Here is a 110489-nt window from a genome sequence, read left to right as displayed (position 1 = left end):
CCAGAAGTCCTCGAGGGTCAGGGGGTGGATGAGGAAGGCGCAGACCACCTGCCGCTCGGAGGGAAGGGGCAAGGGGCTTCCCAGCCTGGGCTCGGTGCCCTCCAGGATGCGCCCCAGGTTCTCCTTGTAACGCCAGAGGGCGAGGAGGAAAAGGAGGCCGGAAAGGAGCCTCTCGGGAAGACCGAACCCGCCCCAAAGGGCCACCCCCAAAAGGCCCAGGGGAAGCCCCAAAGCCCCCAAGGAGGCGTAGCCCGTGAGGGCGTAGAGGGCCAGGGCGAGGGCCACGGGCACCATCCCCAAGGCGGGGGGCAGGGGAAGCCCCGCCAAGACCCCCAGGAGCACCCCCGCCCCTTTGGCCCGGAGGGGCCAGGGGTTGCGGAGGAAGAGGGGGTAGAGGTGGCCCAGGTAGACCGCCACCCCCAGGGCCAAGAGCTCGGGGAGGCCTAGCCCCAAGGCCCGGCCCAGGAGGAGGGGGAGATAACCCTTAAGGAAGTCTAGGAGGAAGGCGAGGAGGGTAAGGCCAAGGCCCAGCCGCTTCAGGGCGCTCTCCAGGCCCAGGGTGTAGGGGCTTGCCGTGCGCAGGTCCACCCCCCGCCGCCGGGCCAGCCAATACCCCCCGGGCAAGGCTCCCACCGCGTAGGCTAAGGGCAACAACCAGAGCATCATCGCAGGTAGTTTAGCCCGGCCACCGCCCCCCCCGTGAGGAGGAAGACGATGAGGCCCGCCGCCAGCACCCCCAAGGAGATGGCAAGGAGGGCGTAGCGCCGCCTAAGCCCCAGCACCACGGCGAGGACCGCCCCGCTCCAGGCCCCGGTGCCGGGAAGGGGCACGGCCACGAAGAGGAAAAGGCCAAGGGCGCCGAGCCGTTGCACCTGCTCTTCCCCTTTGAGCCGCACCCGGGCCTCGAGGGCCTGCCAAAGCCGAGCAAAGAAGGGGTAGCGGGTGAAGAGGCCCACCGCCCAGGGCAAGAAGGCCAGGGCCAAGGGGGCCACCAAGAGGTTGCCGAAAAGGCTCAAGAAGAAGGCCTCCCAGGGGGAGAGGCCCAAGGCCACCCCCAGGGGGATGGCCCCCCTTAGCTCCGCCACGGGCAAGGCGGCCACCAGGACCACGTAAAGCTCAGGCGGCATGGTCAATAAAAGCGCCCCGCCAGGAAACCTCCCGCAGGGCGCCAAGGAACACGCCTTAGGCCGAAGCCCGGGCGGCCTTGGCCTTTTCCACCAGCTCGGCGAAGGCCTGGGGCTCCCGCACCGCCAGGTCGGCCAGGACCTTGCGGTCCAGCTCCACCCCCGCCTTCTTCAGGCCGTGGATAAAGGAGGAGTAGTTGAGCCCGTGCTGGCGGCAGGCGGCGTTGATCCGCACAATCCAAAGCTTGCGGAAATCCCGCTTCTTGCGCTTGCGGTGGGCGTAGGCGTAGTTCCCGGCGGCGAAGAGGGTTTCCCGGGCCTTACGCACGCTCTTGGAGCGGAGGCCCCAGTAGCCCTTGGCCAGCTTCAGGATCTTCTTGTGCTTCCTGCGACGGACAACACCGGTTTTGGCGCGCGGCATCCCCTACCCCCCTCACTCGTAAGGCAGAAGGAGCTTGATCCGCTCCGCCTCGGGCTTGGCCAGGGTGAACTTCCGCCCCTTTTGCCGGATGGTCTTCCCCGACTTGTGCCAGTTGAGGTGCCGCTTGCCGGTCCTCATGGCCACCACCTTGCCCGAAACGGTCACCTTCACCCGCTTCTTGGCGCCCTTATGGGTCTTCATCTTCGGCATGTTCTTCCTCCCGCCCTTGGGAAGCGCCCCTGGATGGGGTCTTGGGAGCTCCCCAAAAGCCATCCCACTATACCAGAGGGAGGGGCTTCGGTCTAGGCGGACACCTTGGCGGGCGCCAGGAGCATGTTCATATCCCGGCCCAGAAGCTCGGGCTTCATCTCCACCACGGCGAGGCCCTTCAGGTCCTCGGCCACGCGGTTCAAAAGCCTTTCCCCGAGCTCTGGGTAGCTCATCTCCCGCCCCCGGAACATGATGGTGACCTTGACCTTGTGCCCCTCCTCCAGGAAGCGCTTGATATGGTTGAGCTTGGTCTGATAGTCGTGGTCGTCAATCTTGACGCGGAACTTGATGGACTTGACCTCGGTGCGCTTGGCCTTTTTGCGGGCCTCTTTCTCCGCCACCTGCTGCTCGTAGCGCCACTTGGAATAGTCCATGATGCGGGCCACGGGGGGTCGGCGGTGGGGCCCACCAGAACCAGGTCCAGGTCCTGCTCCTGGGCCAGGCGCAAGGCCTCCCGGGTGTCCATGATGCCGAGCTGCTGCCCATCGGGTCCGATGACCCTCACCTGTTTGGCGCGGATGCGTTCGTTTACCAGGTACTCCTTTATCTACACCACCTCCTAGCCCGCAGGGCCTTGGCCTCTTCCTGTGCGGGCTAAGGGCAGTCTAGCAGGAAGCCTTCCCCACTACAATGGGGGCATGGTCCTGCTGGAGCGCGGGCGGGTCTACCGCCTGTACCTAAATGACCCCGAGCGGCGAAACCCCCTCTCCCCCGCCATGGTGGAAGGCCTCCTAGGGGCCTTGGACGAGGCGGAGGAAGACCCAGAGGCCAAGGCGGTGGTCCTCACGGGAAAGGGCAAGGCCTTTAGCGCCGGAGCGGACCTGGCCTTTTTGGAAAGGGTCACGGAGATGGGGGCGGAGGAAAACTACCGCCACTCCCTTTCCCTCATGCGCCTTTTCCACCGCCTTTACACCTTCCCCAAACCCACGGTGGCGGCGGTGAACGGCCCGGCGGTGGCGGGGGGGCGGGGCTCGCCACCGCCTGCGACCTGGTGGTCATGGAAGAGGGGGCCACGCTGGGCTACACCGAGGTCAAAATCGGCTTCGTGGCCGCCCTGGTCTCCGTGATCCTGGTGCGGGCCGTGGGGGAAAAGGTGGCCAAGGACCTCCTCCTCACGGGCCGACTCCTGGGGGCGGAGGAGGCCAAGGCCCTGGGGCTCGTGAACCGCATAAGCCCCCCCGGCAAGGCCCTGGAGGAGGCGGTGGCCCTGGCCGAGGAGGTGGCCCAAAACGCTCCCACTTCCTTGCGGCTCACCAAGGAGCTCCTCTTGGCCCTGCCGGGGATGGGCCTCGAGGACGGCTTCCGCCTCGCCGCCTTGGCCAACGCCTGGGTGCGGGAAACCGGGGACCTCAAGAAGGGCATCCGCGCCTTCTTTGAAAAGCGGAAGCCCCGTTTCTGACATAGACTGTGGGCTATGGGCCTTGTCCCCGAGTGCTTCATCACCGAGATCGTGGAGCGGGACCTTAAGGAGGGAAAGTACCCCAGGCTCCTCACCCGCTTTCCTCCCGAGCCCAACGGCTACCTGCACATCGGCCACGCCCGGAGCATCGTCCTAAACTTCGGCCTGGCCCTGGACTACGGCGGGGAGTGCAACCTCCGCTACGACGACACCAACCCGGAGACGGAAAAGGAGGAGTACGCCCGGGCCATTGAGGAGGACGTGCGCTGGCTCGGCTTCACCCCAAGTCGGGTCCTCTACGCCTCGGACTACTTTGAAAAGATGTACGAGTGCGCCCTCGTGCTCATCCAGGAGGGGAAGGCCTACGTGGACGACCTCCCCGAGGAGGAGATGAGCGCCCTCCGGGCCCAGGGCAAGCCTAGCCCCTACCGGGAGCGGAGCGTGGAGGAAAATCTGGACCTATTTGAAAGGATGCGCCGGGGGGAGTTCCCCACGGGAAGCCGGGTCCTAAGGGCCAAGATTGACCCCGCCCACCCCAACTTCAAGCTGCGGGACCCGGTGCTCTACCGCATCGTCCACGCTCCCCACTACCACGCCGGGGACCGGTGGGTCATCTACCCCATGTACGATTACGCCCACCCCTTGGAGGACTTCATTGAAGGGGTAAGCCACTCCCTTTGCACCCTGGAGTTTGAGAACAACCGGGCCATCTACGACTGGGTCATTGAAAACCTCAAGGGGAAGTGCGGCCTGCCCCTCGCCCCCAGGCCGCACCAGTACGAGTTCGCCCGGCTGGACCTGAGCCACACCGTGCTCTCCAAGCGCAAGCTCATCCGGCTGGTGGAGGGGGGGTACGTTTGGGGCTGGGACGACCCCAGGCTGCCCACCCTGAGGGCCTTGAGGCGGCGGGGGGTGCGGCCCGAGGCCATCCTCGAGTTCGTGCGGCGCACGGGGATTTCCCGCCACGAGGCCCTCATTGAGATGGAGCTCTTTGAGGAGGTGGTGCGGGACGACCTGAACCCCATCGCCCCCAGGGTCCTCGGGGTGCTGGAGCCCCTCAAGGTGGTCTTCACCAACTACGAGGGGGAGGAGTGGCTCCTCGCCCCCTATTGGCCCCGGGACATCGCCAAGGAGGGAACCCGCCCCCTGCCCTTCTCCCGGGAGATCTACATTGAGCGCACGGACTTCAGCCTAAACCCCCCTAAGGGCTGGAAGCGCTTCGCCCCGGGGCAGCGGGTGCGCCTCCGCCACGCCTACGTGATGGAGCTGGAGGACGTGGTGGAGGAGGGGGGCGAGGTGAAGCTCCTGAAGGCCCGCATCGTCCCCGGGACCTTGGGGGCGAACCCCGAGGAAGGCCCGAAGCCCAAGGGGGTGATCCACTGGGTCTCCGCCCGCCACGCCCTGCCCGTGGAGTTTCGGCTTTACAACCGCCTCTTCCTCACCAAGGACCCGGAGGAAGGGGGGGACTTCCTAAAGAACCTGAACCCCGAGGCCCTGGTGGTGAAGCGGGGTTTCCTTGAGCCCAGCGTGGCCCAAGACCCCAAGGACACCCGCTACCAACTGGAGCGCCTGGGCTACTTCTGGCAGGACCCCGTGGACTCGAGGCCCGGCGCCTTGGTGATGAACCGCATCGTCCCCCTCAAGGAGGGGTACAAGGCCTAAAGCCCCACGCTCAGGCCCACCGCCGCCCCCACCCCGAAGCCCTGGGTGGGGGCGAGGTAGTAGGTGGGGTGGATTTCCAGGTAAGCCCCGAGGAGGGGAAGGGGCAGGTTGAGCCAGGTGCCGAGGACCGCCCTGAGCCCCCCTTGGCCCCGCCCGTCCGGAGGGTAGCTCAGGGCGGGGCCCGTGCCGTAGAAGGCCCCGAGGCCCAGGTAGAGGTCCGTGAGGGGAAGCTTCAGGAGGAGGTCCGCCCCTCCCCCCAAGGCCTCGAGGCCCACCCCCCCATAAACCCGCCCCTCCGCCAAGAAGGGCACCAAAGCGAAGCGCACGCCCCCCTGCACCCCGAAGGGGCTACCCAGGCTCACCTCCGCCCGCTGCCCTAGCCCAAAGGCCAGAAGAACCCCCAATAGCGCCAACACCCTAACCACGCCGCACCTCCTCTAGTAGCTCCGCCACCTTCGCCACCTGCGCCCGGTGCACCCCGGGCCGGTAGTCCACCATCACCGCTTCCACCTGGAGCATCCCCAGGGCCCGGAGGAAGGCCTCCTTGAGCGCCCGGCTCTCCAAGGCGCTCACCCGCATGCCCAGCTGGGGGTGGTGGGCCAAGAAGGCCTCCGCCAGTTCCCGGCGCGTCCAGATGCCGGAAAGCCTCTGGCCCAAGGCCTCCACCACCAGGTGCTCCCCCGGCTCCCCTTCCAACACGTACCAGACCCCGGAAAGCTCCGGCTCCACGGGTAGATAATACCCCTGTGCGCCTGGACCGCTACCTGGTGGAAAGGGGCCTTGCGGAAAGCCGGGAAAAGGCCAAGGCCCTCATCGCCGAAGGAAAGGTGCGGGTGGAGGGCAAGGTGGTGCAAAGGCCCGCCTACCCCGTGCCGGAAGGGGCCCAGGTGGAGGTTCTGGAGGAGGCCCGCTACGTGAGCCGGGGCGCCTACAAGCTCCTGGGGGCCCTCGAGGCCTTCCCCCTGAACGTGGCGGGGAAGGTGGCGGCGGACCTGGGGGCGAGCACGGGGGGGTTCACCCAGGTGCTCCTGGAGCGGGGGGCGAAGCGGGTCTACGCCGTGGACGTGGGCAAGGGGCAACTCCACCCCACCCTGCGTCAGGACCCCCGGGTGGTGAGCCTGGAGGAGCAAGACGCCCGCACCCTCCACCTCCCCGAAGCCGTGGACCTCGTGGTCATGGACGTGTCCTTCATCTCCTCCACCCTTCTCCTGCCCAAGGTCTGGGATTTCCTCCGGCCCGGCGGGGAGGCCTTGGTCCTGGTGAAGCCCCAGTTTGAGCTCTGGCCCGGGGCCCACAAGGGGGTGGTGCGAAACCCCGCCCTAAGGCAAAGGGCCCTTTCGCGGGTGCGGCAAAGGGCGGCGGAACTGGGCTTCCAGGTGCTGGGAGAAAGGGAAAGCCCCCTCCCGGGCAAGGAGGGGAACCGGGAGGTGTGGCTTTGGCTCAGGCGCCCTTAAGCCACTCCTCGGCGATCTGCACGGCGTTAAGGGCCGCGCCCTTCAGGAGCTGGTCCCCCACCACGAAGAAGTCCAGGCCGTTCTCAAAGGCGAGGCTTTTCCGGATGCGCCCCACCTCCACGTCCCACTTGTGGCTGGCGGTGAGGGGCATGGGGTAGCGCTTGGCCGAGGGCTCGTCCACCACCTCCACCCCGGGGGCCTGCCGCAACACTTCCCGCGCCGCCTCGGGGCTTATGGGCTCGGCGAACTCCACGCTCACCGCCTCGGCGTGGGCCCTCAAGGTGGGCACCCGCACCGCGGTGGCGCTGATCTTGAGGGTGTCGTCCCCGAAGATTTTGTGGGTCTCCCACACCACCTTCATCTCCTCCCGGGTGTAGCCATTTTCCTGGAAGGCGTCAATGTGAGGGACCACGTTAAAGGGAAGGGGGTGGGCGAAGACCTCCGCCTGAGGCGCCTCCCCGTGGAGGAAGCGGTGGGTTTCCCTGAGGAGCTCCTCCATGCCCTTGGCCCCCGCCCCCGAGGCCGCCTGGTAGGTGGCCACGATGACCCGCTTGGCCCGGAAGGCCCGGTGCAGGGGCCAAAGGGCCATGGCCAGGATGGCGGTGGTGCAGTTGGGGTTAGCGATAATGCCCCGGTGGCGGAAGATGGCCTCCCGGTTCACCTCGGGCACCACCAGGGGCACCCAGGGCTCGTAGCGGAAGGCGCTGGAGTTGTCCACCACCAAGGCGCCCCCCTCCGCCCATAGGGGGGCCAGGGCCTTGGAAAGCGCCCCCCCGGCGCTGGCCAGGACCAGGTCCACGGGTAAGGGCCCCTCGGGCAGGGGCTCCACCAAGACCTCCTCCCCCCGGAAGGCCAGGCGCTTCCCGGCGGAGCGGGGGGAGGCGTAGAGCCTTAGCTCGCTTAGGGGAAAGTCGCGGGCCTCGAGGACCTTCAGGATCTCCTGCCCCACGGCCCCCGTGGCCCCCACCACCGCTACCCTCATCCTTCCTCCTCCAACTCCAACTCGTCCCACATCACCTTGGCATGGCCCCAGAGGTGGGCGAGACTCCGAAGCGCCTCCTCTTCTAAGGCCACCCTTTCCTCCCGAGGAGCCTCCTTCAGGCGGAGATACAAGGCCTTTAGGCGCTCCACCTCCTCAAAAAGCTCCTGCCAAAGGGGCTCGGGAAGCCCTAGGACCTTCTCAACCTCCGCATAAGCCGCCTTTGCTCGCCTTCCCATGCTCGGATCTCCTTCTCCCACTTCCCGATGAGACCCCAATCGGGGCTTGGTTTACCCAACTCTTCCTGGATCTTGCGCCGGTGCCTCAGGATCTGATACTCCAAGCCCGCCAAGCGTTTACGAAGCTGCTTGTTCTCTCCCACAAGGCGAGATGGCCTCAAGGCCCATCCTACCACCTAAGCTTCTCCCGCAAAAACCCCTCCAGCTCGTCCACGTGGAGCCGGATCTGCTCCATGGTGTCCCGGTCCCGCACCGTCACCGTGTCCTTGAGCTTGGTGGTGCCGTCCTTGCTCTGGCCGATGGTGTCGTAGTCCACGGTGATGGCGAAGGGGGTGCCCACCTCGTCGTGGCGGCGGTAGGCCTTGCCGATGTTGCCCGTGTCCTCGTAGAGGATGCGCCCAAGGCCCAGGGCCTGGAGCCTGCCCTTCAAGCGCTTGGCGTACTCGGTGATCTCGGGGCGGTTTTTCGCCAAGGGGATCACCGCCGCCTTGATGGGGGCGAGCTGGGGCTTGAGCCTGAGAACGATGCGCTCCTCCCCGCTCGGAAGCTCCTCCCGGGTGAAGGCCTCGGAAAGGAGGGCCAAGACCCCCCGGTCCACCCCAGCGGAGGGCTCTATCACGTAGGGGACGAACCACTTCCCCGTGTCGGGGTCGCGGTAGGCCAGGCGCTGGGTGGAGTGCTCGTTCCTGAGGACCTTGGCGCTGACGCCGAGCTCGTCTTGGTCCTTGGTGTGGCTGCCCAGGTCAAAGTCCGTGCGGTTGGCGATGCCCTCCAGTTCCTCGAGGCCGTGGGGGAAGCGGTAGAGGAGGTCCACGGTGGCCTTGGCGTAGTGGGCGAGTTCCTCCGGGGGTTGCTGGTACGGCACCAGGTTCTCCCGGCTCAGGCCCATCTCCTGCCACCACTTAAGCCGCTCCTCCACCCAGTAGCGGTGCCAGTACTCGTCCTCCCCCGGGCGCACGAAGTACTCAATCTCCATCTGCTCAAACTCCCGCACCCGGAAGATGAAGTTCCGGGGGGTGATCTCGTTGCGGAAGGCCTTGCCGATCTGGGCGATGCCGAAGGGGAGCTTGCGGCTGGTGGCGTCCAGGACGTTTTTGAAGTTGATGAAGATGCCCTGGGCCGTCTCCGGACGCAGGTAGGCGAGGGCCGCCTCCTCCTCCACCGGGCCCACGTAGGTCTTGAACATCATGTTGAAGTAGCGGGGCGGGGTCCAGTCCCCGGGCTCCCCCGTGGCCGGGTCCAGCACCCCGGCGGCGGTCATGGCCCCCCCGGCCCGCTCGGGGCTTTGCATCATGGCCTGGACCAGGGCGTGCAGGTTCCCCTCCTCCACCTCCATGGCCCGGAAAAGCCGCCCCAAAACCTCCTCCGGCTGGTCCTTGAGGAGGTGGTCCAGGCGGTAGCGCTTCTTGCTCAGGCGGTTGTCCACCATGGGGTCAGCGAAGGTGGCCTCGTGGCCCGAGTAGTGGAGGACCAGGCGGTGGGTGAGGATGCTGGCATCCAGCCCCTCCATGTCATCCCGCTCGTAAACGTTCCTCCGCCACCAGGCCTGCTTCAGGTTGTTCTTGAGCTCCACCCCCAAAGGACCGTAGTCGTAGGTCCCCTGGAGGCCCCCGTAGATCTCGGAGCCCTGAAAGATAAACCCCCTGCGTTTGCAAAGCGCCACCAGTTCGTCAAGGGTGCTTGCCGGCATCGTTCCTCCCCAAGGGGGCCAAAGCCCCCGGTTAAAGGGCATATTACAGGACAGGGGAAGCGCCACGCCCAAAGCCCTTTAAGGTGAGCGGGGGCGCAAACCCCCAAAGGGGCGGGGCTTAGGCTAGAATACGGGTAGAGGGGAGCATGAACAGGTACGACGATCGCGCCAGGCTGGTCTTTCACTACGCAAGGGAGGAGGGGAGCCGCTTAGGCCACTCCATGATCGGCCCAGAGCACCTCCTCCTGGGCCTGATGCGCGAGGGGGGTACGGCGGCCCGCATCCTCCAGGAGTACGGGGCGAGCCTCGAGGCCATGCGCCGCATGGTGGAGGAGCTGGTGGGCCGGGGTGAGGGGAGCCGCACCGGGGAGCCCCCCGCCATCACCCCCAGGGCGAGGCGGGTCATGGAGCTGGCCAGCGCCGAGGCCCGCAACATGGGCGCCTCCGTCATCGGCACGGAGCACATCCTCCTGGGCATCATCCGCGAGGGGGACGGGATCGCCTACCGCATCCTCTCCCACTTCGCCAAGGACGTGGATGCCATCCGCTGGCGGGTCCTTTCCATGGCCGAGGGCCGGGAGCGGGAGAAACCCGTGAACACCCCCTTCCTGGACGAGTACGGCCGCGACCTCACCAAGGAGGCCCGGGAGGGGAAGCTGGACCCCGTCATCGGCCGGCAGGAGGAGATCAATCGGGTCATCCAGATCCTGGCCCGGCGCACCAAGAACAACCCCGTCCTCATCGGCGACCCGGGGGTGGGCAAGACCGCCATCGTGGAGGGCCTGGCCCAGGCCATCGTGGAAGGCCGGGTCCCCCCCATCCTGCGGGGGGCGCGGGTGGTGGCCATTGACCTCGCCGGGGTGGTGGCGGGCACCAAGTACCGGGGCGAGTTTGAGGAACGCCTGCGCCAGATCATTGAGGAGCTCAAAAACGCCAAGGTCATCGCCTTCATTGACGAGCTCCACACCCTCATCGGGGCCGGGGGGGCCGAGGGGACGTTGGACGCCGCCAACATCCTGAAGCCCGCCTTGGCCCGGGGCGAAATCCAGGTGATCGGGGCCACCACCACCGGGGAGTACCACCGCTACATTGAGAAGGACGCCGCCTTAGAGAGGCGCTTCCAGCCCGTGATCGTCCTGGAGCCCTCCCCGGAGGAAACCCTGGAGATCTTGAAGGGCCTCCGGCCCCGCTACGAGGCCCACCACGGGGTCATCATCCCCGACGAAATCCTGGAGCTTTCGGTCAAAATCGGCATCCGCTCGCTTCCCGGGCGCAACTTCCCCGACAAGGCCATAGACCTCATTGACGAGGCGGCAAGTCGGGTGCGCCTCAACGCCTCCTTGGGCCTCCCCGTGGCCGAGGAGGAAGACGGCACCCCCGTGGTCACCCGGGAGGACATCGAGGCGGTGGTGGACTCCTGGGGCGGGGTTTACGTGGACGACAAGGACGACGAAAAACTCATGCGCCTGGAGGAGGAACTCAGGAAGCGGGTGGTGGGCCAGGAGGAGGCCATCCGCGCCCTGGCAAGCGCCCTGCGCCGGGCCCGGGTGGGCCTGGGGGGCCGGACCCGGGTGGCGGCGAGCTTCCTCTTCGTGGGGCAAAGCGGCGTGGGTAAGACGCAGCTGGCCAAGGCGTTGGCGGAGGTGCTCTTCGGCTCGGAGCGGGCCCTCATCCGCTTTGACATGTCCGAGTTCCAGGAGCCCCACTCCATCTCCAAGCTCATCGGGGCCCCGCCCGGCTACGTGGGCTACGAGCAAGGGGGCCGCCTCACGGAGGCGGTGCGCCGTCAACCCTTTAGCGTGGTCCTCCTGGACGAGATAGAAAAGGCCCACCCCGACATCTACAACACCTTCCTCCAGGTTCTGGACGAGGGCCGCCTCACGGACGGCATGGGGCGCACCGTGGACTTCCGGCGGGTGATCCTCATCATGACCTCCAACACCGGCTACAACGTGGGCCCGGCCATCGGCTTCACCGGCAAGGAGGTGGACACCGAGTCCCCCTTGAAGGCCCTCTTCACCCCCGAGTTCCTGGACCGCCTAGACGAGGTGATCCGCTTCCGCCCCCTCACGGAGGAGGAGCTGGTCCAGGTCGCCCGGATGATGCTGGAGGACATCCAGAAGGAGCTGAAGGGCCGCGACATAGAGGTGGCCTTCGCCCCGGAAGTGGCCCGCTTCGTGGTGGAGCAGGCCCCCAAGACGGGAAGCGCCCGGGCCATCCGCGGGGTGATCCGGGAGCGCATAGAAGACCCCCTCTCCCTGGCCCTCCTCAAGAAGCCCACGGGAAGGCTGTACGTGAGCGTGGAGGAGGGACGGCTGGCCTTCCACGAGGTGGAGGGCGAGGAGCTTTTGGTCTAGATGGCGAGCGCCGGGGGGGAAGGGGTTTAAAGGCCCTTCCCCCTCCTTTTGACCATGGCCAAGACCGCATACGTCTGCGTGGAGTGCGGCTACCGCACCCCCAAGCCCCTGGGGCGGTGCCCGGGGTGCGGGGCCTGGGAAAGCTTCCGGGAGGTGGCCCCCACCCCCCCAAGGCGGGAGGCGCCCAAGGAGGCCTCCCTCCTCCCCCTTTCCCGCGTGGAGGAAGGGGAGGAAGGGCGCTTCTCCTCGGGGCTTGCGGAGGTGGACCGGGTGTTGGGCGGGGGGTTTGTCCCCGGGGAGGTGGTCTTGCTGGGGGGGGAGCCCGGGGTGGGCAAGAGCACCCTCCTCCTGGAGATGGCCAAGCGCATGGGGCGGGAGGTGTACTACGTGGCGGGGGAAGAGTCGCCGGGCCAGATCAAGCTCCGGGCCCGGCGGCTTGGCCTAGGGGAGCTTCTCCTCCTCCGGGAAACGCGCTTGGAGCCCCTTTTGGCCCTCTTGGAACGCCAGCCCCCCGAGGCGCTTTTCGTGGATTCGGTTCAGACCATTGAGGCGGGGGGAAGCCCGGGGAGCCTGGTGGCGGTGCGGGAGGCCACGGGGGCCTTCGTGCGCTTCGCCAAGGCCACGGGCACGGCGGTGGTCTTGGTGGGGCACGTGACCAAGGAGGGGGTGGTGGCGGGGCCCAAGAGCGTGGAGCACGCGGTGGACGCCACGCTTTACCTGGAAACCGCCGGGGTCTACCGGGTCCTGAGGAGCGCCAAGAACCGCTTCGGTCCCGTGGGGGAGCTCGGGGTTTTCCGCATGGAGGAAACGGGGCTTTTGCAGGTGAAAAACCCCTCCGAGGCCTTCCTCCTGGAAAGGCCCCTGGGGGTGCCGGGGAGCGCCATCGCCCTCGCCTTGGCCGGGGAGCGGGCCTTGGCCCTCGAGGTCCAGGCCCTGGCGGCCAAAACCCCCTTCCCCGCCCCCCGCCGGGTAGTGCAGGGCCTGGAGGGCAGGCGGGTGGACATGGTCCTGGCGGTGCTGGAAAGGCGGCTTGGGCTACCTTTAGGCAACCTGGACGTCTACGTGAACCTGGCGGGGGGGCTTCGGGTGCAGGACCCGGGGCTGGACTTGGCCGTGGCCCTGGCGGTGTATTCTGCGGTGGTGGGCAAGCCCCTTCCCCCGGACCTGGCGGTGGTGGGGGAAGTGGGGCTGTTGGGCGAGGTGCGGAGCGTCATGGGCCTGGAACGGCGGCTTAGGGAAGGGGAGCGGGCGGGGTTTTCCCGCTTCCTCCACCCCGGGAACACCCGTGGCCTGAAGGAGGCGGTGGAGAGGTACCTGGAATGAGCGGCCGGGTCCTTTTGTACTTCCTTTTCGCCTTCTTGGGGTACCAGCTGGCGGTGGGGTTGGAGGGCTTAGGCCTTCTTCCCCGCTCCGCCGGCCTCATATCCCTAAACCGGCTCTATCTGGTCTTGGTAGGCTTCCTTTCGGGCGTCCTCCTCGCCCCCAGATTGGAAGCATGGTGGGAAAGGCGCTTTCAGCACCTAAAACGCCTTCCCCCTGAGGTGCCCGTGGCCCTCACCTTGGGGGCCACCTTAGGCCTCCTCCTCACCGTGCTCCTCACCACCCTCCTTTCCCAGGTGCCGGGCTTTTCCCCTTACCATAGCCTCCTCCTCGCCCTCTTTTTGGTGGGGCTTTTTTCCTATTTGGCCCTGGGCTACCGGGACTACCTGCGCCTGCCCCGGCCGGAACGGGCCAAAGGGGGCAAGGTCTTGGACACCAGCGTCCTGGTGGACGGCCGCATCGCCGAGGTGGCGGCCACGGGGTTTTTGGAAGGGCCCCTCTACGTGCCCCACTTCGTGCTCAAAGAGCTCCAGCACTTCGCCGACAGCCAAGACCCCCTCAAGCGGGCCAAGGGCAGGCGGGGCCTCGAGGCCCTGGAAAGGCTCAAGGAACACGTTGCCCTCGAGGTCCTGGAGGACACCCCCAAAGGGGAAAGCGTGGACGAGAAGCTCCTCTTCCTGGCCCGGGACCTGGGGGCCGCCTTGGTGAGCAACGACCTCGCCCTCCTCCAGATGGCCCGCATCTACGGGGTGAAGGCCCTTTCCGTGCAGGCCCTGGCCCAGGCCCTGAGGCCCCAGCTCCAGGTGGGGGACACCCTTAAGCTCCTCATCCTCAAGGAGGGGAAGGAGCCCCACCAGGGGGTGGGCTACCTAGAGGACGGGTCCATGGTGGTGGTGGATGGGGGGATCCGCTACCGGGGGCAGGAGATTGAGGTGGTGGTGACCCAGGCCATCCAGACCCAGGTGGGGCGCCTCTTCTTCGCCCGCCCCGCCGAGGGCTAGGGGTATAATGCCCCTCGGCCTTGGCCGGCCGAGGAGGTGGAGCTTGAACCTGCACGAGTATCAAGCCAAGGAGATCCTGGCCCGCTTTGGGGTGCCGGTGCCCCCCGGCAAGGTGGCCTACACCCCGGACGAGGCGAAGCGCATCGCCGAGGAGTTCGGCAAGCGGGTGGTCATCAAGGCCCAGGTCCACGTGGGCGGGAGAGGGAAGGCGGGTGGGGTGAAGCTCGCCGACACCCCCCAGGAGGCCTACGAGAAGGCCCAGGCCATCCTGGGCATGAACATTAAGGGCCTCACGGTGAAAAAGGTCCTGGTGGCCGAGGCGGTGGACATCGCCAAGGAGTACTACGCGGGCCTCATCCTGGACCGGGCCAAGAAGCGGGTGGTCCTCATGCTCTCCAAGGAGGGGGGCGTGGACATTGAGGAGGTGGCCGCGGAGCGCCCCGAGGCCATCCACAAGTTCTGGATTGACCCCCACAAGGGGTTCCGCCCCTTTGAGGCCCGGGAGATGGTGAAGCGGGCGGGGCTGGAGGGCAACCTCAACAAGCTCGCCCAGGTCCTGGTGGCCCTCTACCGGGCCTACGAGGGGGTGGACGCCTCCATCGCCGAGATCAACCCCCTGGTGGTGACCACGGACGGCGGGATCGTCGCCGCCGACGCCAAGATCGTCCTGGACGACAACGCCCTCTTCCGCCACCCCGACCTGGCCGAGCTCAGGGAGGTGGAGGCCGAACACCCCTTGGAGGTGGAGGCCAGCAACTACGGCTTCGCCTACGTGAAGCTTGATGGCAACATCGGCATCATCGGCAACGGGGCGGGCCTCGTGATGTACACCCTGGATCTGGTGAACCGGGTAGGGGGCAAGCCCGCCAACTTCCTGGACATCGGCGGCGGGGCCAAGGCGGACGTGGTCTACAACGCCCTCAAGGTGGTCCTCAAGGACCCCGACGTCAAGGGGGTCTTCATCAACATCTTCGGCGGCATCACCCGGGCGGACGAGGTGGCCAAGGGGGTGATCCGCGCCCTGGAGGAGGGCCTCCTCACCAAGCCCGTGGTGATGCGGGTGGCGGGCACCGCCGAGGAGGAGGCCAAGAAGCTTTTGGAGGGGAAGCCCATCTACATGTACCCCACGTCCATTGAGGCGGCCAAGGCCATCGTGGCCATGGTGGGAGGTGCGGCGTGATCCTGGTGAACCGCGAAACCCGGGTCCTGGTCCAGGGGATCACCGGCCGGGAGGGGCAGTTCCACACCAAGCAGATGTTGGACTACGGCACCAAGATCGTGGCCGGGGTCACCCCAGGCAAGGGAGGCACGGAGGTCTTCGGCCTACCCGTCTACGACACGGTGAAGGAGGCGGTGGCGAACCACCCCATTGACGCCTCCATCATCTTCGTGCCCGCCCCCATGGCGGCGGACGCCGCCTTGGAAGCGGCCCACGCCGGCATCCCCCTCATCGTCCTCATCACCGAGGGCATCCCCACCCTGGACATGGTGAAGGCAGTGGCGGAGATAAAGGCCCTGGGCAGCCGCCTCATCGGGGGGAACTGCCCCGGGATCATCAGCGCCGAGGAGACCAAGATCGGCATCATGCCGGGCCCACGTGTTCAAGCGGGGCAAGGTGGGGCTCATCAGCCGCTCCGGCACCCTCACCTACGAGGCGGCGGCCGCCTTGTCCCAGGCGGGGATCGGCACCACCACCACCGTGGGCATCGGCGGCGACCCCGTCATCGGCACCACCTTTAAGGACCTCCTCCCCCTCTTCAACGAGGACCCCGAGACCGAGGCCGTGGTCCTCATCGGGGAGATCGGGGGCTCGGACGAGGAAGAGGCGGCGGCCTGGGTGAAGGAGAACATGAAAAAGCCCGTGGTGGGCTTCATCGGCGGCCGCTCCGCCCCCAAGGGCAAGCGCATGGGCCACGCCGGGGCCATCATCATGGGCAACGTGGGCACCCCGGAGTCCAAGCTCAAGGCCTTCGCCGAGGCGGGCATCCCCGTGGCGGACACCATTGACGAGATCGTGGACCTGGTGAAACAGGCCCTGGGCTAAAGGCCAAAAGGCCCTGGGGCCCCCATCTGGGGGCCCCTTTTCACACCCGTCCCGTGGCCTCCGCCAGGGCCAAAAGCCTCTTTGCGTGCGCCTCCTCAAGCTCCCCAAGCCGGAGCCGCCAGGCCCAGTTTCCCTGGGGCCTTCCCGGGTAGTTCATCCGCGCCTCGGACCCCAAGGCCAAAACGTCCTGCACCGGGTAAATGGCAAGCCTGGCCACCGACTCCATCCCCAGGCGCATGAGGGCCCAGGGCACCTCGGTTTCCTCGCCAAAGGCAATCCCCCACTCCGTCAGGTAGCGGGCCAAAAAGTCCCGCTCGTGGGGCGTGGCGGTGCGGTACCAGCCCAAGGTGGTGTCGTTGTCGTGGGTGCCGGTGTAGACCACCACCCGCCCGTGCTCGGGGTAGTTGTGGGGGAGGAAGGGGTTTTCCATCCCGTCGTCAAAGGCGAACTGCAAGACCTTCATCCCGGGAAGCCCAAACCGGTCCCTCAAGGCCTCCACCTCGGGGGTGATCACCCCCAGGTCCTCCGCCAAGATGGGCACCCGGCCGAAGACCTCCTGGATGCGGGCGAAGAGCCTTTCCCCCGGGGCCTTGACCCAGCGCCCCTCCACCGCCGTGGGGCAGGAGGCGGGGATCTCCCAGTAGGCCTCAAAGCCCCGGAAGTGGTCAATCCGCACCAAGTGGAATAGCTCCAAGGCCTTCCGCAGGCGGGCGATCCAGAAGGAAAAGCCTTCCCTTTCCAAGACGTCCCAGCGGTAAAGGGGGTTACCCCAGCGCTGCCCCGTTTCCGAGAAGTAATCCGGGGGCACCCCGGCCACCACGGTGGGCCTCCCTTCCTCGTCCAGGTGGAACCACTCGGGGTGGGCCCAGACCTCGGCGGAGTCCTCGGCCACGAAGATGGGCATGTCCCCAATGAAGGAGATGCCCATGGCCTCGGCCTCCGCCTTCAGGGCGTGCCACTGGCGGAAGAAGAGCCACTGGGTAAAGGCGTGGAACGCCACCTCCCCCGCCAAGGCCCCCTCCGCCTCCCTCAGGGCCTTTGCCTCCCGCTTCCGCAGGGGAAGGGGCCAGGCGTTCCAGGGAAGCCCGCCGTGGTGGGCCTTGAGGGCCATGAAGAGGGCGTAGTCCCGAAGCCACCAGGCCTCCTCCTCTTGGAAGCGGGCGAAGGCCTCCCGCTCCTCAGAAGTAGCCTTCTCCTTGAACCCCTGAAAGGCGGCCCTGAGGGCGGGCCACTTCCAGGCGTAAAGGAGGCCGTAGTCCACCCGCCCCTCGGGGAAGCCGGGGTCCTCGAGGCGCAGGTAGCCCCGCTCCGCGAGGGGCCTCAGGTCTATGAGGTAGGGGTTTCCGGCGAAGGCGCTGAAGGACTGGTACGGGGAGTCCCCGTAGCCCGTGGGGCCTAAGGGCAAGACCTGCCAGTACCGTCCCCCCGCCTCCCGCAGGAAATGGAGGAAGTCCCGGGCCTCCTGGCCCAGGACGCCGACGCCGTAGGGGCCGGGGAGGCTCGTGGGGTGAAGCAGGAGGCCGTATGCGCGAGGAAGCTCCATGACCCCAGTATACCCTCCGGGGTGGAAGGGCTTCCAGGGAGAAACGCCCCCAGCCCCTGGCCAGGCCCGCAGAGCGGGGTCTTTTCAGCCCACCTTGTTCCCCTTCTCGTCGTAGGTGTAGAACCCCCGCCCCGTCTTGCGGCCCAGAAGCCCGGCCTGCACCATGCGCCTTAGGAGCGGAGAGGGGCGGTACTTGTCGTCCCCAAACCCCCGGTGGAGGACCTCCATGATGGCCAAGCAGGTGTCTAGGCCGATGAAGTCCGCTAGCTCCAGAGGCCCCATGGGGTGGTTCATCCCCAGGCGCATGATGCCGTCAATGGCCTCCTTGGTGGCCACACCCTCCCGCAGGGCCTCAATGGCCTCGTTAATCATGGGCATGAGGAGCCGGTTGGAAACGAAGCCGGGATAGTCCTGGACCTCGAGGGGGGTCTTCCCCATCCGCTTGGCCACCGCCACCACCACCTCCCGGGTGGTCTCCAGGGTGAGCTCACCCCGGATCACCTCCACCAGCTGCATGAGGGGCACGGGGTTGAAGAAGTGCATGCCGATGAAGCGCTCGGGCCGCCCGGAGTAGCGGGCCAAGGCGGTGATGGGGATGGAGCTGGTGTTGCTGGCCAGGATGGCCTCGGGCTTGGCCAAGGTGGAGAGCCGCTCAAAGAGCCGCCGCTTCTCCCCTTCGTCCTCCACGATGGCCTCCACGATGAGGTCAGCGTCCTTCAGCGCTTCCAGGGAGAGGCTGGTGCGGATGCGCCTTAAGGCCTCGTCGTGGGCCTCCTGACTGAGCCGCCCCCTTTCCAAAAACTTCCCCAAGGAGCGGCGGATGGCGGCGAGGCCCCGCTCCAAAAAGCTTTCCGCCACGTCCACTAGCACCACCTCGTACCCCGCCTGGGCCGCCACCTGGGCGATGCCGCTTCCCATCTGGCCCGCCCCCACCACGCCGATGGTCTTCACTTCCATAGCTCACCTCGGGGGCTATTTTACGTTCACCAGGAGAACCCCCGCCAAGGCGAGCCCCCCGCCCAGGATGGAGAGGGGGGAAGGCACCTCCCCAAGCCAGAGGTAGGCGATGAGGAGGGCGAGCAGGGGGGAGAGGTAGAGGAAGGAGGAGAGCCTCGAGGCCGGGGTTCGGGAAAGGGCGTAGGTCCAGGTGAGGTAGGCCAAGGCCCCGGGGAACACCCCCAGGTACAAGGCGGCCCAAAGGGCGGGCCGAGGAGCCTCCCGCAGGGCCTCGCCCAGCCCGGGGAGGAAGACCAAAAGGGGAAGCGTACCCAAAACCAAGGTGTAGACCGTCATCTCCTCGCTCCGGTAGCGGGCGAACAGGGGCTTTTGCAAGACGAAGTAAACGGAGGTGGAAAGGGCCGCCAAGAGGATCAGGAAGGCTCCCGGGCTCAAGGCCACGCCCCCACCCTCCCCCCAGGCGATGAGGGCGGAGCCCAAAAGGGCGAGGCCGAAGCCCACGACCCCCCTCGGCCTAAGCCGCTCCCCCAGGAGGAGGTGGGAAAGCAGGGCGGTGAAGACCGGCCCGGTGGCGATGAGGAGGCTCGCCGCCCCGGCGCTAACCGTGAGTTCCCCGTGGACCAAGGCGGTGTGGTACACGGTGATGCCCAAAAGGCCCAAAACAAAAAGGCGGGGTAAGTCCTCCCGCCGGGGCGGGCGGAGGCCAAGGAGGCGGGCGTAAAGGAGAAGAAGGGTCCCCGCCACCAAAAAGCGCAGGAGGACCAAATGCCCTGGGGACAAGCCCTTTAGCCCGGCCCGGATGCCGGCGAAGGCGCTCGCCCAAAAGAGGATGGTGATGAGGGCCGCCCCTAAGGCTTTAGGCTCCATGGGGCACGACCAGGTAGTAGAACCCTTCGTCCAAAAGCCCCCGCTCCAAAAGGGCGTTCACCTCCCGAGCGGAAACCCGGCCGATCCGGTCCTTGAGCTCCGCCAAGGAGAGGTAGCGGCCCGTGTAGAGGTACTCCATCCCCAGGTGGAAAAGCCGGCCCATGGGGGTCTCCCCGGCGAAGACCAAGGCGGTGGCCAAGGGGGTCTTGGTCCTCTCCACCTCCTCCGCCCGCACCCCCTCCCGCCGCAGCCGGGCAAGCTCCTCCTGGAGGACGGAAAGCACCGCCTCCTTGTTCCCGGGGTCCGCCTGCACGTAGGCGTGGAAGAAGCCCGCCCGGTCCACCTCCTCGTGGCCGAAGGAGGCCACCTCCGCCAGACCCCGGTCCACCAGGGCGAAGTGGAGCCTTCCCGAGCCCTCCTCCCCCAGGAGGTGGGCCAGGACCTGGGCGGCGAAGCGCGCTTCCTCCTGGTAGGCCACCCCGGGGAAGAGCCCCACCAGGTAAAGGGCCCGAGCCTTCCCGTAGGGCTTTTCCTCTAGGCCCACGGCCGGGGAAAGGGGGGGATAGCGCCGCCCCGCTTCCCCTTCCCGCCAGGAGGCGGTGAGGGCCTCCGCCTCGGCAAGGAGCCGCGCAAAGTCCACCCGGCCCGTGGCGGCCAGGACCATGTTCTTGGGCAGGTAGCGCCGGGTGTGGTAGGCCGCCATCTGCTCCCGGGTGAGGGCGGTGATGCTCTCCTTGGTGCCCAACACGCTATTCCCCAAGGGGTGGTCCCGGAAGAAGCGGGCCCGGGCCCAGTCGTAGGCCATGAACCCAGGGCGGTCCTCGTAGCGGGCGATCTCCTCCAGGATGACCTTTTTCTCCGTGTCAAAGTCCTCTTGGCGCAAGGCGGGACGCAGGAGCTTGGTGAAAAGGGCCAGAAGGTCAAAGGCGAACTCCGGCAACACCGCCCCGTAGTAGACCGTGGCCTCCTCGGAGGTGAAGGCGTTGTACTGCGCCCCCATCCGGTCAAAGGCCAGGTTTACGGAAAGGGCGTCCATCCCCTCGGGCCCCTTGAAGACCATGTGCTCCAGGAAGTGGCTTACCCCGCTTTCCTCCTTGGCCTCGTCCCGGGCCCCTGTCTTCACGAAGTAGCCCAGGGCCACGCTCCTGGCCTCGGGCAAGACCTCGGCGATGACCTTAAGGCCGTTTTTTAGCTCTGCCTCACGAAACATGGCTTACCTCTCCCAAAAGCCCGACCCAGGGGTTCCGGTAGGGGTGCTCCCGCAGGAAGCGGTTCACCGCCTCGAGGCCCGTCCCCTCAATGGCCCCTTCTATCTCCGCCAAGGAGCGGACCCGTGCCAGGTAGAAGAGGTCCCGGGCCATGGAAGCGGCCCGGCTCCTTATGGACTCGTCCGCCATCACCAGGGCAGTCTTCAAACCCACCTTGGCCCGGGCGAGCTCCTCCTCCGCCACCCCTTCCTGCAGGCGTTCCATCTCCCGTAGCATCACCGCCAAGGTCTCCCCCGCCCTTTCCTTGGTGGTGCCGGCGTAGGCCATGAGGAGGCCCTGGCCCTTGACCCCGGCGGGGAAGGCGGAAACGGCGTATACCAGGCCCCGCTTCTCCCGCACCTCGGTGAAGAGGCGGCTCGCCATGCCCCCGGAGAGGACCTCCAGAGCGAGCCGGGCGGCGTAAAACCTGGGGTCTTCCGGCCCCACGTCGGGGTAGGCCAGGCCGATCTGCACCTGGGCCGTGGGCCTTTCCAGGGTAAAGCGGTGGGGTTTGGAAAGCGTTGGCGCCGGGTAAGAGGCCTCCTCTCCCTCCCAGGCCAAAAGGGGCTCGAGGGCCCCAAGGAGGCGCTCCCAGGAAACCCCCCCCGCCACCGCCAGGATGGCCCCCTTGGGGGTGTAGCGCCTCCTGAAGTCTTTCCGCACCGCCTTCGGGCTTGCCCGCTTCAAGCTTTCCTCTTCCCCCAAGGGGTCGCGCCCGTGGGGGGAGAGGAAGACGCGGCGGCGAAGCTCGGAAAAAAGCTTCCGAGCCGGCTGGTCCTCTTGGGAAAGAAGGGCCTGAAGCGCCACGCTCCGCACCGCCTCAAACCCCTCCTCGGGCAAGCGGGGCCGGGTGAGGAGGAGGGCGTAAAGGCGGAAGACCTCCTCCAGCACCTCGGGCAAAAAGGCGGCGGAAAAGGCGGTGTACTCCAACCCCGCCCCGCTACTCCGCCGCACCCCCAAAGCGTCCAAGGCCTCGGCCAAGGCCCGGGCGTCCAGCTCCCCCGCCCCCTTCCAAAGCCAGCCCTCCAGGAGGGTGCTGGCCCCCAAAAGCCCCTCGGGTTCGTTCACCGCCCCGGCGGGGACCAAAAGTTGGAAGGCCACCCCCGGGTAATCCCGTTCCTCCAGGGCCAGGAGGAGGCCATTCGGTAGTCGCTCCACGCGGCTCACAGGCCTAAGGGTATCATGGGGAGCGTGAGGGAAGGGGAGCTTCGGGAGAGGCTTCTAAGGCCCCTTCTGCGGGAGCTCAAAGACGGGGCGTTGGACCGGGTGGTGGTGGGGGGTCTGGAAGGCCTGGTGCAAAACCTGGCCCGGCCCTTCCCCGAGGTCCAGCGGCTCTTCCAGGGCTACGGGGCCAAAACCCCGAAGGAGCGGAAAGAGGTCCTGGAGGCCGCCATCCGCCTCCTCCAAAGTGGCCTTCCCCAGGCAAAACCCCAAACCCCTCCCCCTTCCCGCCTGGGCCTCGAGGACCCCGCCCACCGCCTCGCTCCCCCGCAAAGCCGCAAGAAGCTCTCCGAGCTCGGCCTCCACACGGTGCGGGACGTGCTCCAGTACTACCCCCGCCGCTACGAGGACCGGCGCGCCCTGCCCGGGGTGCGCTTCCTGGAGGACGGGAAGAAGGCCACCTTGCAGGTCAAGGTCCTCAGCAAGGAACTCATCAAAACCCCCAAGAAGGGCATGCAGGTGGTGCAGGTGAAGGCCCAGGACGCCTGGGGCTTTCGGCTCACCCTGGTCTGGTTCAACCAGCCTTGGGTCCTTTCCCAGGTGGAGGAGGGCGCCACCCTCATCGTCACCGGCCGGGTGCAGCGGCGGGGGGGCGTGCAGCTTTTCGTGGAGCACTTTGAGGACGAGGGCACGGAGTCCCTTTCCACCGGGCGCATCGTCCCCATCTACCCCGCCAAGGAAGGGATAAGCCAGGCCTTCCTCCGGCGCACGGCGCAGCGGGCCCTGGAACTGGCCCTGCCCCTGCCCGACCCCTTGGGCCCCTACCGGGAGGCGGAGGGGCTAGAGGACTACAACAGGGCCCTCAAGAACATCCACTTCCCCGAGGACGAGGAGGCGCTCAAGCGAGCCCTTTTGCGGCTCAAGTTTGACGAGTACCTCCTCCTGGAGCTCAAGGCCCTCCTGGACGCCGGGGGGATGGTGCTGGGCCGGAGCTTCCGGGTGGAGGCGGCCTGGGTGGAAACCTTCAAAAAGGCCCTTCCCTTCCCCCTCACCCGGGCCCAGGAAAGGGTCATGGGGGAGATCGCAAAGGACATGCAAAGCCCGAGGCAGATGGCCCGCCTCCTCCAGGGCGACGTGGGCTCGGGGAAGACGGTGGTGGCGGCCTTCGCCCTCTACCTGGCGGCGCAAAACGGGGCGCAGGGGGCCCTCATGGCCCCCACGGAGATCCTGGCGCGGCAGCACTTCCAAAACCTCACCCGTTACCTCTTCCCCCTGGGGGTGCGGGTGGAGCTCCTCCTGGGCTCCATGACCCAGAAGGAGAAGGAGGCGGCAATCGGGCGCCTAAGCCGAGGGGAGGCCCAGGTGGCGGTGGGCACCCACGCCCTCATCCAAGAGGGGGTGGCCTTTAGGGACCTGGGCCTCGCCGTGGTGGACGAGGAGCACCGCTTCGGGGTGCTTCAGCGGCGGGCCCTCCTGAAGATGGCCCAGCACCCCCCCGACGTCCTGGTGATGTCCGCCACCCCCATCCCCCGCTCCTTGGCCCTCACCCTCTACGGGGACCTGGAGGTGAGCCTCCTGGACGAGATGCCCCCCGGGCGCACGCCCGTGAAGACCAAGGTCCTGCCCCACCGCCTGCGCCTCCAGGCCTACGCCTTCGCCCGGGAGGAGGTGAAGAAGGGCCACCAGGTCTTCGTGGTGGCGCCGGCCATTGAGGAGAACGAGGAACTGGACCTTAAGGCGGCGAAAAGCCTGTACGAAGAGCTCAAGGCCCTCCTCCCCGAGGTGCGCATGGCCCTCCTCCACGGCAAGATGCCCGCCCGGGAAAAGGAGGAGGTCATGGAAGCTTTCCGCCAAGGGGCCTTTGACCTCCTGGTGTCCACCACGGTGATAGAGGTGGGGGTGGACATCCCCAAGGCCACCCTCATCATCGTGGAAAACGCCGAGCGCTTCGGCCTCGCCCAGCTCCACCAACTCCGGGGCCGGGTGGGGCGGGGGGGCCTCGAGGGCTACGCCATCTTCCTGGCGGGGGAGGCGAGCCAGAGGACCCTCAAGCGCCTCAAGGTCCTGGAGGAGTCCACGGACGGCTTTTACATCGCCGAGGTGGACCTGAAGCTAAGGGGGCCCGGGGAGCTTAGGGGCACGCGGCAGTCCGGCTACCCCGAGCTCAAGCTTGGCGACCTGGCGGAGGACACAGCGATCATTGAGCGGGCCCGGGCCTTGGCCAAGCGGATCCTCGAGGCCGACCCCGACCTCTCCCGCCCCGAGCACCAGGCCCTAAAGGCGGAACTCAAGGCCCAAGCGGAGCGCATCGGCTTTAGGGAAGTGATCTGATGCGGGCCCTCCCCCACCCCCACCTCCCCGCCTTCTTCTCGGAAGGAGGAGCCTTGCGGGCCCGGGCCCTGCAGGAATACCTCCTGGCCCTTCGGGAGGTCTACGCCCGCTACGCCCCCCTCCCCCCCGTGGCCCTTTACGTCCTCTCGGAAAAGGAGTGGCGGGCTTCGCTTCCCTACCCCTACGGCCTTCCCTTCCAGCACGCCGGGCTCGAGGGCCTGGCCCTTTACGCCCCCCTCACCTATCCGGAAAGGCTCGTGCACCGCCTGCGGGAGGCCCTTCTGCCCCTGGGCCCCCCTCCCGGGGAGATCCCCGCCTTCCTGGACCTCAACCTGGGGCACGAGTACGCCCACGCCGTCCAGGTGGCCTGGCGGCTCCGCACCGGGGCCAGGTGGCTGGACGAGTTCTTCGCCAACTACCTCTTCCTGCTGGCCCTCAAGGAGGCGAGGCCCCACCTGGCGGACCTCCTCCTCGCCTGGAGCCGCCACCTGGCCCGCCTCACACCCCCAAGGAAAAGCCTTTCCGCCTACGAAAGGCGGCGAGGAGGGCTGGAGGGGGCGCTTTGGTTCCAGGCCCAGTTCACCCTGAAGGCGGAAGGGCTCCTCCGGGAGAACGGCGACCGCCTCTTAAGGGCCTTTTTGGCGGAGGCCCCCCTGGACCGCAGGAAGGGCCACCGCCTGCTTTTGGCGCTATATCCCGGGCTAAAGGACTGGTTCGCCGGCTTTGGCCTTAAGGGCGCACCCGAGGGGGCACCTTCCCCTCCGCCAGGCCCCTGAGCCAGTCCAAGAAGCTCACCTCCCCCACCTTCGCCGTGTAGAGCTCGGGGCGGGGCAGGATGCAGTGCTGGCCCCCTAGGGCCAGGTAGAAGGTGTAGTTTTCCGCCTGGGCGGGGCGGAGCACCGCCTCCAAAGCTTTTTGCGCCCATTCCCGTGCGGTGGCCTCGGAAGGGGTGGCCTCCCCCTTCATGAGGCCGTAGAAGAAGATCTGGGTGCCGTCCAGGACCGTGGTGTACTGGGCCAAGACCGCCTTGGGGTAGGCTTTGGCCAAGGCCAGGTAGATCTGCCACACCTCGGGGTTCGCGGAGAGGCCGGGCAGGTCGGGCAGGCGCGGGTTCCAGCGGGCGAAGCCGGGGAAGCCCTCCGTGCGCACCCCCACCCCGGCGTCCCCGCAGACGGCCACCTGGGCGTTCTTGTAGGTGGAAAACACCTTGTCCGCCCAGAAGACCGCCCCGTAAGCCCCGGCGCTACATCCGGTGACGAAGACCCGCTCCGGGTTGGTGTGGTTCTTGAAGACGTACTCCAGCACCGCCTGGACGTTCCGCGCCCCCTGGTGGTGGACCCTAAAGCCCCCGTAGTCCACCGTGGCCCGGCCCACGTGGAGGTCCCCGGTGCAGTAGGGGATGAAGACGTGGGTCCAGCCGTAGAAGGGGTTGGCCACGCTGATGCGGTTGTAGATGCCTTGGGCGAGGGCGAGCTCCTGCGTGTCCACCCGCTTGCGGTAGGTGCGGCTTTCCGGGCCACAGGTGGCGGCGTCCCAGCAGGCCCCACCCCCCTGGAAGTCCAGGACCACCTTCCTGGGGTCCCCTGGGCTCACGTAAAAGCGGTAGGGAGACCCGTCGGCGCAAACCCCACCCGGCACCTCCACCGCCTGCCAAAGGGCAAGCCCCTGGGCCAAGGCCAAACCCAAAAGCCAAAGGAGGGCGATAAGCCGCTTCATTTTCACCTCCACCCCCAGTCTAAAAGAGGGCTTAGACCGGGTCAAGAAAAGGTGGCCCGAGGACCACCCCTAGGAGAACCTTGTCCTTACGCTCCCGGTTATCCGGAGCATTTTTGTTAGCCCCCTGACCGGAAGGCACAGCGCCCCCCTCGAGGCCCTGCGCCGGCATTCACCCCAGGGCCAGCCCGGAACTCTCCTCCCTAGGCCCACTCCACCCGGCTCCCGGAAGGGTGCTTGCGCACCCGAAGCCTGGCGGGAAGACGCTCCGCCAGGGCCTCCACGTGGGTCACGATGCCCACGAGCCTCCCCCGGGTGGGGAGGCTTTCCAGGACGGCCGCCACCCCCTCGAGGGCCTCCGGGTCCAGGGTGCCGAACCCCTCGTCCAAAAAGAGGGCCCCCAGGCGGCCCCGGGAGAGCTCCTCGGAAAGGGCCAGGGCCAAGGAGAGGCTCGCCAGGAAGCTCTCCCCCCCGGAAAGGGTCTTCACCGGGCGGCGGGCTTCGGTCCAGAGGTCATAGACCTCGTACTCGTCCCCCTTGCCCAAGAGGCGGTACCGCCCCCCGGAGAGGGTGGCAAGAAGGGCATCCGCCCGCTCCACCAGGCTCCTTTGCCTTAGGCCCAGGAGGTAGGCGGGGAAGTTGTTTTCCTGAAGGTCGCGGGCCAGCTTGTCCCATAGGTCCACCTCCCGCACCACCTCCGCCAGGCAACCCTCCAACTCCCGGCGGCGCTCAAGCCTTTCCCGCCGGGCCTTCACCCGGTCCCGCAGGACGGCCACCTCCCCCTGGAGCTCCCCAAGCCGCCCCCGCGCCTGGTCCAAGGCTTCCTTTGCCGCCTCGAGGCGGGTGCGGGCCTCCTCCAAGGGAATGTCGGGCAAGGGAGGCAAGGCCTTCAGAAGGGCCTCCACCTCAGCGAACTCCTCCTCGTGGGCCTTGAGGCGGTTCCGCAGGGCCTCCGCCTCCTGGGGAGGGAGGTAGAGGGTTCTCGCCTCCTCCTCGGGCATGAGGCCTTGGACCAGGGCTTCCGCCTCGGCCAGGGCCTTTGCCTGCTCCTCCCTTTTGGCTCGCAGGGCGGCGAGGTCCCGGCGCAACCCCTCCTCGGCCTCGGCGAGAACCCTATCCTGGGCCTCCCTTTCCTCCAGGTCCCGCACCGCCTGGCCGAGGGCCTCCAGGTAACCCCCCACCCCCTTGCCCCCGGTAACCTCCAGAAGGTACCGGTAGAGCCCAGCCCCTAGGGCGGCCTTCTCCTCCCTCAAGGCCGCCAAGGCGGCCCGGGCCTCGGCGAGGAGGACCTCCGGCTCCCCCTCCCGGTGCGGGCGGAGGCGGGCCTCCTCCGCCCGAAGCCCCTCCACCTCCTTCTCTTTGGCCTTCACCTCACCCCTCAGCTCCTGGTAGCGGTCCCGGAGGGCCTCCAAGGCCCTCTGTGCCTCGGCGTGGGCCTTCTTTAGGGCCTCGAGGTCCCCGGGCCTGGGCCCCACCCCGAGCCCCTCCAGGGCCTCCTCCTTGGCCGAGACCGCCTGACGGAGGCGCCCAAGCTCCGCCAGAACCTCCCTTAGCGCCCTTTCCAGGACCCGCCGCCGCGGGACCAGGTCCACCCCCTCCGGCCTTGGGGGCAGGGTGTGGACGAGCCCCCCGCAAAGGGGGCAGGGCTTGCCGGGCTCCAGGAGGTCGTGGTAGGCCAATAGCCCCTGCCGCCTCTCCTCCAGCTCCAAAGCGGCGAGCTCCCCCTCCAGCCGCGCCTTTTCCCCCTGCAAGCGGTCCAAGGCCTCCTTTAGGGAGGAAAGCTCCTCCTTTAGCGCGTGGGCCTCCGCCCCCTTCAGGGCCTCGGCCAGGGCCTCCACCTCCTCCCGCTTCGCCTTGCCCTCCGCCTCCACCTCCTTTAGCGCTTCCCTAAGCTGGGCCAAGGCCGCCTCCCCCGCTAAGCGCCGCTTCCTGGCCTCGGCCCAAGCCTCCAGGGCCCGCACCTCCCCTTCCAGACGGGGTTCCTCGTCCAGAAGGGCCTCCAGGGCCTCGGGGTCCAGACGGGGGCTTGGGTGCTCCTTCACCCCCACCCGGCGCCAGAGGACCTCCAAGCGCTCTAGCTTCCGGGCCTCCCAGAGGGCCTTCCTCGCCTCCCGCAGGGCCTCGGGATGGAAGGCCAACGCCTTCCGCTTCCCTTCCAGCTCCGAAAGCCTCCCCTCAAGCTCCCCAAGCCCCGCCTCCGTGGCCCGCAGGGCGGCCTCCTTCTCCCGGTAGGCCTCCCAAAGGCGCAGGGCCCGAGCGGCCTCCTCCGCCCGGACCAGGCGCTTCCGCAGATCCTCCATGGCGGAGGCCTCTCCCAAAAGGCGCTCCCTCCTCGTCTCCAAGTGGTGGCGCCTTTCCAGGTGTTGGAAGAGGGTCTCCGCCTCCTTGGCCTCCCTTTCCAGGCGCTCCACCGCCTCCCCAAGCCTTTCCGCCTCCGCCTCCCTATGGGCAAGCGTCCCCTCCAAGGCCTCCAGCGCCTCGAGGGTGGCGTCCTCGAGGGTCTTTAGCTCCCCCTCCAGCCGCCCCTTCTCCTCCAGCAGGGAGGCCCGCCTGGAAGCCGCCTTCTCCCGGGCCTTCTCCAGCCTCGCAAGCTCAAATAGGTCCAGGAGGATGCGCCTTCGCTCCTTGGCCTCCCCCTTCAGGAAGCGGTCAAACTCCCCTTGGGGCAGGAGGAGGGCCCGGGTGAAGGCCTCGTAGGAGAGGCCCAATAGCCCTTCCACCCTCCGGTTCACCTCCTCCAGGCCCTCCAAGGGGACGAGGCGCTCCCCGCCCCCATCCAGGGCAAAGAGGCGGGCCTCGCTCCGCCTGCCCCGCACCCGCTCCACCCGGTAGACCCGCTCCCCCACCTGGAAGGTGAGGCGCACCCGGGCCTCCCCCAAGGCGGGGTGGACCAGGTCCGCCACGTTGCGGCCCACCCGGGGCACGCGGCCGTAAAGGGCGAAGGCCATGGCGTCTAAAAGGGTGCTCTTGCCGCTCCCCGTGGGCCCGGTGATGGCGAAGAGCTCCACATCGGAAAAGTCCACCTCCTGCCGCTCCCGGTAGGGGCCAAACCCCTCAAGTTCCAAGCGCAAGGGCCTCAAGCTCCACCTCCGTGAGCACCTGCTTTAGACCTTGCAGAAGCCCTTCCTCCTTGCGCCCCTTTTCCTCCAGGTAGCGGGCGTAGGCCTCGAGGAGGCCAAGCTCCGCCCCCCCTTCCCCCTGGATCTCCTCGGGCGAGACCCCCGCCCCCTCCACGGCGAGGAGGTTGGGCAGGGCCTGGAAGAGCCTCTCCCGCACCACAGCGGAAAGCCTCCCCTCCACCACGAGCCTCAGGTAGCCGGGAAAGCCCCTTAGCTCCTCCAGCCTCCCATCCAGGTCCTTCGGGGAAAGGCGGTAAGTCCTTAGGGGCTTGCCCCAACGCTCCCGGATGGGGTGGACCTTGGGAGGCCCCGAGGGGGGAAGCTCCACCAAAAGCGCCCCCCGCTCCGCCTCCTCCCCCTCGCCGAAGTCCAACTGGATTAGGCTTCCCGAGTACCAGGCCAAAGGGGCCTCGGAAACCGCCTGTTGGCGGTGGATGTGGCCCAAGGCCACGTACCGGGCGGAAAGGGGCAAAAAGGCCGTGGGCACGGCGTAGGCCTCGGAAAGGTGGAAGGCGAACTCCCCTCCCCCAGGCCGCGCCCCCACCACGGCGAAGTGGCCCAGCATCAGGGGGCTCGCCAGGTTGTCCAGGATGCGCCGCATGCTTTCGGCGTAGGTCTGGTGGCGCCCCTCCGCCTCCTGCCAGAGCTTTTTCATGAGCACCCTCTCGGACACGAAGGGCAGGAGGGCCGCCCCGACCCCCAGGACCTGCACCACCCCCCCTTCCTCGCGGAAAAGGGGCCGGCCCCGCACCGTGGCCCCGGCCAGGGCGAGGAGGGGGGAAAGGGCCTCGAGGCGCTCCTTGGGGTCGTGGTTGCCGGCGATCACCAGGGCGGGGACCCCAAGCTCCCTCAGCCTCAGGAAAAACTCCACCGCCAAGGCCTCCGCCTCCGCGGAAACCTGGGGCCGGTCAAAGAGGTCCCCCGCCACCAGGACGAGGTCCACCCGGTCCTTCCTGACGATTTCCAAAAGGTCCTTCAGGGCCTGTGCGATCTCCGGGGTGCGGTCCACGCCTCTTAATACCTTTCCCAAGTGCCAGTCCGCCGTGTGAAGAAGGCGCACGGCACCCATTATGCCTTAGTGGGCGTGGCCGTGGTCGGGAGGCCTACCCCGCCCGCCCCGAAAGGCCAAGGCCGCCACCAAGGTGGTGAGGGGAACCGCCAGGAGAAGCCCCAAGGAGCCGAGCACCATGCTGGCGATCTCCGCCGCGAAGGGCTCGGTGTTTAGGAGAAAGCGCAAGGGGGTGGGGTCCCTGGTGAGGAGGAGGAAAAGGGGCAAGGACCCGGCGGCATAGGCCAGGACCAGGGTGTTCACCAGGCTCCCAATGTGGTCGTAACCCACCTCCATCCCCCGGCGGTAAAGCTCCCCCACGCCCCAGCGGGGGTTGGCGTGGCTCAGGGCCTGGACCACCGCCGCCTGGGTCACGGTGACGTCGTTCAGGGCCCCCAAGGCCCCCACCACCACCCCCGCCAGGTAGAGGGAAACCAGGTCCACCCCGCCCCACTGCCGGAGGAGAAGGGCCTCCTCCGAGGCCAGGCCGGTGAAGCCCATGGCCCGGGTGAAGAGGAGGGCGAGCCCCAGGACGAAGGCCACGGAAAGGAGCGTGCCCAAAAGGGCGGCGGTGGTCTTGCGGTTCACCCCGTGCACCAGGTACAGGGTGAGGAAGAGGACGCCCACGCTCCCCGTAAAGGCGTAAAGGAGGGGATTTCCCCCCGCGGCCACCCGCGGCACCACGAAGTAGACCACCACCAGGAGGCTCAAGAAGGTGCCCAAAAGCCCCCTAACCCCCTTCCCCCGCCCGAGGAGAAGGGCAAAGAGGGCGAAAAGGCCAAGGAGAAAGGCGAGGTGGGGAAGCCTGTCGGGCTCCGTGACGTAAAGCCGCTCCCCTTCCCGGTAGAGGACCACCCGCTCCCCCTCCCGGAAACCCCCCCCGTCCGCGGGCAGGAGGGCTTCCACCCGCTTCCCCTCCACCAGGACCTCCGCCACGCCCCTTCCCGGGTCCAGGGCCAGGATGCGCCCCAGGAGATACCCTCCTTCCGCCCAAGCGGGGAGGAGCAAAAGCACGAGCATAGGCCAAACCCGCATGCCCCCACTTTAGCCCCCGAAGATGAAAGGCGGTTTTCACCTGGGGTATCCTGGGGGCATGGAGCGGGCCACCAAGCAAAGGCGGGCCATCCGGGAGGCGTTTCTGGAGGCCAAACGGCCCCTTTCCCCCCAAGAAGTCTTGGCCCTGGCCCGGAGGAAGGTGCCCTCCTTGGGCCTCGCCACCGTCTACCGCAACCTGAAGGCCTTGGTGGAGGAGGGCTTCCTCACCCCCGTGGCCTTGCCCGGGGAGCCCCCCCGGTACGAGCCCGCGGGCCTGGAGCACCACCACCACTTTTTCTGCCGTCGCTGCGGCCGGGTTTTTGAGCTTTTGGGGTGCGAGCTCGCCCTTACCCACCTACCGCCGGGCTTCCAGGCCGAGGGCCACGAGGTCACGGTCTATGGCCGTTGCCCGGAGTGCGCCATATAATCGTTGCGATGGCCAAGCGGAAGCCCGCGAAGCCCGCCCAAGGTCCCGAGCGCGAGGGCCAGGCCGCCCTCTTGGGAGGGCTGGCTTTTTTCCTGCTTTCCCCCTTCTTCCCCTGGAACACAGGGGCGGTGGGGGAAACCTTGAGCGCCTTCTACCGGGCGGCAGGCTTGCCGGGTTATTTGCTTCCCCCAAGCCTCGCCCTGGTGGCCCTGGCCCTTTACCGGCAAAAGCCCCTAAAGCCCCTCCTCCGCCACCTCTTCTTCCTCTACCTCCTCGCCTTTAGCCTCCTCCCCCTGGCGGGGCCCTTGGCGGGGGACGTGGGCCAAGGGGTTCGGGGTTTCCTCGAGGCCCGGGCGGGGGCCTTGGGCCTAATCCTTTCCCCCCTCCTGGCCAGCGCCGTCTTGGACCTTTGGCTTGGGCAAAGGCCTTTTTCCCTCCTCCTAAGGGGGCTCCGCATGGGGGTGGAAGGGGTGCGGCGGGCCCGCCACGCCCTAAAGGCCCTCCTCTTGCGGCAACGGATCCGGGCCCTAGCCCGGCTTTACCCGGAGCACACCGCCCTCCACACCCTGGGCAAAACCCTCACCCCCGAGGAGCTCCCCGGGGTGGAGGGAGCGCTCCGGGCCTTCTTGGAGGAGCGGGTGGCGGAGCTAAGGCGCCAACTGGAGGCGGACCAAAGGCCCCTGGAGCCCAACCTCCTCGCCCTGGAAAACGCCCTCAAAACCCCCCTCCCGGGGGAGGGCCCCTTGCGGGAGGCCCTGGAGGAACGGCGCGCCGCCTTGCACCTCGAGGCCCAGGCCCTTAGGGCGAGGCTCCAGGCCCTAAAGGCCATCCCCCAGCTCCGCCCTTCCCTAAAGGGGCTCCTCCTTGGGCAAAGGCTGCGGGAGGCGCGGCGGGCCCGGTTCGCAGAGCTCGCCGGCTTGGTGGAGGACCTGGAAAGGCGCCAGGAGGAGCTCGCCCGCTTCTTCCCCTTCCTCACCGCTCCCAAGGAGCTCCAGGCGGAGGCCCTCAAGGCCCTCCTCACGGGCAACCCCCCGCCCAGGCCCTCCCAGGCGCAAACCAAGCCCGAGCCGGCCCCCGACCCCGAGCCCTTTGACCTGGACCTGGTCTTCCCCGAGCCCGCCCCACCCCCCAAGGAGCCGCCTAAGCCCCAAGGGGAGGCCCGGGTGGCGGTGGCGCCCAGCACCGCCCTCACCCTGCCCACCCCCGGGCTTTTGGACCCCCCGGAGCCCAAGGGAAGCGTCCGCGCCCTGGAGGAGGAGGCGGAAAGGCTCAAGCGGGCCATCGCCGAAACCCTCAAGCAGTTCGGCGTGCAGGCGGAGGTGGTGGGCCATGCCCGGGGGCCAAGCGTCACCCGCTACGAGCTCCTCCCCGCCCCCGGGGAGAAGATCAGCCGCATCCAAAGCCTGCAGAACGACCTGGCCCGGGCCCTGGCGGTGGGGGCGGTGCGGATTGAGGCCCCCATCCCCGGGAAGAACACCGTGGGGCTAGAGGTGCCCAACCCCAAGCGGGAGCTGGTGCGCTTCTCCGAGGCGGTTCTTTCCCCAAGCTTCCAACACGCCAAGGCCCTCCTGCCCCTGGTCCTGGGCAAGAGCATCGAGGGGGAGATCTGGGTGCGGGACCTGGCCAAGATGCCCCACCTCCTCATCGCCGGCTCCACGGGAAGCGGCAAGAGCGTGGCCATCAATGTCCTCATCGCAAGCCTCCTCTTCAAGCACCTCCCCACCACCTTGCGCCTCCTCCTCATTGACCCCAAGATGGTGGAGCTCACCCCCTACGAGGGCATCCCCCACCTGGTGCGTCCCGTGGTGACGAGCCCCGAGGAGGCCGCCGGGGTCTTGCAGGGGGCGGTGGCCCACATGGAGAGGCGCTACCGCCTCATGAGCCAGGTGGGGGCCAGGAACCTGGAGCAGTACAACGCCAAGATGGAAAAGGAGGGCGGGGAAACCCTGCCCTATCTGGTCATCGTGGTGGACGAGCTCGCCGACCTCATGATGACCGCCCCCAAGGAGGTGGAGGCGGCCATCCTGCGCCTGGCCCAAATGAGCCGGGCCACGGGGATGCACCTCGTCCTCGCCACCCAGCGCCCCAGCGTGGACATCCTCACCTCCCTCATCAAGGTGAACATCCCCGCCCGCCTGGCCTTCGCCGTGGCCAGCGGCTTTGACTCCCGCACCATCCTGGACACGCAAGGGGCGGAGAAGCTCATCGGCCAAGGGGACGCCCTCTTCCACCAGCCCGGCCTCACCAAGCCCGTGCGCCTCCAGGTGCCCTACCTCTCCGAGGAGGAGGTGGCCCGCCTCGCCGGCTTCCTCCGGGGGCAAAGCTTTGAGGACCGCTTCGCCGAGGCCTACGGGGCCGACTTTGAGCCCCCCAAGGCCCCGGAGGGCACCGGGCCGGGAGAGGTGGACTTCTCCGACCCCCTTCTGAGGAAGGCGGCGGAGATCGTGGTGGAGGAGGGCTACGGCTCGGTGAGCCGCCTGCAACGCCGGCTTTCCATCGGCCACGCCCGCGCCGGGAAGCTCATGGACGCCCTCGAGGCCATGGGCATCGTGGGCCCCCCCAAGGGCTCCAAACCCCGGGAGGTCCTGATCACCAAGGAGCAACTCAAGGACTTCTTCGGCTAGGGGTGTGCTATCATGGCCCCTTGTGGAAGCGGTGCCGGGCGGGCGCTGGGTAGCGGAGATTTACGGCTGCGATCTGGACGTGCTGGAAAACCCCAAGATGGTGGAGGCGGCCCTCTTGGACGCGGTGATGCGCTTGGGGGCCCCTAAGGACTCGGTCCAGTCCGTGGTCTACAAGTTCCACCCCCAGGGGCTTTCCGCCGCGGTGGTGAGCCCGGTGGCGGCGGTGATGATCCACACCTGGCCCGAGGACAACGCCTCCGCCACCTTGGACCTCTACTTCTACCGCGACGGTGTGGACCCGGAAGAGGTGCTCAAAGGGCTCTCCCGGGCCTTCGGGGCCAAGAAGGAGTCGGCCTTCCGCTACTGGCGGGGCACGGAGCACGCCATCCGGCGCCGGACCCTCGGCGCTACAGGAGGTTAGCCATGGATTACGGCATGTACTTCTTTGAGCACATCACCCCCTACGAGACCATGGTGCGGCGTATGGAGCGGGTGATCGCCTCGGGCCGCACCCGCTACCAGGACTACTTCCTCTTTGAGAGCAAGGGCTTCGGCAAGGTGCTGGTCCTGGACAAGGACGTGCAGAGCACGGAAAAGGACGAGTACATCTACCACGAAACCCTGGTCCACCCCGCCATGCTCTCCCACCCCGAGCCCAAGAGCGTGCTCATCGTGGGGGGCGGGGAAGGGGCCACCCTGCGGGAGGTGCTCAAGCACCCCACGGTGGAAAAGGCGGTGATGGTGGACATTGACGGGGAGCTGGTGGAGCTGGCCAAGGCCCACATGCCCGAGTGGCACCAAGGGGCCTTTGACGACCCCCGCGCGGTCCTCATCATTGACGACGCCCGAGCCTACCTGGAAAAGACCCGGGACACTTACGACGTGGTGATCATTGACCTCACCGACCCCGTGGGGGAGGACAACCCGGCCCGCCTCCTCTACACCGTGGAGTTTTACCGCCTGGTGAAGGCCCACCTGAACCCGGGGGGGGTGATGGGGATGCAGGCGGGGATGATCATGCTCACCCACCACCGGGTCCACCCCGTGGTCCACCGCACGGTGCGGGAGGCTTTCCGCTACGTGCGGAGCTACAAGAATCACATCCCGGGCTTCTTCCTCAACTTCGGCTTCCTCCTGGCCTCGGACGCCTTTGACCCCGCCGCCTTCTCGGAGGGGGTCATGGAGGCCCGCATCCGGGAACGCCGCCTGGCCCTGCGCCACCTGAACGCCCACTACCTCGAGGCCCTGTTCGTCCTGCCCAAGGACCTCCAAGAGGCTTTGGACCAGGAGGAGATGGTCTCCACCGACGCCAACCCCTTCTACGTCACCCCCGAGGGGGACGCCCGCCAGGCCCCCTACCTGGGCTAAGCCTTCTCAGGGAAAAACGGGGTAGAGTGAGTTCATGCCGCGCGCCATCGTTCTCGTGGTGGTGGTCCTGGCCCTTGTGGGCCTGGGCTGGATCCTGTGGGGGCCCAAGGGCAAGGCGGGTCTGGACCCCGCCCAAGGGGCCCGCTTCGCCTTGGGGTCTCTGAACGCCCCCGTGGTGGTGGTGGACTTCTCCAACTACCTCTGCCCCCACTGCCAAAACCACGCCCTAAACGTCCTTCCCCGGCTCAGGGCGGAATACATAGACACCGGCAAGGTGCGCTACCTCTTCCGCGACTTCCCCTTCCCCGGGCAAGAAAACGTCATCCGGGCGAGTGAGGCCGCCGCCTGCGCCCATGAGCAGGGGCGCTACTACGAGTACCACGAGGTCCTCTTCCGCTCTGCGAGCGCCTGGGGCAACCTCGCGGGCGGGGTCCTGGACCGCTACCTGGTGGACCTGGCGGGGCAGATGGGCCTGGACACCCAAGCCTTCCAAGCCTGCCTGACCTCCGGGCGGCACCGGGACGGCGTCTTGGCTGACCAGAAGCTGGCCAACGACCTCGGCCTCACCGGGACCCCCACCTTCTTCATCGCCGGGGAGAAGCGCACGGGCTTCCTCCCCTACGAGGAGTGGAAGGCCCTCTTGGACAAGGCCCTTTCCCAAAAATAGACCAAGCGGTGTAGGTGCGGGGGAAGCACACCCCCGCCCCTTCCCTCCGCCTTTGCTACCCTTGGGGCATGGAGGCCCTCTGGGTAGCCACCGCCTTCGCCCTGGGCCTTTTCGCCACCCGGCTAGGCCTCCCCCCCTTGGTGGGCTATCTTGGGGCGGGGTTTGGCCTCCACGCCCTGGGCCTGCGGGAAACGGACTTCCTGCACCACGCGGCGGAGATCGGCGTTCTGCTCCTCCTCTTTAGCCTGGGGCTTAAGCTCCGGCCCAAGGACCTCCTGGACCCCAGGGTCCTGGGGGTGGGGGGGCTTCACCTTCTCCTCTTCGCCCTTCTGGCCCTGTCCTTCGCCGGGCCCTTTCCCCTTGCCCTGGCCCTGGGCTTGTCCAGCACGGTGCTGGTGGCCAAGCTCCTGGAGGACAAGCGGGAGCTCACCACCTACCACGGCCGCCTGGCCATCGGCATCCTGGTGCTGCAGGACCTGGTGGCGGTGAGCCTCCTGACCCTGGTGGGCGGCGGCAGCGTGAGCCCTTGGGCGCTTCTCCTCTTCCTTTTCCCCCTCCTCCGCCTCGGAGTGGCCTGGCTTTTGGAAAGGAGCGGGCACGAGGAGCTTTTGGTCCTCTATGGCCTGGGGCTTGCCCTTTTGGGAGGGGAAACCTTCCGCCAGGTGGGCTTGTCCCCGGAGCTCGGGGCGCTTCTCACCGGCACCCTCCTTTCCGGCCACGCCAAGGGCACGGAGATGGCCAAGGCCCTCTGGGGCCTAAAGGAAGCCTTTTTGGTGGCCTTCTTTCTGAACATCGGCCTGCGGGAAGGGCTACAGGGGGTGGAGGCGGGCCTGGTCTTGGGCCTCCTTCTCCTTTCCCTCCTTAAAGCCCCCCTTTTCTTCCTCCTCTTCCTTCTTTTCGGCCTCCGAGCCCGCACCGCCTTCGTGGCGGGGACCTACCTCGGCAACTACTCGGAGTTCGCCCTCATCGTGGGGGTGGCCCTGGAGCGGGTGGGACTCCTCCCCATGGGGCTTGGAAGCCTCGCCCTCCTGGTGGCCCTTTCCATGGCCCTCTCCGCCCCCTTGGGCCGCTACAGCCACACCCTGTACAGGCGCCTGGAGCCCTGGCTCCTCCGGCTGGAGCGGAAGGGCCGCCACCCCGACGAGGAGCCCGAGCGCCTGGACGGGGCCACGGCCCTCATCGTGGGCATGGGGCGCACCGGGGGAGCCGTCTACCGGGTCTTGGAGGCGGGGGGGGAGCGGCCCTTCGGCCTGGACGCCGACCCGGAGAAGGTGGAGCGGCACCGGGCCAAGGGCAGGCGGGTCCTCTACGGGGACACGGAGGACCCCGAGCTTTGGGAAAGGCTGGACCTCTCGGGGGTTAAGGCGGTGGTCCTGGCCTTGCCGGACCTCGAGGCCAAACTCCTCGCCGCCCGCTGGCTAAAGGAGCGGGGCTTCAGGGGCGTGGTGGCCGCCACCAGCTTCCACCTGGAGGAGGACCCGGCCTTAGAGGCCGCCGGGGTGAGCCTCCTCTTCCACCCCTTCCGCGAGGCGGGCGAACGCCTGGCAGAGCGGGTGCTAGAGCGCCTGACTATAATGGGGGAGGTGAGCCATGGCCGGTCATAGCAAGTGGGCGCAGATCAAACGCAAGAAGGCCGCCAACGACCTGAAGCGCGGCAAGATCATCTCCAAACACCTTCGGGCCATCCAGGCGGCGGCCCGGGCCGGGGGAAGCCCCTACCCGGAGGCCAACGTCCAGCTCCGGAACGCCATTGAGGCCGCCCGGGCGGACGACGTGCCCATGGAGAACATTGAGCGCCTCCTGCAGAAGCTCCAAGGAGGCGGGGAAGGGGCCGAGCAGTACGAAGAGATCGTCTACGAGGGCTACGCCCCGGGGGGGGTGGCCCTCCTGGTCTACGCCCTCACCGACAACCGCAACCGCACCGCCGGCGAGGTGCGCCACGTCTTCTCCAAGTACGGGGGTTCCTTGGGCACCACGGGGAGCGTGGCCTGGCAGTTTGAGCGCAAGGGCATCATCGTCTGCCAAAACTCGGAGGCCGCCCAGGAAGCGGCCATAGAGCTTGGCGCCTTGGACCTGGAAGAAGAAGGGGAAAGCCTCACCCTCTACACCGACCCCACCGAGGCCTACCGCATCGCCGAGGAGCTCAAGAAGCGGGGCATCCCCGTGGAGGCGGTGGAGGTGGTGCAACACCCCCAGAACACCGTAAGCCTACCTCCCGAGGACGCCGCCAAGGTCATGCGCCTGGTGGAGGCCCTGGAGGACCTGGACGACGTGCAACACGTCTACACCAACCTAGACCCCGCAAGCCTCCAGGTGGAGGCGTAAACGGCCGCCCGGGGCAACCCCCGGGCGGCGGCTTACTCCTTCTTGCGCTTTTTCTCCTCCCGCATGAGCCGCCGGCGCTCCGCCCGGGAAAGGCCCGGCTGGGGCGGGGGGGTGGCGGGCCGCTTCCTCTCCACCCCAAAGGCCTCAGGCGCCTTGGGCGCCTCGGGCACGGGGACGTAGGGGGCCTCCCGCACCGGGCGCACCGGTTCGGCCTCCACCCTGAGCCGGAAGAGGAACTTGGCCACCTCCCCCTTGATGAAGGCCACCATATCGTTGAAGAGGCGGGTGGCCTCAATCTTGTACTCCTGGAAGGGGTCTTTCTGCCCGTAACCCCGGAGGAAGATGCCCTGGCGCAGGACGTCCAGGTTGTGGAGGTGCTCCTTCCAGGCGGAGTCCACCACGTTGAGGATCACGAAGCGCTCCACCGCCCGCATGAGGGGCGGGGAAAGCTCCGCCTCCCGGGCCTCGTAAGCCCTTAGGGCCGCCTCCACCAGGCGCTCCACCCCCTCCTCGGGCTTGAGGCTCCGGAGCTCTTCAAAGGGGAAGTCCTGCAGCTGGGGCGCGGTGTCCAGGAGGGCGGCCTTGAGGCCCTCCAGGTCCCAGTCCTCAGGGTGGACCTGGGGATTTAGGAAGTTTTCCGCTAAGGCGGCCACCGTCTCCTCCACCATGCCCATGGCGGCCTCCCGCACCGCCTCGTCCTCGCCCAGAAGGATGAGGCGGCGCTGGGCGTAAATCACCTCCCGCTGGCGGCTTAGCACGTCGTCAAACTGCAAAAGCTGCTTGCGGATGGCGAAGTTGCGGTCCTCCACCCGCTTTTGCGCCCGCTCAATGGATCGGGTGACCATGGGATGCTCAATGGGCTCGGAGTCGTCAAAGCCCATGCGGTCCAGCATGGCGATGACCCGGTCAGAGGCGAAGAGGCGCATGAGGTCATCGTCAAAGCTCACGTAAAAGCGGCTCCCCCCAGGGTCCCCCTGGCGGCCGGCGCGGCCCCGGAGCTGGTTGTCTATCCGCCGGGACTCGTGCCGCTCCGTGCCCAGGATGAAAAGCCCCCCCAAGGCCCGCACCCGCTCCTCGTCCTGTTTGCACTCCTCCCGGATCTGGCGGATCCTCTCCAAAAGCTCGTCCTTCACCCCAAGCTCCGCCGCCAGGACCTTCGCTTCCTCCTCCTGGCCCGCCACCATCTTCTTGATGAAGAGCTCCACCTTCCACTCGTAGCGGTCAAAGCCCTCCTTCTCCAAAAGGGCGGCGGCCAGGTACTCGGGGTTCCCCCCCAGCTTGATGTCCGTGCCCCGGCCCGCCATGTTGGTGGCGATGGTGACGGTCTTGCTCCGGCCCGCCTGGGCCACGATCTCCGCCTCCTTGGCGTGGTGCTTGGCGTTTAGCACCTGGTGGGGGATGCCCCGGCGAAGGACGTTTAAGGTGTGCACCGCCCGCTTCAGGCCCTCCCAGGCGGCGCGCAGGTTGCCCTTTTGCGGGATGAGCTCCTCAAAGGAGGCCAGGTCCTCGTCTTTGAGCTGGCCGGGCTTTTCCAGAAGCTTCCTCAGGCGGTCCCAGGCCTCCCCCTGCTGCTTGGCGCTGGCCTTTTTGAAGAGTTCCAGGCGCATCTCCAGGCGGGGCAGGTAGAGCCTGGGCTCCTTGAGCATCTGGGAAAGCCTTTCGGACTTCTCAATGCTGATGGTGCCCACCAAGACGGGCTGGCCCCGCTCGTACTTCTCGGCAATCTCCTCCACCACGGCGTAGAACTTCCCCTTTTCCGTGCGGTAGACCACGTCGGGGTAGTCCTTGCGGATCATGGGGCGGTTGGTGGGCACCACCACCACGTCCATGCCGTAGATCTCCTGGAACTCCTTCTCCTCCGTCTTGGCGGTGCCCGTCATGCCGGCGCGCTTCTCGTAGAGGCGGAAGAAGTTCTGGTAGGTGATGGTGGCCAGGGTCTGGTTCTCCCGCTCAATCCTGACCCCCTCCTTGGCCTCTATGGCCTGGTGGAGGCCCTCGCCGTAGCGGCGCCCCGGCATGAGGCGGCCCGTGAACTCGTCCACGATGATGACCTGGCCATCCTGGACGATGTAGTCCCGGTCCCGGTGGTAGAGCTCCTTGGCCCGGATGGCCTGGATGAGCATGTGGGCGAGCTCCATGTTCTCGGGGCTGAAAAGCCCCTCCACCCCCAGGAGCTTTTCCGCCTTGGCGATGCCCTGGAGGGTGAGGTGGACGGACCGGTTCTTCTCCTCAATGGTGTAGTCCCCCGTGGGCTCCTTGCGCACCCCAGGCTCCGCGGGCAGGCCCCTTTCCAGCTTCTTGGCGATCTCCGCCATCTTGTAGTAGAGGTCGGTGGCCTTCTCCGCCGGGCCGCTGATGATGAGGGGGGTGCGGGCCTCGTCAATGAGGATGGAGTCCACCTCGTCAATGATGGCGTAGTGGAGGGGGGTGTCGTGGCGCAGGACCAGCTGGTCCGGGCTGATGGCCATGTTGTCTCGGAGGTAGTCAAAGCCGAGCTCGGCGTTGGTCACGTAGGTGACGTCCGCCAGGTAGGCCTTGCGCCGTTCCTCCGGGGTGGAGGCGTGCTGGATCACCCCCACGCTCAGGCCCAAGCCCCGGTAAACGGGCCCCATCCACTCCGCGTCCCGCTTGGCCAGGTAGTCGTTCACCGTGACCACGTGGACGCCCTTGCCCGTGAGGGCGTTCAGGGCCACGGCCAAGGTGGCCACCAGGGTCTTCCCCTCCCCGGTCTTCATCTCGGCGATCTTGCCCTCGTGGAGCACCGCCCCCCCGATGAGCTGCACGTCAAAGTGCCGCATGCCGAGATACCGCTTGGCGGACTCCCGGGTGAGGGCGAAGGCCATGGGGAGGAGCTCGTCCAGGGAAGCCCCCTTCTGGTGCTTCTCCTTCAGTTCCCGGTAGGCGGCGGCCAGGTCCTGAATCTTCTCCACCTCCGGCTCCAGCCGGTTGGTGGGCTCCACCACTTGCTTGTAGTAGCGGGCGATCTCCCGCTCGTTGTTGTCAAAAAGCTTCCGTAAGAGGCCCAGCATCCTAGGGCCGATTGTACTCCTTGGGGATGAGAAACCCCTTTAGGCTTCCTCCAAGGGCCAGTAGGCGGTGGCCCCCAAGGAAAGGGAGCTTGGGGGAAAGCCTTGCCTAAAGCGGCGGTAGGCGGCGAGGGCGATCATGGCTCCGTTGTCCTGGGAAAGCCCCTTGGGGGGGAAGTAGACCTGAAGCCCCGCCTCCCGGAAGCGGGCCTGCAGGGCCTGGTTCGCCGCCACCCCCCCGCCACCAGGAGGACCTTGTGCCCCGTGTCCCGAGCCGCCCGCAGGACCACCTCCGCCAGATGCAGGATGGCCGCCTCCTGGAAGCCCTTGGCCAAGGCCGGCTTGGGAAGGCCCTTTTCCACGAGCTGGAGCGCCTTGGTCTTGAGGCCGGAGAAGCTAAAGTCATACCCCTCCTGCTCCCGAAGGGGCACGGGGAAGGGCACCGCCTCCTCCGCCTCCTGGGCCAGGCGCTCTATCTCCGGCCCCCCGGGGAAGCCGAGGCCCAAAAGCCGGGCCACCTTGTCAAAGGCCTCCCCGGCGGCGTCGTCCCGGGTGGCCCCCAGGAGCCGGTAGCGGCCAAGCCCCAAGACCTCGTAGAGGTGGGTGTGGCCCCCCGAGGCCACCAAGGCCAGGAAGGGAGGGGAAAGCCCCTCGGGCCAAGCGGCGGCGATGTGGCCCTCGAGGTGGTGAATGGCGTAGAAAGGCCGTCCCAAGGCCCACGCCAAGCCCTTGGCGAAGGTGTAGCCCACCAGGAGGGCCCCGATGAGCCCGGGGCCCCGGGTGGCCGCCACCAGGTCTAGATCCTTAGCGGTAATCCCCGCCTCGGCCAAGGCCCTTTCCGTGAGGGGGCGGATGGCCTTGAGGTGCTCGCGGCTCGCCAGCTCCGGCACCACCCCGCCGTAGGCCTCGTGGAGGCGCACCTGGCTCGCCACCAGGTTCACCACCACCTGACCGTCCCGCACCAAGCCCACCCCGGTGTCGTCGCAGGAGGTGTCAATCCCCAAAACCCACACCCCTTCACCCTACCAAGGCTAGGCTGGGGAAGAAGGTGCTCTGGCTTTTCCCCATCCTCCTCCTTGTCTACCTCCTCTACCGGGCCAGGGGGCAAAGGCCCCGGCCCTGGGCGGGGGTGTGGCTTTGGCGGAGGGGGAAAAGGCGCCGCTTCCGGCCCCGGTTGGACCTTCGGCTCCTCCTCCTCCTCCTCGCCGCAGCCCTTTTGGTCCTGGCCCTGGACGACCCCCCCTTAGGCCCCACCCCCCTGGTCCTCGTGGTGGACGCCTCCGCCAGCATGAGCGCCAGGGAAGGGGCCAAGACCCGGCTGGACCTCGCCAAGGAAAGGCTTCTTCCCCTTCTGGAAAGGGCGCCCCAGGCGGTGGTGGTGCGGGCGGGGGAAACGCCCAAAGCCTTCGGCCCCGCCCCGGGGGTGGCCCTGCGGGACGCCCTCTTGGCCCTGGAGGCGGAGGACCGCCGGGCGGACCTGGAGGGGGCCATGGCCCTGGGGAGGAGGCTCCTTAAGGCGCCCGTGGTGGTGGCCACGGACGGCCCCCCACCCCCGGGGGCGGAGGGGTACCTGGGGGTGGGAAGCCCCCAGGAAAACCTGGGCCTGGTGGCGGTGGACCGGGGGTTTTTGGCCCTGGGAAATAGCGCCCAAAGGCCCCTTACCGCCGAGGTGGAGCTTGGGGGAGAGCGCCTTCGGGCGGAGGTCCCCGCCCGGGGGTACGCCCGCCTCCAGGACCTCCCCCCCACCTTCGCCGCCCGGCTTGTGGGGGAAGACGCCCTGGCCTTGGACGACGGGGCGGCCTTTGGCCTGAGGCGGCCCGGGGTGGACTACCCTACGCTTCCCGCCCTGGCACGGCTTTTCGCCCTCATCGGGGTAAGCCCGGGGAGGGAGGTCCTGGTGCGGATTGGGGTACCCGAGGGTGCCCCCGAAACCCCCACCCTTTTCCTGGCCCCAAGGGGCGGCGCCCCCATTCCCGTCCTCCTCACCACCCCCCATCCCCTTTTGGAGGGGGTGGCTCTCCTGGGGGAGGCCCTGCCCCCGCCCCCAAGGCCCCAAGGCCCCTGGCGGGCCCTGGCGGAGGGGGAGGGCGGCGTGGGCCTCCTCTACGTCGCCGAGGGGGGGCTTTACCTCCCGCCCCTCGAGGCCCTTCAGGACAAGCCCTTCTTCCCCCTCTTGGTCCACAACTTCCTCAAGCCCTACCGGGAGGTGCGCACCGGCCTCCTCGCCCCTGAGGAGACCCTTCTTCCCACCCCGGAGGCGAGCTTCCTTCCCAAAACCTCGGGGGGCGGGGGAAGGTTTTTCGCCCTCCTCGCCGCCCTTGTCCTCCTCCTGGAGGCCCTCCTCTTCCGAAGGCGATAATGAGACCATGCGCTTTCGCCCCTTCAGCGAGCAGGACCTCGAGGCCCTAAACCAGGTGGCGGGGAACCGCCCCCTAAGCCTGGGCGCCGTGCGCCACTTCGCCCGCACGGGCCACTCCTTCCTGGCCGAGGAAGGGGAAACGCCCTTGGGCTTCGCCCTGGCCCAGGCGGTGTGGCAAGGGGAAAGGGCCACCGTCCTCATCACCCGCATAGAAGGGCAGAGCCAAGAGGCCCTGGAAGGCCTCCTCGCCGCCATCGTGAAAAGCGCCTACGACGCCGGGGTCTACGAGGTGGCCCTTCACCTGGACCCCGGGAGGAAGGACCTGGAGGAGGCCCTGAAGGCCCAGGGCTTCGCCATCGGCCCCTTGGTCCTGGCGGTGCGGGTCCTGGGAAGCCGGGGGGCCAGGGGCGAAACCCGGGGCGTCTTAGAATGAAGGGCATGAACCGCGTCCTCATCGGCATCCGGGGGGAACCCACCCCCGAGGGGATGGAAAGGATCCTCACGGCGCTCAAGGCCCTGGAAGGGGTGGCCCAGGCCCAGGCCACGGGCCCCGCCCAGGTCCTGGTGGAGTACGACCCCCAGTCCCTCACGGTCATGGACCTGATCCGCACCATCCGGGAAGAGGGGTTCCTGGCGGGTATGCTCTAAACGAGGTGCCCCATGCTGGACTTCTACGCCTTGGAAGACCTCCTCACCCCCGAGGAGAAGGAGGTGCAAAAAGCCGCCCGCCGCTTCCTGGAAAAGGAAGCCCTGCCCCACATCCGCCACTGGTGGGAAGAGGGGGTCTTCCCCACCCACCTCATCCCCCGCTTCGCCGAGCTGGGCTTCCTAGGCCCCACCCTGCCCCCGGAGTACGGGGGGCGGGGGTTTCCAGCGCCGCCTACGGCCTCATCGCCTACGAGCTGGAGCGGGTGGACTCGGGGCTGAGGAGCTTCGTGAGCGTGCAGAGCTCCTTGGTCATGTACCCCATCTACGCCTTCGGGAGCGAGGCGCAAAAGCGGGAGTTCCTGCCCAAGCTCGCCCGGGGGGAGCTGGTGGGGTGCTTCGGCCTCACCGAGCCCGACGGGGGCTCGGACCCCTACGGCAACATGAAGACCAAGGCCCGCCGGGATGGGGACACCTGGGTCCTCACCGGCACCAAGATGTGGATCACCAACGGCAACCTGGCCCACATCGCCGTGATCTGGGCCAAGGACGAGGAGGGGCGGGTTTTGGGCTTCCTCGTCCCCACGGACACCCCCGGGTTCCAGGCCCGGGAGGTGAAGCACAAGATGAGCCTAAGGGCCTCGGTGACCAGCGAGCTCATCCTGGACGGGGTGCGGGTGCCCGAGTCCCTGCGCCTGCCCAAGGCGGAAGGGCTCAAAGCCCCCCTTTCCTGCCTCACCCAAGCCCGCTTCGGCATCGCCTGGGGGGTCCTGGGGGCCTTGGAGATGGTCTACCAGGAGGCGGTGGCCTTCGCCCAAAGCCGCAGCACCTTCGGCGCCCCCATCGCCCAGAAGCAGCTGGTGCAGGCCAAGCTGGCGGACATGCTCTCCTGGCACACGGAGGGGCTCCTCTTGGCCTGGCGGCTCGCCCGGCTTAAGGACGAAGGAAAGCTCACCCCGGCCCAGGTCTCCCTGGCCAAGCGGCAGAACGTCAAGAAAGCGCTAGAGGCCGCGCGGCTCGCCCGGGACATCCTGGGAGGAAGCGGCATCACCCTGGAGTACCACGCCATCCGCCACATGCTGAACCTGGAGACCGTCTACACCTACGAGGGCACCCACGACGTCCACACCCTGGTCCTGGGCCGGGAGGCCACGGGGCTGAGCGCCTTCTAGATGGTCATCGCCTTCACCGGGGACCCCTTTTTGGCCAAGGAGGCCCTCCTGGAGGAGGCCCGGGTCTGGGGGCTTGCCCGCTTCACCGACCCCACCCCGGAGGCCCTGGCGGAGGCCCTTTCCCCCGGGCTTTTCAGCGGGGCGGGGGCCCTTTTGGACCTGCGGGAGGTGGGCGAAGGGGAGTGGAAGGCCCTAAAGCCCCTCCTGGAGCGGACCCCGGAAAACGTCCCCGTCCTCCTCCTGGACCCCAAACCCACCCCCGCCCGGGCCGCCTTTTACCGCGCCCGGGAGCGGCGGGACTTCCCCACCCCCAAGGGCAAGGACCTCCTGCGCCACTTGGAAAACCGGGCGAAGCGGCTTGGGTTCAGGCTTCCCGCTGGGGTGGCCCAGTACCTGGCGGGCCTCGAGGCCGACCTGGAAGCCCTGGAGCGGGAGCTGGAGAAGCTTGCCCTCCTCACCCCGCCCCTCACCCTGGAAAAGGTGGAGCGGGTGGTGGCCCTGAAGCCCCCCGTCACCGGGTTTGACCTGGTGCGGGCGGTGCTGGAGGGGAACGCAAAGGAGGCCTTCCGCCGCCTCAAGGCCCTAAGGGAAGAAGGGGAAGAGCCCCTCAAGGTCCTGGGGGCCTTGTCCTGGCAGTTCGCCCTCCTGGCCCGGGCCCACCTCCTCCTCCGGGAAAACCCAAGGCCCAAGGAGGAGGACCTCCCCCGCCTCGAGGCCCACCCCTACGCCGCCCGGCGCGCCCTGGAGCTCGCCCGTTCCCTGGAGGAGGCCGCCCTCCGGGAGGCCCTTGACATCCTCATCGCCGCCGAGCGCCGGGCCAAGGAGGGTAAGGACCCCTGGCTCGCCCTGGAGGGGGCGGTCTTCGCCCTCCTCCCCTTGACCGGCCGGTCAGCCACACGGTAGAGTCTTGCCATGCTCCCAACCGAAGCGGTGGAGGCGGTGCTCCGGCGGGCCCTTCAGGCTGGGGCGGACTTCGCCGAGGTCTACGCCGAACGCTCCTTAAAGCGGCGCATGCGGGTGCGCTCCGCAAGGCTGGAAGAGGCCATCTCCGGCCTGGACTACGGGGCGGGCATCCGGCTTTTCTTCGGCCCCCAGGTGGTCTACGTCTACACCAACCACCTCACCCGCGAAGGCCTCCTGGAGGCCCTGGAAACCCTCCTCCGGGCCCGGGGCGCCTTGGGGCGGGTGGACGAGCGGGGCCAAGGTGGTCTGGACTTCCGCAAGCGCACTCCCCAGGGCCTACATGCCGGGGCCAACCCCATCACCCTGGACTTCTCCCTCCAGGCCCTGGGGCTTTGGGTGGAGGAGGGCAAGGCCCAGTACCCCCTGGAGAACTTCGCCGTGAGCGGAAACCTCCTGGAACTCTTGCAAGGGGTGGAGGGCCTGGGAGCGGAGCTGGGGTGGCACCCCATGGGCCCAAGCGCCCTCGGCAGCCCCCTGGTGGCGGTGGCCGAGCTCTCCTTCGCCGGGGCATGAGGGTCTACGTCACCCGCACCCTGCCGGGGCAGGCCCTGGAGCGCCTAAAGGCGAAGGGCCTGGAGGTGGAGGTCCACGAGGGGCTTTTCCTCCCCCGGGAGGAGCTCTTGAGGAAGGTGGAGGGCGTCCACGGCCTCATCCCCATCGTGGAGGACCGCATAGACGCCGAGGTCATGGACCGGGCGGGGAAAAACCTCAAGGTGATCGCCTGCTACAGCGTGGGGGTGGACCACGTGGACCTGGAGGCGGCCCAGCTTAGGGGCATCCGCGTCACCCACACGCCCGACGTCCTCACCGAGGCCACCGCCGACCTCACCCTGGCCCTCCTCCTCGCCGTGGCCCGGCGCGTGGTGGAGGGGGTGGACCCACGCCCGAGGCGGGCACTGGCGGGCCTGGCACCCCGAGCTCCTCTTGGGCCCGGACCTCCAGGGCCTCACCCTGGGCCTCGTGGGCATGGGCCCGCATCGCCCAGGCGGTGGGCCAAGAGGGCCTTGGCCTTCGGGATGCGGGTGGTCTACACGAGCCGTACCCCCAAGCCCCTCCCCTACCCCTTCCTTCCCCTTGAAGACCTCCTCGCCACCGCAGACATCGTCTCCCTCCACGCCCCCCTCACCCCGGAGACCCACCGCCTCCTGAACCGGGAAAGGCTTTTCGCCATGAAGCCTGGGGCCATCCTCGTCAACACCGCCCGGGGCGCCCTGGTGGACACCGAGGCCCTGGTGGAGGCCCTAAAGGGCCACCTCCTCGGGGCGGGCCTGGACGTCACCGACCCCGAGCCCCTGCCTCCGGGCCACCCCCTCTACGCCCTGCCCAACGCCGTCATCACCCCCCACATCGGCTCGGCGGGCAGGCGCACCCGGGAACGCATGGCCGAGGTGGCGGTGGAAAACCTGCTCGCCGTCCTGGAGGGGCGCGAGCCCCCAAACCCGGTAGTATGAGCCCCATGAGCCTCCTCATCGGTTTTCTGGGCGGGGCGTTTGGGGGCTTGGTGGGCCTTGGGGGAGGAACCGTGATGATTCCCCTCATGGTGGGCGTCCTCGGGCTTTCCCAGCACAGGGCCCACGGCACGAGCCTGGTGGCCGTCTTCTTCACCGGCTTGGTGGGCGCCCTCACCTACGGCCTCCAAGGCTCCTTGGACCCCAAGGCGGCCTTCTTCCTGGCCCTCACCGCCATCCTCACCGCCCGCTTGGGCGCCCGCTACGCCCACGGCCTCCCCGAAAGGGAGCTCAAGCGGGCCTTCGGCTGGTTCCTCATGGCCGTAAGCCTCCTTCTTCTCCTGAGGCCCCACCTGGCCCCCATGGGCCTGGTGCGGGGCGAGCTCTTGGAGGACCTAACCCTCCTCCTGGCGGGGGCCTTCACCGGCTTCCTTTCCGGGATGATGGGGGTGGGCGGGGGGACCATCATGGTCCCCGCCATGGTCCTCCTCCTGGGCATGCCCCAGCACACCGCCCAGGGGACGAGCCTCCTCGCCATGGTGCCCGCGAGCCTGGTGGGCGCCTACACCCACCTGCGCCTGGGCAACGTGGACAGGGCCCTCGCCTTGGGCTTGGTGCCCGGGGTGCTGGCGGGCACCTTCTTCGGGGGGGAGCTCGCCCACTTCCTGCCCGAAGGGGCCTTACGGCTGGTCTTCGCCGCCGTCCTCCTCTGGACGGGGTGGCGGTACGTCCGTCCCTCCGGGGGAAAAAGGTGACTTTTGGCACTATTCCTCGCGCTCAAACCCTTTCACAATAAAGGGTGAAAGGAGGTGGGCAACCATGACGCGCTGGCAGGACTGGGCCAATCTCGTCCTGGGCGTATGGCTCATCCTCTCCCCGTGGCTACTCGGCTTTAGCGGCACCCCCGCGGCCATGTGGAACGCCCTGGTCGTGGGGGTGGTGGTGGGGCTGATGGCCCTCTTGCACCTTCGGGGTGGCCCCCTGTGGGAGGAGTGGCTGAACGTCCTTTTGGGCGTTTGGCTCATCCTCTCCCCCTGGATCCTGGGGTTTAGCGGGGTGGCGAACGCCCTGTGGAACGCCGTCATCGTGGGCCTTTTGGTGGGCGCCTTGGCCCTGAGCGTCACCCGGGAAAAGCCCAAGGCGGCTTAAGGCCCACCCAAAGCCCCCGCCCAGGGCTTCCTGGGCGGGTTTCGCTTGCGCCAAAGGGCCCCGAGGTGTAAGGTGGGGGTGGCCTTTAAACCGGTCCCGCGAGGCCGGAAAGGGGGAAAATGTGAACGGACAAACGAGGACACGGCCAACAGGAGGGAGCGCGGGGGGTTTTGCCCCCGCTTTTTTTGTGGGGGTGGGCCGTGCGCTTTAAGGCGGAGCTGATGAACGCCGAGGAGATGCGCCGGGCCCTCCACCGCATCGCCCACGAAATCGTGGAGGCCAATAAGGGGGTGGAGGGCCTGGCCCTCATCGGCATCCACACCCGGGGCATCCCCTTGGCCGAGCGCATCGCCCGGTACCTCAGGGAGTTTGAGGGGAAGGAGGTGCCCGTGGGCACCCTGGACATCACCCTCTACCGGGACGACCTCACGGAAATCGGGGTGCGGCCCAAGGTGCGGGAAACCCGCATTCCCTTTGACCTCACGGGCAAGGCGGTGGTCCTGGTGGACGACGTCCTCTACACCGGCCGCACCGCCCGCGCCGCCCTGGACGCCCTCATGGACCTGGGCCGCCCCAAGCGGATCTACCTGGCCGTTCTGGTGGACCGGGGCCACCGGGAGCTTCCCATCCGGGCGGATTTCGTGGGCAAAAACGTCCCCACCGCCAAAAGCGAGGTGGTGAAGGTGAAGGTCCTCGAGGTGGACGGGGAGGACCGGGTGGAGCTATGGGAAAAGGAGGAGGCATGAAGCACCTCCTGGACTTCCAAGGCTGGAGCCGGGCCCAGGTGGAAAGCCTTCTGGACACCGCCCGGGTGATGCGGGAGGTGTTGGAGCGCCCCGTGAAGAAGGTGCCCGCCCTCCAGGGCTTCACCGTGGCCACGGTCTTCTTTGAGCCCTCCACCCGCACCCGCACCTCCTTTGAGCTTGCGGCCCGGCGGATGTCGGCCGATGTGGTTTCCTTCACCGCCGCCACCTCTAGCCTGCAGAAGGGGGAAAGCTACAAGGACACCCTCCTCACCCTCGAGGCCATGGGCATTGATGCCTACGTGATCCGCGCCGACGCCGCCGGGGTGCCCCACCAGGCCACCCGTTGGGTGAAAGGCGCCATCATCAACGGCGGGGACGGGCGCCGGGCCCACCCCACCCAGGCCCTTTTGGACGCCTACACCCTCCTGGAGGCCTTGGGGAGCCTGGAGGGGAAGAAGATCGCCATCGTGGGGGACATCCTTCACTCCCGGGTGGCCCGCTCCAACGCCGAGCTCCTTTCCCTCCTAGGGGCGGAGGTGTGGTGCGCCGGGCCCCCAAGCCTCCTGCCCCAGGCCCTGCCCGGGGCGCGGCTCACCCCAAGCCTCGAGGAAGCCCTGGGGGAGGCGGACGCCGTGATGGTGCTTCGGTTACAGAAAGAGCGCATGGAAACGGGCCTCGTTTACCTAGAGGAGTACATCGCCCGCTACCAGGTGACGGAAAGGAGGCTCGGCCTGGCGAAGCCCCAAGCCCCCCTCCTCCACCCGGGCCCCATGAACCGGGACGTGGAGCTGGAGGGCACCTTGGCGGATTCAGAGAGGAGCCTGGTGAACCGGCAGGTGCAAAACGGCGTGGCCGTGCGCATGGCGGTGCTCTACCACCTCCTGGTGGGAAGGGAGGAAGCGTGATCCTCATCAAGAACGTGCGCCTGGTGGACGCCCTCGGAGAGCGGGGCCCCACGGACGTCCTCCTCGGGGAAGGCCGGATCCTCTCCCTGGAAGGGGGAGATGCCCACAAGGTGGTGGACGGGACGGGGTGCTTCCTCGCCCCCGGCTTCCTGGACCTCCACGCCCACCTTCGGGAGCCCGGGGAGGAGGTGAAGGAGGACCTGGCCTCGGGACTCTTGGCGGCGGTGAGGGGTGGGTACACGGACGTGGTGAGCATGCCCAACACCAAGCCCCCCGTGGACACCCCCGAGGCGGTGCGGGCCCTTCGGGGAAAGGCCATAGCCCTGGGCCTCGCCCGGCTCCACCCCGCCGCCGCCCTCACCCTGGGGCAAGAGGGGAAGCACCCGGCCCCGGCGGGGCTTCTTCGGGAGGCGGGGGCTGCCCTCCTCACGGACGACGGCCGCACCAACGAGGACGCAGGCGTCCTGGCCCTAGGGCTCCTGCAGGCCGCCCCCCTAGGCCTTCCCGTGGCGGTGCACGCGGAGGACGCCTCCTTGCGCCGGGGCGGGGTGATGAACGACGGGATGCTGGCCGACCGCCTGGGCCTTCCCGGAAACCCCCCCGAGGCGGAGGCGGCCCGGATCGCCCGGGACCTGGAGGTCCTCCGCTACGCCCTCAGGCGGGGCCAGGCCAAGCCCCACCTCCACGTGCAACACCTTTCCACCAAGCGGGGGCTGGAGCTCATCCGGGAGGCCAAGCGGCAGGGCCTCCCCGTGACGGCGGAGGCCACCCCCCACCACCTCACCCTCACCGAGGAAGCGCTAAGGGACTTTGACCCCCTCTTCAAGGTGGCCCCGCCCCTCCGGACAAAAGAGGACCAGGAGGCCCTCCTGGAAGGGCTTTTGGACGGCACCCTGGACGCCATCGCCACGGACCACGCCCCCCACACCCAGGCGGAGAAGGAGATGGACCTCCTCCGGGCTCCCTTCGGCATCCCCAGCCTCGAGGTGGCCTTCCCCCTCCTCTACACCGAGCTCCACCTCAAGCGGGGCTTCCCCCTCCCCCGGCTGGTGGCGCTCTTCACCGATGGCCCGAGGCGGGTCCTGGGCCTAAAGCCCCTCCGCCTGGAGGTGGGGGCGGAGGCGAGCCTGGTCCTCCTTTCCCCCAAGGAAAGGCCCGTGGACCCCAGGGCCTTCGCCTCCAAGGCCCGCTTCTCCCCCTGGGCGGGGTGGGTCCTCGGGGGGTGGCCCGTCCTCACCCTGGTGGAAGGCCGGGTGGTCCACGAGGCGCTAGAATAGGGGTGTGCTGAAGAAGCTCCTGGAAGCGGACGAGATCGGCCTCCGGCTGGAATGGGTGGGTGGGCTTCCCCTTTGGGAAGCCCACCCCACCTACCGCCACCAAAAGGCCGTGGACCGCATCCGCCAAAGCATTCGCCCCACGGAAGGCTCCTCTTGTCCCTGCATCCACGTGGCCGATGTGTACGTGCGCTTCCCCGATGGCTCCTACAAAAGGCCCGACATCGCCCTCTTCTGCCGCGAACCCGAGGAGCTGGACGAGGCCATCACCCTCCTCCCCGAAGCGGTGGTGGAGGTGGTGAGCCGGGGCTACGAGGCCAAGGACCTGGAGATCGCCCCGCGCTTCTACCTCTCCCAAGGGGTCAAGGACGTGGTGGTCTTTGACCCCTCCACCCTCCTCGTGCTCCACCTGCGCCAAGATGGGGCCTTCCGCTACGTTTCCCCGGTGGAGCTGGAACTGCGCTGCGGCTGCCGCCTCACCGTCTGAGGTCCCGCAAGAGAGCCACCCCCTCCGCCGCCATGAGGGCGAGGAGGCCCTTCAGAAGCCGCCTTGGGAAAAGGGGACCCCCGTAGACGAAGCCGGTGTAGACCTGGACCAGGCTCGCCCCCGCCTTGAGCCGCTCCCAGAGGTCCTCTGGGGTCTCCACCCCGCCCACGCTCACCAGGGTGAGGCCCGGCACCTGGGCCAGGTGCCGCAGGACCTCGAGGGCCCTCCGCTTCAAGGGCCTGCCCGAAAGCCCCCCCGCCTCGCGGGCCAAGGGGCTCTTTAGCCCCTCGCGGCTTAGGGTGGTGTTCACCGCCACCAGGCCCTCGAGGCGGTGCTTCAGGGCCAAGGCCGCCACCTGGTCCAAGGCTTCCAAGGGGAGGTCCGGGGCCACCTTGAGGAGAAGCGGCTTTCCCGTGGCAGGCCGCAGGCGAAAGAGGAGCTCGTCCAGAAAAGGACCTTCCTGCAGGGTGCGCAGGCCCGGGGTGTTGGGGGAGCTCACATTGAGGACGAAGTAGTCGCCGTGGGGCTCCAGGAGGCGAAGCGCCTCCAGGTAGTCCTCCGCCGCCTTTTCCAAGGGGGTTTCCCGGTTCTTCCCCAGGTTCACCCCCACGGGGAGGGGAAGCCCCCGGGCCCGGAAGGCGGCGAGGCGTTGGGCCGCCTCGAGGGCCCCCCGGTTGTTGAACCCCATGCGGTTGATGAGGGCGCCGTCCTCGGGCAGGCGGAAGAGCCTCGGCCTGGGGTTTCCCTCCTGGGGCCTTGGCGTGAGGGTCCCCACCTCGGCGAAGCCAAAGCCCAAGGCCCACCAAGCCCCCAGGGCCCGGGCGTCCTTGTCCATGCCCGCCGCCAGGCCCAAGGGGTTCGGGAAGGTGAGGCCCAAAGCTTCCACCCTAAGCCTAGGGTCCTCCACCCTAAGGAGCCTTCCCGGCACCTCCAAAAGGGGCCCCCTTCCCGACCATAAGGCGAGGGCCTTCAGGGCGAGCTCGTGGGCGGCTTCCGGATCCAGGGCGAAGAGGAGGCGGTGCATCCTTTCCATTTTCCGGTAGAATGGCCCCGTGCGGAAGATGCGCCTTTCCTTCCTCATCCTGGCTACCCTCCTCGCCGCCTGCAGCTACACCTTCACCGTGGACCTGGGCTCCACGAGCCTCAACCTAGACGGCCTCCCTCCCACAAGCCCCTTCGGGGAGCCCTACGTGGTCTACCCCAAAACCCCCATCACCCTAAACCCGCCTCCCTTGGACGTGGTGCGGGCCCTATGGGTACAGGGAGTGGCTAGGGCCAACCTGCCCCTAAACGCCCGGGTTCTCGTCTACGCCCGCGCCCAAGAACCCGGAAGCGAATGCTACGCCACAAACCAGTTTGTTCTTTGCCCCGCCAGCAAGGCCGGGGAAAGAGTGGGAACCCTGGACTTCGGAGGCCAGTCGGAAATTCCCTTCACCCTCACGGGGGATACCCTACTCCAGGGCCTCCGCCAAGGGCGGCTTTGGTTGGGCGTGGCCTTGGAAGGAAGCGTGCCGCCCGGCCTAGGTGAAATCCGTCTAGAGGAAATGAAGGCCCACGTCACCGTGGGGCTCTAAGCCCTCTTTGTGCCCTCGGGCGCTAAAGCGCCCGCCTCCTCCCTTATCATGGAAGGCAGATGAAGGACGTCTTGCGCCTGGAACTTCCCGTTCTCCCCTTGCGGAACACCGTGATCCTCCCCCACACCACCACCGGGGTGGACGTGGGCCGACCCAAGAGCAAAAAGGCGGTGGAGGAGGCCCTGGCCGCCGACCGCCTCATCTTCCTGGTGGCCCAGAAGGACCCGGAGGTGGACGACCCCACCCCCGAGGACCTCTACGGGGTGGGCACCTTGGCGGTGGTCAAGCAGGCCATGCGCCTCCCCGACGGCACCCTGCAGGTGATGGTGGAGGCCAGGAACCGGGTGCGCCTCCAGGGCTTCGTGGCCGCGCCCTACCTGCGGGCCTTGGGCGAGGTGCTCCCCGAACCCCCCTTGGCGGACGCCGGCCTGGCCCGGGTCCTGGTGAGCGAGGTGCAGGAGGCCTTTGAGCGCTACCTGCAAAACCACAAGACCCTGCGCCTGGACCGCTACCAGCAAGAGGCCATCAAGAGCACCCTGGACCCCGCCATCCTGGCGGACCTGGTGGCCCACCACGCCACCTGGGCCCTGCAGGAAAAGCAGGACCTCCTGGAAACCCCGGAGGTGGAGGAGCGCTTGAAGAAGGTCCTGGCCCTCCTCCTCCGCGACCTGGAGCGCTTTGAGCTGGACAAGAAGATCGCCGCCCGGGTCAAGGAGCAGATGGACCAGAACCAGCGGGAGTACTACCTCCGGGAGCAGATGAAGGCCATCCAGAAGGAGCTCGGGGGCGGGGAGGACTTCCTCACGGAGATTGAGGAACTCAGGGAGCGCATTGAGCAAAAGGGCATGCCCGAGCCCGTCAAGGAGAAGGCCCTAAAGGAGCTCAAGCGCCTGGAGAGGATGCAACCCGGCTCCCCCGAAGCCACGGTGAGCCGCACCTACCTGGACTGGCTCCTGGACGTCCCCTGGACCGAAGCGGACCCCGAGGTCCTGGACATCTCCGTGACCAAGCGTGTCCTGGACGAGGACCACTACGGCCTGAAGGACGTCAAAGAACGCATCCTGGAGTACCTGGCGGTGCGCCAACTCACCCAGGGCCAGGAGGTGCGGGGCCACGCCCCCATCCTCTGCTTCGTGGGGCCGCCCGGGGTGGGCAAGACCTCCTTGGGCAAGAGCATCGCCCGGAGCATGAACCGCAAGTTCCACCGCATCTCCTTGGGCGGGGTGCGGGACGAGGCGGAGATCCGGGGCCACCGCCGCACCTACATCGGGGCGCTCCCCGGCAAGATCATCCAGGGGATGAAGCAGGTGGGGGTGGTGAACCCCGTCTTCCTCCTGGACGAGATTGACAAGCTCTCCTCCGACTGGCGGGGGGACCCGGCCTCGGCCCTTCTGGAGGTCTTGGACCCGGAGCAGAACCACACCTTCACCGACCACTACCTGGACGTGCCCTACGACCTCTCCAAGGTCTTCTTCATCACCACCGCCAACACCCTCGCCACCATCCCCAGGCCCCTCTTGGACCGGATGGAGGTCATAGAGATCCCTGGGTACACCCTGCCGGAAAAGCGGGCCATCGCCCGGCATTTCCGCTGGCCCTTCCAGGTGAAGGAGGCGGGGCTTGAAGGGAAGCTGGAGATCACCGACGCCGCCATTGACCGCATCGTGCAGGAGTACACCCGGGAGGCGGGGGTGCGCAACCTGGACCGGGAGCTTTCCAAGGTGGCCCGCAAGGCGGCCAAGGACTACCTGGAGGCCCCCTGGGAAGGGGTGCGGGTGGTGGAGGCGAAGGACCTCGAGGCCTACCTGGGCGTGCCCAAGTACCGCCCCGACCGGGCGGAAAAGGCCCCCCAGGTGGGGGCGGCCCAGGGCCTGGCCTGGACCCCTTATGGGGGCGCCCTCCTCACCATGAGGCGGTGGCGGTGCCGGGCACGGGGAAGGTGAACCTCACGGGGAACCTGGGCGAGGTGATGAAGGAGTCGGCCCACGCCGCCCTCACCTACCTCCGGGCCCACCGGGAGGAGTGGGGGCTCCCCGAGGGCTTCCACAAGGACTTTGACCTGCACGTCCACGTGCCCGAGGGGGCCACGCCCAAGGACGGCCCCTCCGCCGGCATCACCATGGCCACCGCCTTGGCCAGCGCCCTCACCGGCCGCCCCGTGCGCATGGACATCGCCATGACCGGGGAGATCACCCTAAGGGGCAAGGTCCTCCCCATCGGCGGGGTGAAGGAAAAACTCCTCGCCGCCCACCAGGCGGGGATCCACAAGGTGATCCTCCCCAAGGAGAACGAAGCGGAGCTCAAGGAGGTGCCGGAGGAGGTCCTCAAGGACCTGGAGATCACCTTCGTGGAGGAGGTGGGGGAGGTCCTGCGCCTCCTCCTCCTGCCCCCTCCGCCCCCGCCCGTGGCCGCCGGGGAGCGGCCCCAGCCCGGGGCGGGGGCCTAGGGTAACTCCTCCTTGCGGTTGGCGTTGAGGAACACCCTGGGGCCAAACCGCTCCACCACCTCCCCCGCCGCCACCCGGGTAGCCCCCAAAACCTCCATCACCCGGCGCAGGAGGAAATCCCCCTCCCGGATCTGCCGCTCCACCTGAGGCAGGCAGTCCTTGTGGTAAAAGGCCATGAGGGGTTCCAGATGGCCCTCCGGGTTCACCGCCACCACCACGGGGTGGGGGGAGGCTTGGGTCTTCTCAAACAGGAAGTCCCAATAGGCCCGGGAGAGAAAGGGCAGGTCGCAGGCGGCCACCGCCACCCATGGGTGTTGGGCGCGCGCCAAGGCGGTGTGTAGGCCGGAGAGGCTATCCGCCCCCGGAAGGAGGTCGGGGTAAACAGGCACCCCGAAGCCCTCGTAGGGGCGGCCCGCCACGATGAAGCGCTCCGCCGCCCCCTCGAGGCTCTCCAAAACCCAGGCCAAAAGGGGCTTACCCCGGTAAGGGTACAGCGCCTTATCCTCCCCGAAGCGCCGAGACCTTCCCCCCGCCAGGACCGCGCCGCTATACACCATCCCAGTCTAGAGCTTTTCCGCTAGCCGCGCCGCCAAAAGGGGGGCGTACAGGAATCCGGTGGAGCCCAGGCCCGTGAGGGCGTACCCCCCCTCCACGGAAAAGAGGTAGGGGAAGCCCCCCAGGCGGAAGCGCACCCCCCGCCAGGCGGAGGCCACCTGGGGCCGGTAGCCCACCAAAGCCTCCGCCCCCGAAAGAAGCCACTCCACCTCCCCTTCCGTGGGGGGCGGAGGGTCAGGGCCTTCCCCTTGGGGCAGGTAGCTCCCCCCGAGGGCGCTTCCCGCCAGGTACACCCGGTAACTCAAGGCCCGGGGGAAGTAGTCCAAGAGGGTAAGGACAAGTCCGGGGATGTGCCGACCCAAGAGGCCCAAAAGGTGCGCCCCCCGCCCGCCCCCGGCGTAGACCAAAACCTCCCCCCGCACCCGCTCGCCTCCTTCCAGCCAGAGGTAGGGGGGTTCCCAGGCCACCACCCTGCGGCGCAGGAGGGGAAGCCCTTCCGCAAGCCGCGCCAAGAGGGGCCTCGGCTCCAGCCAAAAGGCCTCCTCCAGGACCACGCCCCCTCCCTCCCAGCGGTGCCTTAGCCCCCCAAGCCGCTTCGCCACCTTATCCCGCTCCCCCTCGGGCACGGGGCGGTAGACGCCAAGGTGCAAGGGGGCGTGGCGGCCATAGAAGGCGAGGGCGGCCTCCAACGCCTTTTCTCCCTCCTCGGCCAGGGTGAAGCGCCGCCCCCTTAAGGGGTTCACCAGGGCCACGGGCGGGCGGCTCGCCTCCCCCAGGCCTTCCGCCACCACCAAAACGGACCGCCCCCGCTCCCAAAGCAGGCGGGCCAGGGTGAGCCCCGCCACCCCGGCCCCCAGGACCACCACCCCGGCTTCCCGCATCAGAAGCGGTAGCCTTCCCCCTCCTTGCGGCAAAGCCCCCGGGCGGCCAGGCCCTCCAAAAGCGCCCTCGCCTTTCCCTCCTCCATGTAGGCCAAGAGGTCTTGGGGGCGCAAAAATCCCCCCCGTCGCCAGGCCTCCTTCATGGCAAGCCGCTCCCAGGCCGCTCGGGAAGGCCCTTGGCGAAGCATCAGGCCTTGCCAGCGGGCCACCCCCAGGTAGGCCAAAACCCCGAGGCCCAAGGCCAGGAGAAGGCCCCAGGCGGCAAAGCGCAAACCCGCCCAAAGGAGGAGGAAAAGGGCGATGGCGGCGCTTAGGGGCAGGACCGGGGCCACGCCGCCTCCTTAGGCCACGGGCAGGGGGATGGGCGCGGGCTCCCGGGCCCCCACCACCTCGCCGAAGAGGAGGTGGGGCGTGGCCTGCTTGATCTCCACTTGGTACAGCCCGGGGGTGGGGGCCTGGGCCGCAGGGATCAGGACCGGGTGGTTCCCCCGGTCGTGCCCTTGGACGAAGCCCTCCTCCTTGGCCTCGCCCCGCACCAGGACCTCCACGGTCTTCCCCACCCATTCCAGGTTACGGCGGTAGCTCCACTCCTTTTGCTTTTCAATGAGCCGCTGTAGCCTTTCCACCTTCACCTCCCGGGGCAGGTCCTGGAAGTGCTTGTAGGCGGGGGTGCCGGGGCGGGGGGAGTAGATGAACATATAGGCCTGGTCGTAGCCCACCTCGTCGTAGAGGGAGAGGGTTTCTTGGAAGTCCTCCTCGGTTTCCCCAGGGAACCCCACGATGATGTCCGTGGAGAGCACGGCGTCGGGCAGGACCTCCCGGATGCGCCGGATCCGCTCCAGGTAGTGGGCCCGGCGGTACTCCCGGGCCATGCGCCGCAGCACCCGGTCGGAGCCCGACTGCACGGGGAGGTGGATGTAGCGGCAGATGCTGGGGGTTTCGGCGATGGCCTCGAGGATGTCGTCCGTGAAGTTCACGGGGTGGCTGGTGAGGAAGCGCACCCGGGGGATACCCATCCGCCCCACCATGCGCAAAAGCTCGGCGAAGCTGGGGTAGCCCGGCTGGTCCTTGCCGTAGGAGTTCACGTTCTGGCCCAGGAGGGTGATCTCCACCACCCCCGCCTGCCTTAGGAGCTCAATTTCCCTCAGGATCAGGTCCGGGTGGCGGGAAACCTCGGGGCCCCGGGTGGTGGGCACGATGCAGTAGGTGCAGTGGTGGTTGCACCCCCGGATGATGCTCACATGGGCGGAAAGGGCCCCCTTGGGGGGTGGGGGGATGTAGTCCAGGAGGTCGTCCCGGAAGGTGAGGTCATAGAAGCGCTCGTTTTGCTTCAGGGCCTCGGGCAAGGAGGTGAGGGCCCCCGGGCCCAAGAGGATGTCCACCCCGAACTTCTTGGCCATCTGCTGGCCCTCGTCCAGCTGAGCCAAGCAGCCCATCATGCCGATGAGGAGGCCCCGCCTTTCCTTCTCCTTGCGGAGCTGGCCCAAAAGGGAGCGCACCTTCTCCACGGGCTTGCCCCGCACGGCGCAGGTGTTCACCAAGACGAAGTCCGCCTCCTCCACCGTGTCCACCAGCTCCCACCCCAGGCTCACCAGCTCGCTGGCCACCAGGTGGGAGTCGTACTCGTTCATCTGACATCCGTAGGTGATGATGTGCGCGCGCATACGCCTCCCAGGGCTCCCGGGGGGATCCCGGACCCTGCGCTCCCCAGTGTAGCAGCCCGTAAGCCGCCCTTAGTAGCGAAGCACCCGGCGCAAGGCGGCGAAGACCCGGCGGGCACCGGGACGGTAAAGGTGTTCAATGGCGCTGAAGGGCGGGTAGGGCGCGTCGTACCCCGCCACCCGCACCACGGGAGCCTGGAGGTAGTCTATGGCCCCCTCGGCGATGCGGGCAGCGATCTCCGCCCCGAAGCCCCCGGTGCGCATGGCCTCGTAGACCACGATGGCCCGGCCCGTCTCCTTCACGGCGGAAAGGAGGGTATCCTCGTCCAGGGGCACCAGGGTCTCCAGGTCCACCACCATCACCTCCACCCCCTCCTTGGCCGCCACCTCCGCCGCCTCCAGCATCACCTCCACCATGCCCCCGTAGCCGATGAGGGTGGCGGCCTTCCCTTCCCGCAGGATGCGGGCCTTGCCCAGGGGAAGGGTGTAGTAGCCCTCGGGGACCTCCGCCCTTGCACCCCGGTAGAGCTTGATGGCCTCGAGGAAAAACACGGGGTCCGGGTCCTCAATGGCCGCAAGGAGAAGCCCCTTCGCCCGTTCCGGGCTGGAGGGGATGACCACCTTCACCCCCGGGGTGTGGCAGAGGATGGCCTCCGGGGAGTCGGCGTGCTGCTCGGGGGTGTGAACCCCACCGCCATAGGGGGCCCGCACCACCAGGGGAAGCCCCACCCGGCCCCGGCTCCGGTGCCGCCAGCGGCCCAGGTGGGAGAGGATCTGGTCCAAGGCGGGGTAGAGGAAGCCGGCGAACTGGATCTCCGCCACCGGGCGCATCCCGCCCATGGCGAGACCGATGGCCAGGCCCAGGATGCCGCTTTCCGCCAAGGGGGTGTCAAAGACCCGGTTCTCCCCGTACTTCTCCTGTAGCCCCTCCGTGACCCGGAACACCCCCCCAAGCCGCCCCACGTCTTCCCCAAAGACCAGGACCCGCTCGTCCCGGGCCAGGGCCAGGTCCAAGGCCTCGTGGATGGCCTGGACCAGGTTGAGGACGCGCGTCTTCTCCTTCACCATACCTCCTCCACGTGAAGGCCTTGGCGCAAGGCCTCCCAAGCCCGCCTCTGGTCCGGCCCCATATCGGCATAGACGTGCTCCACGATCTCCTCGGGCCGGGGTTCGGGGGCGCTGTCCGCCCGGGCGAGCTCCCGCTCAAACTCCTCTTCCAGCTCCTGAAGAAGCGCCCTTTCCCTTTCCTCGCCCCAAAGCCCCTTTTCCTCCAGGGCCTTCCGCAGGCGAAGCACGGGGTCTTTTCGCCGCCAGGCCTCCTCCTCCTCCTTGGAGCGGTAGCGGGAGGGGTCATCGGAGGTGGTGTGGGGGGCGAGGCGGTAGGTGAGGGCCTCGAGGAGGGTGGGGCCTTCCCCCTTCCGCGCCCTCTCCACCGCCTTCTTGGCCTCGAGGTAGACGGCGAAGGCGTCGTTCCCGTCCACCACCACCCCCTCCATCCCGTAGCCCTCCGCCCTTTGGGCGATGTACTCCACCCGCATCTGCCGGCTCTTGGGAACGCTGATGGCGTAGCCGTTGTTCTGCACCAAAAAGAGGACCGGGGCCTGGAACACGGCGGCGAAGTTGAGCCCCTCGTGGAAGTCCCCCTCGCTCGTCCCCCCATCCCCGATGCTCGTGGCCACCACCCAGTTCTCCCCCCGGTGGCGCCCCGCCAAGGCCAGGCCCACCGCCTGGGGGATCTGGGTGGCGATGGGGATGTAGGGGTTCACCGCCCGCACCCCCTCGGGAAAGCGCCAGCCCGCGGGGTGCGCCCGCCAATAGAGGAGGAGGGTGTGGATGGGAAGCCCCCGGGCGAGGAGCAGGGCGCTTTCCCGGTAGCTGGGCACCACCCAGTCCCCCTCCCCCAGGGCCAAGGCCACCCCCACCTGGGCCGCTTCCTGCCCCATGAAGGGGGCGTACACCCCAAGCCGCCCCTGCCGTTGCAGGGTCATGGCCTTCTCGTCAAAAAACCGGGCCCGCCGCATGGCCCGGTAGAGGGCGAGGGCCTCCTCCGCCCCCAGGGGGAACTCTCCCCGATCTAGGTACCGCACCACCTTAGGCTTCACGGGGGGAGTTTACCACACGCCCAAGCCGCTCCAGGGCTAAGGTTAGCTCCTCCTCGCTCTTGCAAAAGGCGAAGCGGAAGAGGTAAGGGGGTGGGTCCTCCCGGTAGAAGGCGGAGGCGGGGATTAAGGCCACCCGCGCCTCCCGCACGAGCCAGAAAGCGTCAAAGCCCGGAAGCTCCGCCATGAGGAAGTAGGTGCCTTCAGGGGGATAGACCCTTAGCCCCAAAGACCTTAGGCCCGCCAAGAGGAGGTCCCGCCGCTTCCGGTAGCTTTCCCGCAGGGCCTCGTAGTACCCCTCCTTTCGCGCCACCCGCAAGGCCTCCGCCACCCCCGCCTGCAAGGGGGTGGGGGCGGAAAAGCTCGTCCACTGGCGCATCCCCGCCAGGGTGGGCATGAACTCCGCCGGCCCCACGATCCAACCCACCCGGTAGCCCGTGGCCTCGAGGCGCTTCCCCGCACTCCCCACGGTGAAGGTGCGCTCGGGGGCAAACTCCCCGAGGCGCCTTGGCCTTTCGCCGAAGTAGAGCTCGTCGTAAACCTCGTCGGAGACCAAAAAGAGCTGGTATTTGCGGGCCAAGGCAGCAATGGCCTTCAGCGCCTCCTCCCCGAAGACCAGGCCCGTGGGGTTCATGGGGGTGTTGAGGAGAATGGCCCGGGTCCTTTGGGTGACGGCCCTTTCCAAGGCGGCGAGGTCTAAGCGGAAGCCCTCCGGGGTTAGGTCCAGGCGCACGAGCCGCGCCCCCGCCCCCGCTAGAAAGGCGTCGGGCAGGTAGACGTCAAAAAAGGGCTCCAGGACCACCACCTCCTCCCCCGGGCCAGCGAGGCTCTGCAGGAGGACGTAAAGGGCCTCCGTGGCCCCCGAGGTCACCACCACGCCCTCCGGGGAAACGCCAAACTCCTCCGCCAAGGCCTCCCGCAGGAGGGGAAGCCCCGCCGGGGGGGCGTACTGGTCGTACCGGCCCAAAGCCTTGCGCACCGCCTCCAGCAGGAAAGGGGGCGGGGGGTTAGAGGGAAAGCCCTGCCCCAGGTTCACCGCGCCAAGCTCCCTTGCCAGGGCGCTCATCTTGGGGAAGATGCTCTCCTTGGCCACCTCGGTGCGGGGGTGGAGGCGCATGGAGATAGGGTAGCGCAAAGTTATGCGCTGGGGAAAGGGCTGGCCTCCCCGAAGAGGTGAAGGAAGAGGGCCTCCAAGCTCGGCGTCCCCCTGGAGACCTCGAGGACCTCCACGGGGAGCGTACCCAAAGCCTCCCGCAGCGCCTCCCACGGCCCCAGGAAGAAGAGGACCTCGGGGCCTTCCGCGCTCCAGCCAGGGCCTAAGGCTTTGAGAAGGACCTCCGCCTTGGGCCCGGCGAGGCGCACCCGGTACCCCTCCCCGGCCCAGTCTAGGAGGAGGGCCCGGGTGGGGCCTTGCCGCCGCACCTCTCCCCGGTGGAGGAAGGCCACCCGGTCGCTCACCCGCTCCACCACCTCCAGGTCGTGGGAGGTGAGGAGGATCCCCCACCCCTCTTTCTTGAGCTCCAAGAGGATGCCCTCAAACTCCCTCCGGCTCACGGGGTCCAGGCCCAGGGTGGGTTCGTCCAGGAGGAGGAAGCGGGGCTTGAGGGCGAGGGCCAGGGCCAGGGCTGCCTTCTGCTGCATGCCCCGGGAGAGGGAAGCGAGGGGGGCGTGGAGGCGGTCCTTTAGGCCGAAGCGCTCCAGCCAGGCCTCAAACCGGGGGCGGACTTCCTTTGGGGCAAGCCCCCGGATGCCCCCGAAGTAGAGGGCGTTCACCAGGAGGCTCAGGTTGACGTAGAGGTTGCGGCTTCCTTCCAGGAGGACGCCAAACTCGTGGCCCTGGGGCCTGCGCCGCGCCCCGCCCTCCTCCAAGACCACCTCCCCGGCGTCGGGAGGAGGAGGCCGAGGATGACCTTGATGAGGGTGGTCTTGCCCGCCCCGTTGGGGCCCAAAAGGCCCAGGATTTCCCCGGTTCTAAGCTCCAGGTGGACCCCTTTTAAGGCTTCCAGCCTGCCGAAGCAGGCTGAGGACAGGGGCCAGGGGGCTTGCCGGGAACTTCAGGGCCACGGGACCATTTTAGCCAGCTGCCAACCCCCATGGGCTGGCTCTCTTGGAGTTCTTGAGGAAGAACTGCTCCCAGTCTCGCTAGGGTTGACCGACCGTGGTCCTTTCGGATCCCACAGATGTGATGCCGACCACATGTGGCGTAAAGTGAAGGCAGGGAGAAGACAACCCTCTACCTCCCTCCTGAGCTTCACCGGGCCCTAAAGGAAGCTGCGCGGCGGGAGGGCAAAAGCCAGGCAGAGCTCATCCGGGAGGCCTTGGCCGCCTACCTTGCCCAGCGTCAAAGACCCACCTTTCGTTCCTTAGGCGTGGGCGAGGACGAGGAACTCTCTGGGCGCACCTCCGAGGGGTGGCTGGCAAGGGCCTGGCTTGAGCGATGATCACCCTGGACACCTCCGCCCTCTTCGCCCTCCTGAACCGGAAGGACCCGGACCACGGCCGCGTCAAGGCGCTCCTTCTTTTTGATCCTGGTCCCTACCTGGTGCCTATGGGCATCCTCGCCGAGATCGCCTACCTCGTGGAAAGGCGCCTGGGCCTTGCGGCCCTCGAGGCCCTCCTCCAAGACCTCGAGGCCGGGGCCTTCTCCCTGGAGTGCGGGGAAAAGGACCTGCCCCGGGTCAGGGCACTCGTGACCCGGTACCGGGACCTGCCCTTAGGCTTGGCCGATGCCGCGGTCGTCGCCGTGGCGGAGCGGAGTGGGGGCCTGGTTTTAAGCCTGGACCGGCACTTTCACGTGGTGGCGGAGGAGGGCACCATCCGGGTACTCCCCTAACCCGCGATCCGGAGGAGGGCAAGGAAGCTCTCCAGCTCCAGGCTCGCCCCACCCACCAGCCCCCCGTCCACGTTGGGCATGGAAAGGAGGTGGGCGAAGTTCTTGGGGTTCACGCTTCCCCCATAGAGGATGCGCACCCGCGCAGCGAAGCCCTCCCCGTACCGCTCCGCCAGGGCTTGGCGGATGGCCTGGTGCATGGCCTCGGCGTCCTCGGGGGTGGCGTTTTGGCCGGTGCCGATGGCCCACACCGGCTCGTAGGCGATGACGAGCCGCTCGGGGGAAGGGGGCTCCACCCCCTCGAGGCTTCCCCGAAGCTGGGCCAAGGTGTAGGGCACCGCCTCGCCCCTTTCCCGCACCTCCAAGGGCTCCCCCACGCAGAGGATGGGGGTGAGGCCCTCCTCCAGAAGCCTTTTGGCCTTCTCCGCCACCAGGGCGTCCGTCTCCCCGTGGTGGCGCCGCCTTTCCGAGTGGCCCACGATGGCGTAACGGCACCCCAGGTCGGCGAGCATCCGGGCTGAGACCTCCCCCGTGTAGGCCCCTTCCCGGTGAGCGGAGACGTCCTGGGCCCCGTAGGCCACCTGGCTCCCCAAGAAGACCTCCTTGGCGGCGGGGAGCATGGGGTAGGCGGGAAGAAGGGCCACTTCCGACTGCAAGGGGGGAAGGAGCCTCTTCAGCTCAGCGAACCAAACCCGGGCCTCCGAAGGGACCTTGTGCATCTTCCAGTTGCCCGCCACCAGTACCCGGCGCATGGGGCCATCATAGCGAAAACCCCGCCCCCACGAAGGGGGGCGGGGAGGAGGCAACCCTACTCCAGGACCTCAATCCCGGGAAGCGTGCCCTTCTCCAAGAACTCCAGGCTGGCCCCGCCCCCGGTGGACACGTGGCTGAAGCGCTCCTTGAGCCCCAGGCGGTTCACCGCCGCCACCGAGTCGCCCCCGCCCACCACGGTGAAGGCGCCCTCGAGGGTGGCGATGGCCCGGCCCACGCTCAAGGTCCCCTGGTCAAAGGGGGGCACCTCAAAGACGCCCATGGGCCCGTTCCAAAACACCGTCTTGGCCCCCTTCAGGGCCTCGGCGAAGGCGGCTTGGGTCTTGGGGCCGATGTCCAGGCCCATGTAGGGCACGGGGATGGCGTCCCCGGGATAGACCTGGGTTTTTGCCCCCGGGGCTATCTCCGTGGCCGCCACCACATCCTGGGGCAGGTGGACCTTCACGCCCAAGCCCTCCGCCCGGGCCAAAAGGTCCCGGGCCAGGTCCAGGCGGTCCTCCTCCACCAGGCTCTTCCCCACCTCGCCCCCCAAGGCCCTGAGGAAGGTGAAGGCCATGGCCCCCCCGATGAGGAGGCGGTCAACGCGGGGAAGGAGGCTTTCAATGACCCCGATCTTGTCGGAAACCTTGGCCCCGCCCAGGACCACGGCGTAGGGGCGCTCAGGGTTTTGCAAAAGACGGGAAAGCGCCCGCACCTCCTTTTCCATGAGGAAGCCGGCGTAGGCGGGAAGGTGCCGCGCCACCCCCACCACGCTGGCGTGGGCCCGGTGGGCGCTCCCAAAGGCGTCCAGGACGAAGGCGTCCCCAAGCCGGGCGTAGCGGGCGGCCAGCTCGGGGTCGTTGTTTTCCTCCCCCGGCTCAAAGCGGACGTTTTCCAGGAGAACCACCTCGCCTGGCCCCAAGGCCCGCACCGCCTGGTAGGCCTCCTCGGAACCGGGGCTATGGGGTACAAAGCGCACCCCGGGAAGGTGGTGGGCCAAGGCCTCGGCCACGGGGGCCAGGGAATACTTGGGGTCACGCCCCTTGGGCCGGCCCAGGTGGGAGAGGAGGACCAAGGAAGCCCCCCCGGCGAGGAGGTGACGCAGGGTGGGGAGGCTTTCCTGGATGCGGGTTTCGTCCTGGACCACCCCCCCTTGGATGGGGACGTTGTAGTCCACCCGCACCAGAACCCGCTTCCCCCTGGGGTCCAGGTCGCGCAGGGTGCGCATCTAGACCCCCTTCTTCAGGACGAGCTCCACCAGGTCCGCCACCCGGTTGGCGTAGCCCCACTCGTTGTCGTACCAGGCGAAGACCTTCACCAGGTTGCCGATGGCCTTGGTGAGCTTGCCGTCCACGATGGAGGAGTGGGGGTCCATGACGATGTCCTGGAGGACGATCTCGTCCTCGGTGTAGGCCAGGATCCCCTTGAGGGCACCTTCCGCCGCCGCCTTTAGCGCGGCGTTCACCTCCTCCGCCGTCACCTCCCGCTTGAGGAGGGCGGTGATGTCGGAGATGCTCCCCGTGGCGGTGGGCACCCGGAGGGCGGTGCCGTCAAACCGCCCTTTGAGGGAAGGGAGGACCAAGGCCGTGGCCTTGGCCGCCCCGGTGGTGGTGGGGATGATGTTGATGGCGGCGGCCCGCGCCCGCCTGAGGTCCTTGTGGGGCAGGTCCAGGACGCGCTGGTCGTTGGTGTAGGAGTGGACCGTGGTCATGAGGGCCTTCTCCACCCCGAAGGCCTCCTCCAACACCTTCATCACGGGGGCCAGGGAGTTGGTGGTGCAGGAGGCGTTGGAGAGGATGTGGTGCTTGGCGGGGTCGTAGGCCTCGTGGTTCACCCCCATGACGATGGTGATGTCCTCCCCCTTGGCGGGGGCGGTGATGATCACCTTCTTGGCCCCGGCCTCGAGGTGGGCCTTGGCCTTGTCAGCGTCGGTGAAGACCCCGGTGGACTCCACCACCACCCCCACCCCCACCTCCTTCCAGGGAATCTCCTTGGGGTCCTTGATGGCGGTGGCCCGGATGGCCTTGCCGTTCACGTAAAGGTTTTCCTCGTCGTAGCCCACCTCCCCGGGAAAGCGGTGGTAGATGGAGTCGTACTTCAACAGGTGCGCCAGGGTGCGGTTGTCCGTGAGGTCGTTCACCAAGGCCACCTCCACGCCCCGGGTGTGCAGGATGCGAAAGACCTGGCGCCCAATGCGGCCGAACCCGTTAATCCCCACCTTCATGGTTCACCTCCTATTTGGAAGCCCTTCCAACCTCGCCATCCCAAGGCAAAGGGCTTGGGACGCCAAGGCAAAGAAGGCACGGCTCCAGTATACCCCTAGATCCTTAAGGCCCTGGGCCCGCACCGGTAAGACCCTTGACATGTAAACCCTTGGGCTATAGCGTGGTTGACGAACGAGGAGGTGCTTATGAAGACCGAAGCCCTGGCCTACACTCCTTTGGTCAAGACCCTTTGGCCCAAGCGCACCCTGGCCCGCGACCTAAGCCTCATCCTGGCGGGAAGCCTCTTCGTGGCCCTCACCGCCCAGGTGGCCATCCCCCTCCCCTTCACCCCCGTGCCCCTCACCCTTCAAACCTTGGGCATCCTCCTGGTGGGGGCGGCCTTGGGGAGCCGGCTCGGCTTCCTGGCCCTTTTGGCCTACCTCCTGGAAGGGGCCATGGGCCTTCCCGTCTTCGCCGGGGGCACGGGGGGCGTGGCCAGGATCCTGGGCCCCACGGGGGGTTTCCTCCTGGCCTTCCCCTTGGCGGCGGGCCTGGTGGGGCTTTTGGTGGAGCGGTTCGGCCTGGACCGGAGCTTTTTCGGCACCCTTTTGGCCATGCTCCTGGGGAACGCCCTCCTCTACCTGGTGGGGCTTCCCTGGCTCGGGGCCTGGCTTGTGGGGGTGGGCAAGTTCACGGGGATGGGAGGGCTTTTGGCCATGGGGCTCTTCCCCTTCCTCCCTGGGGACCTGGTGAAGGCGGTGCTCGCCGCCCTTCTCCTGCCCACAGCCTGGCGCTGTTTGGGCCGTAAGTAGATGCGCCTCGCCCTGGCCCACCTCGCCAAGCGGGATAGCCCAAAAGAACTCCTCCAAGCCCTCCGCCCCTTAGCCCAAGAAGCCCGGGCCGAAGGGGCGGGGCTTCTCCTCCTTCCCGAGCTCATCCTGGGCAGGCGGGAAAGCCCGGACCTGCCCGAAGCCTTGGCGGCGCTGGCGGGGGAGTTTGGCCTAAGGGTGGTGGCGGGTCTTCTTGCCGCGAGGGAAAACCGCCTCCAGGTCTTCCCCCAAGGCCCCATCTACGCCAAGGTCCACCTTTACCTCACGCCAGAAGAGGAAGGGGACGAAGGGCTCCTCCCCGGGCCGGGCCCGGTCCTCCTCCTCCACGAGGGCCGGACCTTGGGCCTCGCCCTCTGCTACGACCTGGACTTCCCCGAGCTCTTCCGCACCTACGCCCTCCTGGGGGCCCAGGCCTTTTTGGTGGGGGCCGCCTGGCCCGGGGCCTACGCCGAGCTCATGGAGGTCCTGGCCCGGGCCCGGGCGGCGGAAAACCAAGCCTACCTCCTCCTGGCGAGCCGGGCGGACACGGGAACCCCAAGCCTCTTTGTGGCCCCAGACGGGCGGGTCCTGGGCCGCAGGGAGGAGGAGGGCCTCCTCCTGGCCGAGCCGGACTGGGGCTTCCTCGAGGCCTACCGGGCCCGCTACCCCCTCCTGAAGCACCGGCGGGAGGAGGCTTACCGCCCCGCCTAAGGCTCCACCCTGAGCCCCCGCAGGAAGAGATTCCGGTCCTGGGGAGGTAGGTAAAGGTCGTCGGTAAAGGCCAGTACCACCACCCCGCGGCCCGAAATCTTCACCCGAAGCGTCTTTTTTCCCAGCACCTCCCCCTCCCAAAGCACCCGGTCCCCCTCCACCACCAGGGTATGAGGCCCCTTGCCCCGGGCGGGGGTGCCCTCGAGGTCCAAGACCAAGGTGGCGGGGCGGCACAAGGAGAGCTCCACCGCCCCCGTGGTCCAAAGCTCCGCCCGCTCGGGCAAGGGAGCCGGCCAGCAAGGGGCGAGGGGTACGGGATTGGGGTGAAAAGCCCGCTCCAAAGCGGTAGCCGCTAGCCCCAAGGCCAACCCAAGCCCCACCCCCCCTGCAAGCTCAACCCACCTCACCGCACCACCTCCCGTTCCAGCACGTAAACCGGCCGCTGCGCCAGGCGCCCCGGGGCGAAAAGGAACACCCGCAGGCGGTAGGTCCCAGGCGCCAGGCCCTCGGGAAGACGGAAAGCGATGGTCTGCCCCCCATCCCACTCCCACCCCACCCGGCGACACCCCTTAGCGCAAACCCACACCTGGACCCTATACCCTTCCCCCCCCACGAACCGTACCACCCCACCCTCCCGGCCCAAGGCGGCGTAGAGAAGGCGGGGGGCGGAGGGCAGGGGGGTGAGGGCCAAGTAGAAAAAGGGTAGGGCCCAAAGCAGGGTCACCCCCCCAGCCAAGCCCCAGGTGGCAGGTCCCGGCGCGCGGCGGGAAAGGGCGATGCCCCCTGCCAGGAAGAAGATCTCCCCACGGAAGGGGCTTGGGACATTAAAGGGGTTATCCACCATCCCCATGGCCACGTAGGCCAGGAGAAGGGAAAAGAGAAGCCCTTCCCCCCAGGCGGCGGCGAGGAAACCGCCCACCAGGAGGGCAAGCCCCAAAGCCCCCACCACCCCGCTTTCCCCCAGGGCGTGGAGGAGGTGGTTGTGGGCGAAGGTCCACAACCCCCCCCAGGGAACCAAGGCCTGGGGGCAGCGGAGGCCCTTGGCCTCGAGGAGGGGAAAGAGGAAGCAGTCCCCAAAAAGCACCCCCTTGAGGTAATCCCCCAGGAGGTAGGGCCCCACCCCGGTCCAAGGGTGGGCGGCGTAAACCTCGTAGGCCCTAAGCCAAACACCCTCCCGCCCGGAAAGGTGCCCCTGGAAAAACCGCTCCGTCACCGGGGTGTCCAAAAAGCCCGCGACGAAGAGGAGCAGCCCGGCAAGGCCCAGGGCCCAAAGCCCCCGCCCCCGGAAAAGAAGCCCCCCCGCCCCTCCCAGGAGGAGGCCCAGCATCCCCCCCCGGCTTCCCGAAAGGAGGAGGACCGCCCCCCCAAGGAGCCCCAGGAGGAGACGAAAGGGCCACGGGTAGCGCACGTAAAGGGCCAGGAACACCCCCACCGCCCCCATGAGCCCAAGCCCCACGGGGCTATGGAAGGGGTGCGTGAGGCGAACCTCTGCCATCTTGTCCCCATAGGCCCAGTAGGTGGCAACGAAGGCGGTGAGGTAGAGCAAGAAAAGCCCTACCCCCAACGGAGCCAAGGCCCGGCCGGGAAAACGCCTCCCCAGGGCCACCCCCACCCCCACGAGCCCAAATACGTAAAGGAGGCGGAAAAGGGCCAAGGGAAAGGCCAAGGGCTCGGGGGCAAAGAGGGATGGGAGGAGAAGGGAAAAAGCGTAAGCCACAAGGAGCCACAGGGAAAGCCGCGGGAGGAAGCGCAGCTCTTGCAAGAAGAAAGGGGCAAGCCAAGCCAAAAAAGGGAAAAGGGGCGCGAGGGCAACGCCTAGGCTAGGGTCAGGAAGCGCACGGGCTAAACTCTACCAAAACCTTGGGCTAACGTGGCGCTAAGGGAAATGCCTTCGTGTGCTACTTGATCTGGACCCTCGGGATGTGAAAAAAGAGGGGGTGCTATGCAGCAAGATCGTGAGCACCCCCTTTACTATCTTGACGCGGAAACCCTTCTGGTGGCTACCTACATTTGGGTGGATGACGAACTCAAGGCCTTGCAAGCTCAGGACTTCAAGCTCCCCCCAAAGCAAAAGCACCAGAAGGCTACCCTGGCCGAGCTCCTAACCCTCGCCATCTTTCTCCTTTTGCAAGGCCAAGACCTCGCCAAAGGCTACTTGGCCGCCAAGACCACCCTCAAGGCCTACTTCCCCTCCCTCCCCCACCTCTCCCGCTTCTACCGGGTCCTTCAGAAGGCCCAGGGGTTGTTGGCTCACCTGGCCATGAGGCTCTCTGGGGGACAAGGCCTCCTGCAGGTGGTGGACCTCAAGCCTATCCCCCTGGCCCACGGCCACCGCATCCACGGCCTCTCTCTTCCCGAGGCCGCGATGGGGGTAGGACCTCTGGGGGCTTTCGCGGGCTACGTCCTCATGCCAGTGATGAACGAGCGGGGTCTCTTCTTTCGTTGGGCCATTCTCCCCGGTAATGCCCGGGAGACCTGGGGGAGGGACCTGCTGGACGGTCTGCCCGCGGTCCTCGGGGACCGGGGCTTTCGTTGGGTCCAGGGAGTCAAGACACCACCCTATCGGGTCAGGGGAGGAAGGGTGGTGGAGACGGGGTGGAGAGGGTGGATGGGAAGGGTACGGAACTGGATAGAGACCCGCTTCAGCGTGATGGTGCGGTCTTTGGGGCTTCATCGGATAGAGGCCCGGTCCTACTGGGGGCTGGTGGCCCGGGTGAACCTCATCCTGCTTGTTCACAACCTCATACGTAGCCGGGTGCTTCTCAGGATGGCCGGGGTGGAGCTATGAGGTAGCACACGAAGGAATGGGATAAAGTGCTTCCATGAGAGGGCTTCTCCTCCCCCTTTTCCTCGGCCTCGCCCTGGCAGCCCGCTTCGCCACCTTTAGCGTGGAGCCAACTGGCCCCCAGCGGGTGGACCTGGACACCGGCGTCACCACCCTCCCCCAGGGAGGCGTCCTTGTGGACAACGAAAACGGCCTCCGCCTGAAGGGGAGCTACATTGAGTACAAGGAAGGGAGCTTCGTGCGGGCCAAAGGGGTGGAGCTCCTTTCCGGCAAGGAAACCTTTCAAGCCCAAAGCATGGAGCACGACATCCCCAAACAGGAGGCCCGCTTCCAAGGCCTGGTCTTCGCCAACGCCGACTTCAAGGGGCTACGGGCGGAAAGGGCCCTCGCCCTATTCGCCGAGGACGTGGTGGTCCTAAAGGGCAAGGTCCAGGCGGACAGCCCCAGGCTCCAGGCGGAAACCCTAGTGGTGGACCTCAAAGGGCGGGAAGCCCTGGCCTTGGGAAGCTTCACCTACCAAGAGGGTAAAGCCACCCTCCGGGGACAAGGGGCTTCCGCTAGGCTCCACCTCCGCTTCCAGAGCGGTAAGGTCCTGGCCTCCACCAGGGTACCCGAGGGAGCCTTGCGCCTTGTCGCCTACGCCAGCCGCCTCCCATGACCCTTTACCGCTACGTCCTGAGGGAAAGCCTCCCCGTCCTCTTCCTGGCCCTCCTTTTCCTCACCGCCGTGTACCTCTTCGGCTTCTTCTATGCCGGGGCCCGGTGGTTGGAAGGGGTGCCCCTACTGAAGGTCCTCCGCTGGCTTTCCTACCACGTGCCCGGGGTCTTGGTTCAGGTCTTCCCCATCGCCACCGTGGTGACCACGGTCCTGGTCTTCGGCCGGCTTTCGGCGGAGGGAGCCCAGTTCGCCCTCCTTTCGGGGGGCATCCCCCTCCACCGGGCCGCCCTACCCCTCCTGGTCGTGGGAGGAGCGCTCTCGGGAGCGGCCCTTTACCTCCAGGAGTACCTGGTGCCCCACTACAACGAGCGGGTGCGGGTGGCCTGGTGGGACGAGATCCACACCCAAGGGGCAGGGCTCCACCGGCTCGTGGGGCTCCAGATCCCCATCGGCAAGGGCAAGAGCCTTTACTTTGAGGGCTTTGACTGGCGGACCAAGGAAATGCTCCAGGTGAGGATTAGCGCCTTCCAGGGGGAAGAGGGCACCTTCCTCTTCGCTGAGCGTGGCCGGTGGGAGGGCAAGGTCATCACCCTGGAGGGTTATCGCTACTACCGGGTGGACTTTAAGGAGGTGCCGGGCCTGGAAGGGGCTGAGAACCTCCTCGGCCAGGTGCGCCGCGTCTTCAAGGTGGTGAGCCAAGGGCCCCTTTTGGAGGTGGAGTCGGACCTCTCCCGGTCCCGCGCCATCGCCGACTACGCCGACACCTTTAGCTTTGGCCAGGATAGCCTCTCCGAGGCCTGGAAGAAGGCGCGGGATCCCTTCCTGGCCCCCCTGGAGCGCTGGCGCGCCCGGCTGGAGTTCCACTCCAAGTTGGCCCTGCCCCTCGCCAACCTGGTCCTGGTCCTCCTGGCGGCGGCCATGGCCCTGCGCTATGGGAGGAGCACGGGGCTCGCCTTGGGGATGAGCGTGGTGTTGGCCCTCGCCTACTACGGGACCTTCTTCCTCGGGCGCTCTTTGGCGGGGATTGGGGCTTTACCCCCGGAGCTTGGGGCCTGGGGGGCGAACCTTCTCTTCTTAGCCTTGGGCGCGCGGGCCCTGCGCTAGACTTGGGGCATGGCCTCGAGGATTAGGCCAAGGAAACGAAGGGGAGGGCGCCCCGGGTGAGGCCCCTAAGGCTTGGCCTAGTGGCTTACCCGGGCCTGGGGGGAAGCGGCATCGTGGCCACGGAGCTCGCCCACCGCCTGGCCCGGATGGGCCACCAGGTTTACCTCTTCGCCACGGAGCGCCCCTTCCGCCTGCCCAAGGATAGCCCCGTGGCCTTCATCCCCGTGGACCTGCCCTTTTACCCCGTCTTCCCCGGGCCCCTTTACACCCTGTCCCTGGCGGGGACCTTGGAGCGGGAGGCCAAGCGGCTCGGGCTGGACCTCGTCCACACCCACTACGCCATCCCCCACGCCGCCGCTAGCTACCTGGGCTTGGGCGAGGGCTTTCCCCTGGTGCACACCCTCCACGGCACGGATGTTTCCGTTTTGGGCATGGACCCCGCCTTCCACGGGCCCACGAGGCGGGCCTTGCAGGCGGCCCAGGCCACCACGGCGGTGAGCCTGGCCTTGGCGAAGGAGGCGGAGAGGGCTTTTGGGGTAAAGCCCACGGTGATCCACAACGCCGTGGATCCCGAGCGCTTTTACCCGCGCCCGGAACGTAAGGGGCTCTACACCGAGGAGGGGGAGTGGCTTTTGGTGCACGCCTCCAACTTCCGGCCCATCAAGCGGGTGCCGGACATCGTGCGGGCCTTCGCCAAGGTGCGCCCCAAGGTCAAGGCGCGCCTCCTTCTTTTGGGCAAGGGCCCCGAGGAGGCGGAGGCCAGGCGGGTGGCGCGGGAGCTCGGGGTGGAGCCCTGGGTCACCTTCCACCCCCCCACGCCCCACCCCGAGGAGGTCCTGGGGGCGGCGGACCTCTTCCTCCTAGCCTCGGAGGAGGAGTCCTTTGGGCAGGCGGCCCTCGAGGCCCTGGCCTGTGGGGTGCCCGTGGTGGCCACGGCGGTGGGCGGGGTGCCGGAGCTCGTCCGGCCAGAGGTGGGAAGGCTGGTGGAGCTCGGGGACCTGGAGGGCTTCGCCGCGGCCATCCTGGAGCTTTTGGCCCACCCCGAGCTCCCCAAGATGCGGCGAAGGGCCCGGGAGTACGCCCAGGAGCGCTTTCACCCTGAGCGCATCACCCGGCAGTACCTGGAGGTGTACGAGAAGGCCCTGGGGAGCTAATCCCTCCAGGGCGCTGGGCCCTTAAGCGTGGGCCACGAGCTCCTTCTTGCGCCCTTTAGCCCTCGTCTTTTGGGCGCGGGCCTCGAGGGCCTTCAAGCCCCCCAAAAGGGCCAGGTCCAACACCTGGTCCAGGTGCTCCGCGAAGTGGAAGGTCATGTTCTGGCGCAAGGGGGCGGGGATGTCCGAGAGGTCCGCCTGGTTGGGCTTGGGCAGGATCACCTCGCGGATCCCGGCCCGCCGGGCCCCCAGGACCTTCTCCTTCACCCCGCCGATGGGCAGGACCCGCCCGGTGAGGGTGATCTCCCCGGTCATGGCGATATCGTGGCGCACGGGCACCTCCGTGAGGGCGGAAACCAAGGCGCTCACGATGGCCACCCCGGCGGAGGGCCCCTCCTTGGGAATGGCCCCGGCGGGCACGTGGATGTGGATGTCCGATTTCTCAAAGCGCTCCAAGGGGATGCCGAAGCGGAGGGCGTTCCTCTTGGCGTAGGAGAGCGCCGCCCGGGCCGACTCCTTCATCACGTCCCCCAGCTGCCCGGTGAGGATCAGGTTGCCCTTGCCGGGCATGACGGAAACCTCCACGAACATGATGTCCCCGCCCACGGGGGTGTAGTACATGCCCGTGGCCACGCCCACCTGCGGCTCCCGGGCCTCGGTCTCGGGAAGGAAGCGGGGCGGGCCCAGGTACTTCTCCAGGTCCTTTTCCGTGATGCGCACCCGCTTCTTGCCCTCCTCCAGGATCTGCCGGGCCGCCTTGCGCAAAAGGGCCCCGATCTCCCGCTCCAGCTGCCTCACCCCGGCCTCGCGGGTGTAGTGGGTGATGAGGCGCATGAGGGCGGCCTCCGTCACCACCACCTGCCCTTCGGCCAGGCCCGTTTCCCGAAGCTGCCGGGGCAGGAGGTAGCGCTTGGCGATCTCCAGCTTTTCCTGCTCAATGTAGCTGGTGAACTCAATGGCCTCCATGCGGTCCCAAAGGGGGGCGGGGATGTTCTGGGGGAAGTTGGCGGTGCAGATGAACATCACCTCGCTGAGGTCAAAGGGTACCCCCAGGTAGTGGTCCACGAACTCCTTGTTCTGGGCGGGGTCCAAGACCTCCAGGAGGGCCGCCGCCGGGTCCCCTTGGTAGGAGATGCCGAGCTTGTCCACCTCGTCCAGGAGGAAGACGGGGTTCTTGGTGCCCGCCTGCCGCAGGCCCTGGATGATCCGGCCGGGCATGGCCCCGATGTAGGTGCGGCGGTGGCCCCTTATGTCCGACTCGTCCCGCACGCCGCCCAAAGAGATGCGCACGTACTTGCGGCCCAGGGCCTCGGCGATGCTCTTGGCGATGGAGGTCTTCCCCACCCCGGGCGGCCCCACGAAGAGGAGGATGGGCCCCTTGTTCACCTCCTCCTCGGGAATCTCGCCCCTTTTAGCCCGTTCCGCCTTCAGCTTGCGCACCGCCAAGAACTCCAGGACCCGGTCCTTGACCTTCTCCAAGCCGTAGTGGTCCCGCTCCAGGATCTCCTTGGCCCGCTTGAGGTCCAGGTTGTCCTCCGTGCGCTTGTTCCAGGGGAGGTTGACGATCCAGTCCAAGTAGGTGCGGATGACGCTGGCCTCGGCGGAGTCGGGGTGCATGCGGGCGAAGCGGTTGAGCTCCCGCTCCACCTCCTGGCGCACCACCGGGGGCAGGTTGAGCTCCTCCACCTTCCTGCGAAACTCCTCCACCTCCTCTTCCCCTTCCTCCCCGTGGAGCTCCCGCTGGATGGCCTTCATCTGCTCCCGGAGGAAGTACTCCCGCTGGTTGCGGTCAATCTCCTCCTTGACCTGCTGCTGGATGCGCTTTTGCGTCTCGATGAGGTCCAGCTCCGCCTGCAAGAAGACCAGGACCCGCTTGAGCCGCTCCGCCACCTCCGCCGTTTCCAGGACCTTCTGCTTGTCCTCCAGGCGGAAGTCCATGTGGAAGGCGATGTAGTCGGCGAGCTGGGAAGGGTCCTCCAGGTTGAGGATGAACTGGACCACCTCCGGGGGCAGGTACCGCCCCTCCTTGAGGAGGGCCTGGAACTTGTCCTTCACCTCCCGCACCAGGGCCTTGACCAAGGTGGGGTCGCCGGGCTCGTCCGCCAGGACCACCCCCTTGGCCTCGAGGTGGTCCCCCAGGTCCAGCCACTCCGTCACCCGCACCCGGGCGAAGGCCTGCACCAGGACCTGGACGGAGCCGTCCGGGTTCTTGCGCATTTTCAGGATGTTGCAGGCGGTGCCCACCTCGTAGAGGTCGGAGGGCTTGGGGGCCTCCACCTCCTTGTCCTTTTGGCTCACGATGAGAAGCACCCGCTCCCGGGCCAAGGCCTCGTCAATGGCCCGGATGGAGATGGGCCGGCCCGCGTCAATGGGCATGACCATGGTGGGGTAGATGACCGACCCCCGCACGGGGCAGACGGGCAAGGTTTCTGGCAGCATGGTTTCCCTCCTTTGGCTCGTTTCGTCCATAGTCTAAGCCTACCTATGTCAAGTTTACTGCGAACTCCCATTTAGTGCAAAGGGTCCCGAGGCACAAGCGCTTATGCTAAGGCGGTGGCGCGGCTTTGGGTCCTCGTCCTCCTGTTGGGCCTGGCCTTGGGCCAGAAGAGCGGGGGCGGGGTGGGGGGGCGGCCCTACAGCCCAAGCCCCCCGCCCATGGCCCCCGGGCCCGCCCCCAGCTACCCGGTGCCGGTGCCCACCTACCCCGGCCCGGTGGTGGTCTACCCCGGGGGCGGGGGTAGCCTGGGCCTGGTACCGGTGGCGGTCTTCCTCGGTCTCGCCTTGGTGGCCTTCCTCATGGTGCGGGGGCTTAGGCAGGCGGGGGAAGGCCAGGGGGCCAGCGCCGCCCGCCTGCGCCTCGCCCTTTTGCAGCGGCCCGAGGTGCAAAGGGCCCTCAGGCGCCTGGCCGAGGAGGCGGACACCACCACGGCCAAGGGGCTTGCCGACCTCCTGGACGAGGCCGCCTTGCTCCTCTTAAGGGAGGAGCCCGCTTGGCGCTTCGCTCGCTACGAGGTGGAAAACGCCTCCGAGGAAGAGGCCTTGGCCCGCTTTGACGCCTGGATGCTGGAGGAGCGGAGCAAGTATGAGGAAACCTTCCGCCACTTTGAGGGGAAAAGGCAGGTGGCGGAGGCCTACCGGGCGAGGCCCGAGCCCGGGGGGCGCTACCTGGTGGTGAGCCTTCTCCTGGCGGACCGCAGGCCCCTCACCCCCAAGCGCCCCTTGGGCCGGGCGGGGGTGAAGGAGGCCCTTTTGGACTTGGCGGGGTCAAGCCCCTTCACCCTCCTCGCCTTCTACCTCTCCTGGACTCCGGAGCGTGAAGAAGAAGCCCTCACCGAGGAGGAGCTCCTCCTCCTCTACCCCGATCTGGAGAAAATCTGATCTTTACGTCAGAACCCCAGGGCGAAAGCCGCTTCTTTCAGAAGCCCTGCGCTTCGCCGCAAAGCCTCCCGCTCCTCGGGGTCTAAGGGCGGGTAAAGGGTTTCCTCCACGCCCTCCGCCCCCAGGATGCGGGGCAGGGCGAGGCTCACCTCCAAAACCCCCTCCACCTCTGCGGTGAAGGTGGCCACGGTGTAAACCCCCTTCTCGTCCGTGAGGATGGCCCGCACCAGACGGGCAAGCCCCGCCCCGATGCCGTAGTAGGTAGCCCCCTTGCCGGCGATGATGCGGTAGGCGGCGTGGCGCACCCCCTCGTCCACCGCCCGGCGCACCTTCTCCGTGAGGGGGCGGCCCCGGGCCTGGGCGAAGGCCTCGAGGGGAACCCCACCCACCTGGGCGCTGGACCAGACCAAAACCTCCGAGTCCCCGTGCTCCCCCACCACGTAGGCATGGATGGACTGGGGGGCCACCTTGAGGTGCTCCGCCAGAAGCGCCCGAAAGCGGGCCGTGTCCAGGATGGTCCCCGAGCCCACCACCCGGCCTGGGGGCAGGCCGGAGAGGCGGTAGGCCACCTGGGTCATCACGTCCACGGGGTTGGTGGCCACGAGAAGGATGGCCTCGGGGGCAGCGCGCACCACCTTGGGCACGATCTGGGCAAAGACCTGGGCGTTCCGGTCCAGGAGCTGGAGCCGCGTCTCCCCAGGCCGCTGCGCCACCCCCGCCGCCAGGATCACCACCTTGGCCCCCGCCAAGGCGGCGTAATCCCCTGGGCGCACCCAGACCGGGTGGGCGAAGGGCGTGGCGTGGAGGATGTCCTCCGCATGAGCCCGGGCCAAGGCCTCGTCCAGGTCCACCAGGACCACCTCCCGCGCCACCCCGAGCAGGGCCACGGCGTAGGCGGCGGCACTCCCCACCATGCCGGAACCCACAATGCCCACCTTCATGGTTAGAGTATAGCCGTGGTACGGGTAGGCCAAAGGCACGTCACCTTCTACCCTCCCGAAGGGGCCAAGGCCCTCATCGGGGACTTCACCGACTGGGAGCGAAACCCCATCCCCCTGGAGGGCCCCCTCACCCTGGAGTTCCCGGAAGGGGCCTATGTGGAGTACGCCTTCTTGGACCAGGAAGGGAAGCCCTTCCCCGACCCCGACAACCCCGACCGGGCGGAAAACCCCTGGTGGACCTACCCCCGGGCCATACGGCTTCCCGGCTTTCGCTATGAGGCACCCCCCGAGGCCCAAGCAGAGCCCCGGGTGGCCCGGCACCGCATGGAGGAAAGGCGCTACTACGTGGCCGAAACCGGGCCCGCCCCCAAGGCCACGGTGGTGGCCCAGGACGGGGTGGCCTTCTACCGCACCGCCGGGCTCCACAAGGTGGCCCAGGCCCTCCTGGAGCGGGGGGAGATTCCCCCGGTGCGCCTGGTCTTTGTGGAGCCCATAGACCGGAGCCGGGAATACCGCTTCTCCGAGGCCTACGAGGAGGAGTTCCACGCCATCTTGGCCGAGGTGGAAAGGACCTATGGCCCCCTGGGGGAGGTGGTCCTGGTGGGGGCCTCCTTGGGGGGGCTTTTCTCCCTGTGGCAGGCCTGGCGCCACCCAGGGCGCTTCCCCAAGGTCCTCGCCCTCTCCCCCGCCCTCAAGGCCCACCCCGGGGGGATGGACGCCTACCGGGACGAGGAGTGGCTTCCCGCCCGCTTCGCCGAGGCGGAACGTCTGCCCCGCATCTACCTGGAGGTGGGGCTATTGGAGTGGCTCCTTGGGCCCAACCGCCGCTTCGCCGCCCTCCTGGCCGACCGGAAAGCGCCCCACGCCTACCGCGAGCGCCCCTCGGGGCACAACTGGGTCACCTGGAAGCAGGCCCTGGCCCCTGGGCTTCGCTACCTGCTGGGGGAAGGATGAGCCTCGAGGCCCTCCTCGTCCTCCTCTCCGTGGCCGCCTTGGAGGCGCTCCTTTCCGGGGACAACGCCTTGGTCCTTGCGGTGATGGTGAAGCCCCTCCCGCCCCACCTAAGGCGGCGGGCCCTTTTTTATGGAATCCTCGGGGCCTACGTCCTTCGGGGCCTCGCCCTCCTCTTCGCCGTCTACCTCATCCAGCTCTGGTGGGTGGAGATCCTGGGGGGGCTTTACCTCCTCCACCTCATGCATCAACACTTCCGGGACCACGGGGAGGCCAAGCCCCTCCCCGAGGCCGCCGCCCGGGAGTTTTGGCGGGTCGTCCTCCTCATCAACCTGGTGGACTTGGCCTTCGCCGTGGACTCCATCCTGGCGGTGGTGGCCTTCTCCAAGGAGCTTGTCCTGGTGTTTTTGGGCGTGGCCTTGGGCATCCTCTTCATCCGCGTTTTGGCCAGCAGCGTGGTAGCCCTCATGGAGCGGTTCCCCGGGCTGGAAAAGGTGGCCTACGCCCTGGTGGGCTGGGCGGGGGTAAAGCTTCTCCTGGAGGGCGAAGCCACCCTGGCCCACCTCCTCCACCGCCCCGAGCTCGCCCTGGAACTTCCCAAGGCCCTCTTCTGGAGCGGCACCTTCCTTATCCTCCTCGTGGGAAGCTTCCTCGCCTTCCGCCGCCGTGCCTAGGGACTGGGACGCCTTCTACCAAGAAGCACAGGACCGCCCCCCCGCCTTCGTGGTCCGGGCCTATGGGCCCTTTGTGCCGGAAGGCCCAATCTTGGACCTGGCGGGGGGCTTGGGGCGGAACGCCCGCTATTTCCTCGGGCGGGGCCACCCCGTGGTCCTGGTGGAGAAAAGCCGGGTGGCCCTAGGGCGCCTAAAGGGCACCCCGGGCCTCACCCTGGTGGAAGGAGACCTCGAGGCCAACCCCACCCTCCCCCAAGGCCCCTTCGCCGGCATCGTCCTCGCCTATTACGTGAACCGGCCCCTCCTCCGCTCCCTCGCCCCCCTCCTCCGCCCCGGGGGGGCTCCTCCTGGTGGAGGGCTTCACCCAGGAGGAGGCGAGGCGCCGGGGCAAGGAGGGTAGCCCCTTCTACTGGGGCCCTTACGAACTCCTAACCCCTCCCCCTGGCCTCGCCCTAAGGGCCTACGGGGAGGGGTGGCGGGAGGGCTACCGGGCCTTCGCCGTCTACCTCAGGCCTTGAGGGCCTTGGCCACCAGCTCGGCGATGTCCAGCACCTCGGGGGCGTTTGCGTCCTGGGCGGTTTCCACGTTCATCATGGCCATGCAGAAGGGGCAACCCGTGGCGATGACCTCGGCCCCCGTGGCCCTGAGTTCCTGGTAGCGGTTCTCGGAAACCCGCATGGCCCCGGGCTCCTCCTCCTTCCAGAACTGGGCCCCGCCCGCCCCGCAGCAGAAGCTCTGCTCCCGGCTCCTCGGCGGCTCGGCCACGGCCAGGCCCACCCCCTTGAGCACCTCCCGGGGGGCCTCGTAGACCCCGTTGTGGCGGCCCAGGTAGCAGGGATCGTGGAAGACCACCTTGCGGGTCTCCTCGTTCACCCGAAGCCTCCCCGAGCGTAAAAGCTCGGCGATGAACTCCGAGTGGTGGACCACCCGGTAGTTTCCGCCGAAGTCCGGGTACTCGTTCTTAAGGGTGTGGAAGCAGTGGGGGCAGGTGGTGACAATGGTCTTGGGAGCCACCTGGTTCAGGGTTTCCACGTTCTCCGTGGCCAGCTGGAAGAAGAGGTACTCGTTCCCCGCCCGCCTCGCCGCATCCCCCGTGCACTTTTCCTTCCGGCCCAAGACCGCCCAGTCCACCCCGCTGGCGTGGAGGATCTCCACCATGCTCCGGGCGATCTTCTGCGCCCTCGGGTCGTAGCTGGGGGCGCACCCCACCCAGTAGAGGACCTCGGGGTTCGGCTTTTCCTCCACCGTGGGCACGCTAAGCCCCTCGGCCCAGTCCAGGCGCTTGTCCTGGCCGATGCCCCAGGGGTTGCCCGAGCGCTCCATGCCCCGGAAGGCGTTGTTGAGCTCCTGGGGGAAGGCCCCTTCCATGAGCACCTTGGCCCGGCGCACGTCCAGGATGTGGAGCATCTGCTCGTTGCCCACGGGGCAGACCTCCACGCAGGCCATGCAGGTGGTGCAGGCCCAAAGGGCTTCCTCGTTCAGGGCGAAGTCCATGAGGGGCCTGGGGCTTTCCTTGCCCGCGGCGAAGTCCTTTAGGATCTCGTTGAGCTCGTAGCGCTCGGAGATGAGGATGGCGGCGGGGCTTAAGGCCTTGCCCGTGGTGTAGGCGGGGCAGGCCTCCTGGCAGCGGTTGCACATGATGCAGGCGTAGGCGTCCAGAAGGCGCTTCCAGGAAAGGTCTTCCAGCTTTTCCGCTCCGAACTTCTCCTCCTCCTTCTCAAAGTCCAAGGGCAGGAGCGCCCCCGGCCTCTCCTTGCGGAAGGCCAGGTTGATGGGGGCCATGAGGAGGTGGATGTGCTTGGAGCGGGGGAAGTAGGGGAGGAAGAGGAGGATGGAGCCCAAGGCGCCCCACCAGAAGAAGTGTTCCAGGAAGGTCAACTGGGATGGGGAAAGCCCCGCCAAGGCCTGGCCCAGGGCGCTGGCCACGGGCTGGAAGGGGTCGGGGCCTTCCTGGGCGAGGCTCGCCGCCTTGGAGAGGAGGCGGCTTCCCACGTGGAAGATGATGAAGGCCCCCACGATGGCGGAGTCCTTGGGGATGCCCTGGCGCACCTTCTCGTGAAGGGGAACATTGGGGTTCCAGGTGAAGTCCTTGGGGGCCACCACGTAGCGCCGGAGCATGAGGCCCAGGATGCCCACCAGGATGAGGGCGGTGAGGAGGTCGGCGAGGAGGTTGTAGGGGTTCCAGAGGCCGCCTCGGGCGTGGAGGGGAAAGTAGCCCTCCAAAAGGTCCACCAGGTTCACCAGGAGATAGTAGACGAAGCCGTAGAAGACGAAGGCGTGGAGGAGGGAAACGAGGGGCCTTCGCTTGAAGACGGTCTCTTGGGTGAGGACGGCCCAGATGGCCCTTCCAAAGCGTTCCGGCAGGCGGTCAAACCGGTCCTCGGGCCGCCCTCGCCGGATGGCCAGGTACACCCGGCGGAAACCGGTGTAGGCGTGGTAAAGGCTTACCGCCGCCACCAGGAGGAAGAGGATTTTTTCCGCTAGGGTCAACATGGAAACGCCCTCCTTATACTCGGTAAAAGTTTACCCCATTCCCCGCCCATGGCAAGAGCGTACAATGGAGCCCCGTGGAAACCGTAGCCTTGGCGGTTCTGCTCCTCTTCGGGCTTTTGAACCTCTTCGTCTTCCACCGCTTCCGAAAGCCCCTCTTGCCCCTGGTTCTGGTCCTCTTCCTGAGCCTTTTCGTCTTCTTTCTGGCCCCGGTTTTGGGCCTTCTCGTCTTTCTGCTAGGCCAAACCCTGGCCTTTTACGCCGCCGGGAAGAGGTGATAGCTGAGGAAGGCCACCAAGGCCCCCAGGAGGGCCCCCACCAGGACCTCGAGGTAGGTGTGGCCAAGAAGCTCCTTCAAGGGCTCGGGGGCGGGGCCTTTTTCCAGGACCTTCTGGAGCTCCTGGACGAGCTGGTTGAGGAGTTGGGCGTGAAGCCCAGCGGCGCGGCGAATGCCGGTGGCGTCGTACATGACGATGAGGGCGAAGACGGCGGCCACGGCGAAAAGGGAGCTGCCAAACCCCTCCTCCAGGCCCACGGCCACCGCCAAGGCGCTCACCGTGGCGGAGTGGGAGCTCGGCATCCCCCCGGTTTCCAAAAAGCGCTCCCACTGGAAGCGGCCCTCCAGGAGGTAGTAGAGGAAAAGCTTCAGGGTCTGGGCCAGGAAGTTGGCCAGGATGGCGGTCCAGAATACCTGGTTATGAAGAAGCTCCATGCCGCCTCAGGAGGGCCGCCTTCAAGGTGTTGGCCATGAGCATGGCCACGGTCATGGGACCCACGCCCCCGGGGACGGGCGTCAGGGCGGAGGCCACCTCCGCCACCTCGGGGTGGACGTCCCCAAGGAGCCTCCCCTCCACCCGGTTCACCCCCACGTCCACCACGATGGCGCCGGGGCGGACCCACTCCTTGCGCACCAGGTGGGGCCGACCCACGGCCACCACCAGGACCTCCGCCCGGCGCGTCACCTCGGGGAGGCCCTCCGTCTTGGAGTGGGCCACGGTGACCGTGGCGTCCTCCCGCAGAAGAAGCCCGGCCAAGGGCTTCCCCCACGATGTTGAGCGGCCCAGGACCACCACCTCCTTGCCCCGTAGCGGCACCCCCATGGTGCTGGAGGAGACGGAGGATGCCTAAGGGGGTGCAGGGGAAAAGCCCTTCCCCCCCCGCTCCAAAGCCGCCCCACGTTCACCGGGTGGAAGCCGTCCACGTCCTTCAGGGGGTGGATGGCCTCGAGGACCCGCTCCGCGCGGATGTGGGGAGGAAGGGGAAGCTGCACCAGGATCCCGTCCACCTCCTCGTCGGCGTTGAGCTCGGCGATGCGGGAAAGAAGGGCCTCCTCCGGGAAGTCCTCGGGGTAGACCTCCACCTGGCTCTTAAACCCAAGCTCCCGGGCCCGCTTGTCCTTGAGCCGCACGTAGGACACCGAGGCCGGGTCCTCCCCCAACCGGATCACCCGCAAGGAGGGAACGAAGGAAAGGGCGGCGAGCTTCTTTCGGAGTTCGGCGTAGACCGCCTCCGCCACCTCGTGGCCGGAAAGCGTACGGGCTAGGGTCATCCTAAGCCTCCTTGGCCACGGCCTTAAGCTCCCCCTCCTGGATCCGCCGGTAAAGGCGGCCCAGCACCCCATTGACGAAGGCCCCGGAGTGCTCCCCACCGTAGCGGTTGGCGATCTTCACCGCCACCTCAATGAGGGGGGCAAAGGGGGTGGGCTCGTGGAGCATCTCGTAGGTGGCCAGGCGGAGTACGGTGAGGTCGGTCTTGGACATCTGGGCGAAGTCCCAACCCTCCACCGTTTCCCCAAGCACCCGGTCCACCTCCTCTTGGTGGGCCTTGTATCCCTCCAGGAGCCGCCTGGCGAAGGCGATCCCCTCCTCGTCCAGGGCGTCCCCGTACGGGTCGTCCTCCCCGCCCATCTCCTCCAGGGCGTGGCGGAAGGCCTCCTCCAGGTCCACGCCCCCTTGGGTGTGGGCGAAGAGGGCGCGCATGGCCAGCTCCCGCGCCCGCCTAAGCATGGACCTCCTTGCGGTACTCCACCTGGGCCACGGTGAGGTTCACCGCCTTCACCGCCTCCCCGGTGGCCAGGAATAGGGCCTCGGCCACCGCCTTTTGCACGGACTGGGCCAGCTCCGGGATGGCCAGGCCGTAGTCCACGGAAAGGACCAGGTCCACCACGAGCCCCTCCGGGGTCCTTTCCACCTTCACCGGCTTGACGCGGCGGAAGACCTCCCCCAAGGAGCGGGGGGCGGCTTCCCAGGGCCGCACCCCCTCCAGGCCTTCCAAGGCGTGGAGGACCAGGGCCTCGAGGGCATGGTCGCTGATCTCGTAATCCACCATCACACGCCCAGTCTACATCTCCATCCGCCGGGCCACGAAGTTGGTGTAGACCGCCCCGCGGCGGAAGAAAGCGTTTTGCATCACCTTCTGGTGGAAGGGGATGGTGGTCTTGAGCCCCGGGCCCTCAATCACCGTCTCGGAAAGGGCCCGCTCCATGCGGCGGATGGCCTCCTCCCGGGTGGGGGCCCAGGCGATGATCTTGGCGATGAGGCTGTCGTAATGGGGCGGGATCTGGTAGCCGGCGTAGAGGTGGCTGTCCACCCGGACGCCGGGCCCCCCGGGGAAAAGAAGGGTTTCCACCTTGCCGATGGAGGGCCTGAAGCCCTTCTCCGGGTCCTCGGCGTTCACCCGCACCTCTATGGCGTGGCCCCGGACCCCTATCTCCTCCTGCTTCAGCCAAAGCTTCTCCCCCTGGGCGATACGGAACTGGGCTTGGACCAGGTCTATCCCCGTGATCATCTCGGTCACGGGGTGCTCCACCTGGATGCGGGTATTCATCTCAATGAAGTAGAAGTTCCCCTCTTTGTCCACCAAGAACTCCAGAGTGCCCGCGGACACGTAGCCCACGTGGGCCGCCAGGCGCACCGCCGCCTCGGCGATGGCCTTGCGGGTCTCGTAGGGAAGGATACTCGGGGCCTCCTCCAAAAGCTTCTGGTGGCGGCGCTGGATGGAGCAGTCCCGCTCCCAGAGGTGGACCACCCGCTCCCCGTCCCCCAGGACCTGGATCTCTATGTGCTTGGGCTCCTCAATGTACTTCTCCAGGTAGACGGCGGGGTTGCCGAAGGCGGCCCGGGCCTCCTCCTGGGCCTGCTGCACCGCCCGCTCCAGCTCCTCCTCCGTGTGCACCACCCGCATGCCCCGGCCGCCCCCCCCGGCGGAGGCTTTCAGGATCACGGGGTAGCCGATCTCCAACGCCGCCCGCTTGGCCTCCTCCACGCTCCCCACCTCGTCGGTGCCGGGCACCGTGGGCACCCCTGCCTCCCGGGCCACCTTGCGGGCCGTGGCCTTGTCCCCCAGGGCCCGCATGTTCTCCGGGGTGGGGCCGATGAAAGTGATGCCATGCTCCCGGCACATCTCGGCAAAGGTGGCGTTTTCCGCAAGAAAGCCGTAGCCCGGGTGGATGGCATCCGCCCCGGTGACGATGGCGGCGGAGAGGAGGTTGGGGATGTTCAGGTAGCTCTGGCCCGAGGGGGGTGGGCCGATGCAGATGGCCTCGTCCGCCAGGAGGACGGGCAGGCTCTTCTCGTCCGCGGTGGAATGGGCCACCACCGTTTTAATGCCGAGCTCCTTGGCGGCCCGGATGATCCGTAAGGCGATCTCGCCCCGGTTGGCGATGAGGACCTTTTTCATACCGGCTGGATGAGGAAGAGGGGCTGGCCGTACTCCACGGGCTCCCCGTTTTGCACCAGGATCTTCTTCACGATCCCGGAAACCTCCGACTCAATCTCGTTCATGAGCTTCATGGCCTCAATGATGCAGAGGACCTGGCCCTTCTCCACCCGGTCCCCCTCCTTCACGTAGGGGGGGCATCGGGGGCCGGGGCCCGGTAGAAGGTGCCCACGATGGGGGCGCGGATCTCCACGCACCCGGCGCACTCGTCCTCCTTGGGAGGCGCCTTGGGGGCCTCCGCCGGGGTGGAGGCGGGGGCGGGGGGGTGGGGAACCTCGGCCTGGGGTAGGGGGGCCAGGGCCTGGGCCGGGGCTGGGGCAGGCACCGCCACCACCTGCACCTCCCCCCCACGCCGCACGGTGAGCTTGTAGTCGGGGGTTTCCAGGGTGAGCTCGCTCACCCCGTGCTCCACCAAAGCCTGCAGGATCTGCTTGAGCTCCTTGGGCGTCATAGGGGCACCTCGTGGCATAAAGCTTACCTTATGGTCGGCAAGGGCCACGCCTGCTTAGACCAGGTCAAAACGTGGAGGGGCCCGGGTGTCCCCGGGCCCCCCTTCCCCTCCCTCAAGCCCGGCCCACGTACTGGCCGGTGCGGGTGTCCACCTTGATAACCTCCCCCGGCTCCACAAACAGGGGGACCTGCACCACCGCCCCGGTTTCCAGGGTGGCGGGCTTGGAGCCCCCGGAAACCGTATCCCCCCGCACCCCGGGGGGCGTGTCCACCACCTTGAGCTCCACCACCGTGGGTGGGGTGATTTTGAGGGGGCGGCCCTCGTACATGTCCCCCAGCACGGTCATCCCCTCCTTGAGGAAGCGGGCCGCCTCCACCCGGTCTTTGGGCACGTGGAACTGCTCGTAGGTTTCCAGGTCCATGAAGACGAGCTCGTCTCCTTCGGGGTAGAGGTACTGGAGCTCGCGGGTTTCCACGTAGATGTCCTCCAACTTCTCCCCCGAGTTGAAGGTGCGCTCAATGGTGGCCCCGGTTTCCAAGTTCTTGAACCTGGCCACCACCTTGGCCCCCCCGCGGCCGATCTTCTGGTGCTGGTATTCCACGCACTCAAAGAGGCCGCCCTCCATCTTCACCTTGGTTCCGGGTCGTAGGTCGGTCACGCTGATCATGCTTCCTCCTGCAGGTCCAAGACCTGGGGCTTAAGCCCTAAGAGGTCAATATACCGAAGGTAATCCGCCTCGGTGAGCTCCCGCCCCGCCAAGGCCACCAAGAGGGCCTCCATGACGTTGGTGCCAAAGCTCCGGCCGTTCAGGCGGGGGGTGGTGGTGATGAGGCGCCTCACGCCCCGCGCCCTTAGGAAGGCCACGTCCTCGAGGGTGGTGGTGTTGGTGAGCACCGTCTTCCCCCGCATGTCCTCAGGCATATAGCGGCGGATGTAATGCCAGTCCCCGGCCACCAAATCGGCCCAACGGTAGTAACGGCTCCGCCAGTCCACCCTGCCGCCTTCCTGCTTCTCCCCCGTGGGGTAAAGGAGGTGAAAGGGAAGCTGGGTGAGGAGGGGAAGGAGGAGGTAAGCGAGCTTCTGCAAAAAGGAAAGGCTATAGAGGGGGATGGGCAGGCCCAAGGCGAAGATGAAGTCGCCGTAGAGGACCTTGGCCCCCGCCTCCCAAAGGGCCTCCGCCAACCCGAAGCGGTCCACGGCGGAAGGGAGAAGCACCTTGGTGTTCTTCCAGTCTATGAGGGGGGCGAGCTCCCCCACCGCCCGCCGCTCCAGGGTGTGCTTGAGCCCAGAGCCGTCCACCACCGGGGTCTTCCGCGCCGCCTCCTTGAGGCGCTTGGCGTCCTTAATGACGTAGCGCCGGCCCCCGGCCACCAAATAGAGGTCAATCCCCCCAAGGCCGATGGCGTCCACCTGGCCGTCCAACTCCCGGATGAGGGCCACCGCCTTCTTTAGGTCCCCGTCGGTCCCCCGCCGCTCCAAGACCACCTTCTCCCCGATAAGCTCCACCTCCGCCACGGAGTCGCGGCGGCTTGACCCCAGGGAAACGGATACCACGCGCTTGGCCACGGGAAGCTATTCTAGCCGAAGGAGTAGGCCGAGGAGCCAGGCGAAAAGGCCCAGGAGGAGGAAGGCCCCGCTACCCCGCACCCCCAAGACCCGGGCCAAGGCGGCCAGCACCAAAAGGCCAAACCCGACGGCGAAAAGGAGCTTGTCCCAAGCGGCGAAGAAGGCGGCCATACCCCTAAAAGCCTAGCGCAGGACCCGCCTTAAGAAGGCTAAGGCACGCTCCCGGAGCGGCGGTCCACCTCTCCCTGGAAGCAGACTTGACCTATATGCGGCTCCTGGAGTAAAGAGGGGGCATGACCCTGCGCGAAGCCCTGTCCCAGATCCCCGACCCCCGGGCCCGCAACCGGCAGTACCCCCTTTGGGGCCTCCTGGCCCTCATCCTGGTGGCTTTTCTTTCCCGCGTGGACTCCCTGAGGGGCGTGGAACGCTTCGCCCGCGCCAACCCCCACCTCTTGCCCCACCTGGGCCTGCGCAAGGCCCCAGGCCACACCGCCATCACCCTTCTCCTTCACCGCCTGGATCCTGAAAAGCTCCAAGCGGCCCTCCTCCAGGTCTTCCCCGAAGCCGACCTTGGGGAAGTCCTGGTGGTAGACGGGAAGCACCTGCGGGGAAGCGGCAAGGGGAAAAGCGCCCAGGTGAAGCTGGTGGAGGTCCTGGCCCTGCACCTCCATACCACCCTGGCCCAGGCCCGGGCGGAGGGGAGGGAGGACCAAGCCCTTTTGGAGCTCCTGGACCGCCTGGGGGCGGAGGGGCTCAAGGGGAAGGTGGTGGTGGGGGACGCGGGGTACCTGTACCCGGAGTTAGCGGGGAAGGTGGTGCAAAAAGGGGGGCGTACCTCTTTGTCCTGAAGGCTAACCAGGGGGAACTTTTGGAGTGGGCCTTGGAGGTGTTCAAGGGCATGGAGGAGAGGCGGCTTCCTGGCGAGACCGAGGCGGTGTGGAATCTGGTGCGGGATGGGGAGGTGTGGACCTACCGGGTTTGGGCTTCCCCCTACCTGCCGGAAGAGGTGCGGGCCTTCCCTGGGGCCAGGCAGGTGGTGCGGATGGAGCGGGAGGTGAGGCACAAGGGGACGGGGGAGGTGCGGCGGACGGTGAGCTACGCCCTCACCAGCTTGGGGCCGGAGGTGGCGGAGGCGAGGCGGCTTGGGGAGCTTCTCCTTTACCGGTGGGAGGTAGAGAACCGGTCCTTTTGGGTACGGGACGTTCTCCTCCACGAGGATGCCTGCCAGGTGCGGGGGGTGGGGGCACAGGTCTTGGCGGCCCTCCGGGCCTTTCTGGTCTCCATGCTTCACCGCCAAGGGGTCAGGGAGAAGAAGGCGGCCTTGGAGGCCTTCTCCTTCAACCCCCTCTCCGCCCTGCGCTTCCTGGGGCTCTATGCGGTATAGCGGTCAAGTCTGCCCTGGAAGAGGTGCCCCCCCGGGTAGCTAAAGCACTCCACGGGCTTGCCCAGGGCCTTAAGCCTCCGGCAAGGCGCCCACGACCACTCAGGGGGAACCTGGGCGTCCTGTAGCCCATGGTGAACGCTGTAGGGCACGGAGAGTTCCGCCAGGTAGGTCCAAGGGGAGGCCTGGCGCAGGACCTCGGGGGAAAGGGTGTAAAGCTCCCCACCCCGCCTGCCCCCGGACCACTGGAGGATCCTCTCCAGGTTACGCCTTTCGTCCCCGCTCATGCTTCCGTAGAGGACCACCCCCTTAAGCTTGGGGTCCACCAGGCTCACCACCTGGGCGATGCCGCCCCCCATGGAGTGGCCGAAGAGGGCGATGCGGGAGGCATCCGCCTGGGGAAAGGCTCCCCGGCGCACCTCGGCCAAAAGGTTTAGGACGTCCACGGCGTAGGCGTGGCGAAGCCCCTGGGCCGGGGCCCCCTCCGAGGGGGGGTGGCCCCGGTAGTTGGGGTGGAGGACCAAGAAGCCCTCCTGGGCAAGCCAGTCGGCGTACCGGGTGGTGTAGGCCAGGAGGCGGTAGCGGCTCGGCTCCACGTAGCCGTGGAGGACCACCACCACGGGGAAGGGCCCCTGGCCCTTGGGGAGGTTGGCGAAGCCGTGGACCCTAAGGCCATCGGAAAGGTGGGAAAACTGCACCCGGGTGAAGCGGGCCCCCTCCTCCAAGACCCGCTCCACCCGGAAGCCCCCCTCCCCGTAGGTCCGGGCCCGAAGCTCGGGGAGGGTGAGGACCTGGGCTAGGGCGGGGGCAAAAAGGAAGAGAAAGAGGCCGAGGCGCATGCCCCAAGGCTACGGGAAGACGCCCTTCCTAACTGTGCTCCCCTTCCGGGGAAAGCCACCGGGCCTGGAGCGCCTTCAGGCCGATGGCGTGGTAGACGAGCTGGGCCGCGGTCATCTCGGCGTGGAACTGGCCGTTAGGGGAAAGCTCCACGAAGTCCATGCCCACCACCTCCTTCTCGGCGAAGACCGCCTCCAGGAGGTCCACCGCCTGGCGGTAGGTGAGCCCCCCGGGCAAGGGGGTGCCCACGCTGGGCATCACCGCGGGGTCCAGGGCGTCAAAGTCAAAGCTGATGTAAACCCGCTTCCCCAAGGCGGCCAGGATCTCCTTTAGGGGAAGCCCCTCTTTGTGCAGCCGGTGGGCGGGGAAAAGGGCCACGCCCCGCTCCCTTGCCAGGCGCAAGGAGTCAAGGTCCATGGCCCTAATCCCCACCTGGACCAGGGGAAACCCCTCCTGGAGGAGGCGGTAAAAGGGGGAGGCGTGGGAGTAAGGAGAACCCTGCCACTCCGGGTAGAGGTCGGCGTGGGCGTCAATGTGGAGGAGGGACAACTCCCCCAAGGCCTCCCGGTGGGCCACGACCAGGGGATGGGTGACCGAATGGTCCCCCCCGAGGGCCACCAGGAACTTCCCCGCCTTCAGGTGGGCCAAAGCCGCCTCCCGGATTAGGCGGTGGCTCGCCTCGGCGCTTCCCGCCACCCAGGGCACGGGCTCGGCGGCGTGGATCCCCGCTTCCTCGGGGGCGATGCCGAGCTCCAGGAGGAAGGGCTCCAGTTCCCGGCTCGCCAGGAGGATGGCCTCGGGGCCCCGGCGGGCGCCGGGGAGGAAGGAAAGGGAAAGATCGTAGGGCACGGGCAGGACCACCACCCGCGCCGCCTCGTAAGGGGTGTCCTGTTCGCCAAAGACGAGGCGCATAGCCTTTAGAGGATACCGAAGAAGCGCTCCATCAGGCGCAGGATGGCCAGGGTGCCCCGCTCAAAGTCCCGGATGCGGATGTGCTCGTTGGGGCTATGCACGCGGCTCCCCGGGTAACCCACCCCCAGGCCCACCGCCGGGGCCTTCAGGTGGTGGAGGAAGGGGTACATGGGGCCGGAGCCCGCCATGTTGGGGTAGAGGACCGCCTTCGCCCCAAAAGCTTCCTCCAACGCCTTCCGCGCCAGGTCCACGAAGGGGTGGGATAAGTCGGAGCGGGCGGGGCGCTCCCCCTTTTCCAGGACCACCACCTCCACGTCGTGGAAGCCTTGGGCCTCGAGGTGGCCCCTTAGGAGCGAGGGTATCTCCTCGGGGTCTTGGTCCGGCACCAGGCGGAAGTCCAGCTTGGCGTAGGCCTCCGCCGGAAGCACGGTCTTGGAACCAGGCCCCCCGTAGCCCGAATGGAAGCCGTTGATGTTCACGCAAGGCTCGGCGTACAGCCTCTGGTTGAACTCCAGGTTCCTGGCCCCGCCCAGGAAGTCCCGCACGCCGAAGGCCTCTTTCAACGCCTCGCTTTCGTCGGGGATCTCCGCCAAGACCTCCAGCTCTAAAGGCGTGAGGGGGCGCACCTTGGCGTAGAAGCCGGGGATCAAGACCCTCCCCTCCTCGTCCCGCAGGGAGGCCAGGGCCCGGCTCAGGCGGTAGATGGGGTTTTCCACCACCGCCCCGTAGGAGGAGTGCAGGTCATAGCGGGCGGTGCGCACCCGTAGCTCCAAGGCCACGATCCCTTTCAGCCCGGCGTAGAGGTAGGGCCGCCCCCTCGCGTCCACCCCGCCCGCCTCCCAGAGGATGGCGTCCGCCTGGAGGCGGGGGGCGTGGGCTTCCACGTAGGCCTCGAGGTGGGGGCTCCCCACCTCCTCCTCCCCCTCCACCACGAACTTCACCCGGGGCAAAAACCCGTGCTTCTCCCGGAAAAGCTTGAGCGCCATAAGCCTGGCCACCAGCTCCCCCTTGTCGTCATGGGTGCCCCGGCCGTACCAGGCTCCGTCCCGCTCCACCAGGGTAAAGGGGTCGCTTTCCCAAAGTTCCAAGGGGTCCGGGGGCTGGACATCGTAGTGGTTGTAAAAAAGAAGGGTCTTCCCCCCCTCCCCGCCCTCGGCGTAGACCACCGGAGGACCATACCCCTCCGCTAGCTCCGCCGTCAGCCCTAGGTCCCTGAAGAGCGCCGCCACCTTTTCCGCCCCCTCGGCCAAGGCCTTGCCCTCGGCGCTCACCGTGGGCAGCGCCACCAGCTCCGCAAGAAGCGCCCTTGCCTCCTCCAAAAAAGGCCTCATGGTAGACTGAGCATACTATGGTGGAACCTTCCCTGGTCCTCTACGGAGGCCCCTACGAGCGGGCCATGGACGTCCTGGAGGAAACCTTACGGGAAACCGGGGCCCGCTACGCCCTCTTCATTGACCGCAAGGGCTTCGTTCTAGCCCACAAGGAGGCCCTCTGGGCCCCTAAGCCCCCGCCCCTAGACTCCCTGGCCACCCTGGTGGCGGGCAACGCCGCCGCCACCCAGGCCCTGGCCAAGCTTCTGGGCGAGGCCCGCTTCCAGGAAGTGGTGCACCAGGGCGAGCGCATGGGCCTCTACGTGGACGAGGCCGGGGAGCACGCCCTTTTGGTTCTGGTCTTTGACGAGAACGCCCCTTTGGGCAAGGTGAAGCTTTACGGCAAGCGGGCGGCGGAAGCCCTGGCTAGGCTCGCCGCGGAAGCCCTGGCCAATCCGCCCAAGCTCAACCTGGACACCCAGTACCGCGAGGAAGCCAAGGCCCTTTTGGACGAACTCTTCGGCAACTAGCATGAGCACCATCAACTTCGCCAACCGCGAGATCAACTTCAAAATCGTCTACTACGGCCCCGGCCTCTCGGGCAAGACCACCAACCTCAAGTGGATTTACGGCAAGATCCCAGAAGGCCGCAAGGGGGAGATGGTTTCCCTGGCCACCGAGGACGAGCGCACCCTCTTCTTTGACTTCCTGCCCTTGGACCTGGGGGAGGTCAAGGGTTTTAAAACCCGTTTCCACCTCTACACCGTGCCCGGACAGGTCTTCTACAACGCAAGCCGCAAGCTCATCCTCCGGGGCGTGGACGGCATCGTCTTCGTGGCCGACTCCGCCCCTAACCGCCTTCGGGCCAACGCCGAGAGCATGCGCAACATGCGGGAGAACCTGGCGGAATACGGCCTCAAGGTGGAAGACCTCCCCGTGGTCCTCCAGGTGAACAAGCGCGACCTCCCCGACGCCCTCCCCGTGGAGATGGTGCGGGCGGTGGTGGACCCGGAGGGGCGCTTTCCCGTGTTTGAGGCGGTGGCCACCGAAGGCAAAGGGGTGTTTGAAACCCTAAAGGAGGTGAGCCGCCTGGTCCTGGCCCGGGTGGGAAGCGGGGCCTAAGCCAAGCCAGGCCAGGGGCCGGGAGTGCTTCCCGGCCCCGACTATTTACCCCCCTCTGGTATGTTGAGCTCTGTAGGGACATTTGTCCCGAAATAGTGCGTGCGATAGGGACAAATGTACTTCACCCTTCCCCGAGGTTTTTGCTACCCTAACCCCCGTATACGGCACACCGCCGTTAGGGAGGCAGGGTATGGAGGAAAAACCAGTCGGTGCCATGGGAGTAATAGTGGTTCTTACCCTCACCATCTTGGTCTTCTGGCTGGGGGTATATGCCCTTTTCTTCGCTAGGGGGTAAGCCATGCTGGACGAACACAAAGCCCACAAAGCGGTCCTGGCCTACGAGAGGGGCTGGCTGGCCTTCTCCTTGGTCATGCTTATCGTCTTCATCGCCCTCATCGCCTACACCTTGGCCACCCACACCGCAGGGGCTATCCCCGCGGGCAAGCTGGAACGGGTGAACCCCGCCACGGTGCGCACGGAAGGCCCTTGGGCCAACCCCACCCAGGCGGTGGTCCAGACGGGCCCCAACCAGTACACCGTCCACGTCCTGGCCTTCGCCTTCGGCTACCAGCCCAATCCCATTGAGGTGCCCAAGGGGGCCGAAATCGTCTTCAAGATCACGAGCCCGGACGTGATTCACGGCTTCCACGTGGAGGGAACGAACATCAACGTGGAGGTGCTTCCCGGGGAGGTCTCCACCGTGCGCTACACCTTCCGGAAGGCGGGGGAGTACCGGATCATCTGCAACCAGTACTGCGGCCTCGGCCACCAGAACATGTTCGGCAAGATCGTGGTGAAGGAGTGAGCCATGGCGGTGCGTAGCGGAGAAATAAGCCGTATCTACGAGGCCTATCCGGAAAAGAAGGCCACCCTCTACTTCCTGGTCCTGGGCTTCATCGCCGTGATCGTGGGAAGCCTTTTCGGCCCCTTCCAGGCCCTGAACTACGGCAACGTGGACGCCTACCCCCTCCTTAAGCGCCTCTTGCCCTTCGTCCAGTCCTACTACCAGGGCCTGACCCTACACGGCGTCCTGAACGCCATCGTCTTCACCCAGCTCTTCGCCCAGGCCATCATGGTCTACCTGCCTGCCCGGGAGCTGAACCTCCGGCCCAACATGCGCCTGGTGTGGCTTTCCTGGTGGATGGCCTTCCTGGGGCTTTTGGTGGCGGCGCTTCCCCTCCTGGCCAACGAGGCCACGGTGCTCTACACCTTCTACCCGCCCCTTAAGGGCCACTGGGCCTTCTACCTGGGGGCCAGCGTCTTCGTCCTCTCCACTTGGGTGAGCATCTACGTGGTGCTGGACCTCTGGCGCCGCTGGAAGGCGCAAAACCCGGGGAAGGTGACCCCCTTGGTCACCTACATGGCCGTGGTCTTCTGGCTCATGTGGTTCCTGGCCTCCATCGGGCTTGTCCTCGAGGCGGTTCTCTTCCTCCTGCCCTGGTCCTTTGGCCTCATCCAAGGGGTTGACCCCCTGGTGGCCCGCACCCTCTTCTGGTGGACCGGCCACCCCATCGTCTACTTCTGGCTCCTGCCGGCCTACGCCATCATCTACACCATTCTCCCCAAGCAGGCGGGGGGCAAGCTGGTCTCCGACCCCATGGCCCGCCTGGCCTTCCTCCTCTTCCTCCTCCTTTCCACCCCCGTGGGCTTCCACCACCAGTTCGCCGACCCCGGGATTGACCCCACCTGGAAGCTGATCCACTCCATCCTCACCCTCTTCGTGGCGGTGCCGAGCCTCATGACCGCTTTCACCATTGCGGCCAGCCTGGAGTTCGCTGGGAGGATGCGGGGCGGCAAGGGGCTTTTCGGCTGGATCAAGGCTCTACCCTGGGATAACCCCGCTTTTGTGGCCCCGGTGCTGGGCCTTCTGGGCTTCATTCCCGGCGGCGCGGGCGGCATCGTGAACGCCAGCTTCACCCTGGACTACGTGGTGCACAACACCGCCTGGATTCCCGGCCATTTCCACCTGCAGGTGGCGAGCCTGGTGACCCTCACCGCCATGGGCTCCTTATGGTGGCTCATCCCCAACCTCACGGGCAAGCCCATCTCCGACGCCCAAAGGCGGCTGGGCCTGGCGGTGGTGTGGCTTTGGTTCATCGGCATGATGCTCATGGCCGTGGGCCTGCACTGGGCCGGGCTTCTCAACGTGCCCCGCAGGGCCTATATCGCCCAGGTCCCGGACGCTTACCCCCACGCCGCCGTGCCCATGGTCTTCAACATCCTGGCGGGCATCGTGCTTCTGGTGGCGCTCATCCTCTTCATTTACGGCCTCTTCAGCGTCCTTCTGGGCCGGGAGCGGCGGCCGGAGCTGGCCGAAGCCCCCGTGCCCTTCGCCGAGGTGATCTCCGGCCCCGAGGACCGGCGGCTCGTCCAGGCCATGGACCGCATCGGCTTCTGGTTCGCCGTGGCGGTGATCCTGGTGGTGTTGGCCTACGGCCCCACCTTGGTGCAGCTTTTCAGCAACCTGAACCCGGTGCCGGGCGTGCGCCTTTGGTGAGCGCCTTGGGTCAAGGGCCGGGGCCTTCCGGCCCTTGACCTTTTCGCCACGGAGAAAGAGGCTATAGCCGTGGGGTTCGTGTCCGGTCCTGGGCTAGCTTGGGTGGTGGGGTTAAGCCTTCTCCCCTTCTTCCTCCAGTTTTTGGGCCTGGGGCTCGGGGGGGCCTTGGGCCAGGGCCTCTGTGGAAGCGCTTTGGGCCTCTCCGAAGCCGAGGCGGTGCGCTACGGCCTCGTTTCCGAGTACTACTTCTACGGCCAACTTTTCCTCGTCCTTTTGGCCCTAAAGGTGACGCACGCCCTGGCCCTGGTGGTCCTCCGCTTCATGTACCCCGACTCCGAGCCTCCCTTCGCCCCCCAAGTGTGGCGGCTAGGGGTGGGGCTTTCCCTTGCCCTCCTAGGCCTCTTCCTCCTCACCCGCACCCTGCCCCTCCCCTTCGCCACCCCCTTGGGACTGGCCTGGCTCGCCCCGGCACCCCTAGATCCCCTTTCCGTCCTCATGGTGTTGCCGGAGCCCTTTTTGCTCGGGCTCTACGCGAGGTTCCGGCCGTGAGGCTCCCCGCCCTCGTCTACCTCTTGGGCCTGGTGAGCCTCCTCATGGACGTGGCCAGCGAAATGGTCTATCCCCTTCTGCCCCTCTTCCTCGCCAGCCTGGGGGCCGGGGCGGGGACTTTGGGCCTGGTGGAAGGGGTGGCCGAGGCCACGGCGAGCCTTTTCAAGGTGGTGGGGGGAAGGGTCTCCGACCGCTTGGGCCGGCGCAAGCCCCTGCTCCTCCTCGGCTACGGCCTTCCCGCCTTGTTCCGCCCCCTTTTGGCCCTGGCGCAAAGCCCTTTCCACGTCCTCCTTTACCGCTTCTTAGACCGCACGGGGAAGGGGCTAAGGACCGCTCCCCGGGATGCCCTCCTGGCGGAGGGCGTGGCGCAAGACGCCTTGGGCCGGGCCTACGGCCTTCACCGGGGCCTGGACACCTTGGGGGCCACCCTTGGCCCCCTCCTCGCCTTCCTCCTCCTTCCCCACCTGGGGGTGCGGGGGGTCTTCTGGGCCTCGGCCATCCCCGCAAGCCTGGCCTTTCTGGCCCTCTTCTTGGTGCGGGAGGCCCCTCGCCAGGGGCCTCCTCCCGCCCTGCCCCCCTTGGGGCTTAGGGCCATGCCCCCCTCTTACCGCCGCCTTCTCCTCATCTCGGGCATCTTCGCCCTGGCGCTTTCCTCCAACGCCTTTCTCCTCCTCCGCCTCAGGAACTTGGGCCTTTCCCAAGAGGCAGTGACCTTGGCCTACACCGGCTACAACCTCCTTTACGCCCTGCTCTCTTACCCCTTGGGGAGCCTGGCGGACCGGGTGGGCTTAAGGCGGGTGGTGGCCCTGGGGTTTTTCCTTTACGCCTTGGTCTACCTGGGCTTCGCCTGGGCGGAAAGCCCCGCCTGGGGGGTGGCCTTCTTGCTCCTTTACGCCCTTTACTCCGCCGCGTTTGAGGGGAGCAGCCGCGCTTACCTCGCCACCTTGGTCCCTAAAGAGGCCAAGGCCAGTGCCATCGGGCTCTACCACACGGTGGTGGGGGTGCTTCTCTTTCCCGCAAGCCTGCTTTTCGGGCTTCTTTGGCAGGCCTTGGGGCCCGAGGTGGCCTTCGCCGCGGGGGCAAGCCTCGCCCTCTTGGCCCTTTTCCTCTTCCTCCTTGACGGGAAGGGGCGGGGGGCCTATCCTAGGTGAGGCCCGAAGCGGGCTTTGAGGAGGAAGGGGCAAAAAGGCGCCTTCCCCCCTGACGGAGGTCAAGATGCCCATCACCAAGGAAGAGAAGCAGAAGGTCATAGAGGAGTTCGCCCGCTTCCCCGGGGACACGGGGAGCACCGAGGTGCAGGTGGCGCTACTCACTTTGCGCATCAACAAGCTTTCCGAGCACCTCCAGGTGCACAAGCACGACCACCACTCCCACCGGGGTCTCCTCATGCTGGTGGGGCAGCGCCGCAGGCTTCTTCGCTACCTGGAGCGGGAAGACCCTGAACGCTACCGCGCCCTGGTTGAGAAGCTGGGCCTGAGGAAGTAAACTGGGGTTTAGGTCGGGGGCGGGGCCTTAGGGCTCCGCCCTTCGCTTAGAGGAGCGTATGCCAGAAGTCACACCCAACACACCCCAAGCCTTCCGATACGAAACCCAGGTGGCGGGACGCCCCTTGGTTCTGGAAACGGGCAAGTACGCCAAGCAGGTTTCCGGCTCCGTCTTGGTGCGCTACGGGGACACCGTGGTCCTCGCCACGGCCCAAGCCTCGGAGGAGCCCATCCAGGCGGACTTCCTGCCCCTCACCGTGGAGTTTGAGGAGCGCCACTACGCCGTGGGCAAGATCCCGGGGAGCTTCATGCGCCGGGAGGGGCGCCCGGGGGAAAAGGCCATCCTTTCCGCCCGAATGACGGACCGCCCCATCCGGCCCCTCTTCCCCAAGGGCTTCCGCCACGAGGTGCAGGTCATCCTCACGGTGCTTTCCGCGGACCAGAAGAACCCCCCCGACATCCTGGGGCCCATTGGGGCCAGCGCCGCCCTTATGCTTTCCGACATTCCCTGGGAAGGCCCCATCGCCGCGGTGCGGGTGGGGCTCATCGGCGGGCAGTTCGTCCTCAACCCCACCCTCCAGGAGCTGGAGGAAAGCCAGCTGGACCTGGTGGTGGCGGGAAGCCGGGAGGCCATCCTGATGGTGGAGGCCGGGGCGAAGGAGGTGGACGAGGAGACCCTGGTCCAGGCCCTGGAGTTCGCCCACAAGGAGATGAAGCCCATCCTGGAGCTCCAGGAAAGGATGGCGAGGGAGCTCGGCAAGCCCAAGATGGCCTGGACGCCCCCGGAAACCCTTCCCGAGGAGGAGAAGGAAGCCCTCTACCGCCTGGCCCTGGAGCGGGGGCTTTCCCAGGTGCTCCAGACGGCGAGCAAGGGGGAAAGGAGCCGGGCCCTCGAGGCCTTCGCCGAAAGCCTCATCGCCGAGGTCCTGCCCCGGCTGGAGGACGGCACCCCGGACGAGAGCAAAAAGCCCCTCTACGAGAGCGCCTTTGACGAGGTGGTGCGGCGGGAGCTCCGGCGCCTGGTCTTGGAGGAGGGCAAGCGGGCGGACGGCCGCGGCCCCAAGGACCTAAGGCCCATCTGGGTGGAGGTGGACGTCCTGCCCCGGGCCCACGGCTCGGCAGTCTTCACCCGGGGGGAGACCCAGGTGCTGGGCACCGTCACCTTGGGCACGGGCAGGGACGAGCAGATCATTGACGACCTGGGGATTGACGAGACCGACCCCTTCCTGGTCCACTACAACTTCCCCCCCTACTCCACCGGGGAGGTGAAGCGGCTCCGCGGGGTTTCCCGGCGGGAGGTGGGCCACGGCAACCTGGCCAAGCGGGCCCTAAGGGCGGTGCTCCCGCCTGAGGAAAGCTTCCCCTACACCATCCGGGTGGTGGGGGACGTGCTGGAGTCCAACGGCTCCAGCTCCATGGCCACGGTCTGCGCCGGCTGCCTGGCCCTCATGGACGCCGGGGTGCCCATCCAAAAGCCCGTGGCCGGGGTGGCCATGGGCCTGGTGTGGGAAGGCGACCGGGCGGTGATCCTCACGGACATCCTGGGCCTCGAGGACGCCCTCGGGGACATGGACTTCAAGGTGGCGGGCACCCGGGACGGGGTCACCGCCTTGCAGATGGACAACAAGGTGGGGGGGTTGCCCCGGGAGGTGCTCAAGGAGGCCCTGATGCAGGCCCGGGAAGCCCGGCTTCAGATCCTCTCCATCATGGAAAGCGTCCTCCCCGCCCCGCGCCCCGAGCTCAAGCCCTTCGCCCCGAGGATCCTCACCCTCAAGGTGCCGGTGGAGAAAATCGGGCTGGTCATCGGCCCTGGGGGGAAGAACGTGAGGGCCCTGGAGGAGTTGGGCGTGGAGGTGGACATAGAGGAAGACGGGACGGTGCGCATCTACTCCGCGGACCTCGAGGCGGCGGAAAAGGCCAAGAAGCGCATAGAAGACCTCACCCGCGAGGCCAAGGTGGGCGAGGTCTACGAGGGTACCGTCACCAAGATCACCCCCTTTGGGGCCTTCGTGAGCCTGTTCCCCGGCACCGAAGGGCTCCTTCACATCAGCCAGATCGCCCCCGGCCGGGTGGAGCGGGTGGAGGACCACCTTAAGGTGGGCGACGTGATCAAGGTCAAGGTGCACCGCATCGACGAGCGGGGCAAGATCGACCTGATCCGGCCCGAGCTGGAAGGCAAAATCCCCCCCAGGCGGCGCGGCTAGCCCCTGGGGGTTCCCCAAGCCGTAACCCCGGCCTAGCCGGGAAGATGGGAGGTTTATGGAAACGCAAGAACGCAAGCCCAGGAGGAGGCGCAAGAAGCGGCCGCAAGAGACCCCGGTTGCCGCAAGCGGCCCCCAGGACGCCGTGGAGATCATCCCCTTGGGGGGGATGGGGGAGATCGGCAAGAACATCACCGCCTTTCGCTTCCGCGAGGAAATCTTCGTCCTGGACGGGGGATTAGCCTTCCCCGACGAGGGGATGCCCGGGGTGGACCTCCTCATCCCCCGGGTGGACTACCTGGTGGAAAACCGCCACCGCATCAAGGCCTGGGTCCTCACCCACGGCCACGAGGACCACATCGGAGGCCTCCCCTTCATCCTGCCCATGGTCTTCGGCAAGGAAAGCCCCGTGCCCATCTACGGGGCCAAGCTCACCCTGGGGCTTTTGAAGGGCAAGCTGGAGGAGTTTGGCCTGAGGCCCGGGGCCTTCAACCTGAAGGAGGTCTCCCCCGACGACCGCATCCAGGTGGGGCGGTACTTCAACCTGGACCTCTTCCGCATGACCCACTCCATCCCCGACAACTCCGGGGTGGTGATCCGCACCCCCATCGGCACCATCGTTCACACCGGGGACTTCAAGCTGGACGCCACGCCCATTGACGGCAAGGTCTCCCACCTGGCCAAGGTGGCCCAGGCGGGGGCGGAAGGGGTTTTGCTCCTCATCGCCGACGCCACCAACGCCGAGCGGCCCGGCTACACCCCGAGCGAGATGGAGATCGCCAAGGAGCTGGACCGGGTCATCGGCCGCGCCCCGGGGCGGGTCTTCGTCACCACCTTCGCCAGCCACATCCACCGCATCCAGTCGGTGATCTGGGCGGCGGAGAAGTACGGGCGCAAGGTGGCCATGGAGGGGCGGAGCATGCTCAAGTTCAGCCGCATCGCCATGGAGCTGGGCTACCTCAAGGTGAAGGACCGCCTCTACACCCTGGAGGAGGTGAAGGACCTCCCCGACCACCAGGTCCTCATCCTGGCCACGGGAAGCCAGGGCCAGCCCATGTCCGTCCTCCACCGCCTGGCCTTTGAGGGGCACGCCAAGATGGCCATCAAGCCCGGGGACACGGTGATCCTTTCCTCTAGCCCCATCCCCGGCAACGAGGAGGCGGTGAACCGGGTCATCAACCGCCTGTACGCCCTGGGGGCGTACGTCCTCTACCCCCCCACCTACAAGGTCCACGCCTCGGGCCACGCCTCCCAGGAGGAGCTCAAGCTCATCTTGAACCTCACCACCCCCCGCTTCTTCCTCCCGTGGCACGGGGAGGTGCGCCATCAAGTGAACTTCAAGTGGCTGGCGGAGGGGATGAGCCGTCCGCCCGAGAAGACCTTGATCGGGGAAAACGGGGCCGTGTACCGCCTCACCCGGGACACCTTTGAGAAGGCGGGGGAGGTGCCCCACGGGGTGCTTTACGTGGACGGCCTGGGCGTGGGGGACATCACCGAGGAGATCCTGGCCGACCGGCGCCACATGGCGGAGGAGGGCCTGGTGGTCATCACCGCCCTGGCGGGGGAGGACCCGGTGGTGGAGGTGGTGTCCCGGGGCTTCGTGAAGGCGGGGGAAAGGCTTTTGGGGGAGGTGCGGCGCATGGCCCTAGAGGCTTTGCAAAACGGCGTGCGGGAGAAAAAGCCTTTGGAGCGCATCCGGGACGACATCTACTACCCGGTGAAGAAGTTCTTGAAGAAGGCCACGGGCCGCGACCCCGTGATCCTGCCCGTGGTCATTGAGGGGTAAGGGATGTATAAGCGCCTCTTGTTGCCCACGGATGGGAGCGAGGCCGCCGAGGTTGGCCTCGAGGAAGGCCTCCGCTTGGCCAAGGCCCTGGGGGCCAAGGTCAGCTTCCTTTACGTTTTGGAGCCCTTAGGGCCCAAGCTCCTTTTGGGCCCGGAAACCCTTCCCTACCACCGCGCCCTCCTAGAGGACCTGCGCCAGGTGGGGCTTCAGGCCCTGGACCGGGGAACCCACCTGGCGGAGGAGCTGGAGGTAGCTTTTGAGGCCCACCTACTGGAGGGCCGGGCGGCGGAAGTGATCCTAAAAGAGGCGGAACGACACGACCTCATCGTCATGGGCAGCCACGGCCGCACGGGGCTTGACAGCGTGCTCCTGGGGAGCGTGGCCCTCGAGGTGGTGCGCAAAAGCCCCAAGCCCGTCCTGGTGGTGCCTCACCGCAGGGCGTAAAGCCAAAGAAGCCCGAGGAGGTAAAGGGCCAGGGCATCACGGCCAGCTTGCGCACGGCCTGGTAGCTCATCCCCTCCAAGACCACGCCCTACATGGCCAAGGCGACGAGAAGCGCTGGCGGGTGGCTCTCGTGGGCCTCCGGGAAAAAGGACCTGGGGGTAAAGGAGGTCGTGCCAGGCCAGGATGAGGGCGTTGAAGAGGTGGGAGCCCAGGACGTTCCCCACCGCCAGGTCAAAGGCTCCAATCCGGGCGGCGCTCAATGTCGCCACCACCTCGGGCAGGGAGGTGGCGGCCCCCGCCCAGGCCCGGCCCCAGCCCCGCTTCTCCGCCAGGGCGTCCCCCTAGTGGGCCACCCGCGCCTCGGCGAAGACCACCAAGGCCACGCCCAAGAAAGCGAGCCCGGTCATAGGCGGGCCTGGAGGAGCCTTAGGAGGTCAAAGCGGGAGATGATGCCAACGGGCTTGCCCCCCCTCGTCCACCACGGGCACGTGGTTGATGTCGTAGGTGAGCATGAGGTCCAAAACTCGGGCCAAGGGCTCCTCGGGGCCCACGGCGTGCACTGGGGCGGTCATGATCTCCTCCACCCGGGTGGTGCGGGCCTCCTCCAGGATCCGCTCTATTCCCGCCCCGTCCAGAAAGCGGCCCAAGAGCATGGGGGCCCGGTAGGTGGAAAAGGGGATCCCCCGCTCCTTGAGGAAGTCCGTTTCCGTGACGACGCCCACCAGCTTACCTTGCCCGTCCACCACCAGCACGCTTCCAATGCGCCGCTCCACCATGAGCCGCGCCACCTGGTCCAAGGTGGCGCCTAGGGGCACGCTCACCACCGGACTTACCATCACGTCCTTCGCCTTCACCGCAACACCTCCTTTCGCCATACTAGCCGGTCCACCGCCTCCGCCAGGCCCCAGGCCAGAAGGGCCAGGGCGATCACCCCCCCCCAAAGCCAAGGGGGAAGGGGCACCGCCTCCACGAGCCCTGGGAACCAGGTGCCCAGGGCGAGCTGCGCCAAAATCCCCAGGGCCACGGCCCCGTGTAGGTAGGGGTTCGGTAGGGGGACGAGCTCGGTGTGCCGGGCGGCGTAGGCGAAGAAGAGCTGCCCCACGGCCATGAAGTGGAAGGTGGTGCTCCGGGCCGCCTCCACCCCCACCCAGAGGGGAAGAAGGGCGAGAAGGCCCAGGGCGAGCCCCGCCTTCACCCCCCCCGTGAGGAGGACAAAGCGCAGAGAAGGCCCGTCCAGAAGCGGGCTTTCCTTGGGCCGCGGGGGGCGCCTAAGCACCCCGGGGTTTTGGTCCAGGGCCAGGGCCAGGGCGGGGAGGCCGTCCGTCACCAGGTTAATCCAGAGGATCTGCACCGCCGTGAGGGGCAAGAGGAGGTGGCCGGCGGCGTCCCTCAAGCCCAAGATAGCGGCGAGACCATGCCCGCCGCCACCACCAGGATTTCCGAGAGGTTGGTGGAGAAGAGAAAGCGGAGGAACTTCTGGATGTTCTCGTAGATGCTCCGCCCCTCCTCAATGGCGGCCACCAGGGTGGCGAAGTTGTCGTCCAGAAGGACCAGATCCGCCACCTCCCGGCTCACCTCCGAGCCCCGCTCGCCCATGGCCACCCCCACGTCCGCCCGCTTGAGGGCCGGGGCGTCGTTCACCCCGTCCCCGGTCATGGCCACCACCTCCCCCGCCCTTTGAAGGGCGTCCACAATCCGTAGCTTTTGCTCCGGCTTCACCCGGGCAAACACGTCCACCTCTAACAGGTCCTCATCGCAGAGGTCCTCGAGGTCCTCCCCCGTGGCCACCGTTTCCACCGGAAGGCCGATGCGCCGGGCAATGGCCAGAGCGGTGGCGGGGTGGTCCCCCGTGACCATCACCACCCGTACCCCCGCCTCCAGGATCCGGCGCATGGCCTCGGGCACCTCGGGCCGGGGTGGGTCCAGGAGCAAAACGAAGCCGAGGAAGCGGAGGCCTTCCTCCCGCTCACCTTCGCCAAAGGCCAGGGCCAATACCCGGTACCCCTTGGCGGCGTGGGCCTCCGCCTCCTGCAGGAGGCGGGCCTTTTCCTGCTCAGGGAGGGCAAGCCTGGGGATCAGGGCCTCGGGCGCCCCCTTGAGGTAGCTCCCCTTTGGCGTGGTCACCCGCATGTACTTCCAGGCGCTGTCAAAGGGGCGCTCGGAAAGGCGGGGGTACTCCCGCCTAAGCCGCTCCACGTCCAAGCCGGCCTTGGCGGCGTAGCGAAGGAGGCCGAGCTCCAAGGGATCCCCCGCCCCCGTGGCGAGATCGGCGTCGTTGCAGAGCACCATGGCGAGGAGGGCCCCTTCGGGGTCTGGGCCCACCACGCTTTCCACCTCCATGCGGTTTTCCGTGAGGGTGCCCGTCTTGTCCGTGGCGATCACCGTCACGCTCCCCAAGGCCTCCACCGCGGCCAGGCGCCGCACCACCGCCTTGCGGCGGGCCATGCGCTCCATCCCCAGGCTCAACGCCAAGGTGAGGATGGCGGGAAGCCCCTCGGGCACGGCCGCCACCGCCAAGGCCACGGCGAAGAGGACCACCTTGGCGGAAAACCCCTCCACCCAAAAGCCGAGGAGGACCAGGGCCAGGGCGAGGAGAAGCACCCAACGCGCCACCCGGTTTCCGAAGGCGTGGAGCCGGCGCTCTAAAGGGGTTTTTTCCTCCTCCATCCCGGCGAGGAGGGCGGCGATGCGCCCCATGGCGCTTTTGAGCCCGGTGCGGGTCACCTCCACAAGGGCCCGCCCCCGCACGAGGAGGGTCCCGGCGTGGACCTCCTCCCCCACCCCCTTTTCCACGGGCACGCTTTCCCCGGTGAGGACGCTTTCGTCCACCAAGACCCCGCTTCCTTCCAGCAAGACGCCGTCCGCGGGGATGCGGTCCCCGGCCTCCAAACGCACCACGTCCCCAGGAACTAGTTCCCGGCTCGGCAGGCGTACAAAGCGGCCATCGCGGAGGACGTAGACCAGGGGCTCCGCTAAGGCCTTCAGGCGCTTTAAAGCCTCCTCCGAGCGTTTTTCCTGGAAGGTGCCAAGCCCGGCGTTCAGGAGGAGAATGACCAGGATGCTCAAGGACTCCAGGGGAACGCCATGGGCCCCCTCGGCAAGCCAAAGGGCCAGGTCAACGGCGAGGGCGAAGAGGAGGATGTAGATGAGGGGACTTTGGAATTGGCGCAGGAACCTTTGCCAAAGGGGCTCCTCCGGCTCTTCCGGCAGGGCGTTGGGTCCGAACTCCTGGAGCCTGCGCCTCGCTTCCTCGCTGGAAAGCCCTCGCATGGACTTTAAGATAACCCAAGTTGCCACCTACTCCATCCTCTGTGCCAAAAGCCGGATGTTGTGGACCAGGACAAAGCTGAGCACCTTCAGGACAAACCTCTCCTGGGTCACAGCGTGGATGCGCCGAGGGAAGAGCCCGCGCGACATGCTCCCCACCGTCTCCACCACCCGCCGCCCCAGGATGGCCAAGTACTGCGACCAAGGCACATACCGCTTGCTCCTCCGCTTGCGAATGGGCATCACCTCTATCCCCATAGCCTCCCGCATCACCTCCTCCCACACGTGGCTCTCGTACCCCCGGTCCAGATAAAGGGGCTTCCCCTCCTCCACCTCTAGGGGCAGGAGAAAAAGGGAGTTCAGGTCATGCGCGCTCCCCAGGGTCAACCCCACCTCGTGCACAAAGAGGCGGTCGTCCACCAACAAGTGCGGCTTGAAGCCGTGGAAGTAGACCCGCTTGCTGGGGATGTATCCCCGGTAAACCCGCCCCGGGGTCAGCCTGGACCTCTGGGCCCGGATGTTTTCGCAGGTGGGAAGGGGGAAGGTATCCAGGGCGTACCCCTGGGCTTGACGCGGGTCTTTCCAGAGGCGGGAGAGGAGGGGGTTGCTTTGCCCGAAGGGCAAACACGTTTTGAGGAAGGCCAGGAGGTAGGGCTTGAGGGGGTGGATCCTCCGGCTGAAGCGGCTTGGGGAGGGGATGTGGGAGAAGAGGGCGAAGTCTCGGGCGAAGGCCGGGGTCTTTCTGTGGTTCCCCCCAAAGTGCATGGCGGCGACCACGCAAAGGGTGAGGAGGACGCTGGAGGGGGTCTTGGTCTGGGGGTCGTCCTTGTGGCCCATGGCCTGGAGCGGGTCGTCCATAATGCGGAAGGCCGCTATCGTTTCTCTCAGCCTAGCGGCCTCTATTTTTGCATCCCCAAGGCAGAGAATAGGTGGCAACTTGGGTAAAGTTAGGGTCCGCCCTCGAGGGCGGCCAAGGAGGCGAAGGGCTCAAGAAGCCGCTCCAGGAGGGCCGCTTCCTCTTCCCTCCCCTCCCTCAAGAACCCCGCCCTTACCTCCTCCCCCTGGGCCAGGAACGCGCGGGCCACCTCCCCCGCCCCCCGGGGGTGCGTCCTGGCCGCCGCCACCAGGGGCGGAAGGAGGTCCTGAAAGGGGCGTTTCCAGAGCCCCCGGGCTGGCTTGCCCTGGGCCAGGTACTCCCAGACAAAAGCGGCCCGCCTCCGGGCCACCAAGAGGGGGTGGTAGGGGTAGAGGAGGCGGCCTTCCCCCTCGAGCCAAACGCGGAAGCTCGGGGGGAGGGGCCAGGGCCACCGCTTCACGGCCACCTCCCGCCCCAGGGCGAGGGCGGCCTCCGCCTCCTCCGGGTGGAGGTAGAGGCCCAAGAGGGCGGCTAGGCCCACGTAGAAGACCGCCGCCTCCTCCTGGGCCGGGGTCTGCTCCTCCAACCTCCTCCAGAAGGCCTCGAGGTGCTCAAGAGGGGGGTTAGGCGGAGGGGGCTCTACCCCCTTTGGGAAGCGCAGGGCGGTGAGGTGGGGCGCTTGCTTGCCCATGTGCACCAGCAGATTGGCCCGGGCCTCGAGGGCCACCTCCTTCCCGTGGGCCTCCGCGTGGAGGAAGAAGCCCTCAACCCAGCCGGGCCAATACTCCACGTCCCGGAGGAAGGGCGGGTAGGTCAGGGCCTCCTCGAGGAGGCGGCGCGCGTCCTCCCACCCGCACCCCTTGCGCCAGGCCGCCTCCAAAAGGTTAAAGAGGTCAAGCCACTCGTCGCACCAGAAAACCAGAAGGGCCTCCTCCCGGTCCTCCCAGGTCTCGCCCTCCTCGAGGGGCCTCTCGTGAAGCCCCCTGTAGAGGCCCCAAACGTCCCAAAGCCGAGCCAGGGTGGTGGCGCAGTCCTTTTCCCAAAGACGGGGACGGTGGAAGTACCAAGGAACGCCCACGGTATACCTCCTAAAGCCGCATTCCGGCCCTCTTCGGGCCTCTTCCTCCCCCTCGAGGGGTCCCAAGGACGTCTCAGGCGCGAAGGGGTATTCGCTTGTGGGCCACGAGCCCAGGGTAGCAGGCCCCCGCCACGGGGGCAAGAGGGGAGCATAATGGGAAAGCGCGAGAGGAGGGGAGGATGGCCAGGCGTTCCGCCAAGGGCACCGGCACGGTTTTCTTCCACAAGGCCAGAAAGCGCTGGGTGGCCCAGATCACCGTGGGCCACGACCCGGCCACGGGGAAGCCTCGTAAGCTCACCCGGTCCTTCTCCACCAAGAAGGAGGCGGAAGCCTGGCGAACCGAGATGGCCGCCAAGCTCTTCAAGGGTCTGCTCCTCAATCCCGAAAGCCTCACCCTGCGGGAATGGGCGGAAAACTGGCTCAAGCAGAAGGCCCGTGAGGTGCGCCACAGAACCCTCCACCTGTACCGGCAAGAACTCACCTACGCCCTCCCCTCCCTAAAAGACCCCCTGGCCAAGGACCCCTTGGGCTCTAGCCGCCTGCAAGGGGTACAACCCACCCAAATCCGGGCTGTCCTGAGCGCCCTCATGGAGCGGGGGCTTTCCCCCCGCACCGTGGCCAAGGTGCGGGAGCCCTCTTTGAGGAAGCCGTGAGCCTGGAGCTCGTGGCCCGCAACCCCGTGGCCCCCGTGAAGGTGAAGCCCCCTCGAGGGGCCGGCAAACCTAAGGCTGGCAAGACCCTGGAGCGGGAAGAAGTGGCGGTCCTCCTCAAGGCCTTAGACGCTCACCCAGACCGGCGCACCGCTTTGGTCCTCCTCCTCTGCCTGGCCTGTGGGTTGCGGAAGGGAGAAGCCCTAGGCCTAAAGTGGGCGGACGTAGACCTAGAGGAAGGCCTTCTTCACGTGCGGCGGGTCTGGACCAACGAAGGGAGCAAGGCCGCCATAAGCGAACCCAAAACGGCCACGAGCCGCCGGGTCGTGCCCATCCCCCAAGCCACCCTCCTGCGCCTTCGGGCCTACCGGGACTGGTGGACTGAGCGCTTGGGAGCGCCGCCCCCTCCGGAAGACTGGGTCTTCCCCGGCAACGACCCTGAACGACCCCTGGACGTGAACGCCCCCAACCACACCCTGCGCCGCATCTGCCAGAGGTACGGCCTCCCCCACCTCCGCGTCCACGACCTCCGCCACACCTACGAGAGCCTCCTCCTGGCCCACGGGGCCCCCTTGGAGCTCGTTTCAGAGCGGTTGGGCCACGCCAACCCCAACATCACCCTAGGGGTGTACCGGCACCTCCTAGAGGAGGAGCGGCGGGGCTGGGTCCTGGACCCAGAAGACCTGGTGGGCCCTCGAGGGCAGGCCTAGATAAGCTAACCATAAGCTAACAGAACCACCCCCCGGCCACGCTACCGGGGGGTGAAGCTTTGTGTTCTGGTCTTGGCGGGCCCGGAGGGATTCGAACCCCCGACCTACCGCTTAGAAGGCGGCTGCTCTGTCCCCTGAGCTACGGGCCCATGCAAGGAGGCCGGGGTGGCGCTCCACCCCGGCCGGTTGGAGCGGGAGACGGGACTCGAACCCGCGACCCTCGGCTTGGAAGGCCGATGCTCTACCAACTGAGCTACTCCCGCGTGGTCGGGGCGGCCCGATTTGAACGGGCGACCCCCTGCTCCCAAAGCAGGTGCGCTACCGGCCTGCGCTACGCCCCGGGGCCTGGCCACCCCAGAGGCCACGATAGCACCTGCCCCCAAGAGGGTCAAGGCGTGCTGGGCTTGCCTAGTAAATTGCCTTGTACCCCGGAGGGGGCGGGAGAAGGGAGAGA

General features: G+C 67.5%; 104 protein-coding genes, 3 tRNA genes and 11 pseudogenes (1 of these 118 running past the window's edge). 60 read left to right on the top strand and 58 right to left on the bottom strand.

Going from position 1 to position 110489, the window contains the following annotated elements; genetic code table 11:
- From QT17_RS09260 to infC, 5 genes and pseudogenes are all read right to left on the bottom strand, one after another.
- Positions 1-666 carry the 5' portion of a glycerol-3-phosphate acyltransferase gene (locus tag QT17_RS09260; RefSeq protein ID WP_039459336.1) on the bottom strand. It extends 996 nt beyond the left edge of the window, so the window shows 666 of its 1662 coding nt (coding positions 1-666); the start codon lies at positions 664-666; the stop codon falls past the left edge of the window.
- Positions 663-1127: a small multi-drug export protein gene (locus QT17_RS09255; protein ID WP_039459333.1), complete on the bottom strand. Its 465-nt coding sequence runs from the start codon at positions 1125-1127 to the stop codon at positions 663-665. Before QT17_RS09255 ends, QT17_RS09260 begins: the two co-directional genes overlap by 4 nt.
- Before the next feature lie 55 nt (positions 1128-1182).
- Complete coding sequence (rplT, locus tag QT17_RS09250) at positions 1183-1545, bottom strand: 50S ribosomal protein L20 (protein ID WP_039459330.1); 363 nt, start codon at positions 1543-1545, stop codon at positions 1183-1185.
- A 12-nt stretch (positions 1546-1557) separates the two neighbouring features.
- Positions 1558-1755 carry a 50S ribosomal protein L35 gene (gene rpmI / locus QT17_RS09245; RefSeq protein ID WP_039459327.1) on the bottom strand — a complete coding sequence of 66 codons (198 nt, stop codon included), beginning with the start codon at positions 1753-1755 and terminating at the stop codon, positions 1558-1560.
- Between the two features lie 92 nt (positions 1756-1847).
- Positions 1848-2362, bottom strand: a pseudogene (gene infC, locus QT17_RS09240) (translation initiation factor IF-3).
- 91 nt (positions 2363-2453) lie between these two features.
- On the opposite strand from infC, the pseudogene QT17_RS09235 reads away from it, so the two are divergent.
- Together QT17_RS09235 and QT17_RS09230 are read left to right on the top strand one after the other, a co-directional pair.
- Positions 2454-3214, top strand: a pseudogene (locus tag QT17_RS09235) (enoyl-CoA hydratase/isomerase family protein).
- Between the two features lie 15 nt (positions 3215-3229).
- Positions 3230-4876 (top strand): glutamine--tRNA ligase/YqeY domain fusion protein, encoded by a 1647-nt coding sequence (locus tag QT17_RS09230; protein ID WP_039459324.1) that lies wholly within the window; start codon positions 3230-3232, stop codon positions 4874-4876.
- On the opposite strand, the gene QT17_RS09225 is transcribed toward QT17_RS09230, so the two are convergent.
- Positions 4873-5301, bottom strand: coding sequence for a hypothetical protein (locus tag QT17_RS09225; protein ID WP_039459321.1), 429 nt, complete (start codon positions 5299-5301; stop codon positions 4873-4875). The two genes, QT17_RS09230 and QT17_RS09225, sit on opposite strands and share 4 nt — an antisense overlap.
- Positions 5294-5605: a DUF3234 domain-containing protein gene (locus QT17_RS09220; protein WP_039459317.1), complete on the bottom strand. Its 312-nt coding sequence runs from the start codon at positions 5603-5605 to the stop codon at positions 5294-5296. Before QT17_RS09220 ends, QT17_RS09225 begins: the two co-directional genes overlap by 8 nt.
- A 17-nt stretch (positions 5606-5622) precedes the next feature.
- On the opposite strand from QT17_RS09220, the gene QT17_RS09215 reads away from it, so the two are divergent.
- Positions 5623-6330 (top strand): TlyA family RNA methyltransferase, encoded by a 708-nt coding sequence (locus QT17_RS09215; protein ID WP_039459314.1) that lies wholly within the window; start codon positions 5623-5625, stop codon positions 6328-6330.
- On the opposite strand, the gene QT17_RS09210 is transcribed toward QT17_RS09215, so the two are convergent.
- From QT17_RS09210 to QT17_RS09200, 3 genes are all read right to left on the bottom strand, one after another.
- A complete protein-coding gene (locus QT17_RS09210) occupies positions 6317-7312 on the bottom strand; it encodes an aspartate-semialdehyde dehydrogenase (RefSeq protein ID WP_039459311.1) in 996 nt (331 codons plus the stop codon). The two genes, QT17_RS09215 and QT17_RS09210, sit on opposite strands and share 14 nt — an antisense overlap.
- On the bottom strand, positions 7309-7548 hold the full coding sequence (locus QT17_RS09205) for a hypothetical protein (protein WP_039459308.1): 240 nt from the start codon (positions 7546-7548) through the stop codon (positions 7309-7311). Before QT17_RS09205 ends, QT17_RS09210 begins: the two co-directional genes overlap by 4 nt.
- A 169-nt stretch (positions 7549-7717) precedes the next feature.
- Positions 7718-9238: a glycine--tRNA ligase gene (locus tag QT17_RS09200; protein WP_039459389.1), complete on the bottom strand. Its 1521-nt coding sequence runs from the start codon at positions 9236-9238 to the stop codon at positions 7718-7720.
- 146 nt (positions 9239-9384) lie between these two features.
- Here QT17_RS09200 and QT17_RS09195 point away from each other — a divergent pair, with 146 nt between their 5' ends.
- From QT17_RS09195 to sucD, 5 genes and pseudogenes are all read left to right on the top strand, one after another.
- The gene (locus tag QT17_RS09195; RefSeq protein ID WP_039459306.1) at positions 9385-11595 is read left to right on the top strand and encodes an ATP-dependent Clp protease ATP-binding subunit; all 2211 of its coding nucleotides are present in this window, start codon (positions 9385-9387) and stop codon (positions 11593-11595) included.
- A 54-nt stretch (positions 11596-11649) separates the two neighbouring features.
- Positions 11650-12918, top strand: coding sequence for a DNA repair protein RadA (gene radA, locus QT17_RS09190; RefSeq protein ID WP_039459303.1), 1269 nt, complete (start codon positions 11650-11652; stop codon positions 12916-12918).
- The gene (locus QT17_RS09185; RefSeq protein WP_039459299.1) at positions 12915-13916 is read left to right on the top strand and encodes a PIN/TRAM domain-containing protein; all 1002 of its coding nucleotides are present in this window, start codon (positions 12915-12917) and stop codon (positions 13914-13916) included. Before radA ends, QT17_RS09185 begins: the two co-directional genes overlap by 4 nt.
- Before the next feature lie 43 nt (positions 13917-13959).
- Positions 13960-15096 carry an ADP-forming succinate--CoA ligase subunit beta gene (gene sucC, locus QT17_RS09180; protein WP_039459298.1) on the top strand — a complete coding sequence of 379 codons (1137 nt, stop codon included), beginning with the start codon at positions 13960-13962 and terminating at the stop codon, positions 15094-15096.
- A pseudogene (gene sucD, locus QT17_RS09175) lies at positions 15093-15960 on the top strand (succinate--CoA ligase subunit alpha). The gene sucC and the pseudogene sucD overlap by 4 nt, the downstream one beginning before the upstream one ends.
- A gap of 40 nt (positions 15961-16000) precedes the next feature.
- Here the strand turns inward: sucD and malQ are convergent.
- The 5 genes from malQ to QT17_RS09150 form a co-directional block, all read right to left on the bottom strand.
- Positions 16001-17503: a 4-alpha-glucanotransferase gene (malQ, locus tag QT17_RS09170; protein ID WP_039459293.1), complete on the bottom strand. Its 1503-nt coding sequence runs from the start codon at positions 17501-17503 to the stop codon at positions 16001-16003.
- An 84-nt stretch (positions 17504-17587) separates the two neighbouring features.
- The gene (locus QT17_RS09165; protein WP_039459290.1) at positions 17588-18460 is read right to left on the bottom strand and encodes a 3-hydroxybutyryl-CoA dehydrogenase; all 873 of its coding nucleotides are present in this window, start codon (positions 18458-18460) and stop codon (positions 17588-17590) included.
- A gap of 15 nt (positions 18461-18475) precedes the next feature.
- On the bottom strand, positions 18476-19327 hold the full coding sequence (locus tag QT17_RS09160; RefSeq protein WP_039459287.1) for a DMT family transporter: 852 nt from the start codon (positions 19325-19327) through the stop codon (positions 18476-18478).
- Positions 19317-20537 (bottom strand): pitrilysin family protein, encoded by a 1221-nt coding sequence (locus QT17_RS09155; RefSeq protein WP_039459284.1) that lies wholly within the window; start codon positions 20535-20537, stop codon positions 19317-19319. Before QT17_RS09155 ends, QT17_RS09160 begins: the two co-directional genes overlap by 11 nt.
- Positions 20527-21741 carry a pitrilysin family protein gene (locus tag QT17_RS09150; RefSeq protein WP_039459281.1) on the bottom strand — a complete coding sequence of 405 codons (1215 nt, stop codon included), beginning with the start codon at positions 21739-21741 and terminating at the stop codon, positions 20527-20529. The genes QT17_RS09155 and QT17_RS09150 overlap by 11 nt, the downstream gene beginning before the upstream one ends.
- Before the next feature lie 15 nt (positions 21742-21756).
- On the opposite strand from QT17_RS09150, the gene recG reads away from it, so the two are divergent.
- Positions 21757-24066 (top strand): ATP-dependent DNA helicase RecG, encoded by a 2310-nt coding sequence (recG, locus tag QT17_RS09145; protein ID WP_039459279.1) that lies wholly within the window; start codon positions 21757-21759, stop codon positions 24064-24066.
- Positions 24066-24842, top strand: a complete 777-nt coding sequence (locus QT17_RS09140) for a hypothetical protein (protein ID WP_039459276.1) — start codon at positions 24066-24068, stop codon at positions 24840-24842. The genes recG and QT17_RS09140 overlap by 1 nt, the downstream gene beginning before the upstream one ends.
- Here the strand turns inward: QT17_RS09140 and QT17_RS09135 are convergent.
- The 4 genes from QT17_RS09135 to QT17_RS09120 form a co-directional block, all read right to left on the bottom strand.
- On the bottom strand, positions 24796-25782 hold the full coding sequence (locus QT17_RS09135; protein WP_039459273.1) for a pectin acetylesterase-family hydrolase: 987 nt from the start codon (positions 25780-25782) through the stop codon (positions 24796-24798). The genes QT17_RS09140 and QT17_RS09135 overlap by 47 nt on opposite strands.
- Before the next feature lie 200 nt (positions 25783-25982).
- Positions 25983-28850 carry an SMC family ATPase gene (locus QT17_RS09130; protein WP_304412963.1) on the bottom strand — a complete coding sequence of 956 codons (2868 nt, stop codon included), beginning with the start codon at positions 28848-28850 and terminating at the stop codon, positions 25983-25985.
- The gene (locus QT17_RS09125; RefSeq protein WP_039459267.1) at positions 28834-29958 is read right to left on the bottom strand and encodes an exonuclease SbcCD subunit D; all 1125 of its coding nucleotides are present in this window, start codon (positions 29956-29958) and stop codon (positions 28834-28836) included. Before QT17_RS09125 ends, QT17_RS09130 begins: the two co-directional genes overlap by 17 nt.
- A gap of 15 nt (positions 29959-29973) precedes the next feature.
- Positions 29974-30981, bottom strand: coding sequence for a YibE/F family protein (locus QT17_RS09120; protein ID WP_039459264.1), 1008 nt, complete (start codon positions 30979-30981; stop codon positions 29974-29976).
- Between the two features lie 58 nt (positions 30982-31039).
- Here QT17_RS09120 and QT17_RS09115 point away from each other — a divergent pair, with 58 nt between their 5' ends.
- The 7 genes from QT17_RS09115 to QT17_RS09085 all read left to right on the top strand — a co-directional run bounded on the left by QT17_RS09115 (position 31040) and on the right by QT17_RS09085 (position 38392).
- Positions 31040-31408 carry a zinc uptake transcriptional regulator gene (locus tag QT17_RS09115; RefSeq protein ID WP_039459261.1) on the top strand — a complete coding sequence of 123 codons (369 nt, stop codon included), beginning with the start codon at positions 31040-31042 and terminating at the stop codon, positions 31406-31408.
- Positions 31409-31416: 8 nt separating this feature from the next.
- On the top strand, positions 31417-34032 hold the full coding sequence (locus QT17_RS09110) for a DNA translocase FtsK (RefSeq protein ID WP_039459260.1): 2616 nt from the start codon (positions 31417-31419) through the stop codon (positions 34030-34032).
- 22 nt (positions 34033-34054) lie between these two features.
- On the top strand, positions 34055-34453 hold the full coding sequence (gene speD, locus QT17_RS09105) for an S-adenosylmethionine decarboxylase (protein WP_039459258.1): 399 nt from the start codon (positions 34055-34057) through the stop codon (positions 34451-34453).
- Between the two features lie 2 nt (positions 34454-34455).
- Entirely contained in the window at positions 34456-35400 is a 945-nt protein-coding gene (gene speE, locus QT17_RS09100; RefSeq protein ID WP_039459257.1) for a polyamine aminopropyltransferase, read from the top strand.
- Between the two features lie 34 nt (positions 35401-35434).
- Positions 35435-36067, top strand: coding sequence for a DsbA family protein (locus QT17_RS09095; protein WP_039459255.1), 633 nt, complete (start codon positions 35435-35437; stop codon positions 36065-36067).
- 68 nt (positions 36068-36135) lie between these two features.
- Entirely contained in the window at positions 36136-37671 is a 1536-nt protein-coding gene (locus QT17_RS09090; protein WP_039459387.1) for a cation:proton antiporter family protein, read from the top strand.
- A complete protein-coding gene (locus QT17_RS09085) occupies positions 37658-38392 on the top strand; it encodes a YebC/PmpR family DNA-binding transcriptional regulator (RefSeq protein ID WP_039459254.1) in 735 nt (244 codons plus the stop codon). The genes QT17_RS09090 and QT17_RS09085 overlap by 14 nt, the downstream gene beginning before the upstream one ends.
- 32 nt (positions 38393-38424) lie before the next feature.
- Here QT17_RS09085 and secA read toward each other — a convergent pair whose 3' ends face one another.
- Complete coding sequence (gene secA, locus QT17_RS09080; protein WP_039459251.1) at positions 38425-41421, bottom strand: preprotein translocase subunit SecA; 2997 nt, start codon at positions 41419-41421, stop codon at positions 38425-38427.
- Between the two features lie 39 nt (positions 41422-41460).
- Positions 41461-42431, bottom strand: a pseudogene (gene tsaD / locus QT17_RS09075) (tRNA (adenosine(37)-N6)-threonylcarbamoyltransferase complex transferase subunit TsaD).
- A 35-nt stretch (positions 42432-42466) separates the two neighbouring features.
- Here tsaD and QT17_RS09070 point away from each other — a divergent pair.
- From QT17_RS09070 to QT17_RS09010, 13 genes and pseudogenes are all read left to right on the top strand, one after another.
- The gene (locus QT17_RS09070; protein ID WP_039459250.1) at positions 42467-43777 is read left to right on the top strand and encodes a VWA domain-containing protein; all 1311 of its coding nucleotides are present in this window, start codon (positions 42467-42469) and stop codon (positions 43775-43777) included.
- Between the two features lie 7 nt (positions 43778-43784).
- Entirely contained in the window at positions 43785-44210 is a 426-nt protein-coding gene (locus tag QT17_RS09065) for a DUF1999 family protein (RefSeq protein WP_039459248.1), read from the top strand.
- Between the two features lie 5 nt (positions 44211-44215).
- The gene (locus QT17_RS09060) at positions 44216-44425 is read left to right on the top strand and encodes a heavy-metal-associated domain-containing protein (RefSeq protein ID WP_039459244.1); all 210 of its coding nucleotides are present in this window, start codon (positions 44216-44218) and stop codon (positions 44423-44425) included.
- 12 nt (positions 44426-44437) lie between these two features.
- Positions 44438-45594, top strand: a pseudogene (locus QT17_RS09055) (acyl-CoA dehydrogenase family protein).
- Complete coding sequence (gene holA / locus QT17_RS09050; protein ID WP_039459241.1) at positions 45595-46497, top strand: DNA polymerase III subunit delta; 903 nt, start codon at positions 45595-45597, stop codon at positions 46495-46497.
- 9 nt (positions 46498-46506) lie between these two features.
- Entirely contained in the window at positions 46507-47070 is a 564-nt protein-coding gene (locus QT17_RS15030) for a metallopeptidase TldD-related protein (RefSeq protein WP_052155193.1), read from the top strand.
- A complete protein-coding gene (locus tag QT17_RS09040) occupies positions 47067-48008 on the top strand; it encodes a D-glycerate dehydrogenase (RefSeq protein ID WP_235283867.1) in 942 nt (313 codons plus the stop codon). Before QT17_RS15030 ends, QT17_RS09040 begins: the two co-directional genes overlap by 4 nt.
- 5 nt (positions 48009-48013) lie before the next feature.
- The gene (locus tag QT17_RS09035) at positions 48014-48760 is read left to right on the top strand and encodes a sulfite exporter TauE/SafE family protein (protein ID WP_039459381.1); all 747 of its coding nucleotides are present in this window, start codon (positions 48014-48016) and stop codon (positions 48758-48760) included.
- Between the two features lie 64 nt (positions 48761-48824).
- Positions 48825-49154: an SPW repeat protein gene (locus QT17_RS09030; protein ID WP_039459237.1), complete on the top strand. Its 330-nt coding sequence runs from the start codon at positions 48825-48827 to the stop codon at positions 49152-49154.
- A 200-nt stretch (positions 49155-49354) separates the two neighbouring features.
- Positions 49355-49900 carry a bifunctional pyr operon transcriptional regulator/uracil phosphoribosyltransferase PyrR gene (gene pyrR / locus QT17_RS09025; protein ID WP_039459379.1) on the top strand — a complete coding sequence of 182 codons (546 nt, stop codon included), beginning with the start codon at positions 49355-49357 and terminating at the stop codon, positions 49898-49900.
- Positions 49897-50805 carry an aspartate carbamoyltransferase catalytic subunit gene (locus QT17_RS09020; RefSeq protein WP_039459235.1) on the top strand — a complete coding sequence of 303 codons (909 nt, stop codon included), beginning with the start codon at positions 49897-49899 and terminating at the stop codon, positions 50803-50805. Before pyrR ends, QT17_RS09020 begins: the two co-directional genes overlap by 4 nt.
- On the top strand, positions 50802-52082 hold the full coding sequence (locus QT17_RS09015; protein ID WP_039459232.1) for a dihydroorotase: 1281 nt from the start codon (positions 50802-50804) through the stop codon (positions 52080-52082). Before QT17_RS09020 ends, QT17_RS09015 begins: the two co-directional genes overlap by 4 nt.
- A 4-nt stretch (positions 52083-52086) precedes the next feature.
- On the top strand, positions 52087-52566 hold the full coding sequence (locus tag QT17_RS09010; protein ID WP_039459230.1) for a Uma2 family endonuclease: 480 nt from the start codon (positions 52087-52089) through the stop codon (positions 52564-52566).
- Here QT17_RS09010 and QT17_RS09005 read toward each other — a convergent pair.
- Positions 52556-53590 (bottom strand): quinone-dependent dihydroorotate dehydrogenase, encoded by a 1035-nt coding sequence (locus tag QT17_RS09005; RefSeq protein WP_039459375.1) that lies wholly within the window; start codon positions 53588-53590, stop codon positions 52556-52558. The genes QT17_RS09010 and QT17_RS09005 overlap by 11 nt on opposite strands.
- Before the next feature lie 37 nt (positions 53591-53627).
- Here QT17_RS09005 and QT17_RS09000 point away from each other — a divergent pair, with 37 nt between their 5' ends.
- Together QT17_RS09000 and lon (QT17_RS08995) are read left to right on the top strand one after the other, a co-directional pair.
- Positions 53628-54140, top strand: coding sequence for a hypothetical protein (locus QT17_RS09000; RefSeq protein WP_039459228.1), 513 nt, complete (start codon positions 53628-53630; stop codon positions 54138-54140).
- A 59-nt stretch (positions 54141-54199) separates the two neighbouring features.
- Positions 54200-56586 (top strand): annotated as a pseudogene (gene lon / locus QT17_RS08995) (endopeptidase La).
- Here lon (QT17_RS08995) and QT17_RS08990 read toward each other — a convergent pair.
- The 8 genes from QT17_RS08990 to QT17_RS14750 form a co-directional block, all read right to left on the bottom strand.
- Positions 56583-57140 carry a molybdenum cofactor guanylyltransferase gene (locus tag QT17_RS08990; RefSeq protein ID WP_039459371.1) on the bottom strand — a complete coding sequence of 186 codons (558 nt, stop codon included), beginning with the start codon at positions 57138-57140 and terminating at the stop codon, positions 56583-56585. The pseudogene lon (QT17_RS08995) and the gene QT17_RS08990 sit on opposite strands and share 4 nt — an antisense overlap.
- Positions 57141-57149: 9 nt before the next feature.
- The gene (locus tag QT17_RS08985; protein WP_039459368.1) at positions 57150-58025 is read right to left on the bottom strand and encodes an FAD-dependent oxidoreductase; all 876 of its coding nucleotides are present in this window, start codon (positions 58023-58025) and stop codon (positions 57150-57152) included.
- Entirely contained in the window at positions 58022-58354 is a 333-nt protein-coding gene (locus QT17_RS08980) for a hypothetical protein (RefSeq protein ID WP_039459225.1), read from the bottom strand. The genes QT17_RS08985 and QT17_RS08980 overlap by 4 nt, the downstream gene beginning before the upstream one ends.
- 9 nt (positions 58355-58363) lie before the next feature.
- Positions 58364-59686 carry a tRNA (N6-isopentenyl adenosine(37)-C2)-methylthiotransferase MiaB gene (gene miaB, locus QT17_RS08975; protein WP_039459223.1) on the bottom strand — a complete coding sequence of 441 codons (1323 nt, stop codon included), beginning with the start codon at positions 59684-59686 and terminating at the stop codon, positions 58364-58366.
- Positions 59687-59755: 69 nt separating this feature from the next.
- Positions 59756-60751, bottom strand: a complete 996-nt coding sequence (locus QT17_RS08970) for an alpha-ketoacid dehydrogenase subunit beta (RefSeq protein ID WP_039459221.1) — start codon at positions 60749-60751, stop codon at positions 59756-59758.
- Positions 60745-61785 (bottom strand): pyruvate dehydrogenase (acetyl-transferring) E1 component subunit alpha, encoded by a 1041-nt coding sequence (gene pdhA, locus QT17_RS08965; protein ID WP_039459219.1) that lies wholly within the window; start codon positions 61783-61785, stop codon positions 60745-60747. Before pdhA ends, QT17_RS08970 begins: the two co-directional genes overlap by 7 nt.
- Positions 61775-62899 (bottom strand): pyridoxal phosphate-dependent aminotransferase, encoded by a 1125-nt coding sequence (locus QT17_RS08960; RefSeq protein ID WP_039459365.1) that lies wholly within the window; start codon positions 62897-62899, stop codon positions 61775-61777. The genes pdhA and QT17_RS08960 overlap by 11 nt, the downstream gene beginning before the upstream one ends.
- Positions 62900-62919: 20 nt before the next feature.
- Positions 62920-63657 (bottom strand): ABC transporter ATP-binding protein, encoded by a 738-nt coding sequence (locus tag QT17_RS14750; RefSeq protein ID WP_304412962.1) that lies wholly within the window; start codon positions 63655-63657, stop codon positions 62920-62922.
- A 350-nt stretch (positions 63658-64007) separates the two neighbouring features.
- Here QT17_RS14750 and QT17_RS13390 point away from each other — a divergent pair.
- Both QT17_RS13390 and QT17_RS08950 read left to right on the top strand, forming a co-directional pair.
- Positions 64008-64223, top strand: a pseudogene (locus QT17_RS13390) (CopG family transcriptional regulator); the annotation flags it as partial.
- Positions 64220-64615: a PIN domain-containing protein gene (locus tag QT17_RS08950; protein ID WP_039459218.1), complete on the top strand. Its 396-nt coding sequence runs from the start codon at positions 64220-64222 to the stop codon at positions 64613-64615. The pseudogene QT17_RS13390 and the gene QT17_RS08950, both read left to right, overlap by 4 nt.
- Here the strand turns inward: QT17_RS08950 and tpiA are convergent.
- Genes tpiA through gap form a run of 3 tightly spaced genes read right to left on the bottom strand, consistent with a single transcriptional unit; the run spans position 64612 to position 67586 of the window.
- Positions 64612-65364, bottom strand: coding sequence for a triose-phosphate isomerase (gene tpiA, locus QT17_RS08945; RefSeq protein WP_039459215.1), 753 nt, complete (start codon positions 65362-65364; stop codon positions 64612-64614). The two genes, QT17_RS08950 and tpiA, sit on opposite strands and share 4 nt — an antisense overlap.
- A 56-nt stretch (positions 65365-65420) precedes the next feature.
- Positions 65421-66590: a phosphoglycerate kinase gene (gene pgk / locus QT17_RS08940; RefSeq protein WP_039459213.1), complete on the bottom strand. Its 1170-nt coding sequence runs from the start codon at positions 66588-66590 to the stop codon at positions 65421-65423.
- Entirely contained in the window at positions 66591-67586 is a 996-nt protein-coding gene (gene gap / locus QT17_RS08935) for a type I glyceraldehyde-3-phosphate dehydrogenase (RefSeq protein ID WP_039459210.1), read from the bottom strand. It abuts the gene before it with no gap.
- A 186-nt stretch (positions 67587-67772) separates the two neighbouring features.
- On the opposite strand from gap, the gene QT17_RS08930 reads away from it, so the two are divergent.
- Together QT17_RS08930 and QT17_RS08925 are read left to right on the top strand one after the other, a co-directional pair.
- Positions 67773-68378, top strand: a complete 606-nt coding sequence (locus QT17_RS08930) for a biotin transporter BioY (RefSeq protein ID WP_039459208.1) — start codon at positions 67773-67775, stop codon at positions 68376-68378.
- Entirely contained in the window at positions 68379-69086 is a 708-nt protein-coding gene (locus tag QT17_RS08925; RefSeq protein ID WP_039459205.1) for a carbon-nitrogen hydrolase family protein, read from the top strand. It begins immediately after the preceding gene.
- Here the strand turns inward: QT17_RS08925 and QT17_RS08920 are convergent.
- Positions 69083-69493, bottom strand: a complete 411-nt coding sequence (locus tag QT17_RS08920) for a hypothetical protein (RefSeq protein ID WP_039459203.1) — start codon at positions 69491-69493, stop codon at positions 69083-69085. The genes QT17_RS08925 and QT17_RS08920 overlap by 4 nt on opposite strands.
- A complete protein-coding gene (locus tag QT17_RS08915) occupies positions 69490-70848 on the bottom strand; it encodes an O-antigen ligase family protein (RefSeq protein WP_235283866.1) in 1359 nt (452 codons plus the stop codon). Before QT17_RS08915 ends, QT17_RS08920 begins: the two co-directional genes overlap by 4 nt.
- A 180-nt stretch (positions 70849-71028) precedes the next feature.
- Between QT17_RS08915 and QT17_RS08910 the strand changes: the two genes are divergently transcribed.
- Genes QT17_RS08910 through bshA form a run of 4 tightly spaced genes read left to right on the top strand, consistent with a single transcriptional unit; the run spans position 71029 to position 74786 of the window.
- Positions 71029-71874, top strand: a complete 846-nt coding sequence (locus tag QT17_RS08910; protein WP_014628970.1) for a transposase — start codon at positions 71029-71031, stop codon at positions 71872-71874.
- Between the two features lie 34 nt (positions 71875-71908).
- Positions 71909-72529 (top strand): hypothetical protein, encoded by a 621-nt coding sequence (locus tag QT17_RS08905; protein ID WP_039459201.1) that lies wholly within the window; start codon positions 71909-71911, stop codon positions 72527-72529.
- The gene (locus QT17_RS08900) at positions 72526-73632 is read left to right on the top strand and encodes an LptF/LptG family permease (protein WP_039459196.1); all 1107 of its coding nucleotides are present in this window, start codon (positions 72526-72528) and stop codon (positions 73630-73632) included. Before QT17_RS08905 ends, QT17_RS08900 begins: the two co-directional genes overlap by 4 nt.
- A 56-nt stretch (positions 73633-73688) precedes the next feature.
- Positions 73689-74786: an N-acetyl-alpha-D-glucosaminyl L-malate synthase BshA gene (bshA, locus tag QT17_RS08895; protein WP_039459193.1), complete on the top strand. Its 1098-nt coding sequence runs from the start codon at positions 73689-73691 to the stop codon at positions 74784-74786.
- A gap of 21 nt (positions 74787-74807) precedes the next feature.
- Here the strand turns inward: bshA and lon (QT17_RS08890) are convergent, their stop codons facing one another.
- Positions 74808-77222, bottom strand: a complete 2415-nt coding sequence (lon, locus tag QT17_RS08890) for an endopeptidase La (RefSeq protein WP_039459190.1) — start codon at positions 77220-77222, stop codon at positions 74808-74810.
- Between the two features lie 114 nt (positions 77223-77336).
- Here lon (QT17_RS08890) and QT17_RS08885 point away from each other — a divergent pair, with 114 nt between their 5' ends.
- Positions 77337-78161 (top strand): DUF1517 domain-containing protein, encoded by an 825-nt coding sequence (locus QT17_RS08885; protein ID WP_039459187.1) that lies wholly within the window; start codon positions 77337-77339, stop codon positions 78159-78161.
- Between the two features lie 8 nt (positions 78162-78169).
- Here QT17_RS08885 and QT17_RS08880 read toward each other — a convergent pair whose 3' ends face one another.
- A complete protein-coding gene (locus tag QT17_RS08880) occupies positions 78170-79102 on the bottom strand; it encodes an L-lactate dehydrogenase (protein WP_039459359.1) in 933 nt (310 codons plus the stop codon).
- 15 nt (positions 79103-79117) lie between these two features.
- On the opposite strand from QT17_RS08880, the gene QT17_RS08875 reads away from it, so the two are divergent.
- The 3 genes and pseudogenes from QT17_RS08875 (at position 79118) to QT17_RS08865 (ending at position 81245) form a co-directional block, all read left to right on the top strand.
- Complete coding sequence (locus QT17_RS08875; RefSeq protein ID WP_039459185.1) at positions 79118-80056, top strand: esterase family protein; 939 nt, start codon at positions 79118-79120, stop codon at positions 80054-80056.
- Entirely contained in the window at positions 80053-80727 is a 675-nt protein-coding gene (locus tag QT17_RS08870) for a TerC family protein (RefSeq protein ID WP_039459182.1), read from the top strand. Before QT17_RS08875 ends, QT17_RS08870 begins: the two co-directional genes overlap by 4 nt.
- Positions 80720-81245, top strand: a pseudogene (locus QT17_RS08865) (SAM-dependent methyltransferase). The gene QT17_RS08870 and the pseudogene QT17_RS08865 overlap by 8 nt, the downstream one beginning before the upstream one ends.
- Here QT17_RS08865 and QT17_RS08860 read toward each other — a convergent pair.
- Positions 81235-83220 (bottom strand): (Fe-S)-binding protein, encoded by a 1986-nt coding sequence (locus QT17_RS08860; protein ID WP_039459180.1) that lies wholly within the window; start codon positions 83218-83220, stop codon positions 81235-81237. The pseudogene QT17_RS08865 and the gene QT17_RS08860 sit on opposite strands and share 11 nt — an antisense overlap.
- Before the next feature lie 74 nt (positions 83221-83294).
- Here QT17_RS08860 and QT17_RS08855 point away from each other — a divergent pair, with 74 nt between their 5' ends.
- The gene (locus QT17_RS08855) at positions 83295-83495 is read left to right on the top strand and encodes a hypothetical protein (protein WP_039459178.1); all 201 of its coding nucleotides are present in this window, start codon (positions 83295-83297) and stop codon (positions 83493-83495) included.
- On the opposite strand, the gene QT17_RS08850 is transcribed toward QT17_RS08855, so the two are convergent.
- The 9 genes and pseudogenes from QT17_RS08850 to QT17_RS14045 all read right to left on the bottom strand — a co-directional run bounded on the left by QT17_RS08850 (position 83474) and on the right by QT17_RS14045 (position 89122).
- Entirely contained in the window at positions 83474-83929 is a 456-nt protein-coding gene (locus QT17_RS08850) for a divergent PAP2 family protein (protein WP_039459176.1), read from the bottom strand. The two genes, QT17_RS08855 and QT17_RS08850, sit on opposite strands and share 22 nt — an antisense overlap.
- Positions 83913-84766: pseudogene (locus QT17_RS08845) on the bottom strand (tetrahydrofolate dehydrogenase/cyclohydrolase catalytic domain-containing protein). The gene QT17_RS08850 and the pseudogene QT17_RS08845 overlap by 17 nt, the downstream one beginning before the upstream one ends.
- Position 84767: 1 nt before the next feature.
- The gene (gene nusB, locus QT17_RS08840) at positions 84768-85223 is read right to left on the bottom strand and encodes a transcription antitermination factor NusB (protein WP_039459174.1); all 456 of its coding nucleotides are present in this window, start codon (positions 85221-85223) and stop codon (positions 84768-84770) included.
- Positions 85216-85545: an Asp23/Gls24 family envelope stress response protein gene (locus QT17_RS08835; protein ID WP_039459172.1), complete on the bottom strand. Its 330-nt coding sequence runs from the start codon at positions 85543-85545 to the stop codon at positions 85216-85218. Before QT17_RS08835 ends, nusB begins: the two co-directional genes overlap by 8 nt.
- A 12-nt stretch (positions 85546-85557) precedes the next feature.
- Positions 85558-86895, bottom strand: a complete 1338-nt coding sequence (gene accC / locus QT17_RS08830) for an acetyl-CoA carboxylase biotin carboxylase subunit (RefSeq protein WP_039459169.1) — start codon at positions 86893-86895, stop codon at positions 85558-85560.
- Positions 86892-87385, bottom strand: a pseudogene (gene accB / locus QT17_RS08825) (acetyl-CoA carboxylase biotin carboxyl carrier protein). The gene accC and the pseudogene accB overlap by 4 nt, the downstream one beginning before the upstream one ends.
- A gap of 112 nt (positions 87386-87497) precedes the next feature.
- On the bottom strand, positions 87498-88052 hold the full coding sequence (gene efp / locus QT17_RS08820; RefSeq protein WP_039459166.1) for an elongation factor P: 555 nt from the start codon (positions 88050-88052) through the stop codon (positions 87498-87500).
- A complete protein-coding gene (locus QT17_RS08815) occupies positions 88049-88951 on the bottom strand; it encodes a hypothetical protein (protein WP_039459164.1) in 903 nt (300 codons plus the stop codon). The genes efp and QT17_RS08815 overlap by 4 nt, the downstream gene beginning before the upstream one ends.
- Before the next feature lie 6 nt (positions 88952-88957).
- Complete coding sequence (locus tag QT17_RS14045) at positions 88958-89122, bottom strand: hypothetical protein (protein WP_200883392.1); 165 nt, start codon at positions 89120-89122, stop codon at positions 88958-88960.
- Between the two features lie 122 nt (positions 89123-89244).
- On the opposite strand from QT17_RS14045, the gene QT17_RS14745 reads away from it, so the two are divergent.
- On the top strand, positions 89245-89799 hold the full coding sequence (locus QT17_RS14745) for a transposase family protein (protein WP_014629763.1): 555 nt from the start codon (positions 89245-89247) through the stop codon (positions 89797-89799).
- Between the two features lie 20 nt (positions 89800-89819).
- A complete protein-coding gene (locus QT17_RS14445; protein WP_015716433.1) occupies positions 89820-90335 on the top strand; it encodes a hypothetical protein in 516 nt (171 codons plus the stop codon).
- On the opposite strand, the gene QT17_RS08800 is transcribed toward QT17_RS14445, so the two are convergent.
- From QT17_RS08800 to QT17_RS08790, 3 genes are read right to left on the bottom strand one after another with little or no spacing between them, the layout of a single operon-like run.
- The gene (locus QT17_RS08800; RefSeq protein ID WP_039459156.1) at positions 90323-91171 is read right to left on the bottom strand and encodes a S9 family peptidase; all 849 of its coding nucleotides are present in this window, start codon (positions 91169-91171) and stop codon (positions 90323-90325) included. The genes QT17_RS14445 and QT17_RS08800 overlap by 13 nt on opposite strands.
- Before the next feature lie 28 nt (positions 91172-91199).
- Positions 91200-92081, bottom strand: coding sequence for an agmatinase (gene speB / locus QT17_RS08795; RefSeq protein ID WP_039459155.1), 882 nt, complete (start codon positions 92079-92081; stop codon positions 91200-91202).
- Between the two features lie 5 nt (positions 92082-92086).
- On the bottom strand, positions 92087-93412 hold the full coding sequence (locus tag QT17_RS08790) for a M20/M25/M40 family metallo-hydrolase (RefSeq protein WP_039459153.1): 1326 nt from the start codon (positions 93410-93412) through the stop codon (positions 92087-92089).
- Positions 93413-93429: 17 nt separating this feature from the next.
- Between QT17_RS08790 and QT17_RS08785 the strand changes: the two genes are divergently transcribed.
- The 11 genes from QT17_RS08785 (at position 93430) to QT17_RS08735 (ending at position 103474) form a co-directional block, all read left to right on the top strand.
- Positions 93430-93921: a roadblock/LC7 domain-containing protein gene (locus QT17_RS08785; protein ID WP_039459149.1), complete on the top strand. Its 492-nt coding sequence runs from the start codon at positions 93430-93432 to the stop codon at positions 93919-93921.
- 1 nt (position 93922) lies between these two features.
- Complete coding sequence (locus QT17_RS08780) at positions 93923-94513, top strand: ATP/GTP-binding protein (RefSeq protein ID WP_039459146.1); 591 nt, start codon at positions 93923-93925, stop codon at positions 94511-94513.
- Between the two features lie 190 nt (positions 94514-94703).
- Positions 94704-94808, top strand: coding sequence for a cytochrome c oxidase subunit 2A (locus QT17_RS08775; protein ID WP_039459144.1), 105 nt, complete (start codon positions 94704-94706; stop codon positions 94806-94808).
- A 3-nt stretch (positions 94809-94811) separates the two neighbouring features.
- Positions 94812-95318, top strand: a complete 507-nt coding sequence (locus QT17_RS08770; protein ID WP_039459141.1) for a cupredoxin domain-containing protein — start codon at positions 94812-94814, stop codon at positions 95316-95318.
- A 3-nt stretch (positions 95319-95321) separates the two neighbouring features.
- Complete coding sequence (locus tag QT17_RS08765; protein ID WP_039459138.1) at positions 95322-97010, top strand: b(o/a)3-type cytochrome-c oxidase subunit 1; 1689 nt, start codon at positions 95322-95324, stop codon at positions 97008-97010.
- A gap of 69 nt (positions 97011-97079) precedes the next feature.
- The gene (locus QT17_RS08760) at positions 97080-97559 is read left to right on the top strand and encodes a hypothetical protein (RefSeq protein ID WP_039459135.1); all 480 of its coding nucleotides are present in this window, start codon (positions 97080-97082) and stop codon (positions 97557-97559) included.
- Complete coding sequence (locus tag QT17_RS08755) at positions 97556-98710, top strand: MFS transporter (RefSeq protein ID WP_039459133.1); 1155 nt, start codon at positions 97556-97558, stop codon at positions 98708-98710. The genes QT17_RS08760 and QT17_RS08755 overlap by 4 nt, the downstream gene beginning before the upstream one ends.
- Before the next feature lie 64 nt (positions 98711-98774).
- Positions 98775-99044, top strand: a complete 270-nt coding sequence (gene rpsO / locus QT17_RS08750; RefSeq protein ID WP_039459130.1) for a 30S ribosomal protein S15 — start codon at positions 98775-98777, stop codon at positions 99042-99044.
- 58 nt (positions 99045-99102) lie between these two features.
- Positions 99103-101247: a polyribonucleotide nucleotidyltransferase gene (pnp, locus tag QT17_RS08745; RefSeq protein WP_039459128.1), complete on the top strand. Its 2145-nt coding sequence runs from the start codon at positions 99103-99105 to the stop codon at positions 101245-101247.
- 55 nt (positions 101248-101302) lie between these two features.
- Complete coding sequence (locus QT17_RS08740) at positions 101303-103030, top strand: ribonuclease J (protein ID WP_039459125.1); 1728 nt, start codon at positions 101303-101305, stop codon at positions 103028-103030.
- Positions 103031-103033: 3 nt separating this feature from the next.
- The gene (locus QT17_RS08735; protein WP_039459122.1) at positions 103034-103474 is read left to right on the top strand and encodes a universal stress protein; all 441 of its coding nucleotides are present in this window, start codon (positions 103034-103036) and stop codon (positions 103472-103474) included.
- Here the strand turns inward: QT17_RS08735 and QT17_RS14440 are convergent.
- The 5 genes and pseudogenes from QT17_RS14440 to QT17_RS08710 form a co-directional block, all read right to left on the bottom strand.
- A complete protein-coding gene (locus QT17_RS14440) occupies positions 103459-103755 on the bottom strand; it encodes a hypothetical protein (RefSeq protein ID WP_369792383.1) in 297 nt (98 codons plus the stop codon). The genes QT17_RS08735 and QT17_RS14440 overlap by 16 nt on opposite strands.
- A gap of 153 nt (positions 103756-103908) precedes the next feature.
- Complete coding sequence (locus tag QT17_RS08725) at positions 103909-104328, bottom strand: CBS domain-containing protein (RefSeq protein ID WP_235283865.1); 420 nt, start codon at positions 104326-104328, stop codon at positions 103909-103911.
- A pseudogene (locus QT17_RS08720) lies at positions 104325-106744 on the bottom strand (cation-translocating P-type ATPase). Before QT17_RS08720 ends, QT17_RS08725 begins: the two are co-directional and overlap by 4 nt.
- A 27-nt stretch (positions 106745-106771) precedes the next feature.
- Entirely contained in the window at positions 106772-107599 is an 828-nt protein-coding gene (locus QT17_RS08715; protein ID WP_039459119.1) for a transposase, read from the bottom strand.
- 89 nt (positions 107600-107688) lie between these two features.
- Positions 107689-108675, bottom strand: a complete 987-nt coding sequence (locus tag QT17_RS08710) for a hypothetical protein (RefSeq protein ID WP_039459117.1) — start codon at positions 108673-108675, stop codon at positions 107689-107691.
- A 179-nt stretch (positions 108676-108854) separates the two neighbouring features.
- Here QT17_RS08710 and QT17_RS15025 point away from each other — a divergent pair, with 179 nt between their 5' ends.
- Positions 108855-109328, top strand: a complete 474-nt coding sequence (locus tag QT17_RS15025; RefSeq protein WP_369792382.1) for an Arm DNA-binding domain-containing protein — start codon at positions 108855-108857, stop codon at positions 109326-109328.
- Positions 109325-110035, top strand: coding sequence for a site-specific integrase (locus QT17_RS15020; protein WP_369792381.1), 711 nt, complete (start codon positions 109325-109327; stop codon positions 110033-110035). The genes QT17_RS15025 and QT17_RS15020 overlap by 4 nt, the downstream gene beginning before the upstream one ends.
- A gap of 73 nt (positions 110036-110108) precedes the next feature.
- Here QT17_RS15020 and QT17_RS08700 read toward each other — a convergent pair.
- The 3 genes from QT17_RS08700 to QT17_RS08690 form a co-directional block, all read right to left on the bottom strand.
- Positions 110109-110184 (bottom strand) — tRNA-Arg (locus QT17_RS08700).
- Positions 110185-110222: 38 nt separating this feature from the next.
- Positions 110223-110298 (bottom strand) — tRNA-Gly (locus QT17_RS08695).
- A 1-nt stretch (position 110299) separates the two neighbouring features.
- Positions 110300-110376, bottom strand: a tRNA-Pro gene (locus QT17_RS08690).
- Positions 110377-110489: the final 113 nt, after the last annotated feature.

This window comes from Thermus sp. 2.9, from assembly GCF_000794385.1.
GTDB classification, from domain to species: domain Bacteria; phylum Deinococcota; class Deinococci; order Deinococcales; family Thermaceae; genus Thermus; species Thermus thalpophilus.
The sequence above is the reverse complement of the archived record's forward strand: the minus strand, read 5'-3'. Positions and strand labels throughout refer to the sequence as shown.

Bases quoted from the DNA above. Each gene is read 5' to 3' on its own strand.
- QT17_RS08950 (WP_039459218.1), top strand. From the start codon at position 64,220: ATGATCACCCTGGACACCTCCGCCCTCTTCGCCCTCCTGAACCGGAAG.
- QT17_RS09230 (WP_039459324.1), top strand. From the start codon at position 3,230: ATGGGCCTTGTCCCCGAGTGCTTCATCACCGAGATCGTGGAGCGGGAC.
- QT17_RS08715 (WP_039459119.1), bottom strand. From the start codon at position 107,599: ATGGACGACCCGCTCCAGGCCATGGGCCACAAGGACGACCCCCAGACC.
- recG (WP_039459279.1), top strand. From the start codon at position 21,757: ATGGGGAGCGTGAGGGAAGGGGAGCTTCGGGAGAGGCTTCTAAGGCCC.
- QT17_RS14745 (WP_014629763.1), top strand. From the start codon at position 89,245: ATGACCCTGCGCGAAGCCCTGTCCCAGATCCCCGACCCCCGGGCCCGC.
- QT17_RS08860 (WP_039459180.1), bottom strand. From the start codon at position 83,220: ATGTTGACCCTAGCGGAAAAAATCCTCTTCCTCCTGGTGGCGGCGGTA.
- QT17_RS09020 (WP_039459235.1), top strand. From the start codon at position 49,897: ATGAAGCACCTCCTGGACTTCCAAGGCTGGAGCCGGGCCCAGGTGGAA.
- QT17_RS09065 (WP_039459248.1), top strand. From the start codon at position 43,785: ATGCGCTTTCGCCCCTTCAGCGAGCAGGACCTCGAGGCCCTAAACCAG.
- QT17_RS08735 (WP_039459122.1), top strand. From the start codon at position 103,034: ATGTATAAGCGCCTCTTGTTGCCCACGGATGGGAGCGAGGCCGCCGAG.
- QT17_RS09030 (WP_039459237.1), top strand. From the start codon at position 48,825: ATGACGCGCTGGCAGGACTGGGCCAATCTCGTCCTGGGCGTATGGCTC.
- secA (WP_039459251.1), bottom strand. From the start codon at position 41,421: ATGCTGGGCCTCTTACGGAAGCTTTTTGACAACAACGAGCGGGAGATC.
- QT17_RS08790 (WP_039459153.1), bottom strand. From the start codon at position 93,412: ATGAGGCCTTTTTTGGAGGAGGCAAGGGCGCTTCTTGCGGAGCTGGTG.
- QT17_RS08770 (WP_039459141.1), top strand. From the start codon at position 94,812: ATGCTGGACGAACACAAAGCCCACAAAGCGGTCCTGGCCTACGAGAGG.
- QT17_RS09005 (WP_039459375.1), bottom strand. From the start codon at position 53,590: ATGCACCGCCTCCTCTTCGCCCTGGATCCGGAAGCCGCCCACGAGCTC.
- QT17_RS09185 (WP_039459299.1), top strand. From the start codon at position 12,915: ATGAGCGGCCGGGTCCTTTTGTACTTCCTTTTCGCCTTCTTGGGGTAC.
- QT17_RS08850 (WP_039459176.1), bottom strand. From the start codon at position 83,929: ATGGAGCTTCTTCATAACCAGGTATTCTGGACCGCCATCCTGGCCAAC.
- QT17_RS09085 (WP_039459254.1), top strand. From the start codon at position 37,658: ATGGCCGGTCATAGCAAGTGGGCGCAGATCAAACGCAAGAAGGCCGCC.
- QT17_RS09135 (WP_039459273.1), bottom strand. From the start codon at position 25,782: ATGAAGCGGCTTATCGCCCTCCTTTGGCTTTTGGGTTTGGCCTTGGCC.
- gap (WP_039459210.1), bottom strand. From the start codon at position 67,586: ATGAAGGTGGGGATTAACGGGTTCGGCCGCATTGGGCGCCAGGTCTTT.
- QT17_RS08775 (WP_039459144.1), top strand. From the start codon at position 94,704: ATGGAGGAAAAACCAGTCGGTGCCATGGGAGTAATAGTGGTTCTTACC.
- QT17_RS09035 (WP_039459381.1), top strand. From the start codon at position 48,014: ATGAGCCTCCTCATCGGTTTTCTGGGCGGGGCGTTTGGGGGCTTGGTG.
- miaB (WP_039459223.1), bottom strand. From the start codon at position 59,686: ATGCGCGCGCACATCATCACCTACGGATGTCAGATGAACGAGTACGAC.
- QT17_RS08785 (WP_039459149.1), top strand. From the start codon at position 93,430: ATGGTGGAACCTTCCCTGGTCCTCTACGGAGGCCCCTACGAGCGGGCC.
- speE (WP_039459257.1), top strand. From the start codon at position 34,456: ATGGATTACGGCATGTACTTCTTTGAGCACATCACCCCCTACGAGACC.
- QT17_RS09160 (WP_039459287.1), bottom strand. From the start codon at position 19,327: ATGGAGCCTAAAGCCTTAGGGGCGGCCCTCATCACCATCCTCTTTTGG.
- QT17_RS08780 (WP_039459146.1), top strand. From the start codon at position 93,923: ATGAGCACCATCAACTTCGCCAACCGCGAGATCAACTTCAAAATCGTC.
- rpmI (WP_039459327.1), bottom strand. From the start codon at position 1,755: ATGCCGAAGATGAAGACCCATAAGGGCGCCAAGAAGCGGGTGAAGGTG.
- QT17_RS09155 (WP_039459284.1), bottom strand. From the start codon at position 20,537: ATGTTTCGTGAGGCAGAGCTAAAAAACGGCCTTAAGGTCATCGCCGAG.
- pgk (WP_039459213.1), bottom strand. From the start codon at position 66,590: ATGCGCACCCTGCGCGACCTGGACCCCAGGGGGAAGCGGGTTCTGGTG.
- QT17_RS08880 (WP_039459359.1), bottom strand. From the start codon at position 79,102: ATGAAGGTGGGCATTGTGGGTTCCGGCATGGTGGGGAGTGCCGCCGCC.
- QT17_RS09140 (WP_039459276.1), top strand. From the start codon at position 24,066: ATGCGGGCCCTCCCCCACCCCCACCTCCCCGCCTTCTTCTCGGAAGGA.
- QT17_RS08960 (WP_039459365.1), bottom strand. From the start codon at position 62,899: ATGCGCCTCCACCCCCGCACCGAGGTGGCCAAGGAGAGCATCTTCCCC.
- QT17_RS09060 (WP_039459244.1), top strand. From the start codon at position 44,216: ATGAACCGCGTCCTCATCGGCATCCGGGGGGAACCCACCCCCGAGGGG.
- tpiA (WP_039459215.1), bottom strand. From the start codon at position 65,364: ATGCGCCGGGTACTGGTGGCGGGCAACTGGAAGATGCACAAGGTCCCT.
- QT17_RS09210 (WP_039459311.1), bottom strand. From the start codon at position 7,312: ATGAGGGTAGCGGTGGTGGGGGCCACGGGGGCCGTGGGGCAGGAGATC.
- QT17_RS09040 (WP_235283867.1), top strand. From the start codon at position 47,067: ATGAGGGTCTACGTCACCCGCACCCTGCCGGGGCAGGCCCTGGAGCGC.
- QT17_RS08835 (WP_039459172.1), bottom strand. From the start codon at position 85,545: ATGGTGGATTACGAGATCAGCGACCATGCCCTCGAGGCCCTGGTCCTC.
- pnp (WP_039459128.1), top strand. From the start codon at position 99,103: ATGCCAGAAGTCACACCCAACACACCCCAAGCCTTCCGATACGAAACC.
- efp (WP_039459166.1), bottom strand. From the start codon at position 88,052: ATGATCAGCGTGACCGACCTACGACCCGGAACCAAGGTGAAGATGGAG.
- QT17_RS09200 (WP_039459389.1), bottom strand. From the start codon at position 9,238: ATGCCGGCAAGCACCCTTGACGAACTGGTGGCGCTTTGCAAACGCAGG.
- nusB (WP_039459174.1), bottom strand. From the start codon at position 85,223: ATGCTTAGGCGGGCGCGGGAGCTGGCCATGCGCGCCCTCTTCGCCCAC.
- QT17_RS08925 (WP_039459205.1), top strand. From the start codon at position 68,379: ATGCGCCTCGCCCTGGCCCACCTCGCCAAGCGGGATAGCCCAAAAGAA.
- QT17_RS08765 (WP_039459138.1), top strand. From the start codon at position 95,322: ATGGCGGTGCGTAGCGGAGAAATAAGCCGTATCTACGAGGCCTATCCG.
- QT17_RS08870 (WP_039459182.1), top strand. From the start codon at position 80,053: ATGAGCCTCGAGGCCCTCCTCGTCCTCCTCTCCGTGGCCGCCTTGGAG.
- QT17_RS09000 (WP_039459228.1), top strand. From the start codon at position 53,628: ATGCGCCTTTCCTTCCTCATCCTGGCTACCCTCCTCGCCGCCTGCAGC.
- QT17_RS08970 (WP_039459221.1), bottom strand. From the start codon at position 60,751: ATGGTGAAGGAGAAGACGCGCGTCCTCAACCTGGTCCAGGCCATCCAC.
- accC (WP_039459169.1), bottom strand. From the start codon at position 86,895: ATGAAAAAGGTCCTCATCGCCAACCGGGGCGAGATCGCCTTACGGATC.
- QT17_RS15025 (WP_369792382.1), top strand. From the start codon at position 108,855: ATGGCCAGGCGTTCCGCCAAGGGCACCGGCACGGTTTTCTTCCACAAG.
- QT17_RS09205 (WP_039459308.1), bottom strand. From the start codon at position 7,548: ATGGGAAGGCGAGCAAAGGCGGCTTATGCGGAGGTTGAGAAGGTCCTA.
- QT17_RS15030 (WP_052155193.1), top strand. From the start codon at position 46,507: ATGCTCCCAACCGAAGCGGTGGAGGCGGTGCTCCGGCGGGCCCTTCAG.
- radA (WP_039459303.1), top strand. From the start codon at position 11,650: ATGGCCAAGACCGCATACGTCTGCGTGGAGTGCGGCTACCGCACCCCC.
- QT17_RS09095 (WP_039459255.1), top strand. From the start codon at position 35,435: ATGCCGCGCGCCATCGTTCTCGTGGTGGTGGTCCTGGCCCTTGTGGGC.
- speB (WP_039459155.1), bottom strand. From the start codon at position 92,081: ATGCGCCTCGTCTTTGGCGAACAGGACACCCCTTACGAGGCGGCGCGG.
- QT17_RS08800 (WP_039459156.1), bottom strand. From the start codon at position 91,171: ATGCGCCTCGGCCTCTTTCTCTTCCTTTTTGCCCCCGCCCTAGCCCAG.
- QT17_RS09110 (WP_039459260.1), top strand. From the start codon at position 31,417: ATGGCCAAGCGGAAGCCCGCGAAGCCCGCCCAAGGTCCCGAGCGCGAG.
- rpsO (WP_039459130.1), top strand. From the start codon at position 98,775: ATGCCCATCACCAAGGAAGAGAAGCAGAAGGTCATAGAGGAGTTCGCC.
- QT17_RS09195 (WP_039459306.1), top strand. From the start codon at position 9,385: ATGAACAGGTACGACGATCGCGCCAGGCTGGTCTTTCACTACGCAAGG.
- QT17_RS08905 (WP_039459201.1), top strand. From the start codon at position 71,909: ATGAGAGGGCTTCTCCTCCCCCTTTTCCTCGGCCTCGCCCTGGCAGCC.
- malQ (WP_039459293.1), bottom strand. From the start codon at position 17,503: ATGGAGCTTCCTCGCGCATACGGCCTCCTGCTTCACCCCACGAGCCTC.
- QT17_RS08930 (WP_039459208.1), top strand. From the start codon at position 67,773: ATGAAGACCGAAGCCCTGGCCTACACTCCTTTGGTCAAGACCCTTTGG.
- QT17_RS14045 (WP_200883392.1), bottom strand. From the start codon at position 89,122: ATGGCCGCCTTCTTCGCCGCTTGGGACAAGCTCCTTTTCGCCGTCGGG.
- holA (WP_039459241.1), top strand. From the start codon at position 45,595: ATGGTCATCGCCTTCACCGGGGACCCCTTTTTGGCCAAGGAGGCCCTC.
- QT17_RS09120 (WP_039459264.1), bottom strand. From the start codon at position 30,981: ATGCGGGTTTGGCCTATGCTCGTGCTTTTGCTCCTCCCCGCTTGGGCG.
- QT17_RS09165 (WP_039459290.1), bottom strand. From the start codon at position 18,460: ATGGAAGTGAAGACCATCGGCGTGGTGGGGGCGGGCCAGATGGGAAGC.
- lon (WP_039459190.1), bottom strand. From the start codon at position 77,222: ATGCTGCCAGAAACCTTGCCCGTCTGCCCCGTGCGGGGGTCGGTCATC.
- QT17_RS09090 (WP_039459387.1), top strand. From the start codon at position 36,136: ATGGAGGCCCTCTGGGTAGCCACCGCCTTCGCCCTGGGCCTTTTCGCC.
- QT17_RS09255 (WP_039459333.1), bottom strand. From the start codon at position 1,127: ATGCCGCCTGAGCTTTACGTGGTCCTGGTGGCCGCCTTGCCCGTGGCG.
- QT17_RS08900 (WP_039459196.1), top strand. From the start codon at position 72,526: ATGACCCTTTACCGCTACGTCCTGAGGGAAAGCCTCCCCGTCCTCTTC.
- QT17_RS08740 (WP_039459125.1), top strand. From the start codon at position 101,303: ATGGAAACGCAAGAACGCAAGCCCAGGAGGAGGCGCAAGAAGCGGCCG.
- QT17_RS08910 (WP_014628970.1), top strand. From the start codon at position 71,029: ATGCAGCAAGATCGTGAGCACCCCCTTTACTATCTTGACGCGGAAACC.
- rplT (WP_039459330.1), bottom strand. From the start codon at position 1,545: ATGCCGCGCGCCAAAACCGGTGTTGTCCGTCGCAGGAAGCACAAGAAG.
- QT17_RS09115 (WP_039459261.1), top strand. From the start codon at position 31,040: ATGGAGCGGGCCACCAAGCAAAGGCGGGCCATCCGGGAGGCGTTTCTG.